This is a genomic window from Halomonas sp. TG39a, assembly GCF_000744395.1.
Taxonomy (GTDB): Bacteria; Pseudomonadota; Gammaproteobacteria; order Pseudomonadales; family Halomonadaceae; genus Vreelandella; species Vreelandella ventosae_B.
Genome location: NZ_JQLV01000002.1, coordinates 455,923 through 571,265, shown reverse-complemented (window position 1 = coordinate 571,265; position 115,343 = coordinate 455,923). Strand labels below are relative to the sequence as shown.

Below are 115,343 nucleotides of genomic sequence, written 5' to 3'. Positions count from 1 at the left end.
TGGTCGTAGGTTCAAGTCCTACTGGGCCCACCATTTCTATATTTACCTATTTCAAAAGCAGGGAGTAATTAGTCTCTGGAGCTGCGGTATATCTGATTCTAGTGACGCCCTGCGCACGTCTAAAACTTTCAAGTCCCCCAATATTACCCAACCCACCAGCGCCAACCCGCAGCGCAAAGCATACCCATGGCAATCGATACCAGCGGGCTTCTCAATACTACCGCCACCGTGCCAGCGGCAATGGCCGCGAGCCGAACGCCGCCGTCACCATGCACGATGATGGGCGTAATAACGGCAATCAGAACTGAGCTAGACATGGCATCGACGAATCGCCGAACGCGTGGGCCTAGCGGCACACGTGACATGATTAGCAGCCCCAGCACTCTGGAGCCATAAGCAATCACCACCATTAGCGTGATGGCTATCAACGACTGCCACACTGATGATGAGCTCATAAGGCGCTTTCCCTTAACCAGCGCCCGGGTAACAATACGGCCACTACGCCACCGGTAATGGCGCCCACCATCACATGTAGGTAAGGCGGCAGCCACCAGTACGCCATTAATGCACTCGCCGCTGCTGCCAGCCAGGGTAGGGCCATTGCTGCTCGTGGGTTTCCACCGACAACGATCATCAGCAGAAAGCACAGCATGATCACATCAAGGCCGAAGCGTTCAGGTTCGGTAATGCCTCCACCAAAGGCTAGCCCTATCGCAGTGCCTCCGACCCAGGCGCCCCACAGCGCGATACCGCCACCTAGAAGAATGCCCAGGTTTCGCTCGCCGCGTTGATACTCGCCCAGTGCCATTGCCCAGTTGGAGTCGGTTAGCAGAATCACCATAGCGAATTGCTGGCGTTGAGGTAATGCCTTGAGCCAGGGGTAGAGCGCCGCACTCATCAGCATGTGCCGGGTATGAATCGCGAGTGTGACCGCCGCCAGAGCAAGCAGTGGCAGAGGCGAATGCCACATCTCGAGGGCAGCAAATTGCGATGGAGCTGCGAAGACAAACAGACTCATTAACATTGCTTCCCAACCTGCCAACCCTTGGTGCACAGCGGCTACGCCAAATGCCAACCCAAAAGCGATCGTAAAAACCGCCAAAGGTAGCATCATACGAATCCCTTGCCAGGTACCCGCAATATCCAGCCGAGTAGGATTTTCTTTTATTTTCATTGCTTAACCTTTCTGCGTGAAGCTGGCCGTATTAAAAACAAACAGACCTGCTTGTTTTTTTATTATTTGAAGTCTAGATTGAATTATGTACACGCGCCACATCGGGTGACGTGTCAACAATACAAAGCGATACAACAGAAAAAAACAGCCGATTAAATCGGCCCGGGAAACTATATGAACTTCACTCGTAATACGCTGACACTCGCCGTTGGAGCGCTGGTCTTGCCTGTCGTTGCTTCTTCGGCCCATGCCGCAACTTCCTTTATTGCCAATTCGTTCTACGACCAGCAACACCCCCACTCCCGTTACGGTTACATCGAGTGGGCAGAAATGGTCAAGGAACTCTCGAACGGTGAACTGCAACCCGAGGTTTATACCGGCACCGTACTGCTGGCACCACGCGCTAACCTGCAGGGTATCCAGGATAACGTGGTTCAGGTTGCTCACCACGCGGCTATTTACACACCTTCTGAAATGCCGGTAGCGAATGCCGTGCAGGAGTTAGGGTTTAACTATGATGACCCGCTGATTGGCATACTGGCGGTGACAGACTTCAGCCTTAATAATCCCACTCAGCTAGCCGAGTGGGAGGAGCTGGATATTGTCTACCTGGGCGCCTATAACACGCCTTCTTATGTGCTGTTCTGCCGCGAACCAGTCCGCAATCTTGAAGAGCTGCGGGGTAAGCGTATTCGTACCGCAGGCTCGACTGTTTCTGCCTGGGTCGAGCAAGCTGGGGGAACACCCGTCAATGTGCCTTCCAGTGAGATGTACAGCGGCCTCGATCGTGGCTCGTTGGACTGCGCCTCAAATGCAGCTAACGACTTGATTGACCGCTCATTGTGGGAGGTTGCCGAGCACACCACACTGCTGCCGACCGGTATGTATTGGTCTGGCCCTCAGTGGGGTTTCAACTCGGGCTTTTGGGCTAGCCTCAGCGATGAGGAGCGCGATGTCTTCAAAGAAGCGACGGCCAAAGCAATGACCCGCATGATTGTCCAGTATCTGGGCGCTTCTGAAGCCGCACTGGAAGAAGCCGCCTCCCACGGCAACAACATCTACGAGCCCGAAGAGGATCTGATGGCTTCCGTGGAGGCTTTCCGCGATGAGGCCTTGGCCAATGTCTACGATAAGGCCCGCGATGAGTATGGCGTTGAAGACCCCGAGGCGCTGATTGATGATTTTATCGCGACCTACGAAAAGTGGGATGCCTTAATCAGCGAAGTTGATCGCGAAGACGAAGAGGCCCTGGCCGAACTGGCCATGGAAGAGATCTACAATAAGCTTCCTGCTGACTACGGAATCTATTAACGCTGCAACACTGAGGCCGCCGCATTGAGGCGGCCTAGGCCAAATAAGGGTTCGCTATGACGAAGCGACAGAATCAAGAAGAACGCTCACGCCAAACCCAGGCTCGGGTGACGCAAGCGACTATCGAGTGCATTCTCGAGAAGGGCATTCGTGCCACTTCAACCGTGGATGTCGCACGTCTGGCGGGCGTTTCCCGTGGCGCTTTAGTTCACCACTATCCTTCCAAGACATTATTGATGCAGGCGGCGCTTGAGGACTTGCTGAGTCGCGAAGTCGAAAGCGTAAGAGAGATGGCCGTGAAGGTTAAAGCAGGCGAGCTTAACTTTGACAACTTACTGAAAGCACTGCATGAGCACTTCAAGGGTGACCTTTATATGGTGACCCTCGAATACCTCACTAACGCGCGTACCGACCCCGACATAATGAAAGTGTTAGTGCCGCTGGCAGCCAATTTCAATGACTCTTTGGAGCAGATTTGGGAGCAGTTAGTCGCCAGCGCCAAGCACACGTCACATCAGAATCGCGTCGCCCTGAATGCCACCTTGTGCATGATGCGGGGTATGGGGGCGCAAAGCATCTGGCGAGATGACCCCGAACTCTACCGCGACATGCTGCTGTTCTGGAAAGAGACCCTGTTAGAACTGGGCTTTTCTGCCCCGGATGCGCAGAGGAGTGAGCCCGCATGATGGCCAAACACTTCGAATCACTGAGCCAGTGGGTTGCCAAAAGTGCCATGGTGCTGGCGGCCCTCTTTCTGGTGCTTATGGCACTGCATGTCTCACTCGATGTTGGGCTGCGCTACTTATTCGGAAAGTCGTTTACCGGCACCTTGGAGTTTGTGTCTTTTTACTACATGGTCGCCGTCGTCTTTCTGCCGCTCGCTTATGTCGAGCTTAAGCGGGAACACATCAGCGTGGATGTGCTGGTGGGAAGGCTTCCGCCTAGCGTCCAACTGGTGCTTTACTTGTTTGCCAGCACCCTTGGGCTCCTCTATTTCGGCATGCTCTGTTACCAGAGCTATCTAGATGCAGTGCGCGCTACGGTTCGAATGGAAACGGCCATGGCCAATTTTACCTTCTATCTATGGCCCAGTCGCTGGGCGTTACCGGTTGGCTTCGCAGCCATGTGCCTGGCCATCATCGCCAACATGATTAAGGCGCTGCAACAACGCCAAGCCCTGTAGGAGTTTCCTAATGAGTAATATCGAGATAGGCGTGGCAGGCATTGCCATCGCCTTGGCCCTGATCGCCCTGCGCGTGCCAATCGGCGTTGCACTGGGTTTGGTGTCGATCATTGGCATTGGTGAAATGACCAGCATGCGTGTGGCCTGGGGGATGATTTCTGCCACTCCTTTTGACTTTGCAGGTACCTGGGAACTGACCGCTGCACCTATGTTCCTGTTCATGGGCTATTTGTGTACCAGCACTAATATGACCCAAGGCCTGTTTCATGCCATGCGCCTTTATCTGGCGCGCTTGCCAGGCGGCCTGGCTGTTTCCAGTGTCATGGCCTCTGCCTTCTTTGCTGCAGCCTCCGGCTCTAGCGTCGCAACATCGGCGGCCATGTCGCGGATTGCCGTGCCCGAAATGCTCAAGCATAACTACGACAAGGGGCTGGCCACCGGTACCGTCGCCGCATCTGGAACACTCGGCTCGCTGATTCCCCCAAGCGTGTTGCTGGTGCTCTATGGTGTTTACGCCCAGGTGTCGGTGGGTCAGCTGTTTATGGCGGGTTTCATTCCCGGTGTGCTTTCAGCGCTGCTTTATATCGCCATGATCATGGTGCGAACCAAGCTTAACCCCAGTTTGGCGGGCAACACGGATGTACGCTCTAGCTGGGACGAGAAGTGGGATGCCTTTAAGCATATCTGGCCGTTGCCGTTGCTGATCGGCTCAGTTCTTGGCGGGATTTTTCTGGGTGTTTTCTCACCTACCGAAGCAGGGGCGGTGGGTACCTCCATTGCCGCTCTGATCGCCTTGGCACGTCGCACGCTAACCTTTTCAGCCATTCGGGAAGCGCTGATTCGCACTGCGGTGAGCACGGCAAGCATCTTTATTATTCTCATTGGGTCGCTGTTTTTCACCCGCTTTCTAGCCATGAGTGGCGTGCCTGCTGCTTTCTCCGAAATAATCCTCGGCGTCAGTACCGAGACCTGGTGGATCATTCTTGCTGTGGCAGTGATCTACCTTGTGCTGGGTATGTTCATCGACTCCATCGGCTTACTACTACTCACTCTGCCGCTAATCCTGCCCTTAGTAGAAGGTGCAGACCTTAACTTGATCTGGTTCGGCATCATCGTCGTCAAGCTGCTTGAAGTGGGTCTGGTTACCCCGCCTATCGGGCTCAATGTTTATGTCATTAAAGGTGCCCTGGGCAATAGCGTCACACTGTCTGAAGTGTTCAAGGGCGTCGCCTGGTTCATCGTCATGGATATTGTTGCCCTATTGCTAATCGTGCTGATTCCAGCGCTTTCGCTTTACCTTCCGCAAAAGATGTTTTAACGCCACTCTCACAAGAACTCTCACAAGGAACACTCATGACAACGACACGCTTTATAAATGCCAACGTTATCGACACGCGCAACGGAAAAGTACTCGCCAACCAGCAGGTACGCATTCAGGATGGCCGTATCGTCGATGTGAGCGATTCGACGCTAGAGGGCAGTGATGATCACGTCATCGATATTCAGGGCCACTTTCTGATGCCCGGTCTGGTTGATTCACATGTGCACGTCACAGCAATTACACCCAATTTTGCTCTGCTTGAGACGCTTTCTCCTTTCTATGTCGGTGCCAAATCAAGTGAACTATTGGAAGCCATGTTGATGCGCGGATTCACTACCGTGCGCGACGCTGGCGGTGCAGATTACGGTCTAGCCAAGGCTGTCGATGAAGGTGCTCTGGTCGGCCCGCGCATCATGTACGCCGGGAATGCACTCTCCCAGACCGGCGGCCACGCCGATATGCGCGGCCCAGGCCAACAAACCTTTGAAGGCTGCTTCTGCTGCGCTGGTTTAGGTCGTGTTTGCGATGGTGTAAGCGAAGTACGCCGGGCCGCACGGGACGAGATCAGAAAGGGAGCCACCCAGATCAAGATTATGGCGTCTGGAGGCGTTTCTTCACCTACCGACCGTATAGACAGCACTCAGTTTTCGCTTGAGGAAATTGATGCCATTGTGGAAGAGGCCACCGCCGCCAATATTCATACCATGGCCCATGCTTATACGGCGCGCGCTATCAACCGGCTTATCCCCAGAGGCGTCAAGACCATTGAGCACGGCAACCTCATGGACGAGGAGAGCTGCCGATTATTTCTTGAGCACAATGCCTACCTAACGCCGACTCTCTGCACTTACGATGCCTTAGCGAAGGAGGGCGTTGAAGCGGGCATGGCCGAGCACCTACAACGCAAGGTTTATGATGTGCTGGATGCTGGCGGTAAGGCACTGGAAATGGCTCAACGTCATGGGGTTAAAATGCTATACGGCTCTGACTTACTCGGTCGGATGCAGCGCCATCAGCTTAACGAGTTTAATTTACGTAAAGACGTGGTGCCCACCGACGAGCTGATTCGTGCAGCGACAAGCCACGCCGCCGACGCTTATGGCCATACCGGTGATTTTGGCGAGATTATCCCAGGCGCAAGGGGGGACGTAATCGTGCTTAAAGACAATCCTTTGGACGACATTAATGTTCTTACTCAACCGGATGAGCAGCTCATGCTGATTATGAAAGGGGGAGTGGCTTACAAAAACGTACTTTAGTCGGGCTTAATGCTGCGTAATAAAGAGGCCAGTTAATGGTCTCTTTATACATAGTCAATTGACGCTAAAGAGGGGGCTTACTTATTATACGCTTGATCGAGGATTAGGTTTTCTTTGTCTATAGCACCGGCAACATTTTGGCGTATAACGCACAATCATCGCTATAGCACTCGCAGGAGGCCTCGATTAGGCCTAGTCGATCAAGCACAGTGATGGTTCCACGCTGGTAGCGGATTAGGCCACGGGCCTGCAGGGCTATCGCCGCCAGGGTAATGCCTGCACGTCTAACCCCGAGCATCATAGCCAGAAACTCATGAGTCAGATTCAACTGATCGGTACCAGCGCGATCCTGAGTCATCAGTAGCCAGCGGGCGAGGCGCTCTTCAATTCGATGAAAATGATTACACGCCGCAGATGTCGCCAGTTGCTTCATCACGACATAGATATATCGCTTTAGTCGCTGATGTAATACCGGAGTGCTAAGGAGTAGTTGTTGAAAGGCTCCAGCGTCAATACGTAGGGCCGAACCTGCCCCTTGAACCAGCGCGAGTAGTGGCGCCTCATCAATGCCTAGCACTAAGGAGCTGCCCAGCATTCCTTCCCGACCCGCCATCGCGACTTCCAGCCGTTTGTCAGTATCGATGACGACAATCAGTGAAATGAAGCTATCGATGGGAAAATAGACGTGGGTAAATGTCTCTGTGGGCTGTAGCAGCACTTTACCAAAGCTAAGCTCCACGGTGTCGCAGGCAGCCATAAAGGCATTTCGCTCGACTTCCGGCAGCTCAACAAGCAGTTGATTGGCAGCGGGAACGTTCAAAATAGACGTCATGTGCCTCTCCGGTTATAAGAACCTGGCAAACGGCACAATGAAGGTGTAAATCATTTCGATGTCGGCTGCAGATAGGCCATCATCAGCGTTATTGACGGATTATCTGCATATTAACATTGGGTAAATCAGTCGTCGGCACGCTAGCGTACATAGCATGGAATGTTGGTTACAGGGAGGTTGATGGTGTGGGCTGAAGGATTACATTACGTTATGGTGGTTGAGTAGGCGGTCGTACTCGCGCTTAACCACCGCGTAACACTCACAGACCCGCTTCTCTAGCCCAGGCCTGTCAATGACAGTGATATGCCCGCGGTTGTAAGAGATCAATCCTGCTCGCTGGAGTTTCCCTGCGGACTCGGTCACGCCTTCACGCCGCACACCCAGCATATTGGCAATTAACTCTTGGGTCATAATCAGTTTGTCACCCGGTAGCCGGTCGAGGCTGAGCAGCAGCCAGCGACATAGCTGCTGATCGACGCTGTGATGGCGATTGCATACCGCTGTCTGTGCCATCTGCGTCAGCAAGGCCTGGGTATAGCGCAGAAGTAGTCGCTGCATGGGGCCAGCGCGATAGAATTCGTTTTTGAGTAATTGCCCCTTAAGGCGGTAAGCCGTCCCTGCACTCTGCACAATCGCTCGGCTGGGGGTGGTCTCTCCGCCCATGAACAACGAAACACCCACTACGCCTTCATAACCCACCACGGCGATTTCCGTTGAGGCGCCATTTTCCATTACGCACAGCAGCGAGACGATTGAATCTACTGGAAAATAGACATGGCTCATTTGCCGTCCGGATTCGCTGAGTGACTGACCCAAGGTCAATGTAACCTGCTCAAGATGAGGCAAGAGAAGTGCCAGGTCTTCTTCGGGTAACAAGCCAAGCAGAGCGTTCTGCTGGGGTTCTAGCATCGTGCATCTCCCCCCTGTTGCTGGCTGACGCGCAGCTATTGATCACAATTGTCTGAGTAAGATGTTCTTTTTTGGTGCTTTTTACTGTCATCCCAAATCTTTATACAGATATCGTTCAAGTATAGGCTATAGAAAGGCAAGCTCTGTACGTTAACGCACATAAGCCTCTTGGGGCAGGCGTAGAAACCGCGCCTTGTATAAGAGAGAAAAGTTAAAGAGGGGGCAAGTGCGGGAGCTGTTCACCCGTGTTCTCCAGCGCACAGCCAACTGCTAGCTGATTGTTTTAACGTAGCTATAAATGTGGCAATTGAAATGTCTCAACAAGATGTTGCGCTTTGCGCTGCAGGGAACGCAGCGCTTCTCTTCTCAAATCTCAACTGCTAAAGCATCTAAGCAGTTGAGATGCATTGGGTACAGTCTGTTGGTGTCGTGCTCAGTCAGCGTTGAAAACCCCCGTATTAGGCCATTGAAAGCATCTATTCAAAAGCGCTATCATGAATGCTAATAACAACGATTATCATGATTCTTATTTCTCTGCTTCCTCTTTGCTCCTAATTCCAACTGAGACTCTATCATGCCTCGTCTGCCGTTTGCTCGTCGTCCCTTGGCGCGCTCAATTTCCGCGTTGATTCCCGTTACCGCGGTGCTCTTTTGCGCATCCGCCTATGCGCAAGAAGAATCCGTTAACAACGACACCGTTGTCGTTACGGCCACTGCTCTTAAGGTCGATACTCCGCTGGTGGAAACGCCTCGTCCCGTTTCAAGCGTTGACCGTGAAGAGCTGGAAACCCGCAACGTTCAGCAGCTTGATGAAACCTTCCGCTACCGTGCGGGCGTGCTTTCGGGCCATTACGGCAGCGATAACAACACCGATTGGTTCAAGGTGCGCGGGTTTGATCAATCGACGTATCAAGATGGTCTACGTATCTACCGCGAAGGGTTTTATCAGTGGTTGCCCGAGCCTTATGGCTTGGAACGAGTGGATGTCTTCAAAGGGCCCTCATCGATTCTTTACGGCGAGGCGCCATCCGGTGGACTGATCAATGCTGTTAGCAAACGCCCCACTGCTGAGGAACGTGGTGAGATCGAAATTCAGGCCGGCAACCGGAATCACCGCCAGTTGGGGGTCGATACTTCGGGGCCGGTCACCGAAAGCGGCGATGTGCGCTATCGTTTTGTAGGGCTTTATAAGGAGCGTGATGGTGATCTGGATGGTACTGATAACGAGCGTTATTACTTTGCGCCGAGTCTTGAGTGGGATATTTCCGATGACACCCAGGTGACTGTGCTAGCCAGCTTTCAACGGGATGATGGCATTCCTGTTAATCCGTTCAAGCTGAGCTATGGCACGGTGCTTGATACGCCCTTTGGTAATGTGGATCCTCACACCAATTACGGTGCGCCGAACTACGACAAGGACGAGCATACCCAAGCGGCCATCGGTTATGAATTCAAGCATCAGCTTGATGATACTTGGAAATTCGAGCAGGATTTTCGCTACAGCCATCTCGACCTAGATTTACGCAGTACCTACATGATGATGGAAACTGGCGATGGTCAGACTGCTTATCGTGGACATCTACAGCGCAATGGAGATATTGATAGCTTCACTATCGACAACCGAATGGTAGGTAAGTGGTATACTGACCGCACGGAGAATACGCTACTTCTCGGGCTGGATTACCAGGATCTCAGTCTCGAGGGTAAAGAGTTCGATAACTACTTCTACGATGTCGTCGATATCTTCAATCCTCAGGGGGATATCGTCCCGGTCCCCGGCGATCAACTGACTCGGCGCCGGATCGATAAGGATCAGTTGGGTCTATACGTACAAAACCAGTTGCGTATCGACGACCGCTGGGTGCTGCTGGGTGCGGGGCGATATGACAGTGCTGATGTTAGAAACGAGTCCGAGCGTGATAACAACACCGTAGATGAAACGCAGGCCGCGACTTCCTGGTCCGGTGGCATCATGTACCTCGGCGACAACGGCCTCAACCCTTACCTCAGCTACACTGAATCCTTCCGACCAGCTGCACAAACCAATCCTGACGGTGCCATCTTCGAGGAGATAGAAGGTGAGCAATGGGAGCTGGGCGTCAAGTTCGCTCCGTTTAACTGGGATGGCTACGTCACGGCGGCAGTCTTCGATATCAACGAATCCAACTCCTATGCAACGGCGCCCGGCGGATACCAAACGCAGGAGGGTGAGACAGCCTCCAGTGGGTTTGAACTTGAAGGTGTGGGGTATGTCACGGATGCTCTCAAGTTAACAGCAGCCTATACTTACACAGATGCGCGCGATGTGTATGACAATCGTAAAGCGCTGATTCCCCGCCATATGACTTCCGCATGGGTGGACTATGACTTTGGAGGGGGGGCTCTGAATGGCCTGAAAGTTGGTGCAGGCGTTCGCCATGTAGGAGAGACGGTTGATGGGAGTATAGTCGTGCCTGACTATACCGTTGGCGATGTTATGGCTAGCTATGACATCAACAGTAGTTGGACGGCACAGCTCAATGTTAACAACGTAACTGATGAAGAGTACGTTGCGAGCTGTGATTTCTGGTGCTACTACGGCGAATCCCGCAGTGTGATTGGCAGTGTGAAATATAGCTGGTAAGACTTTCGATCTAGGTAAAACACCCACGACCTGTGGTTTGCGCAGGTCGTGGGTGGGGTTAATAGCCGACTAAACTACCGACTTTAGAAAAGCAGCGGTTTCTGGTTTCTGTGGGTTATCGATCACCTGGTCGGGAGGGCCAATCTCGTGAACTAAGCCTTCACGGAAAAAGGCCACGCGATCTGATACGTCTCGTGCGAATGGGATCTCATGGGTAACCAGAATCATCGTCATGCCGTCTTCAGCCAGTAGGCGCATGGTGTCGAGTACTTCACCTACCAGTTGTGGGTCTAGCGCAGAAGTGGCTTCGTCGAAGAGCATATAATCAGGCGTCATAGCCAGCGCCCGGGCAATCGCCATGCGCTGCTGCTGGCCACCAGAGAGCTTGCCGGGAAACACTTTGAGCTTATCAGCAAGGCCCACATGGGTGAGTTGCTTCACAGCTAACTCTTCGGCTTCAGCACGGCTTTTGCCCTGAACTTTGCGCGGCGCCAACATAACGTTCTCTAATACATTCAAGTGGGGAAAGGCGTTCCACTGCTGGAAGACAATGCCAATTTTCTGGCGTAACTGATTGATGTCAGTGCCCTTAGCATGCACCTCGGTGCCGTCGACTTTAATCGATCCACTTTGGATATTTTCCAAGCCGTTGATGCACATCAGCAAGGTTGATTTCCCCGAGCCGGAGCCTCCCACTATGGAGACCACCTCGCCTTTTTGTACCGTCAGGTCAACCCCTTTGATCACTTCTAAATCTTTAAAGGATTTATGTACTTTTTCGATCTCAATCATTCTGCTGCCACCTTTTTTCCACTTGGGCACCTAGGCGGGATACCACCAAGCTAATGAGGTAATAAATAAGCCCTGCGATGCATAGCACCAGCAGTGGCTCCTGAATGCGCGTGACGATGGCTTGGGAGGCACGTAGTAACTCAATGATGCCGATCCACATCACCAGCGCCGTATCCTTCATGGCTGAGAGGGAGAGGTTGAGCCAGCCGGGAAAGGCCACCCTGGTCGCTAGCGGCATTACCACGTAACGCAGGTCTTGCCAGTAAGTCATGCCCAGCGAACGGCTGGCTAACCGTAGGTTCTGAGGTACCGAGAGCACACCGCTGCGTACAATCTCGGTGCAGAAGGCAGCCACATAGACCCCCAGTACCACACAGCCAACTGTGAAGGCGCTCCAGTCCAGCCCCACAATGCTCTTGAGCGAGTTGAACAGTACAAACTGGATGAGCAGAGGTACGCTACGAAAAATATCCAAAAACCAACCCAGCGGGATAGAGGCTCGAGGCAGTAAGGCGCGCAGTAATCCGCAGGAGACGCCCATAAAGGTACCTAGCAGCATCGACCAGAAGGTCAGTAGCAGAGTGACCCAGGCCCCTTGAAGAAGAAATAGCAAGTCGTTCCAGGTGAAACTGGTTGAAAACATAGTCAGGCCCTCAATAGCGGAATAAGCGCCAGGCCAACAGCCGGGCTATCGCTACGATTAGTTTGGCGATCAGGTAATAGATCACCGCTGCCAGCGCAAACAGTTCAAAAGTGCGGAACGTTCTGACGTTGTAATCCTGGGTCACCCCGGTGAGGTCGTTATTTAGGCCAACGATTACCCCTAACGACGTCATTAATACCGCCCACACCATCTGGTTGGTGATGGGGTAAAACACGATCCGCAGTAGTTGCGGCACCACCACCAGGCGATACGCCTGGAAGCTGCTCATTCCCAAGGAGCGGGCCGCACGGACTTGGGTATCGGGTATTGCTTTGAGGCCGCCACGAAAATTTTCAGCCAAGTAGCCAGCGTTATTGAAGGTGATACCGGCTAACAGGGCAGCCCAGGAACTGACATGCAAACCGATAGCGCCTAGGCCGAAATAGACGATGTAGATCTGGAACAGCGCAGGGGTGTTGCGAGCGATTGACACCCAGGTACCTGCCAATGCCCGCGTAGCAAGGTTGGGGGTCTCCCGCATCGCCAGCAAGGCAAGAGCGATTAAGACACCGAAGATCATCGATAGCGCCGCGGTCTCAAAGGTGACAACAGCGCCTTCGAGCATATCCGGCAGGGCTCTTAAGGCAGTACGCCACTGGAAGGTGTAATCAAACATGGCTCAGTGTGCTCCTTGACGAGTTGCAACGCCTGTTAGCCAGGTAGGTAGCCGGCCACTGGCCTCTCCGCTGCAGGCGGTTTCGACACACTCAGCAAGGTTGCCGAAGTGCACCTGACGACCGACTAACCCGGGGGCGTAGTGGGCATATTTCCCCGAGTTAGTCATTAGGGTGCGCGCCGTTGGCGGCACCACAGGCTCACCCAGCATGCACCAGCAGGTATCGTTGATAAGCTGGGCACCGAAACGCTCCAGGGTAGTGACGTACCCCGCCGCGCTAGCGTCGGCATAAACTGCCCGCCCGAGCGTTACTGCCATGGCGACATCTGGATGTTTATGGCGTCCAGCACAGAGCTCCGCCAGCGCCGCGCATTCGCTTAGCGAAAAGTGCGGATTGCCCAAGGAGACAAGGCCGACCTGACGCGCCTCAGCGTGATCCAGTTCATACCAGCTAGTGAGTAGATCCGCGGGTTCAACAGTTAGCTGTCGTAAAGGGGGTAGTTCCCCCAGGGCCTGGGATTCACTCATCGCTTCAGGGGTAATCTTGCTGATGTGGAACATCGGTGCAGCGGAGGTAGTAGCGAAGGCCGCACCGAATGCTTTGAGATCATCGCGGCTGGGAGCTGTCTCTTCCAGTCCGCAAAGCAGGGGAATCTCACTGCCGCAGAGCAGTCCGACGTGATACCCCAACAACGGCCAGAAAGCGTCATCCAGTGTATCGAGTGGCTTAATGTCAATACGCAGCGTGGCAATACGCCCCTGGTCTCGATGAGCGCCAATATAGGGAGCCCGCCCCGTTAAGGCGATGCAAATATCCAGATAATCAGGGTATTTCAGCGTTCGTGCCGCGAGCACACTGTTGGCATAAACGACGGCGTTAGACTCGGCCCAGACGATCTGTTCGCCTGCCTTAGGGGCGCTGTCGAGTAAATAGGGTGCGCAGGTGTAACTGAGTTGCGCGCCCATGGCCATATAGGCGTTGCCTAGCGCACTGGCAGGTTCGCCGAAAGCGGGGTCGATGCCCTGGGCCCGCCAGCGGCACTGGTCAACAGAAATAGCATTGAGGGTGGTGGGAACACTCACCTGTGCCCCCCATTCAACTAGCTGCTCAGCGAAACGCAAACTGGCGGGGCCGGTGTAAATACAGCCATCTATATGCGCTTGGCTGATGTCTATCAGTTGGTCTGCGCCCTGAAGCTCAGCCATTCGTAACACTATGCGCATCGCCTCCTGAGCCGCTTTGCCATGATGACCACTAAGGAAAGCCTGGTCGCTTTCGCTGAGCGATACGCGGGAGAGGGTTGGGCTGAAGGGCGCTGGTGTAGATGTGGGAGAGTCGGTGTTGTTCACCTTTGCCGCCCAATCTCCTAAGGGAGGAGTATCGAAAAAGCTTATTGTTTCATTTTCAATACGCGCAAAGCGCCTTTGGCGCAGCGTGGTAAACAGTTCTGGGCCGACGCACACTACTGGAATCGAGGATTTAAACAGTGTTTCGGCGATGATGACCCCTAGGGTCAGGATCTCTTCTTGATCGGCGAATATTAGCGCGGCGGGGGCGTTGTCGCCGGTAAGCAGTTCAAGTAGCACGCTGCTACCGGTGCAGGAGCCGCGTCCACTAGGCAGTGCGAGTATGCGCCCGGCAATACACTGGCCTCTCAACGGGTGATGACAGTCAATAATCTCGCCACTGAACGGATCGACACCACCCCAAAAGCTCAAGCCAACGTCGGTATACAGTAGTTCGCCCTGGGCTGAACCACAAACCAAACTACGACCGGTGAGCGAAATATCAGACATAGCGTCATCTCGTTCGTTGGAAAGGGCGCGCCGCTCGGGCGGCGCGCGATACATGGTTGTGATTGGATTTGTGTTACGTGGCTATTAGTAATAAACGCCGGGTACGGTCAGGTCGACGGGTTCGCCGCCCACCCACTTGTCGTAGAGTTCCGCATAACGCCCAGTGCGTACTTGCTGGTTGACGAATAGATTTAGGTAATTCAGTAGGCCGTATTCGGTGCGATTGGCTGCCAGTGATACGTAATCAATGACATAGGGCGCTTCGCCAGCAATTTTAAGACCTTCATATTTGCCGGACTCAAGGGTCGAGGATGCCACTGTGTTGGTGACCACGGTTGCATCAATATGGCCTTGGGCGACAGCGAGAATAGTATCGTTCTGGGTTTGATAAGCACGGAAGCTGCCATCACCCCACTCATCAACATCTTTCTCCAGTGCCATGGCTTCGTAGGTACCGCTGGTATTGCCAACAGGGCGACCCTGCAAATCATCATATTGATCGATACCAGTGTCGTCACGGGTTAGGACGACCATCTGGAAAGCAAAGTAGGGAATGGACATGCCAACGGTTTTGGCGCGCCCCAAGGTGTCAGAAGTGGAGGCCACGATCACATCAGCACGCCCGGAGACCAGCGCGGGAATGCGGTCGGGGAAGGGGGTTTCAACTATTTCAGCATCGACTTCGAGGACATTGGCCAGATCGTTACAGTAGTCGACATCGAAACCGGCAGGCTGGTTGTCATCGTCTCGAAATCCCATGGGGGGAAAATCCAGGGTGACAGCACAACGTAGGGTGCCTGAGCTAATTATTTCATCGAGTTTGTCAGCCTGCGCCTGACCGATGACGGATACACTCAAGATAGCGGAAAGCGCTAATGGGGCTGTCTTGTTTATCATTCTTGACCTCCTAGGTGGGCTTTGCTTGGCTGTAAGAAACAGCAAACTTAGTATTTATTATTTCGGATACGATTTGCAAGTTTTGCAGTCATTAATTATTATTTATAACTAAAGTGTTGTTTTCTTTGTTTTAAATAGAAATTTCGAGTAACGGTGCAAGGTGGGGTGATCATGATAATGAGGTAATAGGCCGCTATATCACCGCTTTAGAGCCGCAGCGTTGAAACAGATCACGCAAGAATCAAACACAAGATACTGCCGGGTTGGGCAGCGAGAGTATCGCTGCCCTTATTAGTTGAATTCAGGGATTAAGAGGGCGGGGGTTTGTGATCCAAGCGTGGCTGAAAAGTCAGCGGCTATTCGGCAAGTCGGTTAGGCAGGTGATCGTAAAGTGTCCGACACACACCGATGATATGGCGTTCAACCAGTGCCGCTGCTTCGTCGGCGTCGCCTGTACGGCAAGCGGCAATAATCGCGCGATGCTCAGTGTCGGCACGAGCCTTTCCCTGGGATAAGCTTAGCTGTAAGCGAAGGTAGCGCTCCACCTTATCGTGGATAGATCGAATCAAACTCATCATAAAGGGGCGCTGCGCAGGCTCGTAGAGACAGGCGTGGAACTCCCAATTTAAGGCGGCCCAGCGGCCCACGTCGTCCTCACGGTTGAACTCGTCGCAGATGCGTTCGGCATTATCGAAGGTTGCCAAGCCCATGTTGGGTACCGCGAGGCGGATGGCCTCTACTTCCAGCAATACACGTACTTCGAACATCTGGGCAAGCTCGGGTTCGGAGATTTTGGTTACCACGGCGCCTTTGTTGCGCTGGAACAGTACCAAGCCCTCCGCTTCCAGGCGTTTGAGCGCCTCCCGTACCGGGATTTTGCTAACATTGAACTTGTTGGCTATGTCATCCTGGCGAATCGGCTCCCCCTCTTCGATTTGGCCAGCAATAATGGCTTCGCGCAGGTGTTTGACGATCACCTCAGAAGTTGAAGGGGTAATGCCAAGGTTAGGTGCGTTAAACATGGTAAATGACAACTATAAGAATCCGTAGGTGAGAGAAATATATGAGATATTGTATACCAACTTAGCATTTTGCAATTCTTTTTCGCCTCAACTGCGTAGCTTAATATTTAAGCTGTTTGGAATGTTGACGATTTTTCCTGTCAGGTAAAACGGCTTAACCGGTAGGGCGATAAGTTAGCCACCGGCTGAGAATGAGAGCACGCTGCCAGGTCGGCAATAATCTCTGCAGTCAGCGCTGCCTGGGTTAAGCCAAGGTGGTGATGCCCGAAGGCCAGTAAAACCTTGCCATCTTTGACGCTGTCGATGATCGGCAGGGAATCGGGCAGAGAGGGGCGAAAGCCCATCCAGGGTTTGGCCCCAGTGGCATCCAGCTCATTTCTAAATAGCCCTTGGCTGAGCTTATGTAGCTGCCAAGCGCGCTGCATATTGGCTGGTCGTTGAAGCCCAGCAAACTCAACTGTCCCTGCCAAACGTAGCCCTTCATCCATTGGCGTCATGATAAAGCGACGCTCCAACGACGTAACCGCCACCGGTAGGCGTCCTCGTTCATTTGGCAGCATCAGGTGGTAGCCCCGCTCGGTATCCAGCGGAATACGTATACCCGTTAGTGCGGCGGCCAACTTGGCCGAGTGGGCGCCGCAGGCTAACACTACTTTGCTGGCCGTCATGGGCGATGCGTTGTCAGTCTGTAGAGTGACGCCTTGATCATTGACATATCCCGTTAGCACCGTGGACTGCCTGAACTCTACCCCGTTCGTTTCAGCGGCCTGCACCAGCCAGTTAACTACCTGCCAGGGGTTGATAACATGGGCGGTACCTGGGAAAAACAGACCCCCTTGCATGGAGTTAGACAACTCGGGGGCAACGTCTCGAATGGCACTGCCTGACCAGCTTTCTACCGGGACTTGCTGCTCGGCCATCCGTGCCCGCAGCACCTCCAGTTCGTGGGCAGCGTTGGCCTTTTCGTATACCAGGAAAGAGCCTTCTTCTTTCAATAAGTGTCTGCCATTGATGCTGTCGAGAAGTCGCTGCCAGGCAGTCAAACTGTGTTCATTCAGGGCGCTAATGCCCGCCACGCTAGTTTGATAAGGGGCTTGGCGTAGATTCCAGAGTAACCGAGTGAACCAGGGCAGCGCTTTAGGCATATAGCGCCAATCCAGCCGCAATGGCCCCATGGGGTCGAGCAGCATCTTAGGCAGCTGTTTTACGATGGCGGCATCGGCAATGGGGAAGACCTGCTCCGTTGCCATATGCCCAGCATTCCCATAGGAGGCTCCCATCCCAGGGAGCTGGCTATCCAGCACCACGACGCGCAAGCCTTGTTGACTTAAAGCCAAGGCGCAAGCGGTGCCGATAATACCAGCACCAATAACGACGATATCAGCCGCTACATTGGGATGGCTTACTGCCTGTGGGTTTGTTTCCATGGAAATTCCCGGTTTTTACGAAAGAGCGCTTCGGCTGGATACACAGCCAACGTGTGGCTAGGTTATTAGCGATTATCTAGCGAAGCAGACCAGCTCGAATACCAACTACGGAAGAGCGCGTACTGGGACTCCACATAGTGACGTTGTGAATCGCTGAGCGCGTCGGTTTCATTAAAGTGCAGGGCGTATTCGCTATCGCCATTGAGCACCATCAGGTGCTTGTAGTAGAGAACCAGGTCGCCGCCTTCGTCAAAAGAGGAGAGCACGCCTAGTGCTTCCTCTAGCTCCATGGCCAAACGCCGTGCTTTGACGTCCCCTTTCGCGGCCTGTTGGCTGAGCGAGACAAGTTGCAATACCTCTCGGGGCAGCGCATTGCCGATACCGGTTATAGCGCCCGTGGCGCCACAGTTGACGAAACCATGATAAACAGTGGTGTCGACACCGACCATCAGAGTGACATCTTCGTCTTGAGAGGTAATGTTTTCCGCCGCATAGCGGAGATCATCAGCGCCGCCAAACTCTTTGAAGCCAATCAGGTTGGGGTACTTGCGGCGTAGCTCAAAGAATAAGTCGGCACGTGTGGCGAAGCCGTAATAGGGGCTATTATAAATCACCGCCGGTAGCTTGGGCGCCGCGTCCAAAATGGCCGAAAAGTGTGACTTCTGCGCAGCCGCCGAGGTGCCTCGTGAAAGCACACGCGGAATCACCATCAGCCCTTTGGCACCTACTTTAGCGGCGTGAGCCGCATGGGAAACAGCCTCCCGTGTGTTGATTGCACCGGTACCCACAATCGTCGGAACGCCAGCCTCAACGAGGCGTGCGACGCCTTCCTGGCGCTGCGATTCGCTGAGTAACGGCCAGTCGCCCATGGAGCCACAATACACCACACCGCTCATACCCAGATCTACCAGTGAACGGCCTTTAGCTACCAGGGCGTCGAAATCAGGTTGACGGTTAGCGCTGCAAGGCGTCATTAGCGCCGGTATACAGCCGGTAAAAATGTTATCGCTCATTGTTGTTCCTCTTCGTTTGGTGGTATTGGCCGTGGGAGTTGGTGTTGCGTTCAAGAGCAGGGTGGCCGGTATAGAATGATTACGAGGCAGTAATTCCCCAGGCGAACGGATCTTGCTCATCAATCAACAGAGTGGTGTCGGCGCTTAAATAAGCACGACCTTTAATGTAGGGGCGAACACGGTCACCTTCCCATTCGTAGTGTGCTTCGAACTGACTGCCGCAAATACTCGCCTGTACCCAGGGTGTGCTGGGTGCAAGTTTGCCATCCGCCGCTAGGCACGCCAGCTTGGCGCTGGTGCCGGTACCGCAGGGGGAACGGTCATAGGCCTTGCCTGGGCAGAGTACGAAATTACGGCTATCGGCCACAGCGTCGTCAGCAAATAGTTCGATATGGTCAATCTCGCCACCGTCATCCCCGGTGATGGCCGCCGCTTCTAGCGCCTGGCGAACGGCCCAGGTGAAATTCATCAGCGCCTCGACGTTATCCAGGGTCAATGATTGGCCATGGTCACTAATCAGGAAAAACCAGTTGCCGCCCCAAGCAATATCGCCGTGTACCCGCCCGAAGCAGGGTACCTCAAGGGGAACTTGCTGACGGAAGCGATAGGCGGCTACATTACGAACGGTAACCGCCCCATCATCATGGAGCGTTGCACTGATTGGGCCGACCGGGGTGTCGATCTTATGATCACCGGGGCCGATCAAACCTAAGTGATGCAGAGAGGCCACTAGGCCGATGGTGCCGTGGCCGCACATGCCCAGATACCCCGTATTATTAAAAAAGACCACCCCGCAGGTCGCATCCGGCGACTCGGGTGCGCAGTAAAGCGCACCTACCAGTACATCATGGCCCCGTGGCTCTAACATGCAGGCGCGTCGCCACTGATCATGGGAGGTTCGTAGTGCATCGCGCTTCTCCGCCATGGTGGTGCCAGGGAGGTCGGGGAAGCCCTCTATGACCAGCCTTGTCGGTTCCCCCCCCGTATGAGAGTCGATGACGCGTACCTGTTTCATGGGACACCTTTGGTTTATGCCATGTGTTTTATGTCATGGGTTACTAATGCTGAAAATAGCAGTCTGCCTAATCATGCCTGATTTTTTATATCTTATACAATATCCAAAAAGCTTTGTGAAGCTACCCATGTTCCCTCTATGAGGATTGTCGGTATAGCTAGGACGTCGCATTGGTTTGGTTTTTATCTCAAGAAAATCTTGCAATGCACTTTGGTATATCTTATACCAAAAAGAGAGGCGAAAACTGATTAGAGAATTTAGTGAGCTGGTGGCTTACCCGGTTTTGGTAGCGTCCAGCCTGTCTCAGGGAGAGATGAATAAAACCAACACACAGCAGGGGTGATTGATCATGAATATTATGAAAAGTAATTTAAAAACAACGAAGTGGATTCCATCAGTGCTAGCAACAATAGCGCTTTCCTCTCCCTTATATGCAGCAGAAGTCGAGTGGCGAGTGCCTACTTCAGTGCCAGGAGGTTCTCCTTTTTATGAAAACTTTCTTGAGAGGTTCGCTGATAATGCAGAGAGGCTAACAGCAGGCAGAGTGGAGATTAGCCCTTTCGGCGCAGGCGTTATTGTGCCTGCATTGCAGGTTTATGATGCGGTAAAAGAGGGCACCGTTGAGGCTGGCCATTCCACTCCTAGCTACTTAGTTAACCAAAATCCCATCAATGCTATTTTTGCTGGGTTTCCGGGAGGCATGGGATCGCAGTCATATATTAACTGGATTTACGAAGGGGGTGGCCAACAAGCGCTGCAAGAAGTTCGCGCTAGCGAAGGGTTGCACTCACTCATTGTGGGGATTGGGTCTACTGAAATATTTGCTCACTCCAATGTGCCCATTAATGGCCCAGATGACCTTGATGGCTTGAAGTATCGAACTTCTGGGCCTTGGGCTGAAGTCGTGCGCGAGTATTACAATGCGGTGCCCACTGTGGTGCCACCCGGTGATATTTATACGTTACTACAACGCAAGGGTGTTGATGCCATTGAGTGGGCAACCCCTTCCAGTAACTATCCAGAAGGCTTTCATGAAGCAGCCCGCTACATCATCGTGCCCGGCGTGCACCAACCCACCTTTCTCTGGGAAGTGGTTGTCCGTCAGGACACTTGGGATCAAGTCCCTGACGATCTAAAGCAACTTATTGAGTCCGCTGCTAAGTTAACCACTTACGAAGGGCTTACCAATTTTTATCATAACGATCTAATCGCTATGGAAAATTATCGCGCCGGTAGAAACGAAGTGATTAGTTTGGACGAAGCGTTTGTTGAACAGCTAGCGGAAAATGGCCGTGCTTGGATCGCGGCCCGAGCAGCGGCAGAGAGTGATGCAGGCAACCCAGCCATGGAAGAAATTTTAGAAGATTACCAAGCTTATCAAGCGCGTTGGAATGCTCAGAAAGACTATCTCATCACTGACTAATATAAACCTGCCAAGGGAAGGCGCCTAAGCCTTCCCAGGTAGTTATACCTATGAGCAATGTACCGATATGAGTGATGCCTATCATGTTTTTTAATTTAGTGGATCAGCTGGCTAAAATATCGGCTTGGCTAAGTAAGCTGGCGCTCATCGTCTTGGCAGGTGCGATGTTATACGAAGTAGTAGCGCGCTACGTTTTTAATGCCTCCACCATCTGGGCTTTTGATATCTCCTATATGGCCACTGGCGTTGCTTTTATGCTGGGTGTCGCCTGGACAGCGCAGGTGGATGGTCACGTCAAAGTAGATGTTCTGAGTAGTCTTATGCCAGTGCGCATCTCACGTATTATAACGGGAGTGGCTTATACCATCGTGTTGTTTCCCACCCTTTCACTTGTTGCTTGGTTTGGCTGGAAAAAATCGCTATCAGCCTTCACAACCAATGAGGTTGAAATGGTCAGTACATGGGCACCTAAAATGTGGCCGTTTTACACCTGTATTGCCTTCGGCTTGACGCTTCTTGCGCTACAAGTTCTGGTGATTGGGCTGCGCTCGTTGATTGATAATACCCATCATAATAGGGCCAACTAAATGGATACCATGACGGCTGCCCTGATGTTCCCAGGACTGTTCTTATTGATCTTTATGGGTATTCCTGTTGCTTTCTCACTGATTACCGTCTCATTGGTGGCTGGCTGGTTTGCCTTCGGACCTATTATCTTTCAGCAACTTTACGGCAGTATTTATAGTGCTTCATCTAATTACGTTCTTTCCTCAATTCCACTCTTTGTGCTTATGGGCGCGATACTTGAGAAGTCGGGCATCGCCAAAAACCTCTTCGATGCTATTCAGATGTGGATCGGCCGACTGCCAGGCGGGTTGGCACTGACCACGATCGCCATGGCAGCAATATTTGCGGCTGCCTCTGGGGTCGTTGGCGCGGTGGAAATAATGATTGGGTTAATGGCTATCCCTGCCATGCGAGCTTACCGCTATAACAATTCGCTGATTGCGGGGACTATTTGTGCGGGCGGATCCTTAGGCACGATCATTCCTCCTACCGTTATAGTGGTCGTCTACGCGGCTCTTGCCCAACTATCTATCGGTGCACTTTTCGCTGCGATTATTTTTCCCGGCATCTTGATGTTGTCTCTTTTCGCCCTTTATATCGTCGGGCGTTGTTGGTTGCGTCCTCAAGATGGCCCTGCTGCTAAAGCCACCAATGATGATAAAACGCTGGGAAGGAAAATCAGCATTACGCTGAGAGCGTTACTGCCCCCTCTGCTATTAATGTTTGCGGTACTTGGATCGCTCTTGGGCGGCATCGCTTCACCTACAGAAGCCGCTGCCGTTGGCGTGGCAGGCGCAGTAATCTTAGCGGTCATCAATGGCGGCATCACCCTGCCTTCATTGGTTGATTCTCTGTCACTGACGGTGCGTATTACAGCGATGATTCTGCTGATTGTAGCCGGGGGCACGATGTTTACTGGCATCTTCGCAGTCAATGGTGGCGGTGAGATGGTGTCCGCAATAGCTAGTGGCTTGGGTGGTGGTACAACAGGCGTCATCCTATTTTTTCTAGCCGTCACATTCTTACTGGGGTTTGTACTTGACTGGACATCGATTGTTTTGATCTGCGTGCCAATATTTACCCCTATCATCAAACAGCTGGGTATTGATCCTATTTGGTTTGCCACGCTCGTGTTGGTAACTATCCAAACCAGCTACCTGACGCCGCCTATGGCATCGTCAATCTTCTATTTAAAGTCGATTGCACCCAGCGATATTACCTATGGGCAAATGTGTAGAGGTGTCTTGCCATTTATCGCGGTGCAATTGCTAACGTTGGCGGTGGTGGCGTTATTCCCTGCAATGGCTACATGGCTGCCTGACAAGATAGTGGGTTTTTAAGGAAACATTATTAGTAATAAATGGTGGGTTACCTATTTCATGGTGTGCTATCAATGTTATTAGCGAAGAGGATAGGTGAATAGCGACTATTACAGTGCGTAATGTAGATGATGAACTCCTGAATTCAAACATTAAGCGCAGCCCCGCATTTAAGCGGCGAGCCATGGTCACTTTATGGAGGAAGAGGTGCGGCTATTCTTTCTCGATCCGCAGCGTTATTGCACAACTGTTTCCGTTTTCGCAATGGATTGGCTGCGTTTCCGCGGCACGCAAATCGGGCTGCCGCTTTCAGGGTCGTGGATTACATGGGCATCAAGGTCAAAGACGCGTTTGAGATTGGTCGTGGTAAAGACCTCGCTAGGCGCGCCGCTGGTGACGATACGGCCATCGCTCATCATTACTAAATGATCAGCGTAGGCGGCGGCCAGATTTAGATCGTGGAGCACCAGTAGCAGGGTGCGGCTTTTCTCATGGGCCAGGCGCGAAAGCAGTTCCAGCAAATCCACCTGTACCTTTAGATCCAGAAAGGTCGTAGGTTCATCAAGCAGGATCAGGTCGGTTTGCTGGGCCAGCACCATGGCAATCCAGCAGCGCTGGCGCTGGCCGCCGGAAAGCGCATCGACATTGCGTTCGGCAAACTCTGTCACGTGGGTATAAGCCATGGCTTCACGAATAGCAGCGGCGTCTTGCTGAGCATTTTTTTGCCACAACCCCTGATGTGGAAAACGGCCCATCCCCACTAACTGCTTTACGCTCAGCCCCTCAGGCGCTACCGGGCCTTGGGGCAGAATCCCCAGGCGCTTGGCGACCTCCCGCGTCTTGCTGCGATGAATATCCTTGCCATCTAAATACACATGCCCGCCACTCGGTGTGAGCGTGCGGGCAAGCGTTTTCAGCAGCGTCGACTTGCCACTGCCATTGGGGCCCAACAGCACCGTGAGCTTGCCTTCCGCAATGGCGATATCCACACCATCCAACACGCGTCGGGTGTCGTAGCCTGCGTGCAGGCCTTCGCCTGTCAAACGAGGAAGCTGGTGAGAAGGGTGTGTCATGGCAGGGCTCATTGAGGTTGTTAACGCAGGCAGAACCGTAAGACAAAATATTCTCATTTTCAATATCTGCCACAGGTAAGTAAATCATTACTTGCCGCATAACTGTGGCCTTCACGGAGGAAAGGAGAAATGAATGAGTGGGTTAGTCGTGTCGTAATAGTGAACGAGGCGTTCCAGTTGAGTAGATCTTTGAGTATCATACGCATAAATTAATTATTATCATTTAGATGTAGATTTGTTTTTAGAGCAAGGGTTCACTCAAAAGCAAGGGGATAAAAAGTAGATGTATATTAAGAAACATTGGGTATTTTGGCCTACGGTAACGCTCGCCGGTTTGGTGGCTGCCAGCCACGCTTATGGGCAGGTGTCTGAATCTGTAGAGGCTCAAAGCGACGCCGATGACGCCGACTCTACTATGGTGGTAACCGCCACCCGCAGCCACAGCGAAGCGGGTCAAACGCCACAGCGGGTAACGATCATCAGCCGCGAACAGATCGAGCAGCAGCTAGCGATTACCGATGACCCGGGCCAGGTGCTCAGCAATCTGATTCCCTCTTACTCACCCAGTCGCCAAAAGCTCTCCAATGCGGGCGAAACATTCCGCGGCCGCGACGCGCTTTTTCTGATTGATGGTGTGCCGCAGTCCAACCCGTTGCGGGACAGCTCCCGGGATAGCTATACCATTGACCTTTCCATGGTGGAGCGTATTGAAGTCATCCACGGGGCCAGCGCCGAGCATGGTTTAGGCGCTACGGGGGGCTTGATCAACCTGGTGACCCGGCGTGCCGAAGGCGGGGGCATTAGCCAACACGCGGGCATTAGCCTGACCATGGATGATGATCTCCAGTCGGATGGGCTAGGCAACAAGCTGGACTACCGCATTAGCGGCCAGCAAGGCGACTGGGATTTCGTTGCCGCAGCGACGCGTCAGGAGCGCGGGGTTTTTTACGATGGCAACGATGAGGTGGTCGGTATTGCCTACCCAGGCGAGCTGCAAAACTCGGAAAGCTACGATCTTTTCGGCAAGCTCGGCTACTGGATCGACGACAACCAGAATGTTGAGTTCTCGCTGAATCACTTCGATTTGGAAGAGGGCAACGACTACGTACCGGTAACAGGAGACCGCTCTGCAGGTGTTCCCACCACGGCACGCAAAGGCCGTCGTGACGGCGAGCCTGGATTTAATGAAGTGACCTCCGCTCGGCTTTCCTACTCCCACGCTGATTGGTTTGGCAACGAGCTGGACGCCCAAGTATATCGTCAGCGCTTCCGTGCACGCTTTGCCACTACGCCATTTTTCCCTTATCTGGATAGTGCAGGGGATACCCTGTATGACCAAACGCGGAATGAATCTGACAAAATGGGCGCCAAATTCACCTTGAACCGTGATGGTATGCTGGATGACCGTTTGGGTGTGACGGTTGGTTTGGACGTATTGGAAGACGAAACAAGCCAGATGCTGGTGCATACCGGGCGCACCTACGTGCCGGAAAGCCGCTATCGTAATTTGGCGCCTTTCCTGCAGGGCCAGTTTAAGCTCGCGGATCCTCTCACGCTGCATGCCGGGGTGCGTCACGAGCATGCCGAGCTTGAGGTGGATACCTTCCAAACGATTGATCGCAGCAATGTCACCCAAGACAACGTCACCGTGGACGGTGGCAAGCCCAGTTTCGATGAAACGCTGTATAACGTCGGCTTAACCTATCAAGCCACCGACTGGGCCCAGCTGTACGCCAACTATTCGGAAGGCTTTGGCATGCCCGATGTGGGCCGGGTGCTACGCGGCATTGGCACGGCGGGCCAGGATGTGGACACCTTGCTGCAGCTTCAGCCGATTGTTACCGATAACCGGGAAATAGGCGCGCGTTTTGACTGGGATGGCTACGGGCTAGAGATTAGCTACTATGAGTCCAATTCGGATTACGGCCAGCGGCTTACCGAGCAGAATGGCACCTGGGTCGGTAGCCGAGAGAAAACCGAGATCCAGGGCGTTGAGATTACCGGCGACATGCAGGTGGCCGACAAGCATGACCTGTCGCTCTCTTATGCCCACACCGAAGGTAAGTCGGATCAGGATGGCGACGGTAGCGTAGATACCAAACTCACCGGTATCAATATTGCCCCGGATACGCTCAAACTGGGCTGGAGCGCTACCTGGAACGACCGCGTTTCCACGCGCTTGCAGGGTAGTTACTACTTCGATCGAAGCGTCGATAACCCTGAGCTTGATTTTGACGGCTACGGCTTAGTGGATGCTTCATTAGCCTATCGCCTGCCCACCGGCAGGGTGTCAGTGGGTATCGAAAACCTCACCGATGAAGATTACCTCACTTACTACTCTCAAGCCGCACGCATCAGCGATGAGTACTACTTCACTGGGCGTGGCCGCACTTTCACGCTGAGGTACCAGCTGGATTTCTAGTCAGCCGCTTTCTATTTTCTATGTTTTTTGCTCGATACTGTTTGGCGGCGCCTTTGGGGCGCCGCTTTTTTTTTGTCAATTCGCGCTAAAAGCGAGCTCGCGATCTATGCAGTAAGTAAACGAAGAAGGGCGCGCCTATCCCGGCAACAAAGATGCCCGCAGGTAGGTCTTTGGGTAAAAACGCCACTCGGCCCAGCAGGTCGGCGTAAAGCACAATCAAGGCGCCAACCAGCGCTGATGCTGGCACCAGGCGTGCCATGTTTCGCCCCACCAGCCTAGCGGCCAGGTGGGGCGCAATTAGTCCCACAAAGCTCAAACCACCGGCAAACGCCACAGCGGCACCTGCCAGCGCCACGCTGCAGGCCAGCAATACCAATCTGCTGCGCAGAATCGCCACCCCAAGCCCTTCGGCAACGCTATCACCCAGGGCCATGGCATCCGCATGGCGGGCGAAGAGTAGGCTGATAGGCACCGCGACGACTAACCACGGCAATAGGCCCCACACATCGTCCCATTGCGCCGCGTAAAGGCTGCCGGTTAGCCATACATAGGCGGTCATGGCGGCAGAGTCATCGCTGATCACGATTAACAGGGTGGTGCCAGCGCCCATGGCCGCGGCCAGGCCAATGCCGACTAGCACCATGCGCGATGGGCTAACACCGTTTTTCCAGGCCAAGCTCACCACCAGCAGTGCAGAAACCAGTGCTCCCAGCATGGTCGCAACGGGCAGCCAGTGAATGCTCAAGGTCGTGCTCAATAGCGCTAGAAATAGCACCGCCGCCAACGCTGCACCGCTGGTAATGCCGATCACGTCTGGGGAGGCCAGCGGGTTGCGTACGATGCTCTGCAGAATCGCCCCCGCTATTGCCAGGGCGGCACCGACCAGTATTGCTAGCGTGATGCGAGGAAGGCGCAGCTCCCAAATAATAAAGGCGATATCGCTGCTTTGAGGGGTTGTTAGTGCGTCTAGTACCTGCAGAGGTGGCGTGGGAAAACCGCCTAAACAGAGCGACAGCCCGGCGCTTGCTAGCAATAAAAGGCTTAGCATCAGCAGGTGACGTAGTAAGCGATTACTGTCGCTTTTTGCTCCGCTGTTAAGGGTTATCGTGGCGTCTGTTCTCATTGGCCAGCCATCTTGCGCCGTGCCAGATAGATAAAGAAGGGCGTGCCGATCAGCGCGGTCATCACGCCGACAGGTATCTCCTGGGGTGGCATTAAAAAGCGCGAGCCTAGATCGGCCAGCAGCAGCAAACAGGCACCCAGAAGAGCGCAGGCCGGCAGCAGCCAGCGATGGTCGATGCCAAATATTCCCCGTGCCATGTGGGGCACAATCAGGCCGACAAAACCGATCATGCCCGCCAGCGCCACGGAGCTACCTGCTAGCACAATCACAATTAAGCCGAGTAGTAGCTTGATGGTGGTAGCCTGCATGCCGAGTCCAGTGACCATGTCATCGCCTAGCAATAGTGCGTTGGCGTGGCGTATCAGCAGTGCGCTGAGCAGCAGTGCTCCACCAAAAAGAGGCAGTAAGGGCGCTACCAATGAAAGATCGCGTCCCGACACTGAGCCCGCCAGCCAGTAAAGCACGCTTTCAAAACTTTGCTGGTCAATGACCAGAAGTCCTTGGCTGAACGACACAAACATCGCCGTTACCGCAACGCCTGCCAGCACAACCCGTAGCGGTGAAAGCTCACCGTGGCAGCCGCGGCTAAGCACCACCACCAGTACGGCCGCAACGAGTGCCCCCAATAGCGCGGCCCATACGTAGTGCGCGGGGGTATGTAGCGGTAATAGCGAAACCGCGACCACCACAAAAAACATCGCACCTGCATTGATGCCCAAAATGCCCGGCGACGCCAACGGGTTGCGCGTCATGGTCTGCATCAGCGCCCCGGCAATGGCTAAGCTGGCGCCCACTAGAGCGGCAATCACCGCACGGGGTAAGCGCTCAGTTAAAAGAATGATGTGGGCGATGTTGGTAGGGTCGTAATGGGCGAGCGATCCGTACAGAGCGGAGAGGGGGATATCCGTTGTGCCTAACATCACGCTGGCGAAAAAGGCGCCTAGTGCCACCAGCACGCCAAGTAGCAGGCCAATACTCTTTGCGGCAGTACTGTTTAGCATGAAGTAGGTTCCCCACGGCCGCTGGTGTGAGGCAGGCAAGCCTGATGCGGTGCCGCTTCGGGTTGCAACAGCCCATAGTGGCTATACAGATCATCCAGCATGGCGTTGGCCGCCAATATGCCGCCACCCATCATCCAACTCACCGGCTCAACTTCAAATACGCGCCCACTTTGTACCGCTGACAGCTGTTGCCAGAGTGGGTGGGAGGCCCAGTGTTGGTAATTATCTGCAATAGCGGGGTCATCGGGCTCAAGCAGAATAAAGAGGGCATCGGCATCCAGCACTGGAATGTTTTCAGTACTGGAAAGCTTCATTCCCCAACTCTGGCTTTGCAGTGTATCCGGCTGAGTAAAGCCCAGCTCATCAAGAATCGAGCCTGCAAAGCCGCTGGTATAGATGCGCACGTGGTCGCTTTTAAACCGCACCACGGCCACTTTTTGCGGCCACTCGCTGCTCAACTTGGCGGCGATCTGCTGGCGAAAGTCGGCGACACGATCATCCCATTGCTCAAGCAGCTCATTTGCCTGCGCTTCGCGGCCAGTAGCATTGGCCACCATATTCAGCGTGGTCTTGAAGTTAAACACTGTCGGGGCAGATACAGTGGGGGCGATGGCCTCCAGTAGCGGCGCTATTCGCGCATGGCGAAAGTCGCTGGCAATGACCAGGTCTGGATCAAGCCAGGCAATCTTTTCCAGGTTGGGTTGGGTTTCCAGCCCCACATGCTCGACGCTATCAAGTGGATCGCGCAGATAGCGGTACATGGGCTTTTCCAGCCAGGAATCGACCACGCCAATAGGCGTTAGCCCAAGGGCGACGGCGCTGTCGGTAGCCCCCTGGTAAAGCGTCACAATACGGGGTGATTCAGGAAGGCCGTGTAGCGCGTTACCCGTCGATATAGCGGGAAATAGCGCCGCCAGTGTTATCAGCAACACACTCATTAAAACGTTCTTGCCATGGGTGTGTGCTTTTAACATTACTGTCACTTTACGAGGGGCTTGGAGTGAAGAGCCAGGATGATGGCACGACGTAAAAGCTAATGCAAAGCATTACCAAATGAAGGCCGCGACCTCTACTATCCCAAACACCGCGACCCCGGCCGCCACCGGCCAGCCCAGTGAGCGTACTCGCGACCAGACCAGCAGCGTAACGGCAAGCCCGATGGCGGTGGCGATCCAGGAAACAGCGCTTGGATTCACCGGCACAATGGACACCCCCAGCACGGCGGCTATCATTAGCGGGCCCAGAATACCCAGCCACTGGGGCATGTTATTAATGCCGGTAGCGCTGTTGAGCCGGCGCTGCATCCATAAAAACGGCACTACCCGCATCAACAGGGTGCCAATGGCAGAAACCACGACCGCTAGCCAAAGTGCGGTGCTCATTGTTCACACCTCCTGTTTTGGAATTTCAGCGTATAGAAGCACAACGCACCGCAAGCCGCCGCGAGAGGAATCGCCACGTTGCTCCAGCCGACCAGCGTTAAACCGAGTGCTGCTAGAATGGTGCAGCCCATGGCCACTGCCCAACGCTTATCAGTGAAGCGCGGTGCCACCATGGTCAAAAACAGCGCAGGCAGGGCGAAGGGCATAATCTCACCCAGCAGTGGCCAGCGGGCGGTAAATGCTTCCCCTGCGGTGGCCCCCACCGCGGTACCGATGATCCAGGCGCCCCAAGCCAGTAGCGACGCACCGACAAACCAGCTAAATCGCTTTGCCTCGGGCAATTGAGGCAGCCGGGTTAAGGCCAGGGCAAATACCTGATCGGTGAGGCCGTGCATCAGCCAGGGCCAGTGGCGGCTACGCGGCAGTAGCGCTGCCAGGTTAGGGCCGTACACCACATGGCGCACGTTAATCAGCAGCGTCATCGCCACCACCAGCCACAGCGGGGCGCCTGTAGCGATCATACCGACAAATAGAAATTGCGAAGCACCGGCGTAAATCAGCGCTGAAATAGCCGTGGCCTCCAGCGTGCTGAAGCCTGCCTGGGTGGCGACTAAGCCGAATGACAACGCCACTGGAATGTAGCCGCCCAGTAGTGGGATGGCCTCACGCACGCCTTGCAGCGCGCTACGAACGGGAGAGTGGCTGGCAGCTTGGCTCATGATGTTTGGCCTTCTGCACCATAGGTGATGGTCATCATCAAAGTGGCCTCCGCTTCGTGGGTACGGTAAAAGTGCGGTTGGTCGGCGGCAAAGGTGATGGTCTCTCCCGGTGTTAGCACCGTGGTGGCGCCCTCTGGCCCTGCTTCCAACCAGCCGCTAATCAGCGTGAGTGATTCACGGGTGCCGGGTGTATGGGCTTCAGCGTGGCGCAATGTATGCGGTGCGCAGCGCATCCAATAGGCGTCCACCTGAGGGGAGTCCTTGCCTTGATCGATTAGGCGCACCTGCACGCCATCTTCACCCAGCGGCACGTTGATTGGCGCGACCAGCGTGCCGAAAGGCACATTGAGCTGCACTGCAAGCCGCCAAATGGTATCCAGGGTCGGGTTGCCGTTGCCCTGTTCAAGGCGACACAGGTTGGATTTGGCAATCCCCGCCTCATTGGCCAACTGCGATAGCGACCAGCCCCGCTCAAGGCGAAGTGCTTGAAGGTGTTGGCCTAGGGTGTTGAGTGAGGGCTTATCCATCTTGTCATCTCGTGTTCCTTTTATAGAACGTTCTATATAAAGAACGTTAGCCTGTCAATGATTGTGACAACCGCTTTCAGTGGCACTCTTTATGCATGACCTTTAGGTTGGCTGCTGCGAGGAAGCGCAATGCGTTCATTGGCAATGCTCAAACCGGTTAAATCGATCCTATACAGTGTGGCGTTACTGCTGCTGGGTAACGGCTTACTGAATACGCTGCTAACCCTGCGTGGTACGGGGGAGGGCTTCTCCAGCGCGGTGCTGGGGATGATTATGTCCGGCTACTTTGTTGGCTTTATCTGCGGTACCTGGGTGAGCGGACGCTTAATTCGGCGCATGGGGCATATCCGTACCTTTGGCTTCTGCGCCTCTATTTGTGCATCGGTGGCGCTGCTGCACCTAGTGTTTATCAACCCCTGGGTATGGCTACCATTGCGGGTGATCTATGGGCTTTCGTTTATCACCTTAGTGACCGTGATTGAGAGCTGGCTGAATAGCCAAGCCGCCAGCCATGAGCGGGGGCGTATTTTTGCTGTCTATATGGTGGTCAACTTGGGCGCTCTAGCCACGGCTCAGCAGTTGCTGCGGCTCTCTTCACCCGACGGGTTTTTACTCTTTGTGGTGATCGCCATTTTGATCAGTTGGGCGCTGTTACCCATTACCATGACCCGTCGCGTGCAGCCCAAAATACCTGAGCGGCCCAAAAGTAGCCTGCGCGCGTTGTTAGGCTTTGCTCCTTTGGCGGTGGCTTCTGCCGCGTTGTCGGGGCTTGCCATGGGCGCGTTCTGGTCGATGACCCCGGTCTACGCCACTCAACTGGGGTTTGATATTGGCGGGGTCGGGCTGGTGATGAGCGTGGCGATTATTGGCGGGGCGCTGCTGCAGATTCCCATCGGGCGCTTCTCTGATAAACACGACCGCCCTATGGTCATGATCTGGGTGGTGCTGCTTGCGGCCTTGATAGCTGCGGCCATGCCCTTTGCGCCCAGCCACGAGGTGCTGCTGGGGCTCTATTTTATCTGGGGCGGTTTGGCGTTTTCCCTCTACCCGCTGGCGGTAGCGCAGTTGATAGACCAGCTCCACCCGGATGAAATTGTCTCCGGCTCGGCGGATATGCTGGTAATGCACGGCGCGGGCTGTGCCGTGGCACCGATAGCGGCGGGGTCACTGATGAGCGCCGTGGGAGGGCATGGCTTGCCGCTCTATATTGCTTGCGTATTCACCTTGCTAGGTATCTACGCGCTGTATCGCCGCCGCCGCGTCAGGGCAGTGGTTACTCATACCGCACACTTTGAGCCGATGGTGCAAAGTAGTGCAGAGGTGTTGGAAATGATCTTTGATGATACCCAGCGAGACTTATTTAATGACCCGAGTTTTTATGAAGAGGATGAACGGGAGCGTTTGGCGGGGCTTGTTAAAACATCCACGAGTTAATGTGGGAAAGTACTGGGGGCAAGCACTGGGGGAGCGGCTGTTATAAGCAGCCGCTCCCCAGGGGGGCTCTTAAGAGCGCTTCGCCTCTTGCGACTGGCAAGCAGCAGTGAACAGCACATCGGTAGAGGAGTTGAGGGCGGTTTCGGTGGAGTCCTGTACCACGCTGATCACAAAGCCAATCGCCACCGCTTGCATGGCCACTTCCGTGGGAATACCAAACAGGTTGGCGGCCATGGGAATCAGCATCAGTGAGCCGCCCGCCACGCCTGAAACGCCGCAGGCCGCCAGCGCTGAAACCACGCAAAGTAGCAACGCCGTAGGGAAGTCGACGCTAATGCCCAGCGTATGAGTGGTTGCCAGAGTGATCACCGTAATAGTGATGGCCGCACCGCACATATTGATCGTCGCGCCCAGCGGAATGGAAATGGAGTAGGTGTCAGGGTCGAGCTTTAGGCGGCGGCATAGCTCCAGGTTCACCGGGATATTCGCGGCCGAGCTACGGGTGAAAAAGGCGGTAATCGCACTGCCGCGCAGGCACGTAAATACAAGGGGATAAGGGTTTTGCCGGGTGGTGAAGTAAACCAGCAGCGGGTTGCTCACTAGCGCTACAAACAGCATGCAACCCACAATCACACCTAGTAACTGGGCGTAATTAAGCAGCGCCGCAACGCCGGATTCTGCCAGCGTGCCTGCCACCAAACCAAAGATACCCAGCGGCGCTAAACGAATCACCAGCGTCACAATGCGGGTGACCGCCGTGGATAAGTCGCTTAACGCTTGGCGGGTGGTGTCGCTGGCTTGGCGCAGGGTCAAACCCAGGCCGATGGCCCAGGCCAGAATAGCGATGAAGTTAGCCTCCATCAGTGCACTAACCGGGTTGGCCACCGCATTCAACAGCAGGTCGCGCAGCACGCTAAAAATATCCCCGGGCGGGCTGCCGTCAACTTGGCCTGCATTCAATGAGAGTTCGGTAGGAAATAAAAAGCTGGCCGCCACGGCAATTAATGCAGCGATTAACGTGCCCGCCACATACAGCATCAGCACGGGTCGAATGTGGGTTGGCTGGCCTTTTTGGTGAGCTGAAATCGCTGCCGCCACCAATACAAACACCAAAATGGGAGCTACCGCTTGTAAGGCAGCGATAAATAACTGGCCAAGCAGCGCCACATCGCTAGCAATGCCCGGTGAGAAAAGGGCAAGCAATACCCCGGCAACGATACCGATTAAAATTTGCGAGATAAGGCCCAGCCGTAAAAGTGGCCGGAATACTGCGTGGGCGGTGGCGATCATTGCGCAACTCTCAGGTAGTCAAAAGTGGGGGGTGGCGTTGCGGTAGGGCCCGCTAACGCACCTGAAAGGGGCAGTATTCTATCAGCTGATGCCTTCTTCCGTGACGCTGATATTTACCTAGTCGAGGAGATGGCTATTTTGAGGGGTAGCGATGGCACGCCGCATTGATTCAATAAAAATGCCCCAACCGCGTAACCAGGTAGGGGCTTGATAGAGGGTGCTTTTTTGCACAGGCAAGTTAGCCGTGCAGAATCAACCGATTAGGCCGCCACGACGCCGAGGGCTGCTGGAGCAGTTTGTTTCGGTTTGCGGAGGGGTTCGTCGTTATCTGCGGGTAGCTCACTTTCACCCACGATCTCCGTATACCCACGCTGAGTTAAAGCCAGTACTTCGGGTGAAGTGCCCCACTTCATCAGCATCTCATCCAGCAGTTGCTCAGCTTTTTCAGCTTGACCCCAGCGGGTTAGCAGTTGGGCTACGGCGTAGTCGCACTCGGGGGTATCGAACAGTTCATCCTTGATGTCTTGAATGGCGATATGAAGACCCGCCTGGGAAAGGTCGTTTGATGTTTCGCTATGCATATCACGGCTCCGTGTGATTGCGAATGGGACGGCGGTTAAACTGGCAGAACCACCTGAAGATAAATGGCACGCTTAGCGTGCGAGATTGAGACTAATATAGCCGTGAGTAAGAAGCAAATGTGAAAAATGGCTGACAAACAGTTAGTTAACATGGGTTATGTGATCGATGAATAAACACCTCAAGCTGGTGGTGTTGGCCATCCAGTGGGACACGTACCTCTCCCTGCTGGAGTGTGAGGTGACGGCCATCAAGTTGTGCGTTAAGCGCCTCATCGGTGGTGGTAACCTTAACCGCGTAGTGGGTATCGGCAACGTTCAGCGTTGCGCTAAAACCTGGCCAGTCATGGGGAAGGCAGGGGGCAATCACCAGCCAGCCACCTTCCCGACGGATACCCAGAATGCCCTCAATACCGGCGCGGTACATCCAACCCGCTGAGCCCGTGTACCAAGTCCAGCCGCCACGCCCCGTGTGAGGCGCAACAGAATAGACATCCGCGGCGACCACATAGGGTTCGACGTGATAACGAGCGGCTTCTTCGGCGGTGCGGGCATGATTGATCGGGTTGAGTAGCGCAAAAAGCGCATGCGCTTTGCTGCCCTCGCCGAGCTTGGCAAAGGCGAGAATTGCCCACATCGCGGCGTGGCTATATTGCCCACCGTTTTCGCGCATGCCGGGTGGGTAGCCGCCGATATAGCCAGGGTCGCGCTGGGGCTGATCGAAGGGGGGCCAAAACAGCAGTGCAAGTTGCTCATCGTGCCTGATCAGCTCGCGTTCCAGTGACGCCATGGCGAGGGCTGCGCGGTTGGGGGCTGCTGCCCCCGAGAGTACCGCCCAAGTCTGGGCAATCGAATCAATTTGGCAGGCGTCGCTCTCTTTGCTACCCAGCCAAGTGCCGTCATCGAAGGTCGCCCGTCGGTACCACTGGCCGTCCCAGGCGTTGCTTTCCAGCGCACCGCGCAACGCAGTGATATGGGCACGCCAACGCTTAGCGCGTGGTGTATCTGGTGTGGCTGAAGGCGCTTGTTTTTCGTACTGCTGGGCATAGGGTAGAAACAGTTCCAGGGTATGCACCAGCAGCCAGCCAAGCCACACGCTTTCGCCTTCGCCCGCTTCGCCAACGCGGTTCATGCCATCGTTCCAATCGCCGCCACCGATCAGCGGCAAACCGTGCTCGCCGGAAAGCGATATGCACTGATCTAAGCCACGGGCGCAGTGCTCAAACAGCGAGGCGGTTTCCGCTGCAATCATCGGCTGGAAAAAACTGTCGTGCTCGCCAGGGGCTAATTCAGCGCCTTCCAGAAAGCTTACCGGCTCCTCCAGCACGGCGGCGTCGTGGGAGGTGGCGATATAGCGAGCGCAGGCATAGGCCAGCCACACCCGGTCATCGGAAATGCGCGTACGCACCCCTTGTCCGGAGTGGGGCAGCCACCAGTGCTGAACATCGCCTTCAACAAACTGGCGGGAAGCGGCACGCAGTAAATGCTCGCGAGTGGTTTCGGGGCTAGTGAACGTTAACGCCATACCGTCCTGCAACTGGTCGCGGAAACCATAGGCGCCGCTGGCTTGGTAAAACCCTGAGCGCGCGGTGATTCGGCAGGCAATGGTTTGATACATCAGCCAGCCGTTAAGCATGATGTCCATGGCACGGTCAGGGGTCGTTACTTGTACCGCGTTAAGCTGCGTTTGCCAGTACGCTGTGACTATGGCGAGTTCGGCGTCAATATCCGCCTCGCGATAACGCGCAATCAGCGTTGTGGCCTCAGCAGTGGAGCTGCCTTGACCCATTAATACAACGATATCGACGCTTTCACCGGCCGCTAGCGTCACGCTGCGGTTAAGCGCGGCGCAAGGGTCCAGCCCCGCACCTTGGGTGCCGGAGAGCGGAGCGTGGCTGCGCAATCCTGCGGGCGCTGCCAAGCTGCCTCCCGGGCCGATAAATTCGCAGCGATCAGCCGTCCAGGAAGTGGGCTGAGTGCCGATATCCAGAAACGCTACCCGGCCTGGGAAATTTATATTCCAGGGGTTCTCAACCAGCAACGCGCCGCTATCGGCATCTGGGTGCGATATAAGAAAAGGGGCCGAGCCACTGCGCGAGGTACCCAGTACCCATTCGGCATAAGCCGTCACGGAGAGCATACGTGGACGCCCGGAGTGATTGCTAAGACGTAGCCGCGACACCCTAAGTGGGGCTTCTAGCGGTACGAAGTGCAGCAGCTCCAGGGCAATCCCATCCGCTTGATGCTCGAACTGGCTATAACCGAAGCCGTGCCGCGCTATGTAGCGGCCATGATCGCGTACAGGGCGGGCAGTGGCGGTGTAAAGGGCCATCGACTCTTCATCACGGACATAGATCACATCGCCACTCGGATCCACAACAGGATCGTTCGACCACGTTGTTAGCTGGTTTTCGCGGCTGTTATCCGCCCATACATAGCCGGCGCCTTCTGCTGATACTTGAAAGCCGAAGCCCGCGTTAGCGATCACGTTTATCCACGGCGCGGGTGTGGAGCTTCCCGCCTCAAGTACCGTTACATACTCGCGGCCATCCAAGGCAAAACCGCCCAACCCATTAAAAAACTCAAGCGCTGGGAGCGGTGTTTCACTGACATTGAGTGGGATGTGCTTGGGTAGGGGGCGTTTGATAAACGATTGGAGCTGGGTTGGCGCGCGGAGTGCGGGCAGCGTCAGGGCTAGCTGGTTCGCTATGCTGCCACGATGGGCCATTAACGCGACGCATGCTATCGACTGAAGCTGTGTGCGCACTTCCAAACTCATCAGGTCGGCACGTAGTGCAATTACAGAGCCCTGAGCGAAATCCTTTTTAAAACGAGGCTGGGTTTGGCTGCTAAGCACGGCGGTTTCAATGGCTTGCTGTAGATCCTGAATATAGGAGGAGGAGCGTTCATTGATAATCACCACATCCACGCCTAGCCGCTTCATGCGCCAATATTCGTGGGCGCGCAGTAGTTGGCGTACCTGGCCAATGTCATCAACGCTATCGATGCGCATTAGAATAATTGGCAGGTCGCCGGAAATACTGTGCTGCCAGAGCCGTGACTGCGGCCCGGCGCCACGCTCAATGGCCTCGGAAGGTGCTCTAAATCGGGCATCAGGATAAAGAATCGGCGCAGCCAAACGCTGAAAGTCGGCCGCTTCTTCAGGCTGAATGCCTAAATGGCGAAGCTGAACCTGTGCCTGAGTCCAGGCGAGGGTTTTGGCGCGCTCAAAAGCACTGCGGTCGTGATGTTTGTCGATCAGATCCATCAGCGCTTCGCGGGAGGAGGCGACCACCGTCCAGTAAGCGATGCGGGTGGCTTTGCCAGGCGCCACGCGCAGGCAGTAGCGCAGCGCAAAAATAGGATCCAGTACGCTACCGACACTGCTCGAAAGGCGCTGCCCCTCTGCCAGCGCTGAGGCGTGCAACATGCTTCGGCCGCGGCCTAAAAACTGGGCACGATCAGTCTCGAACTCCAGCTCGCCCACAATGTCGCCCTCTACCACCGCAAAGTGAGCCGCCCACACCTGCTCATCATCGGGGGAGCGCCGACGCCTTGTTGCGATCAGGGCATTGAATGCTTCCAGATACTCGGTCACCACAAACATCTTGGCAAAGGCGGGGTGCGCATTGTCGGCACTGGGGCTGGTCAAGACTAACTCAGAATAGGAGGTAAGCGTGATGTCACGGGGGTGACGGCTGTTGTTAGTTAGCGAAAGGTGGCGCACTTCGCTGTCGTCCTCGCCGGAAACCAGCACCTCCATGTGACTGGTGATATCGTCGTGACGATGGGTATAGCGAGCATAATCCTCGGCAAATATCGCATAGCTATGGTCATCATTATCGTCGGCTGGGTGTGCCGCCGTTTGTCCTGTGGCGGTCCACACGCCGGGGTGTTTGCTGTCGCGTAGAAAAATAAAGCTGCCTAAGTGGTCGCGGGTGGTGTCCGGCTGCCAGCGGCTAATGGCGATGTTACGCCACCTGCTGTAGCCCCCGCCGGTGGCCGTTAGCATCACCGAGTAGCAGCCGTTGGAGAGTAAATGGGTAACGGGCGGGCCACCGGCGGCCATTGAGGCGCGGCGAATGGTTTGGGCCTCGTTAATACTCTGGCTGGCCGTTGACTTCACCTCTTCCGCGCGGGGGTGGGCGATCGCCACATTACGCGGTACCCGCTCTTGGAGCAGTAGCTCACTGGCTTGAATCATCGGCTCGCGGTGAAAACGGGCGCGCATTTGGCCGTGGTGCAGGGTGTTAGCGATGGCCACGATGGTCATGCCCTGATGGTGGGCCATAAAACTACGTACAATCACTACGCTTTCCCCAGCGGGCAGCCGCGAACGGGTAAAGTCGAGCGCTTCGTAGAAACCGTAGCGGCCTAGTGCGTCCATCTCCGTTAAGCGTTTGAAATTGCGACAGGCGCCGCTGGGGTCAACCATGGTGGCCAGACCGGTGGCGTACGGTGCAATCACCAGGTCAGCAGATAGCCCCCGTTTGAGCCCTAAGCCCGGCACCCCAAAATTAGAGTATTGATAGGTGAACTCCATATCCCGGGCGTTATAAGCGGATTCAGAAATACCCCAGGGCGCGGAGAGCTGGGCGGCGTAGGTCTCTTGACGTTTCACCACCAGCCGGTTGGTTTGCTCCAGCAGGCTGCCCCCCGGAGCGCGCATTACCAGCGACGGCATCAGGTATTCAAACATCGACCCCGACCAGGAAATCAGCGCCGAGCCAAAGGTAACCGGAGTGGCAGCACGCCCTAGCCTGAACCAGTGGCGGGTGGGTATGTCGCCTTTGGCAATTGCAAATAGGCTGGCCAGCCGTGCTTCGGAAGCCAGTAGGTCGTAGCAGCTGGTATCCAGGCAGTTGTCGTCGAGTGAATAACCTATCGACAACAATTGGCGCTCGTGATTGAACAGGAAATCGAAATCCATGCCCAGTGCCAGGCGTCGCGTTGAATCGGCAAGCTGTTGCAGGCGCAGGGCGATTGCCCCCCTGTCCAAGCTTGGCTGGGTATTCCGGTCATGGCTGTGTTGAGCGACGGAGGACTGTAAAACTTCCAACCAAAACAGCAGGTCTTCGCTATAGGAGTCGCTATACGCGTTGAGGGGCTTTCGCACCAAATTTAAAGCGCTATCCATCAAAGCGGCGATATTTGCCAAGCATACCATCGACATCACTTCGCCCTTTAGCTGGGCGTCAATGGCGTCAAACTGCACGCTCAGTTGAACCGCTAATTTTTCCGGCAGGGTTGAAACCTGCTTGAGTGCCTGCCGAGCAAGGTTGAGCGTGTCAGCAATACCCGCGCGTGGGTCAGTTAGATAGCCTGCCGTTTGCCATATTTCGCAGGCATTGGCGATAGCGATCAGGTGCCCTGCCAAGTTGCCGCTATCCACTGTAGATACATAGCGGGGATTAAGCGGGCGCAGGTCGTGGGTGGCATACCAGTTGTAAAAGTGCCCCCGATAGCGGGGTAGTCCCAGCATCACACCCAGCGTTGCTTCCAGTCGTTCAAGCGTTTCATGGGTGCCAATCCAGCCGAAATCCCGTGCGGCCAGGGTGGAGAGTAGATAGAGCCCCATATTGGTAGGCGAGGTGCGCTGGGCGAGGACGGGCTGGGGATCTTCTTGAAAGTTATCCGGCGGTAAGCGGTTATCTGTGGTGGTCACAAAGGTTTCGAAATAGCGCCAGGTTCTCCGTGCAATTGCCCGTAGCTCAAGGGCTTCTTCTGTTGAAATGGTGGGTTGAACAACAACACTTGTGCTGCTGCTCAACCAAGATGCCACTGCCGGAGCAGCCAACCAAAGCAGCACCATGGGCAGTGCGATTGGCCATGTGTGGCTGGCTGTCCAGAGCGCACTGATAGCCACCGCTAGCCCGAGTACGGTGCCAGGTGCCATGCGCTGGTAGAAGCCCAATACCGTCAGCGGTGGGCTTTTCATCGATTGGGCGGCAGACGTCCACTCAAGTAGACGCCGGTGGGTGATCAGCACACGAACTAAGGTTCTGGCGATGGCGTCCAGCATGCGCCATGCCTGGTCGGGCAAAAAAATGATCAGTAGCAGAATTTGTGCGCTACCCAGCTTTAGCTCGTCAAACCAAAGGTGGTAGTGGTGGCGTAGTCTAGACCACGCCCGGAAGGGAACGAATGAGGCCGTTAGGGAAAGCAACACCGGTGCCCCGACAACGGCCAGTAGTAGCAGTGTACTGGTGATCGCCATGCTCAGCGGCAACTGCCAGCTAACCGCAAGGCTTGCCAGCACTAATAGTGGCGTTACCGAGCGGCGCAGGTTGCCGAGCATTTTCATCCGCCCGGTGAGCGGCAGCGTCGGGGCGATTAGCCAAGGGAGCAGTTGCCAGTCGCCGCGTGTCCAGCGGTGCTGACGCTTGGCGGCTACATCATAGCGGGCCGGGAAGTCTTCAATCACTTCGATATCGGAGGCGAGTCCCGCACGGGCAAATACACCCTCGAACAAGTCGTGGCTGAGCAGGCTATTGTCGGGCACTCGGCCAGCCAGCGAGGCTTCAAAGGCATCAATCGCGTAAATACCTTTACCGGCGAACGAGCCTTCACCGACCAAATCCTGATAGAGATCTGAAATAGCGGCGGCGTAAGGGTCGATGCCCCCAGGCGCGGAGAATAGCCGCTGGTAGATGGAGCCTTCGCCTCCTGTGGGCAGCGACGGCGTCACCCGAGGCTGCAGTATTGCATACCCCTCCACGACCCGACGTAGCTGCTGATCCATTCGTGGCTGGTTTAACGGATGCGCCATTTTACCGATCAAACGGCTTGCCGCGCCTCGCGGTAGACGGGTATCGGCATCCAGGGTGATCACGTAGCGTAAGTCGCTGGGCAGCGGTGGCGGGTCTATAAAGGTGGTGTCCGTGGCGCCACGTAGCAAGCGATTTAGCTCGTGCAGCTTGCCTCGCTTACGCTCCCACCCCATCCAGGTATTTTCGCTGGCGTTAAATACCCTTCGCCGATGGAGCAAAAAGAAGCGTTTATCGCTATCGAGGGCGAGAGGACAGTACCGCTTATTTAAATGCTCTACCGCTTCTTGAGCAGCCGTTAACAGCGCGGCCTCATGGGGTAGTTCCGCTTGGGGGGCATCCACGCCGTCAAGCAGTAGCGCGTAGCCAAGCGCCCCCTCACCGCTGGATAAGTGGTGCACTTCAAGGCGCTCAATCTGTTCGCGCAGCTCTTCTTCGCTGGTCAGCAGCGAAGGCACCGCCACCAGGGTTCTTAACTGAGGCGGAACCCCTTTGGCAAGGTCGAGACCTGGCAGCGGCTGAGCGTCGATAGAGTAGATAATCAAGCGGTTCACGATCAGCGTTGCGACTTCCATAATGGGCAGGAAGCCGAACGCTCCTAGCAGCATGAGCCAAGGTAATGACACGTTGCCTATCGCCAGCGGCAACGAAAGCAGTAGCCCACCGGCCAGTGTCATCAGGGTCAGTGTGATCACCGCCATCAATACGATATAGCTACGAATACCGTGGTGAATGAGCGTGCGGCGCAACCACTGACGGGAGGAGGGGGTGAACTGAACTTGGCGCTCAAGGGTTAAACGACCTGAGCCAACCAAGAAATAGCCGGGGTCTCCCCGCCGTGCAGCTTCGGCCGGGTCGCTGGTGCCAGCCGCTGCCTGGTGGGAGAGGGAGAGCGCCGCATCGACTACCTCGAGCTCACTGTAACGAGATCCTCGGGCGATCTGCTCTATGGCGCTGCGATACTGGTTGCGGGTGGGGAAGTCAAGTTGATCGAAGTGACTCTGCTGGCGTAGCCGTGTATCCACCAAACTGACACTTTCAAACAGCTCGGCCCAGTCGATGCTGGAAACAAAGCGCATGCTCGTGATGATATTACGCACGGTAACGTTGGCGGCGCCTTGGCGCTGCTGAGCGTGTTGAACCATCTCGTCGATGGTTTCACCCTTACGGCTAAGCTGCTCATCAAGCCAATCAACCAGCGGGCTGCTGCGCGGGTCTAAGCCGCGCAGCCGCTTAGCGAGCTGTGCGGTGAAGGGCTCTGCTAACGGCCCTTTATGAATATTAAGGGTGGTGGTTTCCAGGTGAAAGGTATGACGTTCCTGGGAGGTTTGCCGATCGGTGGGCGTTAACCATTTAGCCGCTAATGCATCGGCTTCGTCCCTTGCGGTTTGTTCGCTGATAATTTGGTCGGCAAGTCGGCGCAGGTTCTCGATCAGCACAATGCGAAGCGTGATTGCCACTGCCCATAGTTCGCCAATGGTCAGTGGCTGAACGCGTTGATACGCGGTGATAAAATTCTGCAAATTATCCTGGTCGATATGGCTGTCGGTGTGCGCCACAAAGGCCCAGGCGATACCGAATACCCGCGGGTAGCCTGCAAAAGGCCCGTTGGCTAACTTCGGTAGCTGGCGGTAATAACCTGGGGGAAGGTCGCTGCGTATTTCACGAATTTGCGCTTCAATTAGATGGTAATTATCGAGCAACCAGGCGGCAGCGGGCACAATTTCTCGCCCACCTGCCAGCGCTGTGGCGCTGGCGCGGTAAACGTCCAGCAGGGCGCGCGCGTTATCGTTGAGACGTCGTGTTAACGATACTACGTTGGGTGGCGTGCTGGTCACTGCTTGTTTAAGCGCCAAACTGCCTGCGTGCTGTTCAAGCCGTTCTGCGCTGAAAAGCTCTTCCCTGACCGGGGCAGTAGAGTTCCACGGCGCTGCAAACGTAGGGTGCGGGCGCACAAAACGGAGAAGTTGTTTCACAGATTCCATCCTGGTGGCAGTGCGATTTTTTAGCCGCACAAGTGGAGCTTCCTTACCAGAACAATGGTCGCGCGGAGGGGGTAAGTCTGTTCGATAGCACACATTGCGCTTATTAATTGACGTCGGTAGGCCCTGCCGGTCACTTTATTAAATACGCCAGGGTTACAAATCAGCTTTATATCTGCGCAGCGTCCAATAGCCGCCCCATAGCCTGGTCGCCGTTGTGATCAAACAAGCAGTCGCAAATAGCGTAGCTAACGTTGGAAAGTGGTCAGGAAATAGACAGAAAACCACCAGTGCCAGCACGGTCTCAGTCCCTTCGGTTAAGCCCTCTAAATAGTAGAAGGCCTTGTTAGGAAAGTTAGGCCGCTCTATTGCTTGCTGTTTGGCGGCAATCGCAAAGGCCAGAAACGAGGTGCCGGTGCCGATAAACGCAAACAGCAGTAGGCAGGCAGCGAGGGCATTTTGGGCGGGATTTGCAAGTGCGAAGCCAAGCACTACCGCCGCATAGAAAACAAAGTCGAGCCCGATATCCAGAAAGCCACCCGCATTGCTGGTGCTTTCACTCAAGCGTGCCAGGGCGCCATCTAAACCGTCGCCAAGGCGGTTAAGCACAATCGCCACCAGGGCGAGCCCATACTGCTCCCATGCCAACAGCGGCAGGGCGGCCATCCCTATCACAAAAGCGCAGAGTGTCACTTGGTCGGCGGCAATGTGCTTGTTATGCAACGTCTGCGCGATTCGTTTGAGGGGACGATGGGTCAGCGGCATTGTCCAGCGATCAAGCACTCGGTTCTCCTCATCGGGTATAGATAATTTTAAATGAATAGTCATGCCAACTTACGTAGTTCATACGCTTATGTCACCGTTAGCATTTACTAATGGTTACAACCAAAGGTTGTTAGACTTTGGTTGTAATTACGGGCAAATGACTGGACTAATTGCCTATTGCAGTTAATAAAGGGCGCCAAAGAAGGTTCCGCGTTACCCATCGGGTGGCTTATTTACCTGGATGCCGACCCTCGATGTGTTCTTTTCACTCTGACCGTAAGTGGCGCAAATTGTATGCATAAAACTGCCCTGATGACGGTATGGGATCAGCTATGGCACTCCCACTACCAAGCCAAAAACCTATTGATGTGCGCGCTGCCAACGGGTGGGGCCGCCAACGCCGCGGCTTCCAATGCCAAGCGCAACCCTTCCCCTCAACCTAAGCCGCCTGCCTACACGACTCCTCAGAAGGTTGGCTTAGTGCTTGGCCCGCTGCTGTTCGCGTTGGTTGCGCTGTTTTTTCACCCTGAAGACTTAAGCGTTGAAGGGCGCATGGTGCTGGCCACTACCTTGTGGGTAGCGGTGTGGTGGATCACCGAAGCCATTCCTATTCCCGCCACCTCTCTTTTGCCTATCGTGCTGTTGCCGATTACCGGCGCGCTGGAGGGCAGTACGGTGACGGCCGCTTATGGCAATCCGATTATTTTCCTGTTTTTGGGCGGTTTTATGATTGCCCTGGCAATGGAAAAGTGGGATTTGCACAAGCGTATCGCGCTGTCGATTATCGCCGTGCTAGGTACCAGCATTAACAGCATTGTATTCGGCTTTATGGCCGCGACCGGCTTTTTGTCGATGTGGGTCTCCAACACCGCGTCGGTCATGATGATGCTGCCTATTGGTACCGCTATCGTGTACCAGGTTAGCCAGGAACTGGCGAAAAGTGACGGCGATCACAGTGCCGAAATCGATAAATTCAGCAAAGCGCTGATTTTTGGTATCGGGTACGGCGGTACCATTGGTGGTTTAGGTACGCTGATTGGCACCCCGCCTAATATTATTCTTGCCGCGATAGTTAACGAGCTGTTTGGCATCGAGATTTCTTTCGCTGGCTGGCTGATGTTCGCTTTTCCTGTTGTGTTGGTGCTGCTGTTTAGCGCCTGGCTACTACTGACGCGGGTGTTTTTCCGCATTGAGTTTAGCCATTTGCCGGGTGGCCGAGAGCTTATCAATAAGGAAAAAGCGGCCCTGGGTAACACCAGTTTTGAAGAGAAAGCGGTGTTGGCCGTTTTCCTGTTTGCGGCCTTTATGTGGATCACCCGGTCGTTTTTGTGGCAGGGACAGATCATTAATATCCCCGGCATTAACGACACCATGATCGCCATCGTCGCGGCGCTCCTGCTGTTTTTGATTCCTTCCAAAAACAAAGGTGGCTGCCTGCTGGGTTGGGATATCGCCAAAGATGTACCTTGGGGTATTTTACTACTGTTCGGCGGCGGCTTAGCGATTGCCGCGGGCTTTGGCTCATCCGGTTTGGCGGAGTGGATCGGTGGGCAGATGAGTGTGCTGGAAGGCGTCAACTTCCTGCTGGTCATTCTGCTGGCGACCGGCATGGTGCTGTTCTTAACCGAAATCACCTCGAATACTGCCACAGCAACCATGATCCTACCGGTGCTGGCGTCACTGGCACTGGCGCTGGATATCCATCCTTTTGTACTGATGGTTCCAGCCGCGATGGCTGCTAACTGTGCCTTTATGCTGCCTGTGGGTACCCCGCCTAACGCGATTATCTTCGCTACAGGTAAAATCACAATTTTAGAGATGGTGCGTACCGGCTTCTGGATCAACATCATTGCAATGCTGCTGATTGTGGCAGCGGTATATTTCATGCTGCCACTTATGTGGGGGGTTGACCTCACCAGCTACCCTGACGCCTTCCGTCGTTAGTAAGATTTTATAGCATCGCCTAGCCCCGCCCGTGTGCGGGGCTTTTTTATGCTGAAATGGAGTTTTGTGAGTAGATAGCGTGTCGGGTTGTTATCATGCCGATACACTATTTTTGCTGAGCCTGTTATGCGTCTACTTCACACCGCCGACTGGCATCTGGGGCGGCTGTTCCACAACCTGTCGTTGCTGGATGACCAGCGCCATGTGCTCGACCAGCTTATCGAGATCATCGACCGCGAAAGCGTCGATGCGGTGCTGATTGCAGGGGATATCTACGACCGCTCGGTGCCGCCCTCGGCGGCGGTAACGCTGCTGGACGAAGTGCTCCACGCGCTCTGCGAAGAGCGCAAACTGCCGGTGATTATGATCTCAGGCAACCACGACGGTGCCGAGCGTCTACGCTTCGGCGCCCGCCACCTACGCCAAGCTGGGCTGCATATTCTTTCTGACCTCGCCGATTTCGCCACCCCCGTCACGCTGACGATTAAGGGCGTTGAAGTCGATGTATTCGGCATTCCCTACGCCGACCCCGAGCATGTGCGCAGCCAGTTTGATGTCGATGCCCGCGACTTTGACGGCGCCCACCGCTATTTAGTCGAGCGCATTAGCGAGCAGCGCCACCCCGCACGCCCCTGTGTGTTGATGAGCCACTGTTTTGTGGATGGCGGCAGTGCTTCTGACTCAGAGCGCCCGTTGACCTTGGGCGGTGCCGAAAGCGTTGCCTGGGAGCCTATGCAAGGCTTTGATTATGTAGCACTTGGCCATCTCCACGGCCCCCAGTATCGCGGCGGCGAGCATATTCGCTACAGCGGCTCGCTGCTCAAATACAGCTTTTCCGAAGCCAACCAGCGTAAAGGCGTAACGCTGGTGGATATCGACGCGTCTGGCGTCACCCAGATTGAACAGATTCCACTGATACCCAGTCGCGAAGTGCGCATATTAGAGGGCGAGATTGATGCATTGATCGCCCAGGGGCGAACAGACCCGAACGCTGATGACTATCTGCTGGTGCGGCTTACCGATCGCCACGCCATTCTCGACCCCATGGGCAAGCTGCGCGATGTGTATCCCAACGTCCTGCACCTGGAAAAGCCCGGCATGTTAGACGCCCGCGGCAGTCAGCAGCTTGATCGTGAGCGGCTGCGCTTTGATGCGCTGGATATGTTCAGCGACTTCTTTAATCAAACCAGTGGGGAAGCCATGAGCGAAGAGCAGGCAAGCGCCATGGCGGCGTTAATTACTCAACTGCAGCGCGATGAGGCCCAGCAATGACGCCGTTAACCCTCACCATGCAGGCGTTTGGCCCTTTTGCGGGTAGTGAGACCATCGATTTCACCGCGCTGGGTAGAAGCCCGCTGTTTCTGATTAACGGCCCCACTGGTGCTGGTAAAAGCTCGATTCTCGATGCGCTCTGTTTTGCCCTGTATGGCCAGACCACCGGCAATGAACGCGACCCTTCACAGATGCGCTGCGATCAGGCCGATGCCACGTTGCTCACCGAAGTCACGCTGGATTTTCGTTTGCGAGGGATCGGTTACAGGGTGCGTCGCGTGCCTCAGCAGGAGCGCCCCAAAGCGCGCGGTGAAGGCACCACCACCCATAACGCGGAAGCCCAGCTTTGGCGATTAAAAGCCGATGGAGAGGTAGAAACCTGCCTGGTGGCGCGCAAGGTGAACGATGCCACTACGGAGCTGCAAACCCTGATTGGCCTGGATGCCAACCAGTTTCGTCAGGTAATGGTATTGCCCCAGGGAAAGTTTCGCGAACTGCTGTTGGCAGGTTCCAAAGAGCGCGAAGTGATTTTTTCCCAGCTGTTTCAAACCCAAATTTTTCAGCGTATTGAAGAGCGCCTGCGTACCCAGGCCAGTCAAATCGAGCGGGCGGTGAATGACCATCGCCAGCATATTAGCGGCATTCTCGCCGGTGGTGAGCTGGAAAGCGAAGCCGCCCTAGCGCAGGAGCAAGAGTCGCTGGCGCCCCAAGTAGAAGAGGCACGGCAACGCTTTGACACCGCCCAGCAGCAGCGCCGTCAGGCCGAACAGCAGCGCGACGAAGCTCAGGCGCTGCAGCGCCAATTTGCGGCCCGGGAGTCGCTAGCCGCGGATAAAGCTCGCCATCTTGAGCAGCAGGCCCACATAGAAAGCATTAAAGAGCGTTTAGCGCAAAGCGCCCACGCTCAGGCGCTGCGCCCGCAGAACACTGCGCTCGCCCAAGCGCAGCATTTGTTCACCACCGCTCAAACTGAGCAGCGCCAGGCACAAGCTGTGTTAACCACCCAGCGCGCCCACGCCGAACAGGCGCAGCAGGGGTTAGAAACCGCACGGCAACGCCAGGCAGAACTTCCCGCGCTGCGCGAGCGGCATCGCCAGTTGGGCGAGTTTATCCACAAGGGGCAGCAGCTAAGCGAGTTGCAGGCGCGTTTTCAAACGGCGCAGGCCGCCTGGCAACAAGCCGATGGGGCGCTCAAACGTGATGAAAAGCAGCTAGACAGCATTCGCCAGCAGGGGGAAGCCATAGGCATCAATCTGGAGCGTTTACAGACAGAGTTTCAGCAACTGGCCAGCGCCCCCGCGGAGCTAAGCCGCCATGAGCGCCTACTCAACCAGCGCCAAGAGCTGGATGAACTCACCCGGCAGGGGCGGGCGTTAACCACTCAACAGCAGCAGGCAACGGAAGCGCTCAGCCGCCAGCAAAGCGAAGTGGCGCAAGCGCAGCGTCATGCCACTGAGCAGGAGATGCGCTGGCACCAGGGGCAGGCCGCACTATTAGCGCTTAGCCTTGAAGTGGGCGCCGCTTGCCCGGTGTGTGGCAGCCTGGAGCATCCAGCCCCGGCGGTTCAAAACGCCGATGTCGTTACCCAGGCGCAGGTAGAAACGGCGCGCTTAGCGCTGGAAAACCACCGTCAGGCGCTGCAAACCGCTGAACGCCACACTCAACACCTCGCCCAACAGAGTAGCTACAACGCGGAGCAGGTTCAGCGGCTTAACCAACAACTGGGTGAGTGGGCCAGCCAAGCGCTGATGGCGCTGCAAAATGCCTGCGAAGGATTGAGTCGCCAAGCGAAGCGGCGGGAAAGCGTTGAGAAAGAAATTAGCCAGCAAACCGCCGCCCGTGATGCGCTGCGCCGGGAGTGGGGCGCGTTGGACAAGCAGCTCAAAGCCCAGCGGCCCGCGGTCGAGAAGGCCAAAGAAGACGCGCTGCGCCTGGAGAGCCTGCGTGATCAATTGAGTCAATCGCTGCCGGAAGATGCCCGCGACCCTGAGGCCATGCGCCGAACCCTTGCTGAGCTTGAACAGCAAATCGCCCAGCTTGAAAAAGCCTGGGAGAGCGCTCAGCAGGCGCTATCGATCGCTCAAACCCAGTTGGCACGGGCGGAAGAGCAGTTACGTGGTGCTAGCCAACGAGTCGAGCGTCACCAACAGGAGCATGAACAGGCGCAAACCGAGTGGCAAACGGCGCTTCAGGCCAGCCCCTTCGACGATGACGCAGCGTTTCAGGCGGCGCAGTTGAATGACCCTCAGCGGGGGGAGCTGACTCGCCAGGTAGAAACGTATCAACATCGCCTGGCTGAGCTGGAGGGCGCGCTACAGAATTACCAAACCCAGCTTGCGGAAAAAACGCCGCCAGACCTTGAGGCCTTGACTCGCCTGACCGAGGCCGCCCAAGCCGAGGAGAACACCCAGTTAGAGGCGTGGCGAACGCTTGACGGAAGGTTAACCACGCTCACAGGCATTCACCAAAAGCTTGCCGCGGCACACGCCGCCCAGGCTGAACTGGAAGCCCAGTACCAGCTGTGGGGTACGCTCAGCGAGGTGGCCAATGGCCGCACCGGGCATCGCATCAGTTTGCAGCGCTTTGTGTTGGGCGTACTGCTGGATGATGTTCTGATTCAAGCCTCCGAACGGTTGGTGCGCATGAGCCGCGGGCGCTATCAGCTAGTGCGCCGGGAAGATCCCTCCAAGGGCAACAGAGCGTCAGGTTTGGAGCTTGATGTAGCCGATACCTACACCGGCAAAAACCGCTCGGTGGCGACGCTTTCCGGCGGCGAGTCTTTCATGGCCGCACTCTCGCTGGCGCTGGGGCTTTCCGACGTGGTGCAGGCGTACGCTGGCGGCATTCAACTGGATACGCTATTTATCGATGAGGGCTTTGGTAGCCTGGATCAAGATGCCTTGGATCAAGCCATCGCCATGCTCAGCGAGCTGCAAATGGGCGGTCGTATGATCGGGGTGATCTCCCATGTCAGCGAACTCAAGGAGCAAATGCCAGTCCGTATAGAGGTGCATGCCAGCCGACACGGGAGCTCGGTGGAAGTGAAGGGCGCACTTCTTTGATGTCTGAAGTGGCATTAATTCATGCTGCGTTCATACGGCATGTTTTATAACGTGAGTAGGTCGTCAAGCGCGCACTCAATATACTGTCTTCTTAGGAGTACAAGGATGAACGCAAGCAAGATTTTACAGCAGCTTATGCAGCAGGCCGGCGGTAGCCAGAAGGGCAGCAGCAGCGGGGTCGATGTTAAAGGCATGCTGAGCGGACTTTCAAAGCAGTTGGGCGGTGGCAGCAGTCAAGGCGGTGGTTCCTCCAGCGGTTTTGATATGAAAAGCCTGCTCGGCGGTGGTGCCATGGGAATGTTAATCGGCTCCAAGCGCGGTCGCAGCATCGGAGGCAAAGCGCTCAAGTACGGTGCCATTGCAGGTGTCGGTGCGCTGGCATGGAAGGCGTGGCAGAGTTCCCAAGCGGCTAAAAACGGCGGCGCGCAACCGTCGGCTAGTCAAGCCAGCGCAAGCGAAGGCGAGCGGATAGAAGCGCTTAGTGGCGAGTACCAAGAGCGTCGCAGCCTGGAACTGCTGCAGGCGATGATTATGGCCGCCCGGGCCGATGGCCATATTGATGAGCAGGAGCAGGCGCTGATTACTGAACAGATTGACGCCCTAGGTGCTGATCAAGAGATGCATAACTGGGTGGAGCAACAGCTACAAGCGCCGCTCGATGCCCAGGCGCTGGCCCGGGAAGCTGACTCTCCCCAGGCGGCGCGGGAAATGTACCTGATCAGCGTGGCCGTGACTGACGCTCAAAATCCTATGGAGCGCGCTTGGCTTGACCAGTTGGGCAGTGCCCTCAACTTACCCAAAGAGATGACCGCTGAACTTGAGCGCCAAGCGCAGCAGGCGGGTTAATGCTCGATACGGTTAATTTTTGGCTGGCTACCGGCTTTGGGCTGGGGCTAGCGCCGGTGGCGCCCGGTACTTTTGGCTCGCTGCTGGGCATTCCCTTGGCGTGGTGGCTGTTGAGCCGCCCGCTGGTGCAGCAGGGCACCATCATGGCAGCTCTGCTACTACTTGCGGTGCCGGTTTGCCACGTTGCCGCCTGGCACTATGTTGGACTGGGGCATGAAGAATTAGATCATGGCAGTATCGTTGCCGACGAATATGTGGCGTTCCCGCTGGCGGTAATCGGGTTGCAGGCCGCCCGCCACCCGCTGGTTATGGCGCTGGCATTCGGTGTTTACCGCTTTTTCGATGCACTGAAGCCGCCGCCGATTCATCTGGCAGAGTATGTTAACGGTGGTTTTGGCATCGTGTTAGATGATGTGATTGCGGCGCTGGTGACCTGGGTGGTAATGGCGATTGGGCTAAAGCTTTGGCAGCGTCGAGCATCAGGGCAACAGTTAAACTCGTAAGAGTGCGCGCAACGAAACAAGCGCCGCTAGCCTGATGAAAAGCTAGCGGCGCTCTTGGTTATCGCTCACGATTTTGAGCGTTTACGGAATTACTCTTGCACGACAATCACCGACTTGGCATTGACGAACTCAAGCATGCCGAAACCGCCATGCTCACGGCCGTAGCCGGAGTTTTTGACGCCGCCAAACGGCATCTCTGGGGTAGCAACACCAAAGCCGTTAATAAACACCATACCCGTATCAAAGTACTTACTGGCAAGTTCGGTGGCGCGCTTCACATCTTTAGAGATAATGCCGCCGCCCAGGCCATAACGGCTGTCGTTGGCAATGCGCATGGCGTCTTCGTCATCTTTGGCACGAATCAACGCTGCTACAGGGCCAAATAGCTCATCGTCGTATGCTGGCTGACCGGGGGTCACGTTATCCAGCACAGTGACCGGATAGAAAGCACCTTTACCTGAAGGCTTTTCACCGCCGCAGAGAATTTTCGCACCTTTACGAACACTTTCTTCCACTTGTTCGTGAAGCCCATCGCGCAGATCAACGCGAGCCATGGGACCAAGGTCGCTGCCTTCTTGAGTTGGGTCGCCTGCTTTCAGCGCCTGCATACGTTCTACGTAGCGCTGTTTAAACGTTTCGTAGTTCTTTTCAGTCACTACAAAACGCTTGGCGGCAACGCAGGTTTGCCCACCGTTGTAGACGCGCCCCTGCACGCAGGTGTCGATGGCCACATCCATGTCGGCGTCATCGAGTACCAGGTAAGCGTCGTTGGAGCCCAGCTCAAGCACGGTCTTTTTAAGGTGCTCCGCGGCCTTGCCGGCCACTTTGCGGCCCGCACCATCACTACCCGTGAGCGTTACGCCCCGCACTGCAGAGTGAGCAATCACTTCGTCAGATATGTCGTGAGAGATCACCAGCGTACGGAAAACGTTTTCGGGAAGCCCTGCTTTACGGTAGATTTTTTCAAGAAGCAGGCCGCTGCCGGTCACGTTTTCAGCGTGTTTTAGCAGTACGCCGTTACCCGCCATAATATTGGCGATGGAGTAACGTACCACCTGATACGCGGGGAAGTTCCAGGGCTGAATGCCGTAGATCACACCCATTGGTGAGTAGGTCACGAAACCACGCTCGCCGTTGCCAGGCTGGCGCTCTTCGTCAGCCAGCTTCTTGGGGCCGTGTTCAGCGGTGTAATCACAGATGCCGGTACACAGATCCACTTCCTGGCGGGCCTGAGAAGGCAGTTTGCCCATTTCCTTGACCATCAGGTCGGCAAGCTCTTCTTTGTGCTCTTGCATCGCTTGGCCAATCGCTTTGACTGTTTTAGCGCGGCTTTCCAGAGGTTCTAAGCGCCAATCGAGAAAGGCCTCGTAGCAGGCGTCCACGACCTGCTTGGCTTCTGCGCTGCTCATCAACGCATAGGTTTCGAGGGCTTCACCATTGGTGGGATTGATCGTCGTAATGCTGTTGCTCATAAGATCTCCTATCTATAGATCAACGTTTGGGTCAAAGCGTCCAGCTCCTGGGCGCTTAGTCGACCGGTCTACTTTTAATGTGCAGTCACTCTAGTACAAAATGAGCGTGTTTGCATAATAGCTGTGTTTATTTTCAGGCAACGTGCTAAGCAATCAGTTCCATGATGAAAGCGAATAAGATGCTTTGCTACTCAAACGTAGGCCCGCCGGCTTCTTCGCCCCATACTTCTTCCAGGCGACCGTCGCGACCACAGCTGTAGCGGTAGAACTTATAACGCACGGGGTTCTTTTGATAATAGTCCTGGTGGTACTCCTCGGCAGGCCAGAAGGTGGTGGCCGGTACTATTTGGGTGGCAACGTCTCGGTCAAAGCGTGCCTCCATTTCCGCTTTGGACGCTTCGGCAAGTTCACGCTGCTCGTCATTGTGATAAAAGATCGCCGAACGGTACTGATCGCCCACGTCGCAGAACTGACGGTCGACCGCAAAGGGGTCGATGTTGCGCCAGAAGATTTCTAAGAGCTGCTCGTAGCTGATCTGCTCGGAGTCGTATTCGATTTGCACGACTTCAGCATGGCCAGTACCACCCTTGGAGATATCTTCGTAGCTGGGGTTCTCTAGCTCGCCGCCGATATAGCCGGAAATGGTGGCACTGACGCCGGGTTGGGTGTCGTAAGGAGGTTCCATGCACCAGAAGCAGCCCCCGGCAAACGTCGCTTCTGCATTGGCCTGCTCTTGAGACGACTGGGCTTGGAGTGACGCACTGGCGAGGCCTGCAACTGCCATGATACTGAGCGTTAAGGGGCGCAAAAGCGGAAGTCGGGTCATTGTAGGCACTCCAGTGGTGGTAGCGAGTCATTGCGTGCTGTTGAGCCGATTAGTGGCATCAAGCGCGATTTCCTTACAGCCATTCTGTTACAAGCTAGCCGGGTCGATGTGGCCATACCTCATCCAGTGTACTCAGCGCTGCATTTACCGGAGGCTCGTTGGCGCTTTCGTGTCGCCAAATAAAGCTTAATGCACAGGGCAGTCGAATGTTGTCGGCCACGGCTAGGCCACTCTCCTGGCGTTCGGTCATCGCTAGAGCGTCCCGGGCCAGGCTTAGGCCGACACCTGCGCGCACTAGGTCAAGCATGCAGGCCTCCTGGTCAACCTGGGCCACCCGATTGGGTACTGCGCCGCTTGGTCCAAGCGCCTGTTTTAATAGCCGATGGTGGGCGGAATTTTGGGGCGTGACAATCCACGGCAGCGTGGCCAGGTGCTCCCAGCGGGTATCGATAAGCCGGTTTTCCCAGCCCGCGGGGGCAACCACATGGTAGTGAAAATGCGTTAGCTCTCGCCAAGCCAGCGCCTCATGCCCTTTGCCAGGGGTGAGCCCAGAGGCTAGACCAGGACCTTCGCCGGGCGGCGCTAAATAAAAACCGACATCTAAATTGCCCTGTTCAATGCGGTTAAGCACGCTGCCGCTCATGCCATGGTGCAGCTCGGTTTCTAACTGGGGCGCGCGGGCCATTAAGCGGCTTAAAAAGGCGCCCAGGCGGAGAAATTCGGGGTCGACGATGGTGCCGATTGAGAGCTTGCCGCGCAGCGTGCTGTGTAATGTCCCGGCGGTTTGCTCAAACGCCTGGGCGCTGGCCAGGGCTTTTTCGGCGGCGGGCAGCAGCGCATGGCCATCGGCCGTCAACGCAAGGCCCTGAGGACGGCGGCTAAACAGCGTGAGGCCTAAATTCGCCTGCAGCTGCTTCAACTTTAGGCTAATGGCTGGTTGGGTCAGGTGTAGCTGCTCGGCGGCGCGTGACACGCTGCCCGTTCGTGCAACGGCCACGAAGGCGCGCAGGGTGGCGTACTCTTGCATGATTAGCCTCAAATACTTGTCGTGATATTAGCAGAGCTTATAACTGGCTTTTAAATAACTCAATTGATCCGTTCGCAGTGCCCAGTAGGCTAGGCTGAAGGTAAGCTCTTTGCACACGCTCTCAACATGCGTTCTTAAAACAGGTACTCCTCATGACAACAACAGCGATTCAACACTTTATTAATGGCCAGGTCAGCGCTGGAGAATCTTCTCACTCTCAGGATGTATTCAACCCCGCCACCGGCCGTGTTACCGGTCATGTATCGCTGGCTTCCCCGGCGGACGTCAATACCGCGGTAGAGGCCGCCCAAGCCGCTTTTCCCGCCTGGGCTGATACCCCACCCATCCGACGCGCCCGGGTGATGTTCAAGTTTTTAGAGCTGTTAAACGCCCATAAAGATGAGCTAGCCGAAGCGATTACCAAAGAGCACGGCAAGGTGTTCACCGACGCCCAGGGTGAAGTGGCCCGCGGTATCGATATTGTCGAATTTGCCTGTGGAATTCCGCAGCTGTTAAAGGGTGACTACACCGAGCAGGTGAGTACCGGGATTGATAATTGGACGATGCGCCAGCCGTTAGGCGTCGTGGCTGGTATAACGCCATTTAATTTCCCAGCCATGGTGCCGATGTGGATGTTCCCGCTGGCAATTGCGGCGGGGAATACGTTTATTTTGAAGCCAAGCCCCCTTGATCCCAGTGCTTCGCTGCTGATGGCTGACTTGCTAAAGCAGGCAGGCCTGCCCGATGGCGTGTTTAACGTTGTGCAGGGTGATAAAGACTCCGTGGAAGCGCTCATCGACCACCCGCATGTTAAGGCGCTGTCGTTTGTGGGCTCCACGCCGATTGCCAACCTGATCTACGAGCGCGGCGCCCGCAACGGCAAGCGTATTCAAGCCTTGGGCGGGGCCAAAAATCATATGGTAGTGATGCCGGATGCGCATTTGGATAAAGCCGTCGATGCGCTGATTGGCGCTGCCTACGGCTCTGCCGGTGAGCGCTGCATGGCGATTAGCGTGGCGGTGCTGGTCGGTGATGTGGCGGATAAAGTTGTCCCAGCATTGGCTGAACGGGCCAAAGCGCTAAAAGTAAAAGATGGCATGCAGCTGGATGCGGAAATGGGCCCCATTGTGACCCGTGAGGCTCATCAGCGGATTACCGGCTATATCGAAAAAGGCGTGGCTGAAGGCGCTGAACTGGTGGTCGATGGTCGTACCTTTGACGCCTCTACGGCGGGGGAGGAGTGCGCCGAAGGGTTCTGGATGGGCGGCACGCTGTTCGACAATGTCACTCCCGAGATGACGATCTACAAAGAGGAAATTTTTGGCCCGGTACTGGTCTGTGTGCGGGTGCCGGATATCGCCACGGCCATTCAGTTGATTAACGATCATGAATTCGGTAACGGCGTAAGCTGCTTTACCGAAAGCGGTACGGTGGCGCGGGAGTTTGGCCGCCGTATTCAGGTCGGCATGGTGGGTATCAATGTGCCCATTCCGGTGCCCATGGCGTGGCACGGCTTTGGCGGCTGGAAGCGCTCAATGTTTGGTGATACCCACGCCTATGGCGAAGAGGGCGTGCGTTTCTACACCAAGCAGAAATCGATTATGCAGCGCTGGTCGGACTCGATTGATGCCGGGGCTGAATTTGTAATGCCCACTGCGAAGTAACGCCCACACGTTACCGGAGCCGACTAATGTCAGAACCCACCAATAACAATTTCGACTATATCGTGATTGGCGCAGGCACCGCGGGGTGCCTGCTGGCTAATCGTTTGAGCGCCAATCCCAATAATAAGGTGCTGCTGATAGAGGCGGGCGGTCGCGATAACTACCACTGGATTCATATCCCGGTGGGCTATCTCTACTGCATAAATAACCCACGCACCGACTGGCTATTTCGCACCGAGCCAGATAAAGGGCTCAATGGCCGTTCGCTGCTCTACCCGCGGGGGAAAACCCTGGGCGGCTGCTCCAGCATCAACGGTATGATCTATATGCGCGGCCAAGCGCGTGACTATGATCACTGGGCGGAAGTCACCGGCGAAGATGCCTGGCGTTGGGAGAACTGCCTACCCGACTTTATCAAACATGAAGACCACTACCGTCTGGACGAGGGCGGCGATGCAGACGCAAAACACCGCGATTTCCACGGCCACGGTGGCGAGTGGCGGATCGAAAAGCAGCGACTCAAGTGGCAGGTGCTGGATGATTTCGCCGAAGCTGCCGTGCAGGCGGGCATCCCGCGTACCGACGATTTTAACCGCGGCTCTAATGAGGGCGTGGCCTACTTTGAGGTCAATCAGCGCTCGGGCTGGCGCTGGAATACCGCCAAAGCGTTTTTACGACCCGCGCTGAAACGCGGCAACCTCACGCTATGGCACTCTACCCAGGTCAATCGGCTGCTCTTTGAGCAAGCGGAAGCACTACGCTGCACGGGTGTAGAGGTAGAGCGAGGGGGCAAAACCCAACATGCTATTTTGACCAAGGAGGGGGGCAATGCAGAAGTGGTGCTCTGCGCCGGCGCTATTGGTACGCCACATCTACTTCAGCTTTCCGGTGTGGGGCCCGCAGAGACGCTGCGAGAGCATGGCGTTGAGGTCGTGCATGAGCTGCCGGGCGTCGGCGAGAATTTGCAGGATCACCTGCAGATTCGTTCGATATATCGGATTACTAATGGCAAAACCCTCAATGCCATGGCCAGCACGCTGTGGGGTAAAGCGGGCATTGGCCTTGAGTACCTGCTTAAGCGCTCTGGGCCGATGAGCATGGCGCCTTCGCAGTTAGGAGCTTTTACCCGCAGTACGCAGGATCAGCCGCACCCCAATATTGAGTACCACGTTCAGCCGCTAAGCCTGGAAGCCTTTGGCCAGCCGCTGCACCCGTACCCAGCGATTACCGCCAGCGTATGCAATTTGAATCCTACCAGCCGTGGCACCGTGCGGCTTAAAAGCAGTGACCCACGCCAGGCACCGGCGATTTCTCCCAATTACCTGAGTACTCCTGAAGATCGCAAGGTGGCCGCGGATTCTCTACGGGTGACGAGGCGTATCGCCGGGCAGCCTGCGTTTGCCAAATACGCGCCGGAAGAGGTCAAGCCCGGCGTCGAGTACCAAAGCGACGATGAGCTGGCCCGGCTGGCCGGTGATATTGGCACGACGATATTCCACCCAGTGGGCACCGCGAGAATGGGCCGTGAGGATGATGCCATGGCAGTGGTCGACGCACGGCTGCGAGTGCGCGGCGTTAGAGGACTGCGGGTGGCTGATGCGAGCATTATGCCAACCATCACCAGCGGCAACACGAACTCGCCCACGCTGATGATTGCGGAAAAGGCCGCGGGTTGGATGCTGGCTGAGCGTCGTTAGCTGCCTAGGTTGCAGGCAATGGCTAGTGGCAAGAGCTATTAACTCGCGTTTTATGGGGGGTGTTGACGGAGGAGGGTGGTTAAGCGCAAAATAAAGCCAGTTGGTTAGCAAGTCGAACGTTGTCAGCAGTATAGAAGCGCCTCTAGCGTTAAATCTGGTGAAAGTCTCTTGTTATACCCACTGCAATTCGGGTATTTCCCGGTTTAATTAGCAACATCGAGGATTTCGATCATGGCAACTGGTACCGTTAAGTGGTTCAACGACACTAAAGGTTTCGGCTTCATTTCTCCTGACGACAATGGCGACGATCTGTTCGCGCATTTCTCTGAAATTCAGGCAGAAGGCTTCAAATCCCTGCAAGACGGCCAGAAGGTTTCCTTCGACGTCACCCAGGGTAAAAAAGGCCTTCAGGCTTCTAACATCAAAGTAGAAGGTTAATTCCTTTACTAAGGTGTTAACAATCACCGCCTAGCGTTGATTGACCAGAAAACCCCGCCGAGCGCGGGGTTTTCGCTTTTTAGGTTTTGTAACCTAAACTTAGCTCACCTCACACCTCACACCTCACACCTCACACCTCACACCTCACACCTCACACCTCACACCTCACACCATATTCCATTTAGATCTTTAAATGTTTCTAAAAATAACTTTTTAGAATATAGGATTGGCTTCACAATACCGCCATGCTTATTTGTTAAGGATGTCGTGGTTATGTCGCTGGATGCTTGGATAGCGGTAGGGGTGGTACTCACCATCTTCCCGTTAATGGCCTTTTCACGCCTGGGGCCGGACATTATCTTGTTGGGCGCGGTTATTGTGCTAATGACGCTGGGGGTGATTGACCCCCAGCAGGCGCTAGGGGGCTTCTCCAATAGCGGCCTGTTTACCGTGGCGTTTATGTATGTGCTGGTGGCCAGCATTCGTGAAACCGGCGGCATCGACCTGATCATTCGCTATGTGCTCAAACGGCCCAAAAGCGAGCGGGGCGCGCTGGTTCGCCTGTTGCTGCCGGTGGCTTCGCTTAGCGGCTTTGTCAATAATACCCCCGTCGTTGCTACCTATATTCCCGCGGTCATGAGCTGGAGCCGTCGGCTACGCTTGTCTCCCCAGCGGTTGCTGATGCCGCTCAGCTTCGCCTCTATCCTCGGCGGCACCATCACGCTCTTTGGTACCAGCACTAACCTAGTGGTACATGGACTGCTGCTGGAGCGCTACCCGGAGCTTGGCATGGGCCTGTTGGATTTGGCCTGGGTAGGTGTTCCCGTAGCAATCGCAGGTCTTGCTTATCTAGTCTTGTTAGGGCCACGTCTGTTGCCCGCTAGGGAAGGACTGGCCAATGCGTTTGCCAACCCACGCGAATTCACTATCGAAATGGAAGTCGACCCGGCAGGCGTGTTGGTGGATCGTACCGTCGAAGAGGCGGGACTACGCCACCTGCAGGAGTTGTTTCTGGTTGAGATTGAGCGTGCAGGCAACGTGGTTAGCGTTGTTGGGCCGGGCGAGCAGCTCAAAGGCGGCGACCGGTTGGTGTTTGCAGGCACCTCTGATGCGGCAGTGGAGTTGCAGCAAATCCGCGGTTTGATCCCTTCCCGAGACGGCACTTCCAGTTTGGAGAAGGAGTTTAAAGAGCGTCGCTTGGTTGAGGCGGTGGTCTCCAACCAGTGCCAGTTTATTGGCCAGCGAATTCGCGATGGCCACTTTAGGACTTTGTATGGAGCCGCAGTGCTGGCGATCTGCCGTGGCGGTGAACGGGTTAAGGGCAATCTGGGGCAGGTGCGGCTGCAGCCCGCCGATGTGCTGCTGCTTGAAGCGCGGCCCCCGTTTATTGAGCGGCACCGCCAGTCACGGGACTTTTTGCTGATTAGTGAACTCAATGGCGCGGCGCGGCCGATTCATGAAAAAGCGCCGCTAGCGTGGGGCCTGCTGTTAGGTGCCGTGCTACTTGCCACCTTCGGTGTGCTGAGCATGCTCAACGCTGCCATGTTAGGGGCGGCATTGGCGCTACTAACGGGCTGCTGTTCGGTGGGCGCTGCCAAGCGTGACCTGGATACCCAGGTGCTGCTCACCATTGCGGCCTCCTTTGGGGTGGGGGCGGCGCTGCAGAGTTCCGGCGCTGCCGGGGTGATCGGCGGTGGGGTGTTGACCCTGGTGGCGGGTAATCCACTGCTGCTGTTAATAGGCACTTACTGCGTGGTTGCGCTGCTGACCGAACTGGTTACCAATAACGCAGCGGCGGTGATTATTTTCCCGGTGGTGATGAGTGCCTCGGAAAGCTTGGGCGTTAGCCCAATGCCCTATGTGGTGGCCGTCATGTTTGCCGCCTCGGCGAGCTTTTTAACCCCCATCGGCTATCAAACCAATTTGATGGTGTATGGCCCTGGGGGTTACCGGGTGAGCGATTTTCTGCGCCTGGGCAGTGGATTAAATATACTGACGGGCGCGATAGCGCTGGTATTAATTCCCCTGGTATGGCCTTTTTAAGTGGGCTGTGACTATTTTAGGCGCTCTCCCGCTCGCTGTTAACGCGGGTTTGCGCTAGGGTGACGCTTTTTGCATAAGGAATACGACGTTATGACTGCTCCTGGCGAACTGATTATTGAACCGAAAGATGGTCAACCCGCCGATGCCTGTGTGTTCATTATTCACGGCTTAGGTGCGGATGGGCACGATTTTGAACCGCTTGTGCCCGCACTGGCGCTGCCCAAAGATTCCCACGTGCGTTTTATCATGCCCCATGCGCCACGCCTGCCGGTGACGATTAATGGCGGCATGGTGATGCCCGCTTGGTACGATATTCTCGCCATGGATTTGGGGCGTCGGGTCGATGAGGTTCAACTCAAGAAATCCGCTGAGCGCATCCAAGCGCTGATTCAAGAGCAGATTGACCAGGGTATCGATAGCCAGCGCATTATTGTCGCGGGCTTTTCGCAAGGTGGCGCGGTTGCCTACCACGCCGCGCTGACTTTTCCCGCGCAGCTGGGTGGCTTGTTAGCCATGTCGACCTACTTCGCGACCGCCGACAATATCGATCTTGCAGAAGCTAATCGTCAGATTCCTGTGGAAGTTCAGCACGGTAACTTTGACCCCATTGTGCCTGAAAGCCTGGGTCGCAGCGGCGCCGACCGCTTAAAAGAGATGGGCTACGCGGTCAACTACCGCCAATACCCCATGGCCCATGCGCTCTGCCCCCAGCAGGTCAATGATATCGGCAAGTGGTTGGGTTCTCGCCTAAACTAAGCGCCTCCTCCTATTCGTGACCGATGCAAGGATGTAGCGAAAACGAATGATAGCTTTCTTTGATGCGATGAAACCTCTTGAAGCAATGGAAATGCTGCTGGCGCTATGCCTAACGGTGGCGGCGCTAGTGTGCCTGTTTGATCGCCACTTGCTGCGCGCCTGCTGCTTTTTTGTCGCCTTTGCAGCGGCAATGACGCTGGCTTGGTGGCGGCTAGAGGCTCCCTGGCTCGCCGCTGCCGAACTCGTGTTGGGCGTTGTGCTAACAGGAGCCTGTTTTTTTTATGCCCTGGGCCACGTTTCGCCGGGTGTTTCATCCCCTCTAGAGCGCGATAGATTTAGCGAGCCCTGGTCGCGGGTGGCGATGCGCGTGGCGTTGGCGCTGGCCTGGTTTGTCATGGTCGGTGCCGCAATCCGCTATGTCATCGCTGACATGGCGTATTCACCTTCAGAGCATCCACTGCTGCTGGCGGGGGTGGTGATTGCCGCTAGTGCATTGGGAGCTTTTGCACTACACCGTCATTTGCTGCGCCGTTTGCTGGCGTTCAATATTCTCGGCTCGGGGGTATTTATGCTGCTGGCGGGTGTGGCGGGCACCTCGGCGGCGGCTCAGGCGTTAATTAGCGTCGGGCTGTTGGTCGCCTGGCTGGGGACGATGCTGGGGGCGCTGCTAATTCGACAGCTTTTGCACCTGGAAGGGGTCGAGGCCTTAGGGCCTGACGGTAAGCCCAAGGAGGGCGCCAAATGATTTGGCGCTTTGGCCTTTTCGAGAGCACCTTTGAACCTCTTGCTAGTACCCATTGGGCGCTGTTAGCTGCGCTTGGCTTGCCGCTACTACTGGGCATGCTGGCGGCACTCTTTCCTCCTAAGCGGGCATGGCCTGTGGCGCTGGCTAGCCTGCCAGTTCTGGCGTCCGGGTGGATGCTGTTATCTGCTTATGACCAGGCGGGTCTGCTCCGCTGGCAGTGGGAAATAGCCGGTGTTCACTTATCGCTACGCTTAAACGGACTAAGCGTGCTGCTGCTGTTAATGACCCAAGTGATCGGCGTTGCCGCAGCGCTCTATACACCGGGATATCTGCGCTTAAGCGAAACCGGGCCATTGGCACGCTGGCTGTGGCCGCTGATGGGCGTTGTACTGAGTGCGTTGTCGTTAATTTGGCTGGCCACCGATCTGTTGACCCTTTATGCCGGGCTGGAGCTAATGGGGCTGGCGGCGGTTGGCATGCTGATGCTATCGGGCAAAGTGCCCGCACTCGTGGCGGGAATGCGCTATTTGCTGTTGGCGCTGGTGGGTTCTCTTACCTATCTACTCGGGGTCGCGTTGATTTTAGGTCACTGGGGTCGATTGGATCTGCAGGGCTTGGCTGATGTGGTAGAGCCTGGGCCGGTGGCGTGGTTCGCCGCCGCACTGATTGGCGCTGGGCTGGCCTTAAAAGCCGCGCTATTTCCGCTGCATGCCTGGTTGACCCCGGTGCACGAAAATGCCTGGACGCCCGTGAGCGCGCTGCATGCCGCGCTGGTGATCAAGGCGTCGCTATTTATACTGCTGCAGCTGTGGAGCATTCTGCTACCTGAAACCTTCTACGCCCCGCGTGTTATCGCCTGGCTAGGCCTACTGGCGATTGTATGGGGCGGGTTACTGGCCTGGCGTACTGATTCACTTAAAACCCTGGTGGCTTCGTCCACCGTGGCCCAGTTGGGGTATCTCATGGTGGCTTTTCCGCTGCTGCTGGGGCCCGATATTGCGCCGCTGCCCCGGGCGTTAGCCTGGGAGGGGTTTTGGCTGCAGCTAATGGGCCACGCCTTTGCCAAAGCCGCCATGTTTATGGCCGCAGGCAACCTGATACTGGCCACCGGGGAGAGCACGCTCAAAGGCCTGGCCGGTACCAGCCGCCGTTTGCCACTGTCGCTATTGGTGTTTGGCATCGCCTCCATCACCCTGATGGGCCTTCCGCCCAGTGCGGGCTTCACGGCTAAATGGATGCTGCTTCAGGCGATGATCATCACCCAGCAGTGGTGGGCGGTGGCGGCGTTATTAACCGGTACGCTACTCACTGCTGCCTATGTGTTTCGCATGTTTCGCTACTCCTTTGATGAGACAGCCCCACGGCATCGTTATCAACCCTTGGCGCCGGGCATGGATCTGATTGCACTAACGCTTGCTCTGATTGCGTTCGCCCTGGGGCTATTGGCGCATTTCCCTTTGGAATTGATGCACGGAGGTAGCCCATGAATGCCGCCTGGTTACCGATGACTGCTCTGGCCACTTCGCTACTGGTGGTGGTGATTATCTTTGCGCTGCCGGAAGACGCCCGGCGGCTGCGCACGACGATTAACCTAGCGGCGGCGGTGGTTAAAATTGTTCTGGTCGCCCTGATGGTCAGGCGGGTAGCCGCGGGACATGAGGATATTTTTAGCTTTCAGGTAGTAGGGGGCGTTGATTTTGTCCTGCGCAGCGATGCGCTAGGGGTGATGTTCGCCGGGTTATCGTCGCTGCTTTGGCTATGCACCACGGTGTATGCCATCGGTTACTTGGAAGGTTCGGCCAACCGGAAGCGCTTTTTTGGCTTTTTTAGTCTCTGCGTGGCGAGCACGATCGGCATTGCCCTCGCCGATAACCTGTTTACCTTTCTGGTTTTCTACGAAATGTTGACGCTCTCCACCTACCCGCTGGTGGTTCACAAGGGGACGCAGCAAGCCCTCAATGCGGGGCGCGTCTATTTGCGCTATACGCTAACAGCCGGTGTGGTGCTGCTATTGGGGGCCGTGCTGCTGTATAGCCTGACCGGGGATCAATCGTTCTCTTCAGAAGAAGGTCTGGGCGACTATTTGAACGATCACCGTGGCTTGCTGACGCTGATTTTTGCCCTATTAGTCGGTGGGCTTGCGGTAAAGGCGGCTATGGTGCCGCTACACGGTTGGTTACCCAGGGCGATGGTGGCGCCCGCACCGGTGAGTGCACTGCTGCACGCGGTAGCGGTGGTGAAGGCGGGCGCGTTTGGCATTTTGCGGGTGGTTTACGACCTGTTTGGCATTGAGCTGAGCGTGGAGCTGGGCGTTATCACCGCGTTAGCGGTAGCGGCCTCGATTACGATTATCTATGGCTCGTTAAGGGCGATTGCTCAAGAGGAGCTCAAACCACGCCTCGCGTTCTCCACGATTAGCCAGGTCTCCTACGTCATTCTCGGCATCGGCTTATTCGGCCCGTTTGGCACCGTCGGCGCCTTGGCGCACTTGCTGCATCAGGGCTTAATGAAGGTCACGCTGTTCTTCTGTGCGGGTAACTATGCCGAAGAGCTGGGGATTCATCGCATCGATGAAATGGACGGTGCTGGTAAGCGTATGCCGTTGACCAGCATCGCGTTTACTATCGGCGCGTTTGGCATGATTGGCCTTCCTCCCGTTGCGGGGTTTATTACCAAGTGGTACCTCGGCGTTGGCGCGATTCAGGCCGAGATGTACTGGGTCGTCGCCGTGCTAGTGGCGAGCAGTACCCTCAACGCCATGTACTTTTTACCCATTGTGCACCGCTTATGGTTCCGTTCAGGGCCCGCCCATGGCAAAGGCAGTTGGCCCAAAGAGCAGCGTCTAGGCCGTTTTGAAACCCATAGTTGGCTGCTGTTACCAATGATGTTTACCGCCTTGGTGAGTTTGGGGGCCGGGCTATTTGCCGGGCTCCCCTTTAGCCCCTTGGATTGGGCGGCTCGGGTAGCCAACGGGGAGTATCTACCATGATGACCATGCTGCTCGCCCTGGCGCTACTTTGGCCGCTGGTCGTCATCGGTTGGACGCTATGGGGCGCCTACCGCGCTCCGGCTGCTTGTCAGAGCTATTTTTCAGCACTATGGCTAAGCGCCGCTTGGCCCGCGCTGCTGCTAGCCTACGGCGGTGAAGCGCAGTGGACGATGGATGCCTGGATGCTGGGCGGCGAATGGGCGCTTAACTCGCTAAGCCGCCCTTGGCTTGCGTTTACCGCGCTGCTCTGGGGGTTGGCAGCCATCCACGCGAGGGGCTATTTTGCGACGGAACAGGCGAAGGCCCAGGAGGGGGATCAGGATACTCAGCGACGCCTGTTGCGTTTAGCGCTGCTTTGGCCGCTGACACTGCTCGGCAACGTACTGCTGATTATTGCCCAGGATATTGCCAGTTTCTATCTAGGCTTTGCGCTGATGACCTTCGCCGCCTACGCCCTGGTGGTGCATAGCGGAACTGAGGAGGCACGACTGGGGGCCAAGGCTTATTTGATGTTAGCCGTGGTGGGGGAAGGACTCATTATAGGCGGCTTTCTATGGGCAGCCGGCGAAGCTGACACATTAACGCTGCAAGGCCTGCGTGAAGGCATTTTGGTTGCAGAACAAGGTGCATGGATGGCCGCCCTGCTGTGCTTGGGCTTTGGCGTGAAAGCAGGTGTTATTGGCTTGCACGTATGGCTACCGTTAGCCCACCCGGTGGCTCCGGCCCCGGCCAGTGCAGTGCTGAGCGGGGCGATGATTAAGGCGGGACTGCTGGGCTGGATCAGTGTGCTGCCGCTAGGGAGTGAACAGGTTTCGGCCTCATTAGCTCAGTTTGGCCGCATTATGTTAATTGCAGGGCTGTCGGCGGCGTTTGGCGCCGCGCTGTATGGGGTTTTTCAGCGCCACCCTAAAGCGGTGTTGGCATACTCCAGCATCAGCCAGATGGGCATGATGACCGCGCTAGTGGCCATGGGGTTAGTCGCGCCAGCGGTATGGCCGCTGCTATGGCCAGGCTTGGTACTATTTGCCGCCCATCACGCGCTGGCCAAAGGTTCGCTGTTTATGGGCACCAGTATCAGCGAGCACTTGCCGCGCTGGCCGCTGCCGTTGGTTTGGGCGTTGCTGGCCCTGCCGGGTATCTCGTTGGCGGGCGCCATTGGTGCGGGCCTGATCAGCAAGTGGGGCGTGAAGAGTCCGCTGTACGAAATGCACCATGAGTCCTTGATCAAGCTGCTCAGCTGGGCGGCTGTTGGCACGGCGGCACTCGTGAGTGTTGCCCTTTGGCGTCAGTGGCAGCAGCGTCATAAGGGGGGCAGTAACCGCGAGCAGTGGGGCGCCTGGTTAGTCGCCATCGCCGCAGCGCTGTTAACACCGCTGTGGCTTCCACTTCCAGCAGGCAGCATCGAGATACCCCCGCTGAAAGAGTGGCTGGGCATCATGTGGCCCTTTCCGGTCGGGGTGCTGTTCGCCGCGGTGGGTTGGTTATTAACGCGCCCGCTGAAGGGAAAATCACTCCCCGCCGGCGACCTATGGTGGATCTACGCGGGTATTGTAGGCGCTGTGCTGGTGCCATTACGTCAGGTTGGCGACTGCTGCACCCAGATGAAAGCGACAAGCGTGGCGACCGCGCAAAAAACCGAAGAAACGTTGATGGGGCATTTAACGCGGCTGTTGTCTGCTGAGTCCTGGTTGCGTCACCATGCCAGTGGTTTGATGATGGTGCTTGCCGTATTGCTTGCGGCGCTACTGATGTGGGAAGGCCAGCGATGAGACGACTGTGTGGAATGTGCTTGTCAGGAGCCTGCTATGGGTAAGCTCCCTCGCGGTCGCCGCGCGCAGGTACCTGGTGATATACCCCAACGGGGGTGGCACGATATTGCCTGGCGGGTAGTACGCGCCGCGCGCCGTAACCGCCTTACTATGCTGGCCGCCGGTGTGGCTTTCTACGCCTTACTGGCGCTGTTCCCCACCATTGCGGCGGTCATTTCACTCTGGGGATTACTGTTTGACCCTTATGAAGCTGGCCAGCAGCTGTACGAAATCAGTCGTTTTATGCCACCGGATGCTGCCGAATTAATCGATAAGCAGGCCCAGCAGGTAGTTGAGAGTGCGGAGTCAGGTAGCTTTCTGGGTGCTCTAGCCGGGTTGCTGATTGCCATGTTTATCGCTTCCAAAGGGGTGGCGGTATTAGTCATAGGACTGAACGTGGTGTACGGCGAAAGCGAAAAACGCAGCCTGTTACACCGCAGTACGGTATTGGTATCACTGACCTTTGGCTTGATTTTTATGACCCTGGTGTCGCTGGCTTTCATTGCCATCGTGCCGGTGGTCGTCAACGCCCTGGCGATTGACCCACCGCTGAATAAGATCCTGCAGTGGCTGCGCTGGCCCGCATTATTGTTCATGATGAGTATGCTGATTGCGTTGCTGTACCGCTACGCGCCTTATCGGCGTTCGGCCCAGTGGAGTTGGTTAAGCTATGGCACGCTGCTGGCAACGGTGATGTGGCTGTTAGGTTCCGGTGGGCTTTCGCTTTATGTGCGCTACTTCTCTACCTTTAGTGAGCTTTACGGCTCCCTGGGTGCTGTGGTGGCGCTGATGATCTGGTTCTGGTTGTCTGCCTTTGTAGTGCTGTTTGGTGCGGAAGTTAACTGTGAGATGGAGCGCCAGACCTTCAACGACACCACCATTGGAGAGGCGCGCCCGTTAGGTGAGCGTGAAGCATTTGCCGCGGACACTATTGGTGCCCCCCGGTCATTGAAAGACTCAGCAGGAAGCAATGAGACTGAATAATCCCCCCACCCTTTGTTAGCGGTGGGAGGCGGTTGGTTTTAAAAGCAGGTCTAAAGCAGCTCTTCCGCCGCTAGGGCCAAGCGCGAGCGCTCGACGCTTTTCAAGGTGATATGCCCAGCGTGAGGCCAATCGCGGAAGCGCTCAACTACGGCGGCCATGCCGCAGGTGTTGGCAGTGAGGTAGGGAGTGTCAATCTGCCCGACGTTGCCCAGGCAGACAATTTTTGTATTGCGCCCCGCCCGTGTCACCAGCGATTTAAGCTGTTTGGGGGTGAAGTTCTGTGCCTCATCAATGATTAAAAAGGTGTCGTTTAGGGTGCGACCACGCATAAAGCTCGGCGAACGGATTTGCACCCGCGAGCCAATCAACTGCCGCGTGGCGCCGTTATCCCAGCTTGATTCTCCCTCCTCGTTGCGCAGCAGGTTATCCATATTGTCGTGGAAGGCACCCATCCACGGTGACATTTTCTCCTCCTCGGTGCCGGGTAGAAAACCAATGTCTTCGCCCATGGGGATTGGCGCGCGGGTAAACACAATGCGTTCAAACAGTTTGGCGTCCAGGGTTTGCTGAAAGGCCGCGGCCAGGGTCATAAAGGTCTTACCCGTACCGGCATTACCGGCGATGGTGACCAGATCAATATCGGGATCCATGAGGAGGTTTAGCGTGAAGTTTTGTCGACTGTCATGGGCGTGAACACCCCACACGCCGGAGTGATGGCGGTAGTTCGTCAGCAGCTGAAGACGCGCTGAAGAGGGGCCCAGTTCACGAACGATCGCTTCGAACTCCGCCCCGTTTTCGCTATCCGAGACCAGCATGCCTACGTGCCAGTGGCGGGGCATATTGCCAGTGAGTTGGTAGAAAGTGTGGTGATCAAGTCGTTCTACGGTGACGTCAACATTCAACGTTTCCCATAATGAAGCGCCATGCTGGCCTGCGGAGGCGTAGACCTGTGCGCCCTCAATCATGGCGTCACTGTCGGAGAAAGCGCGGTCGTTGAGATAATCTTCCACCGGTACTTTCAGCGCAGCGGCTTTAACGCGCAGGTTAATGTCTTTGGTGATCAGAATGACCGAGGCGTCGGGACGTTCTTCGCGTAGGCGACAGGTCTCCGCCAGTATGCGGTTATCGGGGCTATCGTCGAGGGAATCAAACAGCTTTAAATCGTTATAACATAAAAAGTGCAGGCGTCCTGTGTCGCCACTGAGTCGGGGAATCGGAATGCCGCGTTGGATCTCATCAAAGGTGACTTGGCTGGTAAGGTCGGAGAGCGTACGGCTGATTTGGCGAGCCGTGCGGGCAATTTCACGTACACCATTTTTGTGCTTATCAAGTTCCTCCAGGACGGTCATGGGGATAACGACGTCGTGCTCATCGAAGTGGTAGAGCGCGGTGGGGTCATGAATCAGGACATTGGTGTCCAACACATACAGCCGAGTGGCTTTCTTATCGAGTCGTACCATCGTTGGAATCACTCCTTGGTTGACGGCAACTTCGACACTGGCAGGTGCGTATTACGTCTGGATGACACTTACCAGTGTTCCTCACGTGGCGTGTCCTGGCGTCTCCTTATTTAGCTCTTTTTAATAGCGTGGAAGGCTTTGGCGTTTTTTTCCACAAAAAAGATTTCAACGATATGTCAGCAAGTCCTGAGTATTAGCCTGGTACTCGCCCGGGTATCAGTTCTGGGAAGCTAAGAAGTGCGCCACCTTGTTTAATAAGGCGGTGGCCACCACGCCACGATTATTGCTCTCCACATAGCGGTAATAGTGGCTGTCTAGCACTAGATCGTGATTTAGCATGCAGAGCGTGCCTGCCTCTAGGGCGCCTTTGACCAGCGGGTAGGGCAGCAGCGCCCAGCCGGTAGCGTTGATAACGGCATCGCGAATCACCTCAAACATGGTCAGCCCAAGGTAATTACCTGAAAACAGCGCTTCGCTGATCAGTTTGTCGTCCTGTACATGGGTTAAACACACTTGAGTGTACTGGGCCAAGTCGTCGCGATTAACGCTGGGGAGGCGGCTTAGCGGGTGATGGGGCGCTGCCACTAGCCGCATACTGACGGGGGCCAGATTGGCGGCGTTGGCGTCGATACCTTCAGCGGTATACAGCCCAAAGGCAATATCCACCGTTTGGCGCTGCACAAACTGGGTGTGCTCCTGGGGTGGCACCAAGTACACCGAAATCGCGGTTAACGGAAACTGCTGTTTTAAATCATGCATCACCTGGCGCCAAAACACCTCGGGGAGAGCGTCATCACGGGCAATGCCGAGTTGGCTTTCAACGCCCTGCAAGTGTTGGTGGCAGTGTTTCTTGATCCGGCTGGCGCTGGTGAGTAAACGGTAGCAGTCGGGAAGCACGCTATCGCCTACGGCGGTCAGCGTTAGGCTGTTGCCCGAGCGCTCAAATAGCGCCACGCCCAAGCTGTCCTCCAGCGCATTGACGGCAGCACTTAGCGTGCTCCGTTTTAAGCCGGTATGCCGTGCAGCGGCAGCAAAGGAGCCATGCTCGGTAACATCAATAAAAGCCTGTACCTGTTCAGCGCGCATAGTCGCCTCGTTTAATGCGTTGAGCGCCAGTTAACTTGGCGCTGAGCGATTCGTGATTGTCATAACTCTTCTCTATTATGGCGCACAATTCGCCTAACGTGATGGAGTTATCCGCGTGACCCCCTTTGTTGCCGAGCGCCGTGCGCTAAGATTTTCAGCTATTTCAGCCAGCCTGTTTGCGTTTACCGGGCTGGTGCTAGGGCTGACCAGCGGTTCCATAACGATTCTTTTTGACAGCGGTTACTCGCTGCTGAGCCTGGTGCTGGCGTCGCTATCGTTATTTGCGCTTAAGCAGGCGCGTAAACCTGCAGACGATCACTACCCCTTTGGGCGGCTGACGGTGGAGCCGCTTGCGGTGCTGCTCAAAGGCGTAGTGATCGCGATGGTGTGTATCGTTTCGCTGGTTTCGGCTTTGTGGAGCCTGCTTGACGGCGGGCGACTGGTCACGCTGGATTTGGCGCTGATGTTTGGCGTGGTCAACGTAACCGGCTGTTTATTAACCTGGTGGTGGCTGGCGCGATACGCTCGGGTGGCCCGCTCGTCGCTACTTGCCGCCGAGCTGCGCCAGTGGCAGATGGATACCTGGCTGAGCGCCGCCGTTATGCTGGGGTTTGGGCTTACCTGGCTGTTAACCCAATCGCCCTGGGCCAGCTACGCACGCTTTGCTGACCCTGTCATGGTGCTCATCATTGCAGGCTACTTCCTCCCGATGCCGATTCGTATGGTGAAAGGAGCGCTACGTGAGCTGATGTTTGGCGGCTCATGCAGCAGCGTGCGGCAAGAAGTGGTGGAGGATGTTGCCGATTATGACGTCACCGCTGACGATGTTCGCCTGGCCCAAGTGGGTAGTTTCCTGATGGTCGATATCCAGCTCGACAAGCAGCAGTTCAACGACGCTCAAGAGATTGTCGATAGTGTCGAGCAGCGTTGTAAGCGGCTAAACCTTCGCCCTATTACCAGTCTTACCTTAGTCGCTGGCTGAGGCGGGTGAAAAAAGATTGACGTTCTGTTAAAGGCAGTGCTATTTAGCGCTACCGACAATAGGTGTCGGCTTAATAGTGCTACGTTGAGGGTTGTAAAAACATGCCACTGCGCCGCTGTTTACCCGTACTGCTACTGACCGCACTGGTCGCTGGCTGTGCAAGTTCTACCATTGCGCCAAGCTATACCACCGACAATCCTGATGTTATGCGGATTGGCGGAGAGCGCCCGGCTAACCGCGATGCGAGCGTTGAAAGCGCTGGATCTTTCTGCCTTGAAACCGCCGAACGCTGGAATGAGCATGGCCGTACGCCGGATGGCCAAACGCTATGGGCAAAAGACACCCTGCGTAAAGTGGTGCCTTGCAAGCAGTAGTCGTTAGCAAAACCAAAACCGCCAGCTTCGCTAAGCTGGCGGTTTTATATCAAAAGGGATAGTTAATCCTGTTTCTTTTCCGGTTTGCCTTTGCGCTTTGTACTCGCGAAATCTTCTAGCTCCTCCTCGCTCATGGAGTCATACATCTCTTTAGACGAACCATAAAGTTCACTGGGCTTGGTTTCCCCGCGCTTAGCGGAAAGCGCTGCCCCTGCCGCTTTTTGTTGCGCTTTAGAGGTTGCTGGCATTGCTGATCTCCTTTCGGTTAGCTTCCTTTTACCTACTGCACTATTGAGTATTGCACGGTTGAGCATTTCACTTTTGAGCATAGTAGCTGGAACGCAGCTTTCCAGAAGCATCAATCAAACCTTCCACATGTGCCAATCAGTTGACTTCCATTTGCCTGTCGCGTTATTAACCTACCGGTCGAAGTGTGCCACTCAGTAACGTCATCGTATCAATGCTGTTAACGAAGAGAACGCCATGACTCCAGCTATTAATGGTGCAAAACACGCAGGCATAGCCTTCCAAATCCATGAGTACCACCACGATGCCACCGCGCACTCCTATGGGTTAGAGGCAGCTGAAAAACTGGGCGTCGCGGTGGAGCAGGTATTTAAAACCTTAGTGGTGAAGCTGGATGGTAAGCAGCTGGCAGTCGGTATTGTGCCCGTCACAGGGCAGCTAAACCTAAAGCAGATCGCCAAAGTCGCTGGGGCCAAAAAAGCGACCATGGCAGAGCCGTCGGAAGTGGAGCGCACGACCGGCTATGTGCTCGGTGGTGTTAGCCCACTGGGGCAGAAAAAGCGCTTGGCCACCTTTATTGATCACTCCGCCGAGGCTTTCGCCAGTATCTATGTCAGCGCCGGGCGACGCGGGCTTGAAATTGAGCTGGCGCCTGGGGATTTAGCCACGCTGACTCAGGCAACTTTTGTACCGCTGGCAGCGTGATGGCGATGTGATGGCGGCGCAGTTTGAGGCACTTTCTGGTATGGTGCTTCACATTATAGGTTTGCGGGGCAATACGGCCCCTTCAGGAATTTTCTGTGTCCGACACTTCTTTTGCATCTCTGGCGCTTCCAGCAGCGCTACTGACGAATCTAGACACCCTTGGCTACCACGAAATGTCGCCGGTGCAGGCGGAGAGTCTGCCGCCCATGCTGGCCGGGCGCGATGTGCTGGCCCAGGCGAAAACCGGCTCAGGCAAAACCGCGGCATTTGGTTTAGCGCTGTTAGCTAAGCTGAAAGTGGAGAGCTTCGCGGTACAGGGCTTGGTGCTTTGCCCCACCCGAGAACTCGCTGACCAAGTGGCTGAAGAGCTGCGCCGCTTGGCTCGCGGTATGGCCAATGTGAAAATACTCACGCTCTGCGGCGGCGCGCCTTTTGGCCCGCAGCTCGGCTCTTTAGAGCATGGTGCACACATTGTGGTCGGCACGCCGGGGCGTATCGACGAGCATTTACGCAAAGGTTCGCTCACCCTGGATGCGCTTTCCATACTGGTGTTGGATGAAGCGGATCGCATGCTGGACATGGGCTTCCAGGCAACCATCGATGACATCATTGCCGATACCCCAACTGACCGCCAAACGCTGCTGTTCAGCGCAACTTTCCCGGACGAGCAATCATCGGGCGGGCTAACCGCGATGACCCGCGGCATTTTGCGCAATCCGGTGACGGTCAAAATCGCCGAGGTTCACGACGCCAGCACTATCCAACAGCACTTTTATAGCGTCGCCAATGAAGAGGCGCGATTCGATGCTTTACGCCAACTTCTGCTGGTCTATCGACCCGCCACCAGCGTGGTGTTCTGCAACACCAAACGCGAAACCCAGGCAGTGGCCGAACAGCTGACTGATGCTGGGTTTAGCGCCGTGGCGCTCAATGGCGATCTTGAGCAGAAAGACCGTGACCGTATACTGATTCTGTTTTCCAACCAGAGTGCCTCTATTCTGGTGGCCACGGACGTTGCCGCCCGGGGCTTGGATATCGCCCAGCTAGATGCCGTGTTTAACTACCAAATTGCTCGCGAGCTTGATGTGCACGTACATAGGGTTGGGCGCACCGGCCGTGCTGGCGCTAGTGGCATTGCCTGTACGCTAGTCACCCCGAAAGAGAGCTACCGGCTGGAGCGGCTGGAAGGGTTGCTGGAGCAGGCGATTAAAACGGAACCTTTGCCCAAACCCCAGCACTCGGTACCGTTTGAGCCGCTAATGGCGACGCTGCAACTCGCGGGCGGAAAAAAGGATAAACTGCGGCCGGGTGATATTCTGGGGGCGCTGACCGGTGAAGGTGGGCTGCGCGGTGAGCAAGTGGGTAAAATCAAAGTGCTCGCCCGCAGTGCCTATGTGGCCGTGGAGCGCAATGTGATCCAGCAAGCTCAGGCCAAACTCGAGCGTGATAAATTAAAAGGGCGGGCTTTCCGTGTTCGCCGTATCCGTTATTGAACGCGTACCAAAGAGGAGCCGACGCAGCTAACCATGAAAATCCCTAAGCGATTACAGCCGCTGGTCGATGATGGCATGATCGACGAGGTGCTGGTGCAGTTAATGAGTGGTAAAGAGGCGCAGGTCTACGTAGTGCGCTGCGGTGAGGAAGTGCGCTGCGCCAAGGTGTTTAAAGAGGCCAAACAGCGCAGCTTTAAACAGGCCGTTCAGTATCAAGAAGGGCGTAAAGAGCGCAATAGCCGCCGTTCACGGGCGATGGCCAAAAAAACCCGTTACGGCCAGAAAGAGCAGGAGCAGGCGTGGCTGAATGCCGAAGTCGACGCGCTCTATCGCCTTGCCTCGGCGGGTGTTCGTGTGCCCGAGCCCCACGGTTTTGTCGACGGCGTACTGCTGATGGAGATGATCAGCGACGCCGAGGGCAACGTCGCGCCGCGCTTGGACGAAGTCACGCTTACCCCAGAGCAGGCCGAGACCTACTACGCCAAGGTTATTCAGGACGTGGTTAAAATGCTCTGCGCAGGCCTGATTCACGGCGATCTGTCGGAATTTAACGTGCTGGTCGATGCCTCTGGCCCGGTGATTATCGATCTGCCTCAGGCGGTTGATGCTGCCGGCAATAACAGCGCGGCAGCGATGCTGTATCGCGATGTGGATAACATGCGCAACTACTTCGGCCAGTTCGCACCAGAGCTTCTCTCTACCGAATATGGCAGAGAGATGTGGGCGTTATATGAAACCGGTGAGCTGCACCCAGATAGTAAGCTCACCGGCCACTTCGATGCCGATACTCATATTGCCAACGTCGATGAGTTGATGGAAGTCATCGACGATGCCAAAGAGGAAGAGGCGGAACGCCAAGCGCGTATGCGCGATGACGACGATGATGATGGCGAGATTCCGCAGCCTTACTAATCCAGTAGCTCATTGGCCTGGTTGACGATGTTCTCGACGGTAAAGCCGAAGTGCTTGAACAGATCCCCCGCCGGGGCGGATTCGCCGTAGGTGGTCATGCCGATCACACGGCCTTCCAGGCCCACATACTTGTACCAGTAGTCGGCGTGGGCGGCTTCGATGGCGATACGCTTGGTGACCGCTTTGGGCAGTACGCTTTCGCGGTACTCCGCGTCCTGGCCGTTAAAGCGGTAGGCTGACGGCATCGAGACTACCCGCACCGCTTTGCCCTGCTGCTCAAGCTCGGCGGCGGCGTCCATCGCCAGGGCGACTTCTGAACCGGTGGCAATCAGAATCAGCTCGGGCGTCCCTTCGCTATCTTTCAGGACATACGCCCCGTTTTGAATCGATGCCAGCTGCGCTTTGGTGCGCTGCTGATGGGGCAGATTCTGGCGAGAGAGTACCAACGCCGTGGGGCCCGAGTGACGCTTAATAGCCGCATCCCAGGAGGCTGCTGTTTCCACCGCATCACAAGGGCGCCAGGTATTGAGGTTAGGCGTGGTGCGCAGGCTGGTCAGTTGCTCAATGGGCTGGTGAGTCGGCCCATCTTCCCCCAAGCCAATGGAGTCGTGGGTAAATACGTAAATCACCTGCTGGCCCATCAACGACGCCATACGGATCGAGTTACGCATGTACTCCATAAAGATCAGGAAGGTCGCGCCGTAAGGTACCAGGCCGCCGTGTAGGGCGATGCCGTTCATAACCGCCCCCATGCCAAACTCACGCACACCGTAGTGCAGGTAGTTGCCGCTGGCATCTTCTGGGGTGATCGCTTTGGCGCCTTTCCAGAAGGTCAGGTTAGACGGCGCCAGATCGGCACTGCCGCCCAGCAGTTCCGGCATTTGCGGGCCAATGGCATTTAACACTTCAAAGGAGGCTTTACGCGAGGCAATGGTCTCGCCGCGCTCTTGGGCCTGCTCAATCAAGGCTTCGGTGGGCAGTTCCGTCGGCAGCTGGCGCTTCATGCGGCGGGTAAATTCCCGCGCTTCCGTGGGGAAGGCCTCTGCGTAACGAGCAAAGCGCTCCTCCCACTTCTGCTGGGCTGCTTTGCCAGCGTTGCGGGCATCCCAGGCCGAGTAAATCGGCTCGGGGATATGGAAGGGCGCGTGGGGCCAGTCGAGCTGGGTGCGTGCCAGCGCCACTTCGTCATCGCCTAGGGGCGCACCGTGGGCGTCCTCTTTGCCCTGCTTGTTGGGCGCACCAAAGCCGATAATGGTTTTGCAGATAATCAGGCTCGGCTTATCGTCGTGGCTCTTGGCCAGCTCAATCGCGGCTTTCACCTCTTCAGGCTTGTGACCATCCACATTGGGCACCACGTGCCAGCCGTAAGCTTCAAACCGCTTGGCGGTATCGTCGGTAAACCAGCCTTCCACTTCGCCATCGATAGAGATGCCGTTATCGTCGTATACAGTGATCAGCTTACCCAATTGCTGGGTACCGGCCAGGGAGGCTGCTTCGTGGGAGATACCTTCCATTAAGCAGCCGTCACCTACAAAGCACCAGGTGTGATGGTCAACGATGGTGTGGCCGGGGCGGTTGAACTGCGCCGCCATGGTTTTTTCCGCGATGGCAAAGCCCACGGCATTGGCAAAACCCTGACCCAGTGGGCCAGTGGTGGTTTCAATGCCGGGCGCGTAGCCGAATTCCGGGTGGCCCGCGGTGGGCGAATGCAGCTGGCGGAAATTCTGCAGCTGTTCCAGGCTTAGCTCGTAGCCACTGAGGTGGAGCAGGGAGTACAGCAGCATGGAGCCGTGGCCATTGGAGAGCACAAAGCGGTCACGATCGGCCCACTTGGGGTCTTCGGGGTTGTGCTTGAGGTAGTCATTCCATAGCACCTCGGCGATATCAGCCATTCCCATGGGGGCGCCAGGGTGGCCGGACTTGGCCTTCTGAACGGCATCCATGGAGAGGGCGCGAATGGCATTAGCCAGCTCAAAACGGTTATTCATAGCAGTGATACCTTAGTTGTTATATTGAGTAGCGTGTCGTTAGGCGCGAGCAGTCAAGCGTTGAGCAATCAGCGACTCTAATGTTTGTTGGTCGCTGGCGAAGCGTCGGATCCCGTCAGCCAGCAGCTCGTTGGCCATTGCATCTTGGTTATGCTGCCAACGAAAGCCAGCTTCTGATAGCGGTTTGCATGGTTCAGGGGTGACAGGTGTCTGTTGGATTTTTGAGGCCACCTTTCCCTCCATGCTATTAAGCTCCTCTAGCAGTGCGGGAGAGATGGTCAGGCGATGGCAACCTGCCAACGCTAAGACCTGATCGGTGGTACGAAAACTCGCCCCCATAACGACTGTGTCGTAACTACCAGCGGCAGCCCTCTCGCAAATCCCTTTTACAAATAGCACGCCAGGATCTTCTTCTGGAGTGAACTGCTTACCTGTTGTCTTTTGGTACCAATCGCTAACGCGGCCAACGAAGGGGGAAATCAGATACACCCCTGCATCAAAGCAGGCCTGCGCCTGAGCATCGCTGAACAAGAGCGTTAAGTTGCAGTTGATACCTTCCCGCTCTAGTTGCTCAGCCGCACGGATCCCCTCCCAGGTAGACGCGAGCTTGATCAGCACACGGTTGCGGTTAATCCCCTGTTTTTCGTAGCGCTCAATCAACTCGTAGGCCTTGTGGATACTCGCTTGGGTGTCAAAAGAGAGGTGTGCGGACACTTCTGTCGATATTCGTCCAGGTATCACGTTGGCAATTTGCCCGCCGATGGCAACCGAAAGTTGGTCAACTATCCGGCTCGGGTCGCTCTCATCGCGACATGATTCAGCAAGCACTCTATCGATCATCTCTTGGTAACGAGGTAGTTCGAAGGCATTGAGAATCAAAGAGGGGTTAGTGGTGGCGTCCTGTGGTTGATAGCGCTTTATGGCATCCAAATCGCCCGTGTCGGCCACGACCAGTGAGTGTTCGCGTAATCCATTCAGAAGCGACATTGTCTATTCTCCATAGAAATGAACATCATGTGTTCAAATGATTGACCATTTTTATCGATTTAGTCAAATCGGCACGCCGAATGAATCGATTTTAAGGCCATTGCACAAAAGTATAGTGCCCTATGAGTAATGTTCTATTCCCAGATATTTGTCTTTAGATCAATAATTTATGGTTTTGAATTGAGTTTTTTATCTTAATTGGCTCATAAAAAAGCAATATGATCTTATGATCTGCGTGTTTACAAATGCTCGTTTGGTGATAGATTGAATAGCGTCAGTAGACGGCTGGCAACTGCGTAGTAGTGTTTACCGTTGTTAGTCGTCCGCATTTCTATTGTCCGGAAGGGGAGAGCATGAATGTCTAATGCGACGGCTTCTCTCAGAGTCGCCATTGGCGGTGATGAGGCCGCTTACGATTTGAAAGAGATTCTTATTGGTTATATCCGGGAGTTAGGCTACGAAGTTGAAGATTTCGGCACTTTTAATGCCCAACCGGTGCTGTACCCGGACATTGCCTTTGAGGTGGCCACGGCTATTAAGGAGGGGCGCTTCGATCGTGCAGTACTGGTATGTGGCACGGGAATCGGAGTGGCTATTTCTGCCAATAAGGTGCCCGGTATCCGCGCTGCGCAGGCACACGATACATACTCAGCAGCTAAGGCGCGCACCAGCAATGATGCTCAGATTGTCACGCTGGGGGCGAGGGTGATTGGGCCTGAGTTGGCTAAATCAATAGTGGCAACCTTTTTGGGCAGCCACTTTGCGGGTGGTAATTCCGAATTAAAAATCGCAAAAATTGACGAATATGAGTCTCGATTGAATACTCCGTAACCGTGGTATCGCTCATATTCGTCGACGCTGATTAATAACAACAGCATGCAAGCTGTGATCACGCAGTTTGGCCTCACTCCAGAGGATATAATAATGACACGCCTATTTAATGACCCAAGTGATTTCCCTGAAGAAGCCCGTTTAGGCTTAGTCGCTGCACATCGCGATAAACTGATGGCTGTGCCGGGAGGTGTTGTGCGCAGTACGCGCAGTCAGGCAGGTACAGTTGCGGTTGTGATTGGTGGTGGTAGTGGCCATTACCCAACCTTTGCGGGATTGGTTGGGCAGGGGCTGGCCCATGGTGCGGTCATGGGAAATCTGTTTTGTTCGCCTTCTGCGCAACAAGTTTACTTCGTCGCTAAAGCCGCTAACAACGGCGGTGGTGTGCTGCTCTCTTTTGGTAATTATGCGGGGGATGTGCTGCATTTTGGCGAGGCGCGCGAGCGTTTGATCGCGGACGGCATTCCCTGTGAAATCGTGCTGGTCACTGATGATGTCGCCAGTGCCCCCTTGGCGGAGATTGATAAACGCCGAGGTATCGCCGGTGATCTAACCGTTTTCAAAGCTGCTGCCGCTGCCGCAGAAAATGGATTATCACTGGAAGAAGTGGTGCAAGTGGCGAAGGAGGCTAATCGCTGCACGCGCTCTTTTGGGGTGGCGTTTGAGGGGTGCACGTTACCAGGGGCAGCCGATTCGCTCTTTCATGTGCCCGAAGGCCGAATGGCTATTGGGCTGGGCATTCATGGTGAGCCGGGGATTAGTGAGACGGATATCCCTTCCGCAGATGGCTTGGCAGACATTCTCGTTACCCGATTATTGGAAGAGGTGCCAGAAGGAATCAATATCAAGGGGGCCCGGGTGGCGCCGATACTCAATGGCTTGGGTACCGTTAAGTATGAAGAACTGTTCGTTATTTATCGTAAGGTTGACGAGCTGCTGCAGAAAGCTGGGGTCATCATCGTCGAGCCGGATGTGGGCGAGCTGGTAACCAGTCTTGATATGGCCGGGGTTTCGCTGACGTTGTTCTGGCTTGATAAAGACATGGAGCCGCTGTGGACTGCCGCTGCGGATGCGCCGGGCTATCGAAAAGGCAGCGTGACACCAGCGCAGGCGCTGGATCCGGCCGAAGTCGAGGTGGTTGTTCAAGATGAGATTCCCAAGGCGAGCGATGCCTCGCGAGCATTAGCCAGGGGCGTTGTTGAGGCGCTCGAAGTGCTCGCAAATACGGTCAATGAAAACTGCGAGATGCTGGGCCAGATTGATGCTGTGGCGGGCGATGGTGATCACGGCATTGGTATGCAGCGGGGCAGCAAGGCAGCGCTTGAAGCGGCCAAAGAGGCGCTCAATGGCGGCGCGGGCGCCGAGACAGTGCTGCAGTGGGCTGGTCAGCGCTGGTCTGATAAGGCGGGCGGTACCTCTGGTGCTATCTGGCGGGTGATCTTAAAAGCGATAGGTGAATCGCTTGGCAATGAGCAGCCGCTCTCAGGGCAGCGTCTTGCTGCTGGTGTGGTCAATGCCCGCCAGCAAGTCATGGCATTCGGTAAGGCAGAGTTGGGCGATAAAACGCTTGTCGATGTGTTGGTGCCTTTTGCCGATGCCTTGTCTTGGGAAGCTGAGAAAGGCCAGACAGCTTTGGCTTGCTGGGAGTCCGCTGCACGCATAGCGAGTGAGGCGGCTGAGGCTACCAAGCAATTAATTCCCCGTGTTGGCCGCGCGCGCCCATTAGCCGAAAAAAGCGTGGGTACACCGGATGCTGGTTCAGTTTCATTGGCACTGATTGTTCAGGCGCTGATTCCTGTGTTGAAAAAGTGTCAAGCAAACTGACATGATACATGCCCTCCAACAACTCCTGGATGCCGAGGATGAACGGTCAAGACGCTGCAGATATAGACTTAATGACAGAGATTTCAACGCTCTACTATGTGCAGGGGGAGACGCAGGAAGCGATCGCTAATAGGCTCGGCCATTCGCGTGTGCGAATAGGGCGGCTGCTCAAGCGTGCCCAGGCAGAAGGGATAGTGGATGTTCGCGTGCGCCTGCATCCCGCGGTTAGTGTTGAGATTGAGCAAGAGCTCAAACGGCGCTTTGGCCTGAAGCGAGCGTTGATTGCTCTGGATAATGCCGATCCGGATGTGCAGCGCTCGTCGGTTGCGAGTCTAGTGGCCGACCATTTGTCGCGTAGCTTGACCGATGGCCAGATCGTGGCCGTTGGCATGGGGCGTAACGTCGCCGCGGTGGCGGATAATGTTTTCCTGGCGGAGTCGTTAAAAGTTTCATTTGTGTGTGCAATTGGCGGCTCGCTGCGTGCAGGCGAGCATATGAATCCTGACCATATTTGTCGACGTTTGGCGAGTCGGTTTGGCGGTGACAGTGAGACGCTTTATGCCCCTGCGCTGGTGCAGAATGGTGAGCTTAGGGATGCATTGTATGAAAACTCCACCGTGCGCCAGACACTAGACCGGGCTCGCCGTGCGGATACCGCTTTGATTGGTGTAGGCGATGTCAGTGAAGACAGTAATATGGTGCGTATGGGGTGGTTTTCCGCCCAGGAGATTGCTGAAGCACGGCTCTCTGGGACAGTGGGCGATATGATGGGGTATGACTTTATCGATATCCATGGGAAGCCTTCTGCCACGCAGATGCAGGGGCGTGTGGTGGGGCTTAATATACAGGATCTCACGCGTATTCCAGACGTTATTGCTATCGCTAGTGAGAATACTAAAGCGGTCGGCATACTGGGGGCGCTGCGTACCGGGGTTATCGATACCTTGGCGACTAGTGTCACTAACGCACACACCATTCTGCGTCTCGATGAAGCGACTACCGGGTAAGTGCGCGCTTAATTTGTATTCAAAATCTAGGACTTCTCGGCATCTTAAGCTTAGGCCGGCCCAACTTTATCTGTTGCATTTATTGGCTTTCCTTAGGCATGTGGGCGCTCTTTGCATGCCTGGTTTCTCCCTTGTCTCCCGCTCCGATGCCAGTGGTATTTGGTAGGTGTTTGTACATTTGCGCGATGCTGGAACATATAGAATGGCTTAGGGCGATGTTTTCACATGGCCGAAATAATAAATAATTTCCATTTTTAAAATTTAAATATAAAAAACAAGCAATTACGTTATTGGTCTAAAGTATAAGATTAGAAAATTCCATTATGGATTGACTCAGCTATGCTTAAAGCAGTTAATTCATATGTACACAGCAAGATCTTTTGTAAAGCGTGCGCCGCTAGCCAAGCAATACAAGATATATTAGGAGTGAGTAATGCATAACGCCGATAACAACAATCACACCGAACTGCCACTAACCATGCAAGCCGTCGTAGCCTACGCGCCTGGTGATTATCGCCTTGAAGAGGTGGACGTGCCGCAGGCGGGAGAGGGTGAAGTACTGATTAAGGTTGAAGCGTGCGGAATCTGCGCAGGCGATCTCAAAGCCTATGAAGGCGCCCCCAGCTTTTGGGGAGATGATACTCAGCCTGCTTATATCAAAGCGCCAATGATTCCAGGCCATGAGTTTATTGGCCATGTTATGGCTTTAGGAGAGGGCGTTAAAAACCTTGAGGTCGGTGATCGCGTTATTTCTGAGCAAATCGTGCCTTGCTGGGAGTGCCGTTTCTGTAACCGTGGGCAGTACTGGATGTGCGAAAAGCACGACGTGTATGGATTTCAGCACAACGTAAATGGCGGTATGGCTGAATATATGGTCTTTCCTAAAGAAGCCATTAATCACAAGTTGCCAGATGAAATTCCGATGGAGAAAGCGGTTCTTATTGAACCCTATGCTTGTTCGTTACATGCCGTTAAGCGTGCGCAGATTGAGCTGGGAGATGTGGTTGTCCTCTCCGGTGCGGGAACCCTAGGGCTAGGGATGATTGGCGCGATCAAAAAGTCCGGGCCTTCCAAGCTGGTCGTGCTGGATCTCAATAACAAGCGATTAGAGCTTGCTAAACAGTTTGGTGCTGACATTGTCCTGAATCCCGCTGAAGTCGATGTTATTGACTACGTTAAAGGCATAACGGAAGGCTATGGTTGCGATATCTATATTGAGGCGAGCGGTGCGGTACAGTCGGTAGAGCAAGGTCTTTATATGATCCGTAAATTGGGTCGCTTTGTCGAATTTAGTGTATTCAAAGAGCCAGTGACTGTTGATTGGAGCATTATTAGCGATCGTAAAGAGCTGGATGTACTGGGTGCGCATCTAGGCCCTTATTGTTACCCACCTGTCATTGAAGGCATTGGTAATGGTGATTTCCCAACGGATCATGTGGTGACCCATAAGCTGCCGTTAGCTGAATTTCATCAAGGGCTAGATCTAATGCGCAATGACCCTAATGCATTAAAGGTTGTGCTTATACCTGACGGGAAGTAGGTAGTGGAAGTTTCTTATTTATAACTTTTTTATAACTACAATGATAACCGGAGTGATTATGTCGGCGACATTAAATTCGGTGCCCGGTGATAAGCGTATAAAAGTCTATGTGGCAGCTGCTTTTGCGTTAGTGCTGTTTGCACTCATGGCGTTTGATACCAAAGTCATTAGTCTTACTGAACTTGAGAGTACGGTGGGGTTTTCACCCCAGCAATTTGCTCAGGAAACATTTCCTGAGATCCAGGCATATGTCGAGAATAACGCTGTAGATGCATCGGTATTGGCGCCAGAAGTGCTTCAAGATGCCAGCGCGGCAGGTGAGAGGTACGGTGTGGCTGCTGGCATTGGTCATATTGTCCCACTCTCTTTATCCGGAGTTGTTGTAGAAGGCCGGGGGGGCGTTTACACCCTTGAGGTTGCTGATGTGCCTTCAGATATCGTCATTCGTGTGCAAACAGGCCCAGCCATTAATGGCACTACGCTGAGAGATACAACCGGCAATATTCAATTTGGCGACTTCACCAATCAGATTGAGTACCAAGATGTCGGCGCAGCGCTCAATGACGAAATGAAGCGTCAAGTGCTGGCGGATATTTCCGGCCAAGATTTAGCCGGAAAAACGTTAGAAGTAGTCGGCTCCTTTACCATGATAAATCCCAAAAACTGGCTAATTACTCCTGTGAGTATAGCGATCATTGAGTGAGGGGCAGCTATGAGTATCGATAGATCAACAGTGGAAGTGGCTCCGCCCGAGGTGATTCTTTCTGCACACAATATCGAAAAACGTTTCGGTGCTGTGCAAGCCCTCAAAGAGGTGAACTTCGATATTTATCGAGGACAGGTGACAACGCTGTTTGGCGAAAATGGAGCGGGTAAATCCACGCTGATGAAAATTTTGTCTGGCGTCATTGCTCAGACGGCGGGTGAGATTGTATTGGAAGGCGAGAGTGTCAGCTTTTCGTCGCCGTCGGATGCTGAAGCGCTGGGGATTACCATTATTCATCAGGAGTTGAGCTTGGCCCCTAACCTGAATGTGCGCGACAACATTTTTATGGGGCGTGAGCTGACTAAAGGAAGAGGCAGCGTCGACTATAAAGAGGAGGCGCGTCAGGCTGAATTGTTAATGGAGGAGCTGGATGAACCGATCCACCCTCTTACCCTGGTCGAAGATCTACGGGTTGGGCAGCAACAAATCGTTGAAATCGCGAGAGCGCTGTCCAAGAACTCTCGCATTTTGATTATGGATGAACCGACTTCCGCATTGAGTGCCACGGAAGTCGAGACGTTATTTAAAGTCGTCCAGGATCTCAAAAACAAGGGTGTCTCGATTGTTTATATTTCTCACCATTTGGAAGAGGCGCTACAGATTACCGATCATGCCGTTGTTCTCCGCGATGGTGCTATGACAGCTTATGCTCCGCGTTGTGATATCGACCTGCAGTGGATTGTTAGGAATATGGTGGGAGAGAGTTTCGATCTTGGCTCACCGCCAACAGGGTATGAGCAGGGCTCCATCGCGCTCTCCATCCAGAACCTTTACGTCAGCGACGATAAAGTGGCAGATCGTTATGTTGTTGAGGACTTTTCGCTTGATGTGCACGCAGGCGAGATTGTCTGCATTTATGGGTTAATGGGTGCAGGGAGAACTGAGTTATTGGAGTGTGTGGCCGGACGAACCCGGCAATCCAAGGGCGATGTTTTGCTCAACTCAAATGATGTCTCGCATTACAACATTGCGCAGCGAATCGAGAGAGGGTTGGTGTTAGTGCCAGAGGATCGTCAGCGTGATGGATTAGTGCCCACCCTATCCGTCGGTAGAAATCTGTCGCTAGCCAGTATCCATGCGTTTACTCGCAAGGGGCTTACGTCATCCCGCTTGGAGGCAGAAATGATTAAATCCGCTATCGATAAGGTGCACATCAAAACAGACGGTGGAGAGGCTGCCATTGGTTCATTGTCTGGCGGTAACCAGCAGAAAGTGGTCATCGGGAAGATGTTGGCGACGCATCCAGACGTCATCATGCTTGATGAACCAAGCCGTGGCATTGATGTGGGTGCCAAAGCCGAAGTATTCAAGTTATTGAGCCAAGGGGCCCGGCGAGGGTTGGCGGTTGTCTTTACAACGTCTGAAGTAAGCGAGTGCTTGAGTATCCCACACAGAGTGCTGGTGATGAGCAAAGGGCGGATCTCTGCTGAATTCAAACCGGGGGTAACGAAAGATGAAATTATGGCGGCCTCGGGCGAATCAGTTGCTGCGTGATTATTCAATCGGATAGGTAATGACTATGTCTCATCACAACATGTCTCATGACAATAATAATGCGTTACAGGTTGAAAAAGGCAGTATCGATATCGTCAAGATTTTGCTGGAAGGTCGGGCTTTTTTCGCATTAATCGTGATCATTATTGTCTTTTCCATGCTCTCGCCTGTTTATTTTTCAACGGGTAATTTTTTAACCATGTCTTCGCATGTGGCCGTCTTTGGCTTGCTAGGTATCGGCATGCTATTTGTTATTCTGACCGGTGGTATCGATCTGTCGGTTGGCTCTACGCTAGCACTTTGCGGGGTGTTCGCAGGTATGTTGCTAGAAGGGGTCGAAATTGAAGCGTTTAACGTGGCTTTCTTTCCTTCAGTGTGGGTCGTCGTGGTACTTACCTGCTTACTGGGCGGCCTCGTGGGGGCTATAAATGGCGTATTAGTTGCCTACTTCAAAGTGCCTGCTTTTGTGGCCACGCTTGGCATGTTGTATGTCGCTCGTGGAGCCGCACTGCTGTTAACCGATGGATTAACGTTCAATAGTTTAAGTGGTGACCCTGCATTAGGTAATACTGGGTTTGAATGGCTTGGGTTTAATAAACTATTCGGTATTCCTGTAGGTGTTTTGATTCTCTTTTGTGCTGCGGTTATTTGCATGTTGGCGCTCAGTCGTACGCCGTTTGGTCGGTGGATTTACTCTACCGGTGGCAATGCCCGTGCTGCAGAGCTTTCTGGGGTGCCCGTCAATCGCGTTAAGCTCTCTGTCTATATTATTTCTGGCGTATGTGCTGCCATGGCTGGAATTGTACTCGCCTCACAGTTGACGTCTGCTGGTCCTACGGCAGGTACTACCTATGAGCTGACAGCGATTGCAGCGGTTGTGATTGGTGGTGCTTCACTAATGGGAGGACGTGGCACGGTTCGAAATACATTATTGGGTGCTTTTGTGATTGGTTTTCTAGCTGATGGTCTTGTCATCATCGGTGTGTCTGCCTACTGGCAGATGGTATTCACGGGCAGTGTTATTGTCTTCGCTGTCATGTTAAATAATGTCCAATACAGCGCTAAAAACAAGTCCTCGAAAAAAGCTGAGAAATCTACAGAGATTAAGCGCGAAGGTTCTAGGGCAAGCGCTACTTAACGTAGCATTGCTTAGAAGTGTGGCCTGCTCAGGCCTACCAATTCAAAGACTAACAATCATAACGATGAGGTAATAATCATGCTTCCTAAAAGTAAAAAAATGCTTTTTACAGCACTCGCCAGTGTCTCGATGCTCTTTAGCGGCTCTATCGTTGCTCAGGATAAGGGGCTGATCTCAATTATTGTCAATGATATGTCAAACCCTTATTGGCAAACGGAAGGAACCATTGCTGAGCGCACAGCAGAAGAGTTGGGCTATGAAGCAAATGTAAGTTCCCATGTGGGTGACACCAACACTGAAAGCAATCAGGTTGACACGGCAATTACCAATGGGGCTAAAGCAATCATTCTCGACCCTGCGAATGCGGACGGTTCCATTGGCGCGGTGCGAAGAGCAATCGAGGCGGGAATTCCGGTATTTATTATTAATGCTGAGATTAACCAGCAGGGGTTGGCCAAGGCGCAACTGGTTTCCAATAATGCACAGGGAGCCGCGTTAGGCGCACAAGAGTGGGCAATGCAACTAGATGGCGAGGGATCCTATATAGAGTTAAAGGGGCCTCCTTCTGATAACAATGCTGCGACAAGGTCCAATGGCTATGAGACGGTGCTTACCCAATACCCCGATCTTAGCCTTGCTGCGTCTGATATCGCTAACTGGGATCGGACGGAAGGGCGCAATAAAATGCAGAGCATGCTCCGTTCTCATCCTGATATTCGAGGCGTCATTAGCGGTAACGACGAAATGGCCTTAGGCGCCATTGTGGCCCTAAAGCAGGAGGGGCGGCTAGACGATGTAATAGTAGGTGGTTTTGATGGCTCGCCAGATGCTGTTGATGCGGTTCGCTCGGGTGAGTTGGCTTATACTGTTCTACAGCCGGTGGCTGTATTTGCAGAAGATGCCGTAAAAATTGCTGATCACTACATTAATACCGGAGAAACAGGATTAGATAGTGAAAAGCAGCTTTATGACTGCATCCTTATTACGCCAGATAATGTAGATAAATATACCTCTCCCTTCGTTTTGGAAGAGTAAGGTTTGGAAGAATAGGTTTTAGAAGAGTAAGCATTAGAAGAGTAAGTGTTAGAGAAACTTGCCTAGAGGCCAGTCAGCTTTAAAGCTGGCTGGCTTTTTGAATAAGAGGGCGTGTCAATGATCTTTAATTTTGGTTCCATCAATATCGATTATACTTATCGTGTACCCTATTTTGTTCGCCCTGGCGAAACCTTGGAAAGCGGTGATTATAATATTGGATTAGGTGGGAAGGGCGTCAATCAGTCGTTGGCAATAGCGCGTGCCAAAGGAAGGGTGAGTCACTGGGGGCGAGTTTCATCGATAGATGCCTGGGTGAGCAGTGAGCTTGAGTCTGCGGGTGTTGGTGTGAAAGATATCGAATTGACCCCAGAGCCAAGTGGGCATGCCATTATTCAAATTGACGCACTGGGTGAAAACGCTATTCTTTTGTTCTCTGGCGCCAATCATGGTTTTACGCAGGAGAAAATGACGGCTCTTGTTGCGCAAACCGCTCCTGGCGACACAATACTTATTCAGAACGAATGTAACGGGCTTGATCAGCTTATTCCATTAGCAGTGAGCCACGGCTGCAAGGTGATATTTAACCCAGCACCAATGACCTCGAAGGTATCATCACTCCCGCTAGACCAATGTGAACTGCTTTTTTTTAACCGTACAGAGGCCGCTGCTTTATTAGAGATGCCAGTAGAGTCGAGCGCTGCAGATTTGCTAAGGCGTTGTAAAGAATCGCTTGGCGATGTCGAGGTGGTTCTTACTCTAGGTAGCGAGGGGGCTTGGTATCAGCGCAGCAGCGAGACCCTTTTTCAACCTGCTTTAAAGGTAAAGGCCATTGATACAACGGCCGCAGGCGATACCTTTGTGGGTTACTTCCTTGCTGCGAGGCAAGCTGGCCTGACGCCCTCACAGTGCTTGCAACGGGCAACAGCGGCGGCTGCCCTGGCGGTACAAGAGCTCGGTGCTGCCAGTAGCATTCCGATGGTGGAAGAGGTTGATAGGCTGATGTGTAGTGTTCTGGAGTATATTGAGTAAGCAAATGATCTTACCACTACGCAATGTCGCAGATGTGAAAACGTTTCTGAACAGCTTAGGCAACGACCAATCATTTAAACTGCCCGCTACCTAAGCGTATCCAGAGGTTAGGCAGTGACCTACCGTAGCCCTTGAATCTTTTTATGATTTTCCAGAGTCATGACCAACGCTTCGGCGGCTTCCTTGCCTTTAGCGCGGAAATGGCCATGGAAAAAATCATGGTGCGTGCTGTGTTCATGAAAATGATGAGGCGTCAGCACAACCGAAAGAATGGGGATTTCGGTTTCCAGTTGCGCTTGCATCATGCCTTCAATGACCGCTTGAGCAACGAATTCGTGCCGATAGATGCCGCCATCAATGACAAAGCCTGCCCCCACAATGGCGCTGTAACGGCCAGTTTTGGCGAGTAGTTTAGCCTGAAGCGGGATTTCGTAAGCCCCTGCCACTTGGAATATCTCTACTTGGTCAGCAGAAAAGCCATGCTCGCTGGCAAGTTGAGCAATAAATGCCTCTCGGGCTTGAGTGACTATATCGTGATGCCAAGACGCTTCGATAAAGGCAACGCGAACTGATGAGGAGTGTTGGGTCTGATTCATGGTCATCCTATGGGGATTGTTTACCAGAACCAGGGCATGAGGCATCCAATAGCACAGCACCCGTATGCGTTGGAACGCTACGGGTAATATCACTAGGAAACCTTCTCTTTTATCCGGACTATAACCGTCGGCTCCGGAATCTCACCGAATCTGCTGTCCTCAACCGTCAAGTTTTAGCCATTGGTTGAGCGCTCGTGGGCTTGTCCGCATCGACTGCGGCATCACCACCGGTGGGGACTTGCACCCCGCCCTGAGAAAGTTCGCCATTAATGGCGGAAGGCATTATACGCTGGCTGGATAGTAGATACAGACGTCGAGACAAATATTTTTAATTAGCAACCAGCGCTTGGAAAGGCGTGACGTCACCCCAGAACGACAGTTAATAGTGATAAACTGGCCATGACGCTTAGCAGGATAAGTATCCTGGCGCTTAGCCAAGGTTGATCATTGGAGGACCGTTTGAAGGGCTACCGTTTTAGTGCAGAGAGTGTAAAGTCGCTTGCGATTTCGCTGGGTATAGGTGCCGTGGGCGGTACGCTGTTTCAACTAACCGGTTTGCCCCTTGCCTGGATGCTGGGCCCGCTGATTGCCAACCTGCTGGCCTCTTCACAAGGCGTGAAGGTCTCGGTGCCCGAGCCGCTGCGTAATGTGTTTTTAGCGGTAATGGGCCTGGTGTTGGGTAGCCAAGTTACGCCGCAGTTAGCGCACCGTGTGCTGGATTGGCCCGTTTCCGCCGCGCTACTATTGCTGGGGGTGGCCGCTTCCACCGCCGTGGCCGCTGCCTGGTATCGGCGCTGCGGGTTTGACCCGGTTAGCGCCTGGTTCGGTGCCTCGCCTGGTGCCATGACGGCGATGATCCTGCTAGGTGAAAAGTGCGGTGGCGACCCCCAACGAATTGCGGTGGCGCAGTCGCTGCGCATCATTTTAGTGATTCTTTTTTTACCGCCGCTATTTTGGGCCTATGAGGGCGGCGGCGAAGGTATTGGCTCTGTTCACAGTGGTTTGGAACATGCCTGGATGCTGCTGTTGATCCCGCTGTTATTGCCACTCGGCCGCTGGCTGCGAATGCCCAGCCCGGCACTGCTGGCACCGCTGCTAGCCGCTGCTCTATTATCCGGTGTTGATATTGCCAGTCTCGCTCTGCCGGAATGGGGCATGAACCTGATGCTGTGGGTACTGGGCAGTGCCATTGGTTCGCGTTTTCAGGGCATGACGCGACAGCTCTTTGGGCGTTATTTATGGCAGTCTGGCGTGGCGACACTGTTAGCACTGCTGGTGCTGGCGCTATTTGCCGAGCTGATTCACCAACTGCTCGGGGTAGGGCGCGATGTAGCGCTGCTGGCGCTGGCACCGGGCGGCATTGGCGAGATGGCAATTTTGGCCGTGGCGTTAAACATTGATCCGGTATTTGTCGCTTTTCATCACCTGTTGCGTATGGTGACGCTGATGATTATTGCACCGTTCTGGGCGCGTTGGCTGCTGCGTCACTCCAATTCTCCATAACATTTTAACGACATCTACACCCTACACACTCACGTATAACAAATTAAAGACCGTCAACACCAACGCCAGTAACGTAAGGAACCCTCATGCTATCGCGTGTTTTACAGCCGTTATTTCGTTACTTCGAAACGCGGGTTAATCCCTACCCGGAAGGCGAGGTTAAAACGCCGCCCAAGGGCTTAATGCCGTTTATTGTCCACTTTTCCCGTCCGATGCTGCCGCTGTTGCTGCTCATGACGCTGTTCACCGCGTTGGTGTCGGCGGCGGAAGTGGTCTTTTTTAGCTACATGGGTCAGCTAGTGGATTGGCTGGGCAACGTTGAGCGGGCAGGCTTTTGGGCTGAAAACGGGCTGTGGCTAACAGGTTTGGGGCTGTTGCTGCTGATCGGCTTGCCGCTGTTGGTGCTGTTGCAGTCGCTGGTCACCCATCAGAGTATTTTCGGTAACTACCCGATGATCGGCCGCTGGTTATCGCACCGCCATATGCTGAGCCAGAGCCTGGCGTTTTATCAGGACGAGTTTGCTGGCCGGGTGTCGCAAAAGGTCATGCAAACCGCACTGGCGATCCGCGAAACTGTGACCAAGGTGATGGGACTGCTGGTCTACGCCATTGTCTATTTCACCGGTGCGGCTTTCTTGCTGGGCCGAGCGGATCTGTTACTGCTGATACCGCTTGGGCTGTGGTTAGTAGGCTATCTCGCAATTATGCGCTTCTTCGTGCCGCGCTTGCGCGATGTCTCCATGGCCCAAGCGGACGCTCGAGCACAAATGACCGGTCGCGTGGTAGATAGCTACAGCAATATTCAGACCATCAAGCTGTTTGCCGATACCGAGCGTGAGCAGCGCTATGCTCGCGACGCCATGGAAGGCTTTATGGTGACTGTTCACCGCCAAATGCGGCTGGTGACTATCATGAGTGTGGGTTTGACGCTGCTGAACACTGCGCTGTTAGTGGGTACAGCGGCTATGGCCATCAGCGCCTGGTACATGGAAGCGATTTCCCTGGGCGTGCTGACGATCGCCATTGCGCTGGTTATGCGTATCCGCTTTATGTCCGACTGGATCTTATGGGAAGTCGCCGGGCTGTTTGAGAATATTGGCACCGTACAGGATGGCATGAATACCATTGCCCAGGAGCCAACGGTGCGCGACGCCCCGGCTGCAGAGCCGCTGAACGTCCCCGAAGGAGAGATCCGGTTTGACGCCATGCGGTTTGGCTATGCACAGGCTAAAGGCGAAAACAAAACCGTGTTTGATGGTTTAGATCTTACTATCGCCCCCGGCGAAAAAATCGGTTTGATTGGGCGTTCAGGGGCGGGTAAATCGACCCTCGCCAATTTGCTGCTGCGTTTTTACGACGTGCAGGGTGGGCGGATTTTGATCGATGGGCAAAACATTGCCGAGGTAACCCAGACCTCCTTGCGCCACCAGATTGGCATGGTCACCCAGGACACCTCGCTGCTACACCGCTCGCTGCGCGATAATATCCGTTACGGCAGCCCCCACGCCAGTGATGAAGACGTTTGGAACGCGGTGTGCCGCGCCCATGCAGATACCTTTATCAATGACCTGGTCGACCCGAAAGGGCGCCGCGGGTTGGATGCTCATGTAGGTGAGCGTGGCGTTAAACTTTCCGGCGGTCAGCGCCAGCGGATTGCGATTGCTCGGGTGCTGCTCAAAAATGCCCCAATTCTGGTCTTGGATGAGGCGACCTCGGCGCTGGACTCAGAAGTAGAAGCCGCCATTCAAGAGCAGCTAGATACGCTGATGGAAGGCAAAACGGTCATCGCCATTGCCCATCGTCTTTCGACCATTGCTATGCTCGATCGGCTGATCGTGGTGGACGAAGGGCGCATCGTCGAAACCGGCTCGCATCAGGAGTTACTGGCGAAAGGGGGGATCTATGCCAGCCTTTGGCAGCGACAGTCGGGTGGTTTTTTAGGCCACGACCTTGATCTCGAAGAGAGTGCCCTCATCTCAAAATAGACCAGTCGTTTTTTAACGACATGCGTTCAATAGGAGGTAGTGATGCAAGCCATTCAGCTACGAGAGCCCGGCGGTTTAGACAAGCTAGAGGTCGTTGAGCTAGCGGCCCCAGGAGAGCCTGGTCCTGGTGAAATTAAAGTACGCCTGCACGCCAGCTCGCTGAATTTCCACGACTACGCCGTGGTCGCCGGGATGATCCCGACGGAAGACCAGCGTATTCCCATGTCTGATGGCGCGGGCGTGGTTGAAGCGGTCGGTGAAGGTGTCAGCGAATTCGCCATTGGCGACCACGTGGTCTCAACTTTCTTCCCGCATTGGCTCGAAGGCCCGGCCAGAGTGGGTGATTTTCGCACTACGCCGGGTGACGGCGTAGATGGCTATGCCCGCGAACTGGTCGTGCGCCCCTACGAGTGGTTTACTCATCAGCCCAAGGGCTATAGCCACGCAGAGTCCGCTACGTTAACCACCGCTGGCTTAACTGCTTGGCGTGCGCTCGTTGTCGATGGCGGTATCAAAGCGGGGGATAGCGTGCTGGTGCTGGGCACCGGTGGGGTATCGATTTTTGCCCTGCAGTTTGCACGCCTGATGGGCGCGCGGGTGATCGCGACCTCATCATCGAATGAAAAGCTGGCGCGGCTGCGCGAGATGGGCGCCGAGCACACCATCAATTACAAAGAGACGCCTGATTGGGGGAAGCGCGTGAAAGAGCTGACCAATGGCGAAGGCGTTGATCACGTTGTTGAGGTGGGCGGTTCTGGCACGTTGCCGCAGTCCATCGATGCGGTAAAAATTGGTGGGCATATCGCCTTGATTGGCATACTCACGGGCCGTGAAGGTGAGGTACCAACGGCTAAGCTAATGGCTAAACAGGCCAGCTTAAAAGGCTTGATTGTGGGTAGCCGTCGCCACCAGATCGAGATGATCCGCGCGCTGGAAACCTTCGATATGCATCCGATCATTGATCGTGAATTCCCGCTGACCGAGATCGCCGACGCTTTCCGCCATCAGGAATCTGGTCAGCACTTCGGCAAGATTTGCCTGACGTTTTAAATCGGTTGGCTTACTTCCAGCTGGTTTACTTGCAACGAAGTGAGCCATAGATAACCCGCTTGCACGCCTTGCTCACTTGCCGGGCGTGCAATTGCAGGCTAATCCGGCAAGCGGCTGTAGACCACACCTTTTACTTCCAATTCCAGTATTTCATCGTAGGGAACCGTAACCCCTTCCACGTCACCCGGCGTGCGATGGCTGTTTTTAATCTCGGTTTCAGGTATCACCTTTACGCCTACCAGCCCGACGTGCTGAATCCGGGCACTAAAGCGATTGCCTTCATGCTCGATCAGTAACCGCTCACCAGCAATACACTTCTCAAGCTTGGCGTGCAGCTCTTCTTCGCTAACGTGGACAACACTCATCGCTTTCTCCTTTAGCTTTTGCCATTGCTTGGCAATAAAAAATAATAGTCCGTTAAGTGCGCTAACTACTGTCTGTAAAGACTTTATTTTAGACCATAAGTTCGTATTTGAGGTTAGCAACTGGGAGCGCCGTGCTAAAGTGAGCGCCTAACGCCAGCCATAAGGACAACAGTCATGGGGGAGCAACCATCATCGGCCGACACGCCGTTGTGGGCGGTCGTTGAGCTAGACCAATTTCGTACCCCTGAGCAGACCCAGGCGAGCCAGTGGCGACGCTCGTTTCGTTCGGCTTCGACGTGGCTGGTAGGCAAAAACAGCGCTGAGCAGCAGGTAAAAGAAGAGCATGAACTGCGTGCGTTGCCCGAGGTTAGGCTAGCGCATTTAGTGCCGCCCATCGATTGGGCGCCCGCCGCAAGGGCTTTGGCGCAGCAGCTAAAAGGCCAGCAAGCGCTGGTTACGTTTTTTATTACCCCGCCGCACAGCGGCCATGTTTCTGTGGTGAGTCAGTGGGCGGAACAGCACCACTTTGCCTGTTTGCCGCCACCCACGCTCAGCGAGCTTGCCGAAGGCGACACTCAGTGGGTAGAGCGTTGTGCCAATCAACGCGAGTGGGCTGTTCCCGCATTAGAACGCTACTTTTTACGCCACACTCAGGGTATTCAGGGCGTACGTGAATTTCTTGAGCGCGCCTTAAGTGGCCGCTTGGGGCAGGGTGTGATTGGCTGTGACAGCTGGGCGTATGCCTACCTACAAGAAGTGGTCGGTATCGAGGGCGCGCCGGTGTTTACCCTTCAATCCATGGAGGGCGAACAGCTGTCGCAGTACTTTGCGAAGATTGCGACCCATGAGGGGCAGTCTCCGTTGGTCTACAGCACGCGAACCGGTAAGCCAGTATTGACTGAATCAGCAACCCAGCATGGCGACAAAGCCCCTAACAAAGAGCTACAGCGCTTAGCTGCTCACTGTCGTGGTCATATAGGTCTTGCTTGGCACTACTGGCGCGAGCGGCTGCGTGAGCCAACAGCAGACGATGAAGAGGCGCTGTGGCTGGTCGATGCCCTCGCCGAGGCAGAACTCTCCACAGATACCGGGGATATCGCCACGCTGGTGCTGCATGCGTTATTGGTTCATGGCGGTCTGGATGACCACTCCCTCGGGAAGGTGTTGCCGTTTTCACACCACGAGGCACTCAATGCCCGGTTAGCTTTGCAGCGCAAAGGGATTGTTTCAAGCAGCGAAGGGCGTTGGCAGATCACACCGTTAAGCTACGCGAGCGTTCGCCAGCTATTGGAATCGCGCAATTATCTGGTTGATCCCCTTTAAGTCGCCGCGCTAACAGCGACAGGCCTGCGGAGGGCACCCATGGACGAACAACAAAAGTACGCACGATTGTTTAACGATATCGATAGCCAAGCGATGATTACCCTTGGGGTGGTGGTGCTATCGACCATTGTGCTGATTATTGTCAGCCAGCGGGGGCTTAACTGGCTGGCCACTCGGTTACACGGGCAAGTGCGTTTCCGCATTTTTGCCTTGGTGCCTCTAACGCGCCTACTGATTTTGATTACTGCACTGGCCATCATCGTACCGATTATTATCGAGCCATCGCTACGTAATATGGTCACGTTGCTGGGAGCACTTGGCTTAGCCATTGGTTTTGCCATGAAGGACTACGTAAGCAGCTTGATTGCGGGTGTTGTTTCGGCGATTGAACTGCCTTATCGCCCTGGGGACTGGGTTAATATTGAAGGCACTTACGGCGAGGTTAAGCACGTCGGTTTGCGCACGGTAGATATTCAGACGCCCGACGATGATTTAGTCGCCGTGCCGCACTTAAAGTTGTGGGATCACGCCGTTTACAACGCTAATAATGGCGGTACCAGCCTGCAGTGCGTGGCGAGTTTTTACCTTCACCCCGAGCACGAAGCAGGCTGGGTACGTAAAGCGCTGCGCGATGTGGCGTTAACCAGCGCCTATCTGAAGTTCGATAAGCCAATTATTGTGGTGGCCGAAGAGAAACCCTGGGGCACCCACTACCGCATACGCGCTTACCCGGTGGATCCGCGCCAGCAGTTTTTGTTTATTACCGATCTAACTGTGCGCGGTAAAACAGTGCTGAGTGCCGCAGGCGTACAGTCAGCGATGTTGCCACCGGATGCTGCCCTGGATGCACGCAACGCGGCAGAATCTTCTTACTAACAGGCCTTAGGCGTCTGTAGACTCGGGCAGCTCACCGCTGTGATAGACGTTTTGCACATCGTCCAGTTCGTTGAGCATGCCTAGGAATTTTTCGAACATCGCTACATCATCGCCTTCCACCGGGGTGGTGGTTTGCGGCAGGAACTGAATCTCGTCTGCCTCAAAGTCAATCTCACCGAAGGCATCTAATAATGCCTGTTTGGCTTTGGCGTAGTCGGTATGTGGGGCAAAAACGGTGATCCGCTCACCCTCTTGCTCAATATCGGTGACATCCACATCGGCTTCCATTAATGCTTCAAGCACGGCCTCTTCATCGCTTCCGGCGAAGGAAAAAATCGCGCAGTGATCGAACATATGGCTAACGCTGCCGGGGGTACCGATTTTGCTCTTGGTTTTGGTAAAGCAGCCGCGCACATCGCCAAAGGTACGGTTGGGGTTGTCGGTAAGGCAGTCGACAATCACCATCACATTGCCAGGGCCGAAGCCTTCGTAACGGGCTGCGGAGAAATCTTCGCCACCGGCACCACTGGCTTTGTCGAGTGCTTTATCGATCACGTGAGAAGGTACCTGGTCTTTCTTGGCCCGTTCCATTAAACCGCGCAGCGCCAGATTGCCATTGGGGTCAGTGCCGCCCGCTTTAGCGCAAACGTAAATCTCGCGTCCATATTTGCTGTAGACCTTGGTCTTGGCATCGGCCGTTTTGGCCATGGATTCCTTACGGTTCTGAAAAGCCCTACCCATGTTGCCGTCCTATGTTTTCTATACGCCCCGCGCTGGGCGTCGGGGCGGTTGTTTTAAAAAAGAGAAAAAGTGCAAAGAAAAAAGTGAGAAAGCAAATTTTACCCAACAGCGTACCATGCTAACAGCGTTATTTAAGGCGCTTGCCGAAGTGTTGCTTGGCTTGGCGTATACTGGCCGCCAGACGCCACATCGTGAATCTTGACCATCAAGGAGGAACAGGCATGCCGTTGACACTTTGGCTATCACTCGCCGCGATTTGTGCCATGGGGGCTATGTCGCCGGGGCCGAGTTTGGCACTGGTGCTACGCCATACGTTAGGCGGCGGGCGTTTTGCTGGGGTGACCGCGGCCATCTTCCATGCCTTTGGGGTGGGCTTCTATGCGCTATTGACCGTTTGGGGCCTAGGCGCGTTAATCGCCGGTTTTCCGCTGCTGTTCCAACTGCTTACCTGGTGCGGTGCGGCTTATTTGGCGTGGCTAGGGGTTAAAGCGCTGCGCGCCGGCAAAGCGGGGGCCTTAGAACCTAATGCGATTGTGACTAGCCGGGGCCAGGCCGCCAAAGAGGGCGTACTGGTGGCATTAGGCAACCCGAAGCTGATCCTGTTTTTTGTCGCGCTGCTAAGCCAGTTTGTGACCCCCGAAATGAGTGGCCTGGCCAAAGCGATCATTGTGTTAACGGCGATGATTATTGACGGGGGGTGGTACGTGCTGGTTGCTGTGGTGCTTTCTCATTCACACATTCTGCCCTGGCTGCAACAGCGTGCCCACTGGATAAACCGCATTACCGGGGTGCTGTTAATCGCGCTGGCGTTACGCGTGGTGGCTGGACCACTGGTGTAAAAAGCATAGCCGTGGCATGGTGATACCCATGCCGTTTGGGGTTTTGTAGGGCGAAGTGATGCAAATTTACGACCAAGACTGCTATACCCACCAAGGGCTGCCGTTCAATCTACGCGTGCTGCGCGGTCAAGTGTTGCTGGTGGTCAATGTCGCCAGTCAGTGTGGTTTTACCCCGCAGTTAAGCGAGTTAGAGTCGCTCTATCAGCGCTACCGGGATCGTGGTTTCACTGTGCTCGGTTTCCCGTGCAATCAGTTTGGCCGCCAGTCGCCGGAAAGCGCCCAAGCGTTTTGTCAATTTGGCGAGCAGCAATTCGGCGTCAGTTTTCCATTGCTGGAGAAGGTTAAGGTCAACGGCAGTGATGCCCATCCGCTGTTTGTGCTGCTCAAGCGTGAGGCACCTGGAGTCCTAGGCACGCAGCTGATTAAATGGAATTTTACCAAGTTCCTGGTGGGCCGTGATGGCAAGGTGATAGCCCGATTTGGGCCGCGCTATCATGGGCGACCGCTACGTCTGGCATTAGAAGAAACCTTGGATCAAACATACCCATAGTCCCATAAGGCATTATCCCTCTATACCTGCTCGCCCCGCGCGACTGCTACACGATTCATGAGCGCGTTCCAGCGGTGGCGCACCATCATGGTCGTTAAGCCTGAAAACAGCGCCCAGCTTTTGCGACGCCAGCCCTTCAAGCGCATGTTGTGATTGACCAACTGCTTCATCAGCTTGTAGTCGTCAAATTGCCGCCACTCGCTGGCGATCGAGAGCTGGTGGCGGGACATCACCGGGGCCATTTCCAGGCGAAACATCCACTCAAGCTCGTTAAGGGACATATCATAGCGCTCCACGACCTCGACCATGCGCGCGTAATCGCGCTCGCTGGGTTCGCGATCCAGCCACAGCGGGGCTAGCGCCAGCCATAAATCGCCGCGTTCATCTACTAGCTGCTGTGCATTCATGATCGCCTCATGGGAAGTCGTTGCTAACGTAAGTGCTTGCCTACGTGTTTATCATCAGTACTTGTCATAAGTACTTGCCATCAGTACCGACATAATAACTTAGGCGGCTATCGTGACGCGAAAGCGCTTCTAGCTCAAGGGCAGACTATCGCTGAAGAATGGACAATCGCTCAAGAGCGGACAGGGCGCCCAGAGACCGCTAGAATACCCTCACTGAATCATGACATTGCTATGGCAAACGCTATTGCAAAAACTATGGCAAAACGATGTTGCTAGTTATGATGTCAAAAGCAAAATCAATCCGATAACGAGGTTCGATGTGATTATTAAACCCAAAGTGCGCGGCTTTATTTGTACCACTACTCATCCCATCGGCTGCGAGCAGAATGTTCGCGAACAGATTGAAGCGACCCGTGCTCGTGGTTTGGATAAGCAGGCTGGCCCAAAAAAAGTGCTCGTCATTGGGGCTTCAAGTGGCTACGGATTAGCCGCGCGTATTACCGCGGCGTTTGGCTACGGCGCCGACACGCTGGGCGTGTTCTTTGAAAAGCCCGCCACCGATAAAAAGCCGGGCACCGCAGGTTGGTACAACAGCGCAGCGTTCGATAAATTGGCCAAGCAGGAAGGGCTGTATAGCAAGTCGATTAACGGCGATGCGTTCTCCCATGAAGCGCGGGAAGAAGCGATTGAGTTGATTAAGCAGGACATGGGCGAGATTGACCTGGTGGTCTACTCGCTGGCATCACCCGTTCGGAAGCTGCCGGATAGCGGCGAACTGAAACGCTCAAGCCTTAAGCCAATTGGCGAGACTTACCGCGCCACCGCTATCGATACCAATAAAGACGCCATTATCGAAGCGGAAGTAGAACCTGCCACCCAGCAGGAGATCGACGACACCATCACCGTGATGGGCGGCGAAGATTGGGAACTGTGGATGAGCGCGCTAGACGAAGCCGGTGTGCTGGCCAAAGGCGCGCGCAGCGTGGCGTTTAGCTATATCGGTACCGAAATCACCTGGCCGATTTACTGGCATGGCGCTTTGGGTAAAGCCAAAGAAGATCTTGACCGCGCCGCAGCGGCTATCGATACCAAACTGAAAGAGAGCGGTGGTGGTGCCAATGTGGCGGTGCTCAAATCGGTGGTCACCCAGGCCAGCGCAGCCATTCCAGTGATGCCGCTTTACATCGCCATGGTCTACCGCATCATGAAAGAGCAGGGCCTGCACGAAGGCACTATCGATCAGTTGAACCGTCTATTCGGCGAGCAGCTCTACTCGGCTGAGGGGCTACGCGGTGAGTTCACCACCGACGAAGTTGGACGCCTACGTCTGGATGACTGGGAATTGCGTGACGATGTTCAGCAAGCGTGCCAGGATCTTTGGCCGGAAGTGACGACGGAAAACTTATTCGAAATTACCGACTATGCTGGTTATAAGCACGAATTCTTGAAGCTGTTTGGCTTTGAGCGTGACGATGTCGATTACGATGCCGACGTCAATCCTGAGGTTAAGTTTGATGTCGTGAATCTGTAAGCCATCCATTGGGGCGGTAGCGCCGCCCAATTCGACCGGAACGCGGGAGGTGTTTATGGATACTAGGGAAAGCAAAACTCCGGAAGAAGAGAAGCAGCACATTATTAATGAGCGGATACCTGAGGATTATGAAACCTCAAAACCGCATCTACAGCCGGAAGCCAAGAAGCGACCCGATGGGTTGTACAAGCTGCTCCCGCTAGTGGTGATCATTCTCGGCGTAATTGTGGTCAGTATCGTCGTGTTAGGTATTATTAATCGGGGCAACTAGTGCTTAACTAGGCTTTAATTTGCCGGGCTTTGGCCCGGCAAATTGCATTCATGCGTCACGTTTTTGCTGCAGTGGTCATAACGCTGCCATCCGCTACGCAATTGGGTAAGATGGTGGCTTCCCTAGGCCGATGGCGGTTTTTCATGCAGCGTTTCATGCAGTTTTTTATGCAGCTCAGTCAGTTATCATGCTGCCCAACCCGTTAACCTCTCACACAGGCATCACCCGTCGGCGTGTGGCATTTCTGCTGTTGCCGGGGTTTTCGTTATTGACCCACGCCAGTGCGCTAGAACCGCTGCAAATGGCTAACCAACTAAGTGGTCAAATGCTTTACCAAACCGTCACGTTAAGCCTTAACGACGAGCCCGTGCGCAGTGGTGCCCAGCTTTCGCTAATCGCGCAGCATGAGCTAAGTACTGCTCTAGGCCCACTAGACCTGTTGTTCATATGTGCACCGACGCCGCTGCCCTATACGCTTCCTGCCAAGCTGAATGAGTGGCTGCGAGGGCACCAGGGCCATGGCGTAGCGCTGGGTGGTTTGGCTGGGGGCACCGAGGTATTGGCGCGCTGTGGTTTGCTTGAAGGTTATCGGGCGACGCTGCCCTGGCAGCGTTTTGAGGCCTTTTCCCAGGCCTATCCGCAGGTGACGCTTTCTCAACAATTATTTGAAATTGACCGTGACAGGTTGACCTGCGCGGGCGGTACTGCCGCCATGGACTTAATGCTCACGCTGATTGGTCAGCATCACGGTGCTCGCTTGGCGGAGCAAGTGTCGGAGCAGTTTGCCTGCGATCGCATTCGCTTGGCGGACGAGCGCCAGCACGTGCCGCTGCGAAGCCGCCTGGGCCACGCGCCGCAGAGCCTGGTGGATGCCGTGACACTGATGGAAGCCAATATTGAGGAGCCGCTCTCAACTCTGGAACTGGCCGAGCACCTAGGGATTTCCCGGCGTCAGTTGGAGCGGCTATTTAAGAAGTATCTGCAGGCGGTGCCCAGCCGCTACTATCTCGATTTGCGCTTGCAGGAAGCCCGCAAGCAGCTGCGCGAGAGTGACCGGCCGGTAGGCGATATTGCCTTTGCCACGGGATTTTCCTCAGGCGCCCACTTTTCTACCGCCTACCGTCACCATTTCGGCATGACACCCAGGGAAGAGCGCCTGGGTTAGAAGGATAAGATTAGAAGGCTTAGGTTAGCGTATCCACAATGCCGCCTTCCACGCGCAGTGCCGCCCCGGTGGTGGCACTGGCCTGGGGCGATGCAGCGTAAACGCTCATGTTTGCGACCTCTTCGGGGGTCGCCAAGCGCTGAATGATGGAAGAGGGACGGTTTTCCTGTACAAAGCGTGCCTCCACCTCTTGCTGAGAAATGCCCTCTTTCTCGGCCATTTCGCCAAGCATCTTGAGTACGCCTTCTGAGCGTGTCGGACCGGGGAGAATGGCATTCACGGTAACCTGGGTGCCACTGAGTACCTTGGCCAGCCCGCGGGAAACTGACAGCAATGCCGATTTGGTCATACCGTAATGCACCATTTCGCTGGGGATGTTGATGCCCGACTCGCTGGATAAAAACTGAATACGCCCCCAATTGCGCTCGCGCATGCCCTGGGCGTAGTGGCGGGAAAGCCGCACCGCGCTCATCACGTTGACATCAAAAAATTGCTGCCAGGTAGCGTCATCGACTTCAAAAAAGTCCTGTGGGCCGAAGATGCCGACGTTGTTGATCAAGATATCGGTGCTGGGCTGTTGCTCGATCAGCGTTTGGCAGCCTTCAGCAGTGCCGAGATCAGCCGCTACGCCTTCTACATTAGCATTGGGGGTAGCGTTTTTAAGCGCCGCGATGGCCTCCTCAACCCGCGCCTGGGTGCTTCCTGTCACGACCACGTTAGCGCCAGCATTGGCGAGTCCTTGAGCAATCGCAAAACCGATGCCTGCCGTCGAGCCGGTGATAATGGCGTGCTTGCCGCTTAGATCAATATGCATACGTTGGTCTCCTCTCGTCCTGAGTGTCGGTGCTCATCACTATGCAACGCAGCTCAGCGAATAACCGCATAGCTTGCTAATTAGTATGCGGCTCTTTTAGGCTTCTTCAAGGGGAAGGTCTTCAATCGACCAGGTGTTCAGTCGCTTGCTGGGCACTGAGCCAGTAAAAAAGGGGCCTTGCGACCGTGCCCTGCCGCTCAGGCAGCTTAGCAACATCAGTGATGCTCCGGTTTACGCTGTTCCTAGTGCGCCGCCGCTAAATGTTATCTCTAGCCCAACACCCGCTTATGACTCGGCATTCGGCGGCATCACCACCCACTCAGGCTCCTCGAATTCGCCGATCAGGCGGATCTCGCAGCAGGGGGCCGCACGGCGGATGACCTCCTTTATCTCCGGGTTGGGCTGGGCTTCCATGGCGTCGCGGCTGGCCTTGCTGTCCCAGTGGGCGATGGCGATCAGGGTGTTGGGGTCGCCGATCTTTCGATGCAGTTCAGTGCCGCGTGCCCCTGGCGCCTGCTGGATGAGTTGGCTGGCGCGGACCCAGGCGTCGGCGTAGTCCTCGGCACGGTAGCCGTCGCGGATATGCACTTCGAAGATATATTTCATGGCGCTTCTCCCTGTTACTGCTGCTGAAGCTTTCGATCCTGGTCCATTGTATCCCGCCCCGTCCTGATCCAGCTGCCTCTTTTCTCGCGCCGTTAGTCGAGCGTGATGCTCAGCGTCTGCCGGGTCTCGCAGGGGTAGCCGTGGCGCAGGTGCAGGGTGCGCTTGTCGAGGGCCATCACCACCGCGAACAGGGTCTCCATGCGCTCGGCCTCGGGCAGGTCGACGTCAGTGTGCTTGCAGATCGACATAGGCGCATTGTGATGGTCGCTCAGTACGTCGAACAGCGCGCTGACGCTGGCCTTGGGCGGTGGGTCGAGCAGCTCATCGAGGCGGTGCAGGCGTACATGGGAGTCGGGCTTGGGGAAGTCGGTGACACAGGCGGTGGCGGCCGCGGCGTAGAGGTGGTTGGTATGGGTCACCCGCCCGCCGCTGGGCTCGAGTACCCCCGGTGGCCCGGGCTGGACCTCGAAGCCGGCGGCCTGGCCTGCAGCGCTGGCGACCAGAAAGTGCGCCGGCGAGGCGACGCGGTCTTCCGCGACGATGCGCTGGGCGCTGGTGAAGCCGTCGCTCTCGAGAAGCTTGCGCAGGGCGATGTGGATCGGCAGGCCCTCGCCGCAGGTCTGCGAGCGGATGGCGTTGAGACACACGCCGAGGCCGTGGGCGTTGAGGCCGATCTTGGCCAGCATCCCGGCCTCGCCGACGCTGACCAGCGGCGGGGCGTCGTCCCCCTCTATGTGTAGTACCACCACGTTGTCGAGCTGGTCGAGGCGCCAGTCCCAGTTCTGGGCCAGCCATTGGCGACCCTGCTGGTAGAGTGAGAAGGCAGAACAGCCGCCGCTGGCTTGGGTTAGCGAGATCTCGCTGCGGCAGTTGAGGGTGAGGATATCGTCGCGCTGCAGGTCGGCGCCCTCGGCAATGCCCTCGAGCTCATCCAGGATCGCCGGAAAGCCGCGTTCGATCGCCGGTATAAAGCGGCGGGCCTCCTGCCGGGCTGCGGCCCAGTCGAGGCCTACAAAGTCTTGAAACAGCCTGTCATAGACCTCAATGCTGCGCTGAATCTGTGCGGCGTGGCGCTGGCCATGGGCCACGCCAATGGTATGGCGGCTACCACGCAGGTGGGTTACGTCGAGCATGCGGAGTGCTCCTCGGTGAGGGGATTTACTCAAGCCTACCGCGAACAGCGTTGAAGTGCAGGTGGGTGCTTGGATATGCAGGGTCACGGATTTACTCGCCCTTGATTGCCGACACCGCGCGCCGATGCCTGGATCCCGCGCCTTATCCAACGTTTGAGGGAAGTTCGACGCTGACAGCTACCAAGGGGCATTAGGCGCCCCCAAACGATAAAAAGCGGGTCTAAATACGTCACTGATACCGTGAGGTGCACAAGGACGGATATAGAGTGTTACAAAAGGGGGAGGGTACTCCAGTTAAATGCCGCTATTCATAATTTGCCGTCCCATTGCTGAAAGCAGGTAACCTAGCTAGGCCTTTATACTGTTTTCATTCCTTTCCTCCACTGGAGCTAGCGTGCCATGAGCCATACCCCAAGCCGTCAAGATTACGACCACTACATGACGCCCAACTACTCACCGCAGCAGGTTATTCCCGTGCGTGGTGAAGGTAGCCGCTTGTGGGATCAACAGGGGCGTGAATATATCGACTTCGCCGGTGGTATTGCGGTGAACTCACTTGGCCATTGCCATCCGGTGTTGGTCAATGCGCTAAAAGAGCAAGGCGAAAAGCTATGGCACCTCTCCAACGTGTTTACCAACGAGCCAGCGCTGAACCTGGCCAAATCGCTGGTCGAGCGCACCTTCGCTGATAAGGTGTTCTTGTGCTCCTCCGGCGGTGAAGCCAACGAAGCCGCGCTTAAGCTGGCGCGCCGCTGGGCAGTGGATCACCACGGTGAGCATAAAGATAAGATCATCTCATTTTATCAATCTTTCCATGGCCGCACCTTCTTCACCGTTAGCGTTGGTGGTCAGCCCAAGTACTCCCAAGGCTTTGGCCCGGTGCCTGGTGGCATCCTGCATGCTGACTACAATGATCTGGAAAGCGTGCGCAAGCTGGTCGGTGACGACACCTGCGCGATTATGGTCGAACCCATGCAGGGTGAGGGCGGCATCGTGCCCGGCACGCAAGCGTTTCTTCAGGGCCTGCGCGACCTATGCGATGAACACAATGCGCTGCTGATCTTTGATGAAGTGCAAACCGGCGTTGGTCGTAGCGGCGAACTCTACGCTTACAAGAACTACGGCATCACCCCGGATATCCTCACCAGCGCGAAATCCCTGGGCGGCGGTTTCCCCATTGGCGCCATGCTGGCAATCGACTCGGTGGCTAAATCGTTGGTCATCGGTACCCACGGCTCTACTTATGGCGGCAATGCGTTGGCATCTGCTGTGGCCTTAGCGGCGGTTGAGTTTATCGACACCCCTGAGGTGCTCGAAGGCGTTAAGCGTCGCCACGATCTGTTCCGTGAACACCTGGAAACCATCAACCGCAAGTACGGCGTGTTTAAAGAGATTCGTGGTATGGGCCTGCTGATGGGCGCCCAGATGTCGGATGCCTATGAGGGCCGCGCCAAAGATATTCTGCCGTTGGCGATTGAAGAGGGCCTGATGGCGCTTATCGCCGGGCCGAACGTACTGCGCATGGCGCCTTCCCTGGTCATTCCTGAAGCAGATATCGCCGAAGGCATGGCTCGCTTAGAGCGCGCGATTGAGCGGTTAGTTGCGGCCGCATGAGTGAACAACAGGCTGCGTCAAGCGTGTCAACGGAACAGGGGGCGTCGAGAATGCTAGTCGTTCGACCCGTTAAAGCGTCTGATCTCATGGCGCTGGAGCAATTAGCCGAGCATGCAGTGCCTAGGCTGACCAACTTGCCTGCTAACCGTGAGCGGCTTCAGGAGCGCATTGCGCGCTCCCAGGAAGCCTTTAACGGCGACGTTGAGTTTCCAGAAGATGAGCACTATACGTTTGTGCTGGCGGACGATACACGCGAGGAAGTGCTGGGCACGGCCACTATCCGTGCCCAGGCAGGCGCCAACGAGGCCTATTACACCTATCGTCAGGAAACGCTGATTCACGCTTCACAGCAGCTCAATGTTCGCCGTGAAGTGCAGACGCTGGCGCTCTCCCATGAAGTCTCGGACGCTACCCTGCTGTGCGCCTTTTCGCTTAACCCTCGCTACAAAGGCACCAGCGCGGAGAGCCTGTTACGCCGGGCGCGGTTGATGTTTATCGCCCAGTACCCGGAACGCTTTTCACGCATTCTGGCGGTGGCGTTCCCTGGCTACTTGGATACCCGCAGCGAATCGCCGTTTTGGGAAAGCGTGGGGCGGCACTTTTTTGCTCGCAGTTTCCAGGATATTAACCACATTGCCGGGGTACGCTCGAAAAGTTTTATCGCCGAAGTAATGCCCCAGTTTCCGCTCTATTTGCCGCTGCTAACGCCCCAGGCGCGGGCGGCAATAGGTCGTGAGCACCCCGCCCACGAAGAGGCGCTGGAAGAGATGCTGGCGGAGGGCTTTGTGCGTTCGCGGCATGTGGATATTTTCGACGCCGGGCCGATTGTCAAGGCTGAGCGCGAGCGGTTGGAAACCTTCCGCAGTGCCGCCTGGCACCCGGTACGCATTCGTCCTGAACACGCGTTGCCCGATGCCGAACCGGCGTTGGTCGCCAATCAAAAGCTGGGTGAGTTTCGTTGTATCGTCGCCCGCTACGCGCTGTCGCCCACGGGCCAGTTAATGCTTTCTCCCGAACATGCCGAGCGATTGGGCGTTACCGAAGGGCGAGCGGTACTGGCCGCACCGCTGACGCTACCCACCGCGGTAGACGCGCTTGATGAAGGAGAGATGTAATGCGCATTCGACCCATTGCCCGTGATGATTTGGATGGGCTTCAGGCGCTTGCGCAGCAGGCGGGCGTTGGCTTTACCTCGCTACCCGATAACCGCGAGTTTTTAGCCGGTAAGATTGAAGCGGCCGCCAGTGCTTTTGAAGAGCGCACCCCAGCGGATGACCGGCTCTACTTCTTTGTGCTGGAAGATGAAACAAGCGGCGAACTCGCTGGTTGCTGCGCTATAGAGGGCCAGGTGGGCCGCGAAGTGCCGTTCTATAACTACCGGCTGGGCACCTTGGCACACTCGTCGGTACAGCTGGACTTGCACCGCACCATCGACACGCTGTTTTTAAGCTCCGACCACACCGGTGACGCTGAAGTGTGCTCGCTGTTTTTGCGTCCAGAATACCGCGGCGAAGCCAACAAACATTTGCGCAACGGCGCGCTGCTCTCCAAAGCACGCTGGCTGTTTATCGCCCAGTTCCGTGACCGCTTCCCGGATAAAGTGCTGGCCGAAATGCGCGGCGTGTTCGACGAAAATAACACCAGCCCTTTCTGGGAGAGCCTGGGCAAACACTTCTTCCCTATGGATTTCAGCGAGGCTGACCGCCTAACCGGCCTGGGGCAGAAGAGCTTTATTGGCGAGCTGATGCCCAAGTTTCCCATTTACACCACCTTTATGGCCGAAGAGGCGCGGGCTTGTATTGGCCAGGTGCATCGTCATACCCGCCCGGCGCTGGAGATGCTTAAGAAAGAGGGACTGCGCTGGGAAGGCTATATCGATATTTTCGACGGTGGCCCGACGGTGGAGGCTTACATTGACGATGTGCGCGCCATCCGTAACTCACGGCTCTGCCAAGTGGAAGTATCCAATAGCGCAGCAGAAGAGAGCGTCAGCCGCTGGCTGGCCGCCACCACTCATATGCTCAGCTTTACCGCCAGTTGGGTAGGCCGTGCCCCCAGCGATGACAACACTATCGTGCTGAGCGCACAAGAAGCGCAGCGCTTAGGCGTTTCCACCGGCGATACCCTACGGCTACTCGAAACCTAGGCGACGTTTACAGGAGAGTTTTATGCACGCCCAACAGCAGCAACTCATCAATGGCGCCTGGGTCGCAGGCGACGCCGAGCCGTTGAGCAAGGTTGATCCGGTTTCCAGTCAGCTGTTATGGCAAGCGGCAACCGCCAGCGCGGAGCAGGTCGACGCCGCGGTCAAGGCTGCCCGCGGTGCTTTCCCCAACTGGGCGCGTACCCCATTTGCCGAGCGCCAGGCGCTGGTCGAACGGTTTGCCGAGGTGCTCAAAAACCGCGGTGAAGACCTAGCCGTGGCGATTGCCTCTGAAACCGGTAAACCGCTCTGGGAAGCGCGCACCGAAGCGGGTGCCATGGTGGGGAAGGTGGCGCTGTCGGTGAAGGCGTATAACGAGCGCACCGGTGAGCGGGAAAAAGCCGCGGGCAGCGCCAAAGCGGTGCTGCGCCATCGCCCCCACGGCGTGATGGCGGTGTTTGGCCCCTATAACTTCCCCGGCCATCTGCCCAACGGCCATATGGTGCCTGCGCTGTTGGCGGGTAACTGTGTGGTCTTCAAACCCAGCGACCAAACCCCACTTACCGCGGATTTCACCCTACAGTGCTGGCTAGAGGCCGGGCTTCCAGCAGGCGTCATTAACCTAGTGCAAGGCGGTGTGCCGGTAGGCCAGGCGTTGGCAGGCAACCCTGATATTGATGGCCTGCTGTTTACCGGGAGCGCCAAAGTGGGCGGTATGCTGCATCAACAGTTTGCCGGGCAGTTGGATAAAATCCTGGCGCTGGAACTGGGCGGCAATAACCCGTTGGTGGTGAAAGATGTCGACGACGAGCGTGCAGCGGTGTTGGCCATTCTGCAGTCGGCGTTTCTCTCTGGTGGGCAGCGCTGCACCTGCGCGCGGCGTTTGATGGTGCCGGAGGGTGCCGTCGGTGATCGCTTGATCGATGCGCTTTCAGAGGCGATCGCTAAGCTGCACGTGGCGGGCCAGTTCGAAGAGAATCCTGCGCCGTTTTATGGCGGTTTGGTCAGCGTAGCGGCGGCAGACGGCTTACTGAAAGCCCAAGAAGAGTTGGAAACTATGGGTGGCACGGTGATCAACCGCATGCGGCGTTTGCAAGATAACACCAGCCTGTTAAGCCCCGCGTTGATCGACGTGACGGGATTGGAGGTGCCTGACGAGGAGCATTTCGGCCCGCTGCTGAAAATCCACCGCTATAGCGATTGGGATGAAGCGCTACAGCTCGCCAACAACACCCGCTACGGGCTCTCCGCCGGTTTAATTGGCGGCGAACAAGCCGATTGGGATGACTTCCTGCTACGTATTCGCGCCGGGATCGTCAACTGGAACCGCCAAACTACCGGTGCCTCCGGCGATGCACCTTTCGGCGGCGTGGGTGACAGCGGCAACCACCGCCCCAGCGCTTTCTATGCGGCGGACTACTGCGCCTACCCGGTGGCTTCCATGGAAGCCGACAGCCTGGAGATGCCCGAGACCCTGCCGCCGGGAGTGAGCCTATGAGTGCCGCCGATATCAGCAGCGTCAGGGAAGTCAATTTTGATGGTTTAGTCGGCCCAACCCATAACTACTCGGGGCTGGCGGTAGGTAATGTGGCGTCTATGAGCCACGGCGGGTTAGTGTCCAACCCCAAAGAGGGCGCGTTGCAGGGTCTTCTCAAGATGAAGTCGCTGATGGACGCGGGCTACGCTCAAGGCGTTCTGCCACCCCAACAGCGCCCCGATATTGGCGCACTGCGCGATTTAGGTTTTAGCGGTAGTAATGGTGAGGTGCTGGCTCGTGCTTCTAAAGAAGCGCCGCAGCTGCTTCGGGCGGTGTGCTCGGCTTCGAGTATGTGGACGGCTAACGCGGGCACTATTACCCCCAGCATGGATGCACCCGATCGCCGGGTACACTTCACACCAGCGAATCTACAATCCAGCTTTCACCGCTATTTAGAACCGCAAACCACCGGTCGCGTGCTGCAGGCAATTTTCCGCGACGAACAGCACTTCGCCCACCACCCGGTGCTACCCGCCACCCCAGCCTTTTCCGACGAAGGGGCGGCTAATCACACCCGTTTATGTGGTGAGTACGGCGAGCCGGGCGTTCACCTATTTGTCTATGGCCGTCAGGCGTTTGGTGACGTGCGTAGCGGTGAGGGGGAGCCAACACGCTTCCCTGCTAGGCAAACGCTGGAAGCGAGCCAAGCAGTAGCCCGCCAGCACGGGTTAACACAGGAGCAAACAGTATTTGCCCAGCAGCACCCGGATGCCATCGATGCAGGCGTCTTCCATAACGACGTGATTGCCGTAGGTAATGGCCCCGTGCTGCTCTACCACGAAATGGCGTTTCTGGATGAAGAAGGCACGCTCAATAAGCTGCGCGCCAAAATGGCCAGCCCGCTGATTCCCGTGCGCGTGCCCTTGGAAGCGGTAAGCATGGAGGATGCGGTAGCCTCGTATCTCTTCAACTCACAGCTGCTATCCAACCCGGATGGCACCATGACACTGGTAGTGCCCGGCGAATGCCAGGAGCGCGAAGCAGTATGGAACACCATCCAAAATCACCTGCTAGCAGGCAATAACCCCATCAGCGAAGTGATCGTCAAAGACGTCAAGCAGAGCATGCGCAACGGCGGCGGCCCCGCCTGCCTGCGCCTACGCGTGGTGCTAACGGAGGCCGAACGTGCAGCGCTCTCTGGCCGCGTGCTGCTCACCAATGCACTGTACACTGACCTGACCGCGTGGGTGGAGCGCCACTATCGCGATCGCCTCGCCCCGGACGATTTGGCCGATCCACAGCTGGCGGAAGAGTCGCTTGCAGCACTGGATGAACTCACTCAACTGCTGAAAATCGGCCCGGTTTATCCCTTTCAACTGGGGTAGGGTGTGATGTAGTGAGGGAAAATAATAAACGCCAGGGCAGTGCCTTGGCGTTTGGGTTTAAAGTTTGCAGCGAAAGCTTAGCCGTCGCTTGCCCGGCGTATGCGATTAGGAGGGAGCAGTGCGACAACATATGCTGACCTTGGTGATAGGAGTATTTTTAATAATGTCGACAGGCACTAATGCGAACGGCTTGGATTTCGAAGCGTTAGTGTCTGAGCAAGGCGCAGCAGGCCCACTGCCAGCACTTCAGCCGTTTGAAGCAAGGGATGGCACCACACTTTCATATCGGCATTATCCAAGTGAATCCGACACGGCGCTGGTGCTCGTGCACGGCTCAGGGACCGACAGTCGATACCTGGCAACCTTTGCTCGCGGATTGGCAGCTTCAGGCGCCGCTGCCGTTTACACCCCGGATATTCGAGGGCATGGGCCATCTCCCGTTCGGCGCGGCGATATCGACTATATCAAGCAGCTTGAGGATGATCTTGCCGATCTTATTGCCCACATCAAAGTGGTCAATCCTCAATTAACGCGTATCGTCGTCGGTGGGCATTCGTCAGGTGGCGGGTTAGCAATACGTTTTGCTGGTGGTACGCATGGGCACCGTGCCAACGCCTATCTGCTGCTAGCGCCTTACCTGGGATACGACGCACCTACTGTTCGGAAAAACTCGGGCGGGTGGGCAGACCCCAAAGTGACCAGGATCATTGCTATATCCATTTTGAATGAACTCGGTATTAACCACTTCAATAAGCTACCGGTGCTGCACTTTAATTTGCCGCCCGAATACCGCCAGGGCTCAGAAACGCTAGCGTATTCGTACCGGCTTATGAAGGGCTTTGGTCCCGCCAATTGGCAGAACGATCTCAGTTCTATGGCGGCTCCAGTCCTTCTTATTACTGGATCTGATGACGAAGCATTTTTTGCGGAGCGCTTCGAGCCCACTTTGCGGCCCATCGTTCCACACGCTGATATCGTCACGGTGCCTAATGCATCGCATCTGAGCCTTGTTGTGAACAAAGAGGGCATCAAGACAGCTTACCATTGGCTTCAAGCGTTATAAGAGCGAAAATCTCATGTGTATGGGATGGTGGAAACACTTATGGTTCTCACACCTAGCACTAGGATTACGTCAATATGCCCTTAATCGACATCCGTGCTGCACTCGAAACTGATGTTCCGGACATTCAATCCTGCGCACGACTGGCCTATTCAAAGTACATCTGCCGCATCGGCCGTGAACCCGCGCCCATGCATGCAGACTTCGCAAGCCTAATCGACTACGGCTACATAGATGTTGCCATCCTTGATTCACATTTTGTGGGCTATGTTGTGTTCTACCCCGAAGGCGATCATTTTCACCTCGAAAACGTTGCCATACTGCCCGAGTATGGCGGCCTCGGCATTGGGAAGCGATTGATCGATCACGTGGAACGTTCTGCCGAGGAAAAGGGGTATGAAGCCGTGGAACTTTATACGAATGAAGCCATGACAGAAAATCTCACCATGTACCCCAAACTGGGATACGTCAGGGTCGAGTGTCGGCATGAAGCGGGGTTTAATCGAGTGTATTTCCGAAAGCAGCTAAAGTTAGATGGCTGACAAGAAGAGCTTTCCTAGTTGGGTCGATTCAGTGAACGCGTCACTCTTGAGTTCATCACCGTATTGGAGATTGGTGATTTGAGAAAAGTATTAATGAGCGCCTGTCTCTTGGGTAAAAAGGTTCGCTATGATGGTGGTGCCCTTTCCGTGGATGATCAGATCGTTGAGCAGTGGCGTTCTGAAGGCCGAATCGTTTCTGTTTGCCCCGAAGTTGAGGCGGGGATGAGTATTCCCAGGCCGCCCGCGGAGATTTTCCAAGGCAGTGGTAAGGGTGTTTTAAACGGTGAGGTAGATGTTATCGAAAACGATGGGGGCAAGGTGACCAATGAATTTTTAGCAGGTGCCTCTATCGCTTTGAACTTGTGCCGTAAATTCGATACCGATATCGCAGTGCTTGCTGAGTTCAGCCCCTCATGCGGAAGCACCGCTATTTATGACGGCAGTTTTATGGGTAAAAAAGTACCAGGTATGGGAGTCACCGCTGCATTGCTCCGCGAAAATGGAATTCACGTTTTTAGTCAGTATGAGATAGCAGAAGCCAACATTGCACTACTTGCCACAAACTAGTTAAAGCAGCACTAGGAATCGTAATATGACGCCTATTATTCGGCCTACTAACGACAAGGCGTTCGCGGAAAATATCATCATTCAGAATATGTCAGCCTACTATAAACAGTTGGATATGCGCTGGGATACAGCCTTGTTTGATAAGCAGTGGGATGAGCTAGATAGCTATGAGTTAGTCATAAATGCTTCACAAGTGGGGCTGCTCTGCATAAATCACGATGAAATCGCTTACTATATTCGAGAGCTACAAATTGATCAGAAGTGGCGGCGTCAAGGCTTAGGTACAGCGGCAATCCGCTACACGGAGAAAATCGCCCAGCAGGCCGGCATCCGCTTACTTCGGCTCCGTGTGTTTTGTATCAACCCAGCCGTCGCTTTATACGAGCGTATGGGGTTTCGCGTGCGTAAAACCGAGGGCGGGACTCACTATATGGAGAAAAGGATTGATTAGCTGCTCAAACTGAATCGTGTTGTACTCCCTGATGCCTTACTCCTTTACTGTCGCAATGATGTCTGTCATATCGGTCACTTCTAAACCATCCTCCCGTATTAATTTCGTTTCAACACGCAGTCCATCCCTCGTTTGTAGCTGAAGGCGAAGCGGTGTATTGCCAGGTTCTAAGTGCTCTCCGCCCCACTCGCGAAGGGCGATAACCACGGGGAAGAGTGCATGGCCTTTCGCTGTTAGCGCATAGCCTTTGCGGGCTCGTTGTCCTGAATCACGGTATTGGTAGCGCTCTAAAATACCTTCTTGAACCAATCTGGCAAGCCGGTTGGACAAAACTGAGCGAGTAATACCCAGGTCTTCTCTGATTTGGTCGAAGCGCTCAGCACCACATATCACTTCTCGCAGAATCAGCAGCGACCACATATCTCCCACAACCCGGATCGCCTTGGCAAGCGAGCATTCTGAGACGGGAACACGTGTGTGAGAAGTGTGTGTTTCGGTGTGGTTTTTCATATTCCAATGATAGCAAAGTTTGAAAACAGAACTAAGCGCGACTAATCTGAGTCTTTATTAAAGACTCAGGTGGTAGATATGACACAATCTGACTTTCTCCACGAGCGCGATCCTACAGCACTCACAACTGACCTTCGTACACTCGCTGCGCTGGCCTTGGTGCCGGCAATCGGCCTAGGTATTGCACGATTTTCCTACGCATTACTTCTACCCTCTATGAGCTCAAGTCTTGGATGGAGCTATGCCGATGCAGGCTGGATGACCTCGGTAAACGCAGCAGGGTATTTTATTGCCGCGCTGATTTCGGCCCGTTTTATTGGAGTTGTTGGGGCCAATCGAGTCATGCGTACGGGGATCTTCGCATGCGTGATCGCTTTGATCATGATGGGAGTATTTCGCCACACTGCATTGCTCAATATCTCCTGGTTTTTGGCTGGACTAGGCGGCGCTAGTGCGTTTATTGCTGGTGGGGTTATCGCCGCCCAAGTATCCCAACGCCATCCGGCACGAGCGTCGTTTTTACTCGGCATCTTCTATGCGGGGCCAGGTTTAGGCATTGTGCTTTCGGGGGTTGGCGTTCCCTGGGTTCTGAGCCAGTGG

The 115,343-nt window shown here is 55.2% G+C and carries 100 protein-coding genes, 1 tRNA gene and 1 riboswitch (2 of these 102 only partly in view); of the genes, 61 read left to right on the top strand and 40 right to left on the bottom strand.

The genetic code is table 11. The features are described from left to right. Nucleotides 1-33: transfer RNA gene (locus U738_RS20750), tRNA-Ile, on the top strand (it extends 44 nt beyond the left edge of the window). Nucleotides 34-143: 110 nt separating this feature from the next. Here U738_RS20750 and U738_RS20745 read toward each other — a convergent pair. Together U738_RS20745 and U738_RS20740 are read right to left on the bottom strand one after the other, a co-directional pair. Continuing rightward, nucleotides 144-455: an AzlD family protein gene (locus U738_RS20745; protein ID WP_035584979.1), complete on the bottom strand. Its 312-nt coding sequence runs from the start codon at nucleotides 453-455 to the stop codon at nucleotides 144-146. After that, nucleotides 452-1,174, bottom strand: coding sequence for an AzlC family ABC transporter permease (locus U738_RS20740; protein WP_035584977.1), 723 nt, complete (start codon nucleotides 1,172-1,174; stop codon nucleotides 452-454). The genes U738_RS20745 and U738_RS20740 overlap by 4 nt, the downstream gene beginning before the upstream one ends. A gap of 174 nt (nucleotides 1,175-1,348) precedes the next feature. Here U738_RS20740 and U738_RS20735 point away from each other — a divergent pair, with 174 nt between their 5' ends. From U738_RS20735 to U738_RS20715, 5 genes are read left to right on the top strand one after another with little or no spacing between them, the layout of a single operon-like run. Continuing rightward, entirely contained in the window at nucleotides 1,349-2,485 is a 1,137-nt protein-coding gene (locus U738_RS20735; protein ID WP_035584972.1) for a C4-dicarboxylate TRAP transporter substrate-binding protein, read from the top strand. A gap of 56 nt (nucleotides 2,486-2,541) precedes the next feature. Continuing rightward, nucleotides 2,542-3,171, top strand: coding sequence for a TetR/AcrR family transcriptional regulator (locus U738_RS20730; RefSeq protein WP_022522413.1), 630 nt, complete (start codon nucleotides 2,542-2,544; stop codon nucleotides 3,169-3,171). Beyond that, nucleotides 3,168-3,668: a TRAP transporter small permease gene (locus U738_RS20725; protein WP_035584970.1), complete on the top strand. Its 501-nt coding sequence runs from the start codon at nucleotides 3,168-3,170 to the stop codon at nucleotides 3,666-3,668. Before U738_RS20730 ends, U738_RS20725 begins: the two co-directional genes overlap by 4 nt. A 10-nt stretch (nucleotides 3,669-3,678) precedes the next feature. After that, nucleotides 3,679-4,986 carry a TRAP transporter large permease gene (locus U738_RS20720; RefSeq protein ID WP_022522415.1) on the top strand — a complete coding sequence of 436 codons (1,308 nt, stop codon included), beginning with the start codon at nucleotides 3,679-3,681 and terminating at the stop codon, nucleotides 4,984-4,986. 35 nt (nucleotides 4,987-5,021) lie between these two features. Next, nucleotides 5,022-6,248, top strand: coding sequence for a metal-dependent hydrolase family protein (locus U738_RS20715; RefSeq protein WP_035584969.1), 1,227 nt, complete (start codon nucleotides 5,022-5,024; stop codon nucleotides 6,246-6,248). A gap of 118 nt (nucleotides 6,249-6,366) precedes the next feature. Here U738_RS20715 and U738_RS20710 read toward each other — a convergent pair whose 3' ends face one another. Continuing rightward, nucleotides 6,367-7,080, bottom strand: a complete 714-nt coding sequence (locus tag U738_RS20710) for a Crp/Fnr family transcriptional regulator (protein WP_035584967.1) — start codon at nucleotides 7,078-7,080, stop codon at nucleotides 6,367-6,369. A gap of 198 nt (nucleotides 7,081-7,278) precedes the next feature. Next, on the bottom strand, nucleotides 7,279-7,989 hold the full coding sequence (locus tag U738_RS20705; RefSeq protein WP_035584962.1) for a Crp/Fnr family transcriptional regulator: 711 nt from the start codon (nucleotides 7,987-7,989) through the stop codon (nucleotides 7,279-7,281). A 574-nt stretch (nucleotides 7,990-8,563) separates the two neighbouring features. Between U738_RS20705 and U738_RS20700 the strand changes: the two genes are divergently transcribed. After that, on the top strand, nucleotides 8,564-10,612 hold the full coding sequence (locus U738_RS20700) for a TonB-dependent siderophore receptor (protein WP_035584960.1): 2,049 nt from the start codon (nucleotides 8,564-8,566) through the stop codon (nucleotides 10,610-10,612). Between the two features lie 69 nt (nucleotides 10,613-10,681). On the opposite strand, the gene U738_RS20695 is transcribed toward U738_RS20700, so the two are convergent. The 9 genes from U738_RS20695 to U738_RS20655 form a co-directional block, all read right to left on the bottom strand. Beyond that, nucleotides 10,682-11,404, bottom strand: coding sequence for an amino acid ABC transporter ATP-binding protein (locus U738_RS20695; RefSeq protein ID WP_035584957.1), 723 nt, complete (start codon nucleotides 11,402-11,404; stop codon nucleotides 10,682-10,684). After that, on the bottom strand, nucleotides 11,397-12,047 hold the full coding sequence (locus U738_RS20690) for an amino acid ABC transporter permease (protein ID WP_035584955.1): 651 nt from the start codon (nucleotides 12,045-12,047) through the stop codon (nucleotides 11,397-11,399). Before U738_RS20690 ends, U738_RS20695 begins: the two co-directional genes overlap by 8 nt. 10 nt (nucleotides 12,048-12,057) lie before the next feature. Continuing rightward, entirely contained in the window at nucleotides 12,058-12,723 is a 666-nt protein-coding gene (locus U738_RS20685; protein ID WP_035584948.1) for an amino acid ABC transporter permease, read from the bottom strand. Between the two features lie 3 nt (nucleotides 12,724-12,726). After that, nucleotides 12,727-14,520 (bottom strand): cis-3-hydroxy-L-proline dehydratase, encoded by a 1,794-nt coding sequence (lhpI, locus tag U738_RS20680; protein WP_035584947.1) that lies wholly within the window; start codon nucleotides 14,518-14,520, stop codon nucleotides 12,727-12,729. Between the two features lie 84 nt (nucleotides 14,521-14,604). Beyond that, nucleotides 14,605-15,417: an ABC transporter substrate-binding protein gene (locus tag U738_RS20675; RefSeq protein WP_035584945.1), complete on the bottom strand. Its 813-nt coding sequence runs from the start codon at nucleotides 15,415-15,417 to the stop codon at nucleotides 14,605-14,607. Nucleotides 15,418-15,773: 356 nt separating this feature from the next. Continuing rightward, nucleotides 15,774-16,439, bottom strand: a complete 666-nt coding sequence (locus U738_RS20670) for a GntR family transcriptional regulator (protein ID WP_035584943.1) — start codon at nucleotides 16,437-16,439, stop codon at nucleotides 15,774-15,776. Nucleotides 16,440-16,579: 140 nt separating this feature from the next. After that, a complete protein-coding gene (locus tag U738_RS20665; protein WP_035584941.1) occupies nucleotides 16,580-17,866 on the bottom strand; it encodes an NAD(P)/FAD-dependent oxidoreductase in 1,287 nt (428 codons plus the stop codon). 65 nt (nucleotides 17,867-17,931) lie between these two features. Continuing rightward, on the bottom strand, nucleotides 17,932-18,879 hold the full coding sequence (locus tag U738_RS20660) for a dihydrodipicolinate synthase family protein (protein ID WP_035584939.1): 948 nt from the start codon (nucleotides 18,877-18,879) through the stop codon (nucleotides 17,932-17,934). A 79-nt stretch (nucleotides 18,880-18,958) separates the two neighbouring features. Beyond that, nucleotides 18,959-19,894: a 4-hydroxyproline epimerase gene (locus tag U738_RS20655; protein WP_035584938.1), complete on the bottom strand. Its 936-nt coding sequence runs from the start codon at nucleotides 19,892-19,894 to the stop codon at nucleotides 18,959-18,961. 349 nt (nucleotides 19,895-20,243) lie between these two features. Between U738_RS20655 and dctP the strand changes: the two genes are divergently transcribed. The 3 genes from dctP (at nucleotide 20,244) to U738_RS20640 (ending at nucleotide 23,224) form a co-directional block, all read left to right on the top strand. Beyond that, nucleotides 20,244-21,317 carry a TRAP transporter substrate-binding protein DctP gene (dctP, locus tag U738_RS20650; RefSeq protein WP_235208668.1) on the top strand — a complete coding sequence of 358 codons (1,074 nt, stop codon included), beginning with the start codon at nucleotides 20,244-20,246 and terminating at the stop codon, nucleotides 21,315-21,317. Nucleotides 21,318-21,400: 83 nt separating this feature from the next. Further along, nucleotides 21,401-21,904, top strand: coding sequence for a TRAP transporter small permease subunit (locus U738_RS20645; RefSeq protein ID WP_051912831.1), 504 nt, complete (start codon nucleotides 21,401-21,403; stop codon nucleotides 21,902-21,904). Further along, a complete protein-coding gene (locus U738_RS20640; RefSeq protein WP_035584933.1) occupies nucleotides 21,905-23,224 on the top strand; it encodes a TRAP transporter large permease in 1,320 nt (439 codons plus the stop codon). 215 nt (nucleotides 23,225-23,439) lie between these two features. On the opposite strand, the gene U738_RS20635 is transcribed toward U738_RS20640, so the two are convergent. After that, on the bottom strand, nucleotides 23,440-24,276 hold the full coding sequence (locus U738_RS20635; protein WP_035584931.1) for an ABC transporter ATP-binding protein: 837 nt from the start codon (nucleotides 24,274-24,276) through the stop codon (nucleotides 23,440-23,442). A 283-nt stretch (nucleotides 24,277-24,559) separates the two neighbouring features. On the opposite strand from U738_RS20635, the gene U738_RS20630 reads away from it, so the two are divergent. Beyond that, nucleotides 24,560-26,698 carry a TonB-dependent receptor gene (locus U738_RS20630; protein ID WP_035584930.1) on the top strand — a complete coding sequence of 713 codons (2,139 nt, stop codon included), beginning with the start codon at nucleotides 24,560-24,562 and terminating at the stop codon, nucleotides 26,696-26,698. 85 nt (nucleotides 26,699-26,783) lie between these two features. Here the strand turns inward: U738_RS20630 and U738_RS20625 are convergent, their stop codons facing one another. The 6 genes from U738_RS20625 to U738_RS20600 all read right to left on the bottom strand — a co-directional run bounded on the left by U738_RS20625 (nucleotide 26,784) and on the right by U738_RS20600 (nucleotide 31,450). Next, on the bottom strand, nucleotides 26,784-27,821 hold the full coding sequence (locus U738_RS20625; protein ID WP_035584929.1) for a FecCD family ABC transporter permease: 1,038 nt from the start codon (nucleotides 27,819-27,821) through the stop codon (nucleotides 26,784-26,786). Then, nucleotides 27,818-28,822 carry a FecCD family ABC transporter permease gene (locus tag U738_RS20620; RefSeq protein WP_035584926.1) on the bottom strand — a complete coding sequence of 335 codons (1,005 nt, stop codon included), beginning with the start codon at nucleotides 28,820-28,822 and terminating at the stop codon, nucleotides 27,818-27,820. The genes U738_RS20625 and U738_RS20620 overlap by 4 nt, the downstream gene beginning before the upstream one ends. Beyond that, nucleotides 28,816-29,796 carry an ABC transporter substrate-binding protein gene (locus tag U738_RS20615; protein WP_035584924.1) on the bottom strand — a complete coding sequence of 327 codons (981 nt, stop codon included), beginning with the start codon at nucleotides 29,794-29,796 and terminating at the stop codon, nucleotides 28,816-28,818. The genes U738_RS20620 and U738_RS20615 overlap by 7 nt, the downstream gene beginning before the upstream one ends. A 72-nt stretch (nucleotides 29,797-29,868) precedes the next feature. Continuing rightward, nucleotides 29,869-30,204: an AzlD domain-containing protein gene (locus tag U738_RS20610; RefSeq protein WP_035584923.1), complete on the bottom strand. Its 336-nt coding sequence runs from the start codon at nucleotides 30,202-30,204 to the stop codon at nucleotides 29,869-29,871. Further along, entirely contained in the window at nucleotides 30,201-30,923 is a 723-nt protein-coding gene (locus U738_RS20605) for an AzlC family ABC transporter permease (protein ID WP_035584922.1), read from the bottom strand. The genes U738_RS20610 and U738_RS20605 overlap by 4 nt, the downstream gene beginning before the upstream one ends. After that, entirely contained in the window at nucleotides 30,920-31,450 is a 531-nt protein-coding gene (locus U738_RS20600) for a helix-turn-helix domain-containing protein (RefSeq protein WP_035584921.1), read from the bottom strand. Before U738_RS20600 ends, U738_RS20605 begins: the two co-directional genes overlap by 4 nt. A 129-nt stretch (nucleotides 31,451-31,579) precedes the next feature. Between U738_RS20600 and U738_RS20595 the strand changes: the two genes are divergently transcribed. Then, nucleotides 31,580-32,884: an MFS transporter gene (locus U738_RS20595; protein ID WP_035584918.1), complete on the top strand. Its 1,305-nt coding sequence runs from the start codon at nucleotides 31,580-31,582 to the stop codon at nucleotides 32,882-32,884. A gap of 69 nt (nucleotides 32,885-32,953) precedes the next feature. Here U738_RS20595 and sstT read toward each other — a convergent pair whose 3' ends face one another. The 4 genes from sstT to U738_RS20575 all read right to left on the bottom strand — a co-directional run bounded on the left by sstT (nucleotide 32,954) and on the right by U738_RS20575 (nucleotide 44,284). Then, nucleotides 32,954-34,174 (bottom strand): serine/threonine transporter SstT, encoded by a 1,221-nt coding sequence (gene sstT, locus U738_RS20590; RefSeq protein WP_035584914.1) that lies wholly within the window; start codon nucleotides 34,172-34,174, stop codon nucleotides 32,954-32,956. Between the two features lie 260 nt (nucleotides 34,175-34,434). Next, nucleotides 34,435-34,755 (bottom strand): hypothetical protein, encoded by a 321-nt coding sequence (locus tag U738_RS20585; RefSeq protein ID WP_050713216.1) that lies wholly within the window; start codon nucleotides 34,753-34,755, stop codon nucleotides 34,435-34,437. Nucleotides 34,756-34,900: 145 nt separating this feature from the next. Beyond that, complete coding sequence (locus U738_RS20580) at nucleotides 34,901-43,504, bottom strand: GH36-type glycosyl hydrolase domain-containing protein (RefSeq protein ID WP_035585711.1); 8,604 nt, start codon at nucleotides 43,502-43,504, stop codon at nucleotides 34,901-34,903. 153 nt (nucleotides 43,505-43,657) lie between these two features. After that, nucleotides 43,658-44,284: a CDP-alcohol phosphatidyltransferase family protein gene (locus tag U738_RS20575; RefSeq protein ID WP_035584910.1), complete on the bottom strand. Its 627-nt coding sequence runs from the start codon at nucleotides 44,282-44,284 to the stop codon at nucleotides 43,658-43,660. 294 nt (nucleotides 44,285-44,578) lie between these two features. On the opposite strand from U738_RS20575, the gene U738_RS20570 reads away from it, so the two are divergent. From U738_RS20570 to U738_RS20550, 5 genes are all read left to right on the top strand, one after another. After that, the gene (locus U738_RS20570) at nucleotides 44,579-46,210 is read left to right on the top strand and encodes a DASS family sodium-coupled anion symporter (RefSeq protein WP_035585709.1); all 1,632 of its coding nucleotides are present in this window, start codon (nucleotides 44,579-44,581) and stop codon (nucleotides 46,208-46,210) included. A 126-nt stretch (nucleotides 46,211-46,336) separates the two neighbouring features. Then, on the top strand, nucleotides 46,337-47,482 hold the full coding sequence (locus U738_RS20565; RefSeq protein WP_035584907.1) for an exonuclease SbcCD subunit D: 1,146 nt from the start codon (nucleotides 46,337-46,339) through the stop codon (nucleotides 47,480-47,482). Continuing rightward, the gene (locus U738_RS20560; RefSeq protein ID WP_035584904.1) at nucleotides 47,479-50,544 is read left to right on the top strand and encodes an AAA family ATPase; all 3,066 of its coding nucleotides are present in this window, start codon (nucleotides 47,479-47,481) and stop codon (nucleotides 50,542-50,544) included. Before U738_RS20565 ends, U738_RS20560 begins: the two co-directional genes overlap by 4 nt. 105 nt (nucleotides 50,545-50,649) lie before the next feature. Then, nucleotides 50,650-51,390 (top strand): tellurite resistance TerB family protein, encoded by a 741-nt coding sequence (locus tag U738_RS20555; RefSeq protein WP_035584902.1) that lies wholly within the window; start codon nucleotides 50,650-50,652, stop codon nucleotides 51,388-51,390. Next, nucleotides 51,390-51,893: a phosphatidylglycerophosphatase A family protein gene (locus tag U738_RS20550; protein ID WP_035584899.1), complete on the top strand. Its 504-nt coding sequence runs from the start codon at nucleotides 51,390-51,392 to the stop codon at nucleotides 51,891-51,893. The genes U738_RS20555 and U738_RS20550 overlap by 1 nt, the downstream gene beginning before the upstream one ends. 89 nt (nucleotides 51,894-51,982) lie before the next feature. On the opposite strand, the gene U738_RS20545 is transcribed toward U738_RS20550, so the two are convergent. The 3 genes from U738_RS20545 to U738_RS20535 all read right to left on the bottom strand — a co-directional run bounded on the left by U738_RS20545 (nucleotide 51,983) and on the right by U738_RS20535 (nucleotide 55,218). Continuing rightward, nucleotides 51,983-53,365, bottom strand: a complete 1,383-nt coding sequence (locus U738_RS20545; RefSeq protein WP_035584895.1) for an NAD-dependent succinate-semialdehyde dehydrogenase — start codon at nucleotides 53,363-53,365, stop codon at nucleotides 51,983-51,985. Between the two features lie 187 nt (nucleotides 53,366-53,552). Next, the gene (msrA, locus tag U738_RS20540) at nucleotides 53,553-54,191 is read right to left on the bottom strand and encodes a peptide-methionine (S)-S-oxide reductase MsrA (protein ID WP_035584893.1); all 639 of its coding nucleotides are present in this window, start codon (nucleotides 54,189-54,191) and stop codon (nucleotides 53,553-53,555) included. Nucleotides 54,192-54,285: 94 nt separating this feature from the next. Continuing rightward, entirely contained in the window at nucleotides 54,286-55,218 is a 933-nt protein-coding gene (locus tag U738_RS20535) for a LysR family transcriptional regulator (protein ID WP_035584890.1), read from the bottom strand. Between the two features lie 152 nt (nucleotides 55,219-55,370). Here U738_RS20535 and U738_RS20530 point away from each other — a divergent pair, with 152 nt between their 5' ends. From U738_RS20530 to U738_RS20485, 10 genes are all read left to right on the top strand, one after another. After that, a complete protein-coding gene (locus U738_RS20530) occupies nucleotides 55,371-56,882 on the top strand; it encodes a CoA-acylating methylmalonate-semialdehyde dehydrogenase (protein ID WP_035584887.1) in 1,512 nt (503 codons plus the stop codon). 26 nt (nucleotides 56,883-56,908) lie between these two features. Then, nucleotides 56,909-58,579: a GMC family oxidoreductase gene (locus tag U738_RS20525; protein WP_035584884.1), complete on the top strand. Its 1,671-nt coding sequence runs from the start codon at nucleotides 56,909-56,911 to the stop codon at nucleotides 58,577-58,579. 231 nt (nucleotides 58,580-58,810) lie between these two features. Then, complete coding sequence (locus U738_RS20520) at nucleotides 58,811-59,017, top strand: cold-shock protein (protein WP_022522448.1); 207 nt, start codon at nucleotides 58,811-58,813, stop codon at nucleotides 59,015-59,017. A gap of 273 nt (nucleotides 59,018-59,290) precedes the next feature. Then, on the top strand, nucleotides 59,291-61,060 hold the full coding sequence (locus U738_RS20515) for an SLC13 family permease (RefSeq protein WP_035584881.1): 1,770 nt from the start codon (nucleotides 59,291-59,293) through the stop codon (nucleotides 61,058-61,060). A 90-nt stretch (nucleotides 61,061-61,150) separates the two neighbouring features. Then, nucleotides 61,151-61,816, top strand: a complete 666-nt coding sequence (locus tag U738_RS20510; RefSeq protein ID WP_035584878.1) for an alpha/beta hydrolase — start codon at nucleotides 61,151-61,153, stop codon at nucleotides 61,814-61,816. Nucleotides 61,817-61,862: 46 nt separating this feature from the next. After that, nucleotides 61,863-62,561: a hydrogenase subunit MbhD domain-containing protein gene (locus U738_RS22770; protein ID WP_081899173.1), complete on the top strand. Its 699-nt coding sequence runs from the start codon at nucleotides 61,863-61,865 to the stop codon at nucleotides 62,559-62,561. Then, nucleotides 62,558-64,048 carry a complex I subunit 5 family protein gene (locus U738_RS20500; protein ID WP_035584875.1) on the top strand — a complete coding sequence of 497 codons (1,491 nt, stop codon included), beginning with the start codon at nucleotides 62,558-62,560 and terminating at the stop codon, nucleotides 64,046-64,048. The genes U738_RS22770 and U738_RS20500 overlap by 4 nt, the downstream gene beginning before the upstream one ends. Further along, nucleotides 64,045-65,550 carry a complex I subunit 5 family protein gene (locus U738_RS20495; RefSeq protein WP_035584872.1) on the top strand — a complete coding sequence of 502 codons (1,506 nt, stop codon included), beginning with the start codon at nucleotides 64,045-64,047 and terminating at the stop codon, nucleotides 65,548-65,550. Before U738_RS20500 ends, U738_RS20495 begins: the two co-directional genes overlap by 4 nt. Continuing rightward, the gene (locus U738_RS20490) at nucleotides 65,547-67,319 is read left to right on the top strand and encodes a complex I subunit 5 family protein (RefSeq protein ID WP_035584870.1); all 1,773 of its coding nucleotides are present in this window, start codon (nucleotides 65,547-65,549) and stop codon (nucleotides 67,317-67,319) included. The genes U738_RS20495 and U738_RS20490 overlap by 4 nt, the downstream gene beginning before the upstream one ends. Before the next feature lie 36 nt (nucleotides 67,320-67,355). Continuing rightward, nucleotides 67,356-68,342, top strand: a complete 987-nt coding sequence (locus U738_RS20485) for a YihY/virulence factor BrkB family protein (protein WP_035584867.1) — start codon at nucleotides 67,356-67,358, stop codon at nucleotides 68,340-68,342. Between the two features lie 50 nt (nucleotides 68,343-68,392). Here U738_RS20485 and U738_RS20480 read toward each other — a convergent pair whose 3' ends face one another. Next, nucleotides 68,393-69,802 carry a PhoH family protein gene (locus tag U738_RS20480; protein ID WP_035584865.1) on the bottom strand — a complete coding sequence of 470 codons (1,410 nt, stop codon included), beginning with the start codon at nucleotides 69,800-69,802 and terminating at the stop codon, nucleotides 68,393-68,395. Nucleotides 69,803-70,018: 216 nt separating this feature from the next. Then, nucleotides 70,019-70,888: a LysR family transcriptional regulator gene (locus U738_RS20475; RefSeq protein WP_035584863.1), complete on the bottom strand. Its 870-nt coding sequence runs from the start codon at nucleotides 70,886-70,888 to the stop codon at nucleotides 70,019-70,021. A gap of 115 nt (nucleotides 70,889-71,003) precedes the next feature. Here U738_RS20475 and U738_RS20470 point away from each other — a divergent pair, with 115 nt between their 5' ends. Together U738_RS20470 and U738_RS20465 are read left to right on the top strand one after the other, a co-directional pair. Then, nucleotides 71,004-71,870: a cation diffusion facilitator family transporter gene (locus U738_RS20470; protein WP_035584861.1), complete on the top strand. Its 867-nt coding sequence runs from the start codon at nucleotides 71,004-71,006 to the stop codon at nucleotides 71,868-71,870. 101 nt (nucleotides 71,871-71,971) lie between these two features. Continuing rightward, complete coding sequence (locus tag U738_RS20465; protein ID WP_022522459.1) at nucleotides 71,972-72,244, top strand: hypothetical protein; 273 nt, start codon at nucleotides 71,972-71,974, stop codon at nucleotides 72,242-72,244. Between the two features lie 62 nt (nucleotides 72,245-72,306). Here the strand turns inward: U738_RS20465 and U738_RS20460 are convergent, their stop codons facing one another. Then, complete coding sequence (locus tag U738_RS20460; RefSeq protein ID WP_035584858.1) at nucleotides 72,307-72,492, bottom strand: DUF3008 family protein; 186 nt, start codon at nucleotides 72,490-72,492, stop codon at nucleotides 72,307-72,309. A gap of 235 nt (nucleotides 72,493-72,727) precedes the next feature. Here U738_RS20460 and ybaK point away from each other — a divergent pair, with 235 nt between their 5' ends. The 3 genes from ybaK to U738_RS20445 all read left to right on the top strand — a co-directional run bounded on the left by ybaK (nucleotide 72,728) and on the right by U738_RS20445 (nucleotide 75,600). Then, nucleotides 72,728-73,195, top strand: a complete 468-nt coding sequence (ybaK, locus tag U738_RS20455) for a Cys-tRNA(Pro) deacylase (protein WP_035584855.1) — start codon at nucleotides 72,728-72,730, stop codon at nucleotides 73,193-73,195. Nucleotides 73,196-73,290: 95 nt separating this feature from the next. Further along, complete coding sequence (dbpA, locus tag U738_RS20450; RefSeq protein WP_035584852.1) at nucleotides 73,291-74,688, top strand: ATP-dependent RNA helicase DbpA; 1,398 nt, start codon at nucleotides 73,291-73,293, stop codon at nucleotides 74,686-74,688. Between the two features lie 33 nt (nucleotides 74,689-74,721). Continuing rightward, nucleotides 74,722-75,600, top strand: coding sequence for a PA4780 family RIO1-like protein kinase (locus U738_RS20445; protein ID WP_035584849.1), 879 nt, complete (start codon nucleotides 74,722-74,724; stop codon nucleotides 75,598-75,600). Here the strand turns inward: U738_RS20445 and tkt are convergent. Then, entirely contained in the window at nucleotides 75,597-77,588 is a 1,992-nt protein-coding gene (tkt, locus tag U738_RS20440; RefSeq protein ID WP_035584846.1) for a transketolase, read from the bottom strand. The two genes, U738_RS20445 and tkt, sit on opposite strands and share 4 nt — an antisense overlap. A gap of 39 nt (nucleotides 77,589-77,627) precedes the next feature. Further along, nucleotides 77,628-78,575, bottom strand: coding sequence for a transaldolase (gene tal / locus U738_RS20435; RefSeq protein ID WP_035584843.1), 948 nt, complete (start codon nucleotides 78,573-78,575; stop codon nucleotides 77,628-77,630). Nucleotides 78,576-78,932: 357 nt separating this feature from the next. Here tal and U738_RS20430 point away from each other — a divergent pair, with 357 nt between their 5' ends. The 9 genes from U738_RS20430 (at nucleotide 78,933) to U738_RS20390 (ending at nucleotide 89,239) form a co-directional block, all read left to right on the top strand. Further along, the gene (locus U738_RS20430) at nucleotides 78,933-79,406 is read left to right on the top strand and encodes an RpiB/LacA/LacB family sugar-phosphate isomerase (RefSeq protein ID WP_035584840.1); all 474 of its coding nucleotides are present in this window, start codon (nucleotides 78,933-78,935) and stop codon (nucleotides 79,404-79,406) included. Between the two features lie 93 nt (nucleotides 79,407-79,499). Further along, on the top strand, nucleotides 79,500-81,230 hold the full coding sequence (locus U738_RS20425) for a dihydroxyacetone kinase family protein (protein WP_035584837.1): 1,731 nt from the start codon (nucleotides 79,500-79,502) through the stop codon (nucleotides 81,228-81,230). A 38-nt stretch (nucleotides 81,231-81,268) separates the two neighbouring features. Continuing rightward, on the top strand, nucleotides 81,269-82,237 hold the full coding sequence (locus U738_RS20420) for a sugar-binding transcriptional regulator (protein ID WP_235208667.1): 969 nt from the start codon (nucleotides 81,269-81,271) through the stop codon (nucleotides 82,235-82,237). Between the two features lie 433 nt (nucleotides 82,238-82,670). Beyond that, nucleotides 82,671-83,777, top strand: coding sequence for an MDR/zinc-dependent alcohol dehydrogenase-like family protein (locus tag U738_RS20415; RefSeq protein ID WP_035584834.1), 1,107 nt, complete (start codon nucleotides 82,671-82,673; stop codon nucleotides 83,775-83,777). A gap of 58 nt (nucleotides 83,778-83,835) precedes the next feature. Further along, entirely contained in the window at nucleotides 83,836-84,480 is a 645-nt protein-coding gene (locus U738_RS20410) for a DUF2291 family protein (RefSeq protein WP_035584831.1), read from the top strand. A gap of 9 nt (nucleotides 84,481-84,489) precedes the next feature. Beyond that, nucleotides 84,490-86,037 (top strand): sugar ABC transporter ATP-binding protein, encoded by a 1,548-nt coding sequence (locus U738_RS20405; protein ID WP_035584828.1) that lies wholly within the window; start codon nucleotides 84,490-84,492, stop codon nucleotides 86,035-86,037. Nucleotides 86,038-86,062: 25 nt separating this feature from the next. Next, nucleotides 86,063-87,175: an ABC transporter permease gene (locus U738_RS20400; RefSeq protein WP_035584825.1), complete on the top strand. Its 1,113-nt coding sequence runs from the start codon at nucleotides 86,063-86,065 to the stop codon at nucleotides 87,173-87,175. 78 nt (nucleotides 87,176-87,253) lie between these two features. Further along, a complete protein-coding gene (locus U738_RS20395) occupies nucleotides 87,254-88,210 on the top strand; it encodes a D-ribose ABC transporter substrate-binding protein (protein ID WP_035584822.1) in 957 nt (318 codons plus the stop codon). A 117-nt stretch (nucleotides 88,211-88,327) separates the two neighbouring features. Further along, a complete protein-coding gene (locus tag U738_RS20390) occupies nucleotides 88,328-89,239 on the top strand; it encodes a ribokinase (RefSeq protein WP_035584820.1) in 912 nt (303 codons plus the stop codon). Nucleotides 89,240-89,358: 119 nt separating this feature from the next. Here U738_RS20390 and U738_RS20385 read toward each other — a convergent pair whose 3' ends face one another. Next, nucleotides 89,359-89,835, bottom strand: a complete 477-nt coding sequence (locus tag U738_RS20385) for a 6,7-dimethyl-8-ribityllumazine synthase (RefSeq protein ID WP_035584817.1) — start codon at nucleotides 89,833-89,835, stop codon at nucleotides 89,359-89,361. A 97-nt stretch (nucleotides 89,836-89,932) separates the two neighbouring features. Continuing rightward, a riboswitch (FMN riboswitch) is annotated at nucleotides 89,933-90,097 on the bottom strand. Nucleotides 90,098-90,294: 197 nt separating this feature from the next. Between U738_RS20385 and U738_RS20380 the strand changes: the two genes are divergently transcribed. From U738_RS20380 to U738_RS20370, 3 genes are all read left to right on the top strand, one after another. Continuing rightward, nucleotides 90,295-91,338, top strand: a complete 1,044-nt coding sequence (locus U738_RS20380; RefSeq protein ID WP_035584814.1) for an AbrB family transcriptional regulator — start codon at nucleotides 90,295-90,297, stop codon at nucleotides 91,336-91,338. 86 nt (nucleotides 91,339-91,424) lie between these two features. After that, nucleotides 91,425-93,323, top strand: coding sequence for an ABC transporter ATP-binding protein (locus U738_RS20375; RefSeq protein WP_035584811.1), 1,899 nt, complete (start codon nucleotides 91,425-91,427; stop codon nucleotides 93,321-93,323). A 42-nt stretch (nucleotides 93,324-93,365) separates the two neighbouring features. After that, complete coding sequence (locus U738_RS20370; RefSeq protein WP_035584808.1) at nucleotides 93,366-94,373, top strand: zinc-dependent alcohol dehydrogenase family protein; 1,008 nt, start codon at nucleotides 93,366-93,368, stop codon at nucleotides 94,371-94,373. 98 nt (nucleotides 94,374-94,471) lie between these two features. Here U738_RS20370 and U738_RS20365 read toward each other — a convergent pair whose 3' ends face one another. Beyond that, on the bottom strand, nucleotides 94,472-94,738 hold the full coding sequence (locus tag U738_RS20365; RefSeq protein WP_035584805.1) for a hypothetical protein: 267 nt from the start codon (nucleotides 94,736-94,738) through the stop codon (nucleotides 94,472-94,474). A 174-nt stretch (nucleotides 94,739-94,912) separates the two neighbouring features. On the opposite strand from U738_RS20365, the gene U738_RS20360 reads away from it, so the two are divergent. Beyond that, nucleotides 94,913-96,061: a hypothetical protein gene (locus tag U738_RS20360; protein WP_035584802.1), complete on the top strand. Its 1,149-nt coding sequence runs from the start codon at nucleotides 94,913-94,915 to the stop codon at nucleotides 96,059-96,061. A 39-nt stretch (nucleotides 96,062-96,100) separates the two neighbouring features. Next, a complete protein-coding gene (locus U738_RS20355; RefSeq protein WP_035584799.1) occupies nucleotides 96,101-96,937 on the top strand; it encodes a mechanosensitive ion channel family protein in 837 nt (278 codons plus the stop codon). Nucleotides 96,938-96,943: 6 nt separating this feature from the next. Here U738_RS20355 and U738_RS20350 read toward each other — a convergent pair whose 3' ends face one another. Beyond that, nucleotides 96,944-97,678: a YebC/PmpR family DNA-binding transcriptional regulator gene (locus tag U738_RS20350; RefSeq protein ID WP_035584796.1), complete on the bottom strand. Its 735-nt coding sequence runs from the start codon at nucleotides 97,676-97,678 to the stop codon at nucleotides 96,944-96,946. A gap of 221 nt (nucleotides 97,679-97,899) precedes the next feature. On the opposite strand from U738_RS20350, the gene U738_RS20345 reads away from it, so the two are divergent. Next, a complete protein-coding gene (locus tag U738_RS20345; RefSeq protein ID WP_172821660.1) occupies nucleotides 97,900-98,517 on the top strand; it encodes a LysE family translocator in 618 nt (205 codons plus the stop codon). Nucleotides 98,518-98,575: 58 nt separating this feature from the next. Next, the gene (locus U738_RS20340; RefSeq protein ID WP_035584790.1) at nucleotides 98,576-99,067 is read left to right on the top strand and encodes a glutathione peroxidase; all 492 of its coding nucleotides are present in this window, start codon (nucleotides 98,576-98,578) and stop codon (nucleotides 99,065-99,067) included. A gap of 20 nt (nucleotides 99,068-99,087) precedes the next feature. Here U738_RS20340 and U738_RS20335 read toward each other — a convergent pair whose 3' ends face one another. After that, a complete protein-coding gene (locus U738_RS20335) occupies nucleotides 99,088-99,474 on the bottom strand; it encodes a DUF7079 family protein (RefSeq protein WP_035584787.1) in 387 nt (128 codons plus the stop codon). 319 nt (nucleotides 99,475-99,793) lie between these two features. Here U738_RS20335 and fabV point away from each other — a divergent pair, with 319 nt between their 5' ends. The 3 genes from fabV (at nucleotide 99,794) to U738_RS20320 (ending at nucleotide 102,441) form a co-directional block, all read left to right on the top strand. After that, nucleotides 99,794-101,005, top strand: coding sequence for an enoyl-ACP reductase FabV (gene fabV, locus U738_RS20330; protein ID WP_035585703.1), 1,212 nt, complete (start codon nucleotides 99,794-99,796; stop codon nucleotides 101,003-101,005). Between the two features lie 55 nt (nucleotides 101,006-101,060). After that, the gene (locus tag U738_RS20325; protein ID WP_035584784.1) at nucleotides 101,061-101,276 is read left to right on the top strand and encodes a hypothetical protein; all 216 of its coding nucleotides are present in this window, start codon (nucleotides 101,061-101,063) and stop codon (nucleotides 101,274-101,276) included. A 187-nt stretch (nucleotides 101,277-101,463) separates the two neighbouring features. Further along, nucleotides 101,464-102,441 (top strand): GlxA family transcriptional regulator, encoded by a 978-nt coding sequence (locus U738_RS20320; protein ID WP_172821661.1) that lies wholly within the window; start codon nucleotides 101,464-101,466, stop codon nucleotides 102,439-102,441. A 19-nt stretch (nucleotides 102,442-102,460) separates the two neighbouring features. Here U738_RS20320 and U738_RS20315 read toward each other — a convergent pair whose 3' ends face one another. From U738_RS20315 to U738_RS20305, 3 genes are all read right to left on the bottom strand, one after another. Further along, nucleotides 102,461-103,255, bottom strand: a complete 795-nt coding sequence (locus U738_RS20315; protein WP_035584780.1) for an SDR family NAD(P)-dependent oxidoreductase — start codon at nucleotides 103,253-103,255, stop codon at nucleotides 102,461-102,463. A gap of 285 nt (nucleotides 103,256-103,540) precedes the next feature. Continuing rightward, a complete protein-coding gene (locus U738_RS20310; protein ID WP_035584777.1) occupies nucleotides 103,541-103,861 on the bottom strand; it encodes an antibiotic biosynthesis monooxygenase family protein in 321 nt (106 codons plus the stop codon). A gap of 92 nt (nucleotides 103,862-103,953) precedes the next feature. Next, on the bottom strand, nucleotides 103,954-104,994 hold the full coding sequence (locus U738_RS20305) for a C45 family autoproteolytic acyltransferase/hydolase (RefSeq protein ID WP_035584774.1): 1,041 nt from the start codon (nucleotides 104,992-104,994) through the stop codon (nucleotides 103,954-103,956). Between the two features lie 399 nt (nucleotides 104,995-105,393). Between U738_RS20305 and U738_RS20300 the strand changes: the two genes are divergently transcribed. From U738_RS20300 to U738_RS20260, 9 genes are all read left to right on the top strand, one after another. Further along, nucleotides 105,394-106,608, top strand: coding sequence for an aspartate aminotransferase family protein (locus tag U738_RS20300; RefSeq protein WP_035584771.1), 1,215 nt, complete (start codon nucleotides 105,394-105,396; stop codon nucleotides 106,606-106,608). A 50-nt stretch (nucleotides 106,609-106,658) separates the two neighbouring features. Then, entirely contained in the window at nucleotides 106,659-107,723 is a 1,065-nt protein-coding gene (locus tag U738_RS20295) for an arginine N-succinyltransferase (protein ID WP_035584768.1), read from the top strand. After that, entirely contained in the window at nucleotides 107,723-108,754 is a 1,032-nt protein-coding gene (gene astA / locus U738_RS20290; RefSeq protein ID WP_035584765.1) for an arginine N-succinyltransferase, read from the top strand. Before U738_RS20295 ends, astA begins: the two co-directional genes overlap by 1 nt. A gap of 22 nt (nucleotides 108,755-108,776) precedes the next feature. Then, on the top strand, nucleotides 108,777-110,249 hold the full coding sequence (gene astD, locus U738_RS20285; RefSeq protein WP_035584763.1) for a succinylglutamate-semialdehyde dehydrogenase: 1,473 nt from the start codon (nucleotides 108,777-108,779) through the stop codon (nucleotides 110,247-110,249). After that, nucleotides 110,246-111,613 (top strand): N-succinylarginine dihydrolase, encoded by a 1,368-nt coding sequence (gene astB, locus U738_RS20280; RefSeq protein ID WP_035584761.1) that lies wholly within the window; start codon nucleotides 110,246-110,248, stop codon nucleotides 111,611-111,613. Before astD ends, astB begins: the two co-directional genes overlap by 4 nt. Nucleotides 111,614-111,776: 163 nt before the next feature. Continuing rightward, entirely contained in the window at nucleotides 111,777-112,676 is a 900-nt protein-coding gene (locus U738_RS20275) for an alpha/beta hydrolase (protein ID WP_051912830.1), read from the top strand. A gap of 74 nt (nucleotides 112,677-112,750) precedes the next feature. Further along, nucleotides 112,751-113,215 (top strand): GNAT family N-acetyltransferase, encoded by a 465-nt coding sequence (locus U738_RS20270; protein ID WP_035584759.1) that lies wholly within the window; start codon nucleotides 112,751-112,753, stop codon nucleotides 113,213-113,215. A 63-nt stretch (nucleotides 113,216-113,278) separates the two neighbouring features. Next, nucleotides 113,279-113,782: a DUF523 domain-containing protein gene (locus U738_RS20265; protein ID WP_081899184.1), complete on the top strand. Its 504-nt coding sequence runs from the start codon at nucleotides 113,279-113,281 to the stop codon at nucleotides 113,780-113,782. A 25-nt stretch (nucleotides 113,783-113,807) separates the two neighbouring features. Then, nucleotides 113,808-114,233 (top strand): GNAT family N-acetyltransferase, encoded by a 426-nt coding sequence (locus U738_RS20260; RefSeq protein ID WP_035584752.1) that lies wholly within the window; start codon nucleotides 113,808-113,810, stop codon nucleotides 114,231-114,233. A gap of 36 nt (nucleotides 114,234-114,269) precedes the next feature. Here U738_RS20260 and U738_RS20255 read toward each other — a convergent pair whose 3' ends face one another. Beyond that, nucleotides 114,270-114,653, bottom strand: coding sequence for a winged helix-turn-helix transcriptional regulator (locus tag U738_RS20255; protein WP_231896842.1), 384 nt, complete (start codon nucleotides 114,651-114,653; stop codon nucleotides 114,270-114,272). Nucleotides 114,654-114,821: 168 nt separating this feature from the next. On the opposite strand from U738_RS20255, the gene U738_RS20250 reads away from it, so the two are divergent. After that, on the top strand, nucleotides 114,822-115,343 hold the 5' portion of the coding sequence (locus U738_RS20250) for a YbfB/YjiJ family MFS transporter (protein ID WP_035584746.1). The gene runs 690 nt beyond the window's last position; only the first 522 of its 1,212 coding nucleotides appear in the window; the start codon lies at nucleotides 114,822-114,824; its stop codon lies beyond the right edge, outside the window.

Coding starts and splice junctions, on each gene's coding strand:
- msrA (WP_035584893.1), bottom strand. CDS start 54,191: ATGACCCGACTTCCGCTTTTGCGCCCCTTAACGCTCAGTATCATGGCA.
- U738_RS20365 (WP_035584805.1), bottom strand. CDS start 94,738: ATGAGTGTTGTCCACGTTAGCGAAGAAGAGCTGCACGCCAAGCTTGAG.
- U738_RS20530 (WP_035584887.1), top strand. CDS start 55,371: ATGACAACAACAGCGATTCAACACTTTATTAATGGCCAGGTCAGCGCT.
- U738_RS20595 (WP_035584918.1), top strand. CDS start 31,580: ATGCGTTCATTGGCAATGCTCAAACCGGTTAAATCGATCCTATACAGT.
- U738_RS20415 (WP_035584834.1), top strand. CDS start 82,671: ATGCATAACGCCGATAACAACAATCACACCGAACTGCCACTAACCATG.
- U738_RS20640 (WP_035584933.1), top strand. CDS start 21,905: ATGGATACCATGACGGCTGCCCTGATGTTCCCAGGACTGTTCTTATTG.
- U738_RS20420 (WP_235208667.1), top strand. CDS start 81,269: ATGAACGGTCAAGACGCTGCAGATATAGACTTAATGACAGAGATTTCA.
- U738_RS20500 (WP_035584875.1), top strand. CDS start 62,558: ATGATTTGGCGCTTTGGCCTTTTCGAGAGCACCTTTGAACCTCTTGCT.
- U738_RS20490 (WP_035584870.1), top strand. CDS start 65,547: ATGATGACCATGCTGCTCGCCCTGGCGCTACTTTGGCCGCTGGTCGTC.
- U738_RS20730 (WP_022522413.1), top strand. CDS start 2,542: ATGACGAAGCGACAGAATCAAGAAGAACGCTCACGCCAAACCCAGGCT.
- U738_RS20620 (WP_035584926.1), bottom strand. CDS start 28,822: ATGCTAAACAGTACTGCCGCAAAGAGTATTGGCCTGCTACTTGGCGTG.
- ybaK (WP_035584855.1), top strand. CDS start 72,728: ATGACTCCAGCTATTAATGGTGCAAAACACGCAGGCATAGCCTTCCAA.
- U738_RS20705 (WP_035584962.1), bottom strand. CDS start 7,989: ATGCTAGAACCCCAGCAGAACGCTCTGCTTGGCTTGTTACCCGAAGAA.
- U738_RS20460 (WP_035584858.1), bottom strand. CDS start 72,492: ATGCCAGCAACCTCTAAAGCGCAACAAAAAGCGGCAGGGGCAGCGCTT.
- astD (WP_035584763.1), top strand. CDS start 108,777: ATGCACGCCCAACAGCAGCAACTCATCAATGGCGCCTGGGTCGCAGGC.
- U738_RS20385 (WP_035584817.1), bottom strand. CDS start 89,835: ATGAATCAGACCCAACACTCCTCATCAGTTCGCGTTGCCTTTATCGAA.
- U738_RS20515 (WP_035584881.1), top strand. CDS start 59,291: ATGTCGCTGGATGCTTGGATAGCGGTAGGGGTGGTACTCACCATCTTC.
- U738_RS20700 (WP_035584960.1), top strand. CDS start 8,564: ATGCCTCGTCTGCCGTTTGCTCGTCGTCCCTTGGCGCGCTCAATTTCC.
- U738_RS20410 (WP_035584831.1), top strand. CDS start 83,836: ATGTCGGCGACATTAAATTCGGTGCCCGGTGATAAGCGTATAAAAGTC.
- U738_RS20615 (WP_035584924.1), bottom strand. CDS start 29,796: ATGTTAAAAGCACACACCCATGGCAAGAACGTTTTAATGAGTGTGTTG.
- U738_RS20725 (WP_035584970.1), top strand. CDS start 3,168: ATGATGGCCAAACACTTCGAATCACTGAGCCAGTGGGTTGCCAAAAGT.
- U738_RS20635 (WP_035584931.1), bottom strand. CDS start 24,276: ATGACACACCCTTCTCACCAGCTTCCTCGTTTGACAGGCGAAGGCCTG.
- sstT (WP_035584914.1), bottom strand. CDS start 34,174: ATGATCGCCACCGCCCACGCAGTATTCCGGCCACTTTTACGGCTGGGC.
- U738_RS20560 (WP_035584904.1), top strand. CDS start 47,479: ATGACGCCGTTAACCCTCACCATGCAGGCGTTTGGCCCTTTTGCGGGT.
- U738_RS20525 (WP_035584884.1), top strand. CDS start 56,909: ATGTCAGAACCCACCAATAACAATTTCGACTATATCGTGATTGGCGCA.
- U738_RS20390 (WP_035584820.1), top strand. CDS start 88,328: ATGATCTTTAATTTTGGTTCCATCAATATCGATTATACTTATCGTGTA.
- U738_RS20690 (WP_035584955.1), bottom strand. CDS start 12,047: ATGTTTTCAACCAGTTTCACCTGGAACGACTTGCTATTTCTTCTTCAA.
- U738_RS20400 (WP_035584825.1), top strand. CDS start 86,063: ATGTCTCATCACAACATGTCTCATGACAATAATAATGCGTTACAGGTT.
- U738_RS20395 (WP_035584822.1), top strand. CDS start 87,254: ATGCTTCCTAAAAGTAAAAAAATGCTTTTTACAGCACTCGCCAGTGTC.
- U738_RS20370 (WP_035584808.1), top strand. CDS start 93,366: ATGCAAGCCATTCAGCTACGAGAGCCCGGCGGTTTAGACAAGCTAGAG.
- U738_RS20445 (WP_035584849.1), top strand. CDS start 74,722: ATGAAAATCCCTAAGCGATTACAGCCGCTGGTCGATGATGGCATGATC.
- U738_RS20580 (WP_035585711.1), bottom strand. CDS start 43,504: ATGGAATCTGTGAAACAACTTCTCCGTTTTGTGCGCCCGCACCCTACG.
- U738_RS20375 (WP_035584811.1), top strand. CDS start 91,425: ATGCTATCGCGTGTTTTACAGCCGTTATTTCGTTACTTCGAAACGCGG.
- U738_RS20310 (WP_035584777.1), bottom strand. CDS start 103,861: ATGAAATATATCTTCGAAGTGCATATCCGCGACGGCTACCGTGCCGAG.
- U738_RS20355 (WP_035584799.1), top strand. CDS start 96,101: ATGGACGAACAACAAAAGTACGCACGATTGTTTAACGATATCGATAGC.
- U738_RS20520 (WP_022522448.1), top strand. CDS start 58,811: ATGGCAACTGGTACCGTTAAGTGGTTCAACGACACTAAAGGTTTCGGC.
- U738_RS20655 (WP_035584938.1), bottom strand. CDS start 19,894: ATGAAACAGGTACGCGTCATCGACTCTCATACGGGGGGGGAACCGACA.
- U738_RS20585 (WP_050713216.1), bottom strand. CDS start 34,755: ATGCATAGCGAAACATCAAACGACCTTTCCCAGGCGGGTCTTCATATC.
- dctP (WP_235208668.1), top strand. CDS start 20,244: ATGAATATTATGAAAAGTAATTTAAAAACAACGAAGTGGATTCCATCA.
- U738_RS20295 (WP_035584768.1), top strand. CDS start 106,659: ATGCTAGTCGTTCGACCCGTTAAAGCGTCTGATCTCATGGCGCTGGAG.
- U738_RS20675 (WP_035584945.1), bottom strand. CDS start 15,417: ATGATAAACAAGACAGCCCCATTAGCGCTTTCCGCTATCTTGAGTGTA.
- U738_RS20270 (WP_035584759.1), top strand. CDS start 112,751: ATGCCCTTAATCGACATCCGTGCTGCACTCGAAACTGATGTTCCGGAC.
- U738_RS20670 (WP_035584943.1), bottom strand. CDS start 16,439: ATGTTTAACGCACCTAACCTTGGCATTACCCCTTCAACTTCTGAGGTG.
- astA (WP_035584765.1), top strand. CDS start 107,723: ATGCGCATTCGACCCATTGCCCGTGATGATTTGGATGGGCTTCAGGCG.
- U738_RS20545 (WP_035584895.1), bottom strand. CDS start 53,365: ATGAGCAACAGCATTACGACGATCAATCCCACCAATGGTGAAGCCCTC.
- U738_RS20740 (WP_035584977.1), bottom strand. CDS start 1,174: ATGAAAATAAAAGAAAATCCTACTCGGCTGGATATTGCGGGTACCTGG.
- lhpI (WP_035584947.1), bottom strand. CDS start 14,520: ATGTCTGATATTTCGCTCACCGGTCGTAGTTTGGTTTGTGGTTCAGCC.
- U738_RS20340 (WP_035584790.1), top strand. CDS start 98,576: ATGCAAATTTACGACCAAGACTGCTATACCCACCAAGGGCTGCCGTTC.
- U738_RS20480 (WP_035584865.1), bottom strand. CDS start 69,802: ATGGTACGACTCGATAAGAAAGCCACTCGGCTGTATGTGTTGGACACC.
- U738_RS20735 (WP_035584972.1), top strand. CDS start 1,349: ATGAACTTCACTCGTAATACGCTGACACTCGCCGTTGGAGCGCTGGTC.
- U738_RS20605 (WP_035584922.1), bottom strand. CDS start 30,923: ATGAGCCAAGCTGCCAGCCACTCTCCCGTTCGTAGCGCGCTGCAAGGC.
- U738_RS20425 (WP_035584837.1), top strand. CDS start 79,500: ATGACACGCCTATTTAATGACCCAAGTGATTTCCCTGAAGAAGCCCGT.
- tal (WP_035584843.1), bottom strand. CDS start 78,575: ATGTCGCTTCTGAATGGATTACGCGAACACTCACTGGTCGTGGCCGAC.
- U738_RS20660 (WP_035584939.1), bottom strand. CDS start 18,879: ATGAGCGATAACATTTTTACCGGCTGTATACCGGCGCTAATGACGCCT.
- U738_RS20335 (WP_035584787.1), bottom strand. CDS start 99,474: ATGAATGCACAGCAGCTAGTAGATGAACGCGGCGATTTATGGCTGGCG.
- U738_RS20315 (WP_035584780.1), bottom strand. CDS start 103,255: ATGCATATTGATCTAAGCGGCAAGCACGCCATTATCACCGGCTCGACG.
- U738_RS20665 (WP_035584941.1), bottom strand. CDS start 17,866: ATGGAAACAAACCCACAGGCAGTAAGCCATCCCAATGTAGCGGCTGAT.
- U738_RS20345 (WP_172821660.1), top strand. CDS start 97,900: ATGCCGTTGACACTTTGGCTATCACTCGCCGCGATTTGTGCCATGGGG.
- U738_RS20300 (WP_035584771.1), top strand. CDS start 105,394: ATGAGCCATACCCCAAGCCGTCAAGATTACGACCACTACATGACGCCC.
- U738_RS20715 (WP_035584969.1), top strand. CDS start 5,022: ATGACAACGACACGCTTTATAAATGCCAACGTTATCGACACGCGCAAC.
- U738_RS20710 (WP_035584967.1), bottom strand. CDS start 7,080: ATGACGTCTATTTTGAACGTTCCCGCTGCCAATCAACTGCTTGTTGAG.
- U738_RS20255 (WP_231896842.1), bottom strand. CDS start 114,653: ATGTGGTCGCTGCTGATTCTGCGAGAAGTGATATGTGGTGCTGAGCGC.
- U738_RS20275 (WP_051912830.1), top strand. CDS start 111,777: ATGTCGACAGGCACTAATGCGAACGGCTTGGATTTCGAAGCGTTAGTG.
- U738_RS20550 (WP_035584899.1), top strand. CDS start 51,390: ATGCTCGATACGGTTAATTTTTGGCTGGCTACCGGCTTTGGGCTGGGG.
- U738_RS20610 (WP_035584923.1), bottom strand. CDS start 30,204: ATGAGCACCGCACTTTGGCTAGCGGTCGTGGTTTCTGCCATTGGCACC.
- U738_RS20645 (WP_051912831.1), top strand. CDS start 21,401: ATGTTTTTTAATTTAGTGGATCAGCTGGCTAAAATATCGGCTTGGCTA.
- U738_RS20485 (WP_035584867.1), top strand. CDS start 67,356: ATGGGTAAGCTCCCTCGCGGTCGCCGCGCGCAGGTACCTGGTGATATA.
- U738_RS20570 (WP_035585709.1), top strand. CDS start 44,579: ATGACGGTATGGGATCAGCTATGGCACTCCCACTACCAAGCCAAAAAC.
- U738_RS20565 (WP_035584907.1), top strand. CDS start 46,337: ATGCGTCTACTTCACACCGCCGACTGGCATCTGGGGCGGCTGTTCCAC.
- U738_RS20465 (WP_022522459.1), top strand. CDS start 71,972: ATGCCACTGCGCCGCTGTTTACCCGTACTGCTACTGACCGCACTGGTC.
- U738_RS20475 (WP_035584863.1), bottom strand. CDS start 70,888: ATGCGCGCTGAACAGGTACAGGCTTTTATTGATGTTACCGAGCATGGC.
- astB (WP_035584761.1), top strand. CDS start 110,246: ATGAGTGCCGCCGATATCAGCAGCGTCAGGGAAGTCAATTTTGATGGT.
- U738_RS20630 (WP_035584930.1), top strand. CDS start 24,560: ATGTATATTAAGAAACATTGGGTATTTTGGCCTACGGTAACGCTCGCC.
- U738_RS20535 (WP_035584890.1), bottom strand. CDS start 55,218: ATGCAAGAGTACGCCACCCTGCGCGCCTTCGTGGCCGTTGCACGAACG.
- U738_RS20510 (WP_035584878.1), top strand. CDS start 61,151: ATGACTGCTCCTGGCGAACTGATTATTGAACCGAAAGATGGTCAACCC.
- U738_RS20430 (WP_035584840.1), top strand. CDS start 78,933: ATGTCTAATGCGACGGCTTCTCTCAGAGTCGCCATTGGCGGTGATGAG.
- U738_RS20745 (WP_035584979.1), bottom strand. CDS start 455: ATGAGCTCATCATCAGTGTGGCAGTCGTTGATAGCCATCACGCTAATG.
- U738_RS22770 (WP_081899173.1), top strand. CDS start 61,863: ATGATAGCTTTCTTTGATGCGATGAAACCTCTTGAAGCAATGGAAATG.
- U738_RS20720 (WP_022522415.1), top strand. CDS start 3,679: ATGAGTAATATCGAGATAGGCGTGGCAGGCATTGCCATCGCCTTGGCC.
- U738_RS20320 (WP_172821661.1), top strand. CDS start 101,464: ATGCTGCCCAACCCGTTAACCTCTCACACAGGCATCACCCGTCGGCGT.
- U738_RS20600 (WP_035584921.1), bottom strand. CDS start 31,450: ATGGATAAGCCCTCACTCAACACCCTAGGCCAACACCTTCAAGCACTT.
- U738_RS20350 (WP_035584796.1), bottom strand. CDS start 97,678: ATGGGTAGGGCTTTTCAGAACCGTAAGGAATCCATGGCCAAAACGGCC.
- U738_RS20260 (WP_035584752.1), top strand. CDS start 113,808: ATGACGCCTATTATTCGGCCTACTAACGACAAGGCGTTCGCGGAAAAT.
- U738_RS20405 (WP_035584828.1), top strand. CDS start 84,490: ATGAGTATCGATAGATCAACAGTGGAAGTGGCTCCGCCCGAGGTGATT.
- U738_RS20325 (WP_035584784.1), top strand. CDS start 101,061: ATGGATACTAGGGAAAGCAAAACTCCGGAAGAAGAGAAGCAGCACATT.
- U738_RS20555 (WP_035584902.1), top strand. CDS start 50,650: ATGAACGCAAGCAAGATTTTACAGCAGCTTATGCAGCAGGCCGGCGGT.
- U738_RS20360 (WP_035584802.1), top strand. CDS start 94,913: ATGGGGGAGCAACCATCATCGGCCGACACGCCGTTGTGGGCGGTCGTT.
- U738_RS20685 (WP_035584948.1), bottom strand. CDS start 12,723: ATGTTTGATTACACCTTCCAGTGGCGTACTGCCTTAAGAGCCCTGCCG.
- U738_RS20495 (WP_035584872.1), top strand. CDS start 64,045: ATGAATGCCGCCTGGTTACCGATGACTGCTCTGGCCACTTCGCTACTG.
- U738_RS20625 (WP_035584929.1), bottom strand. CDS start 27,821: ATGAGAACAGACGCCACGATAACCCTTAACAGCGGAGCAAAAAGCGAC.
- U738_RS20305 (WP_035584774.1), bottom strand. CDS start 104,994: ATGCTCGACGTAACCCACCTGCGTGGTAGCCGCCATACCATTGGCGTG.
- U738_RS20695 (WP_035584957.1), bottom strand. CDS start 11,404: ATGATTGAGATCGAAAAAGTACATAAATCCTTTAAAGATTTAGAAGTG.
- tkt (WP_035584846.1), bottom strand. CDS start 77,588: ATGAATAACCGTTTTGAGCTGGCTAATGCCATTCGCGCCCTCTCCATG.